The 115343-nt window shown below is 69.8% G+C and carries 95 protein-coding genes, 1 other RNA gene and 1 pseudogene (2 of these 97 running past the window's edge); 58 read left to right on the top strand and 39 right to left on the bottom strand.

Annotated features, from left to right (window positions below; all coding sequences use genetic code 11):
* From carB to hrcA, 7 genes are all read right to left on the bottom strand, one after another.
* Nucleotides 1–1194: the 5' portion of a carbamoyl-phosphate synthase large subunit gene (carB, locus tag ACW7G5_RS09320; RefSeq protein WP_457003840.1), read on the bottom strand. It extends 2052 nt beyond the left edge of the window; the window shows 1194 of its 3246 coding nt (coding positions 1–1194); its start codon is at nucleotides 1192–1194; the stop codon falls past the left edge of the window.
* The gene (carA, locus tag ACW7G5_RS09315) at nucleotides 1194–2315 is read right to left on the bottom strand and encodes a glutamine-hydrolyzing carbamoyl-phosphate synthase small subunit (protein WP_457003838.1); all 1122 of its coding nucleotides are present in this window, start codon (nucleotides 2313–2315) and stop codon (nucleotides 1194–1196) included. The genes carB and carA overlap by 1 nt, the downstream gene beginning before the upstream one ends.
* Before the next feature lie 134 nt (nucleotides 2316–2449).
* The gene (gene dapB, locus ACW7G5_RS09310; protein WP_457003836.1) at nucleotides 2450–3163 is read right to left on the bottom strand and encodes a 4-hydroxy-tetrahydrodipicolinate reductase; all 714 of its coding nucleotides are present in this window, start codon (nucleotides 3161–3163) and stop codon (nucleotides 2450–2452) included.
* Between the two features lie 68 nt (nucleotides 3164–3231).
* Nucleotides 3232–4365: a molecular chaperone DnaJ gene (gene dnaJ, locus ACW7G5_RS09305; RefSeq protein ID WP_457003835.1), complete on the bottom strand. Its 1134-nt coding sequence runs from the start codon at nucleotides 4363–4365 to the stop codon at nucleotides 3232–3234.
* Nucleotides 4366–4497: 132 nt separating this feature from the next.
* Nucleotides 4498–6429 carry a molecular chaperone DnaK gene (dnaK, locus tag ACW7G5_RS09300; RefSeq protein ID WP_457003834.1) on the bottom strand — a complete coding sequence of 644 codons (1932 nt, stop codon included), beginning with the start codon at nucleotides 6427–6429 and terminating at the stop codon, nucleotides 4498–4500.
* A gap of 128 nt (nucleotides 6430–6557) precedes the next feature.
* Nucleotides 6558–7064, bottom strand: a complete 507-nt coding sequence (grpE, locus tag ACW7G5_RS09295) for a nucleotide exchange factor GrpE (RefSeq protein WP_457003832.1) — start codon at nucleotides 7062–7064, stop codon at nucleotides 6558–6560.
* Nucleotides 7061–8152 carry a heat-inducible transcriptional repressor HrcA gene (hrcA, locus tag ACW7G5_RS09290; RefSeq protein ID WP_457003831.1) on the bottom strand — a complete coding sequence of 364 codons (1092 nt, stop codon included), beginning with the start codon at nucleotides 8150–8152 and terminating at the stop codon, nucleotides 7061–7063. The genes grpE and hrcA overlap by 4 nt, the downstream gene beginning before the upstream one ends.
* Before the next feature lie 104 nt (nucleotides 8153–8256).
* On the opposite strand from hrcA, the gene recN reads away from it, so the two are divergent.
* Nucleotides 8257–9936 carry a DNA repair protein RecN gene (recN, locus tag ACW7G5_RS09285; RefSeq protein WP_457003829.1) on the top strand — a complete coding sequence of 560 codons (1680 nt, stop codon included), beginning with the start codon at nucleotides 8257–8259 and terminating at the stop codon, nucleotides 9934–9936.
* 9 nt (nucleotides 9937–9945) lie between these two features.
* Here recN and fur read toward each other — a convergent pair whose 3' ends face one another.
* Nucleotides 9946–10350, bottom strand: a complete 405-nt coding sequence (gene fur / locus ACW7G5_RS09280; protein WP_457003991.1) for a ferric iron uptake transcriptional regulator — start codon at nucleotides 10348–10350, stop codon at nucleotides 9946–9948.
* 103 nt (nucleotides 10351–10453) lie between these two features.
* On the opposite strand from fur, the gene ACW7G5_RS09275 reads away from it, so the two are divergent.
* The gene (locus ACW7G5_RS09275; RefSeq protein WP_457003989.1) at nucleotides 10454–10843 is read left to right on the top strand and encodes an outer membrane protein assembly factor BamE; all 390 of its coding nucleotides are present in this window, start codon (nucleotides 10454–10456) and stop codon (nucleotides 10841–10843) included.
* A gap of 16 nt (nucleotides 10844–10859) precedes the next feature.
* On the opposite strand, the gene ACW7G5_RS09270 is transcribed toward ACW7G5_RS09275, so the two are convergent.
* Both ACW7G5_RS09270 and ACW7G5_RS09265 read right to left on the bottom strand, forming a co-directional pair.
* Nucleotides 10860–11120 (bottom strand): RnfH family protein, encoded by a 261-nt coding sequence (locus ACW7G5_RS09270; RefSeq protein ID WP_457003827.1) that lies wholly within the window; start codon nucleotides 11118–11120, stop codon nucleotides 10860–10862.
* 3 nt (nucleotides 11121–11123) lie between these two features.
* The gene (locus ACW7G5_RS09265; RefSeq protein WP_457003825.1) at nucleotides 11124–11552 is read right to left on the bottom strand and encodes a type II toxin-antitoxin system RatA family toxin; all 429 of its coding nucleotides are present in this window, start codon (nucleotides 11550–11552) and stop codon (nucleotides 11124–11126) included.
* Between the two features lie 52 nt (nucleotides 11553–11604).
* Here ACW7G5_RS09265 and smpB point away from each other — a divergent pair, with 52 nt between their 5' ends.
* Nucleotides 11605–12102, top strand: coding sequence for an SsrA-binding protein SmpB (gene smpB, locus ACW7G5_RS09260; protein WP_343275674.1), 498 nt, complete (start codon nucleotides 11605–11607; stop codon nucleotides 12100–12102).
* On the opposite strand, the gene ACW7G5_RS09255 is transcribed toward smpB, so the two are convergent.
* A complete protein-coding gene (locus ACW7G5_RS09255) occupies nucleotides 12103–14292 on the bottom strand; it encodes a CHASE domain-containing protein (RefSeq protein ID WP_457003823.1) in 2190 nt (729 codons plus the stop codon).
* A gap of 173 nt (nucleotides 14293–14465) precedes the next feature.
* On the opposite strand from ACW7G5_RS09255, the gene ssrA reads away from it, so the two are divergent.
* The 6 genes from ssrA (at nucleotide 14466) to ACW7G5_RS09225 (ending at nucleotide 21271) form a co-directional block, all read left to right on the top strand.
* Nucleotides 14466–14818, top strand: a transfer-messenger RNA (tmRNA) gene (gene ssrA / locus ACW7G5_RS09250).
* Nucleotides 14819–14912: 94 nt separating this feature from the next.
* Entirely contained in the window at nucleotides 14913–15830 is a 918-nt protein-coding gene (gene fdhD, locus ACW7G5_RS09245) for a formate dehydrogenase accessory sulfurtransferase FdhD (RefSeq protein ID WP_457003821.1), read from the top strand.
* Nucleotides 15827–18178 carry an FdhF/YdeP family oxidoreductase gene (locus ACW7G5_RS09240; RefSeq protein ID WP_457003819.1) on the top strand — a complete coding sequence of 784 codons (2352 nt, stop codon included), beginning with the start codon at nucleotides 15827–15829 and terminating at the stop codon, nucleotides 18176–18178. The genes fdhD and ACW7G5_RS09240 overlap by 4 nt, the downstream gene beginning before the upstream one ends.
* Nucleotides 18179–18184: 6 nt before the next feature.
* Nucleotides 18185–18442, top strand: coding sequence for a hypothetical protein (locus ACW7G5_RS09235; protein ID WP_457003817.1), 258 nt, complete (start codon nucleotides 18185–18187; stop codon nucleotides 18440–18442).
* Nucleotides 18443–18515: 73 nt separating this feature from the next.
* Nucleotides 18516–19265: a response regulator gene (locus ACW7G5_RS09230; protein WP_457003815.1), complete on the top strand. Its 750-nt coding sequence runs from the start codon at nucleotides 18516–18518 to the stop codon at nucleotides 19263–19265.
* Nucleotides 19262–21271 (top strand): ATP-binding protein, encoded by a 2010-nt coding sequence (locus ACW7G5_RS09225; RefSeq protein ID WP_457003813.1) that lies wholly within the window; start codon nucleotides 19262–19264, stop codon nucleotides 21269–21271. Before ACW7G5_RS09230 ends, ACW7G5_RS09225 begins: the two co-directional genes overlap by 4 nt.
* Before the next feature lie 37 nt (nucleotides 21272–21308).
* On the opposite strand, the gene ACW7G5_RS09220 is transcribed toward ACW7G5_RS09225, so the two are convergent.
* Complete coding sequence (locus ACW7G5_RS09220; RefSeq protein ID WP_457003811.1) at nucleotides 21309–22034, bottom strand: helix-turn-helix domain-containing protein; 726 nt, start codon at nucleotides 22032–22034, stop codon at nucleotides 21309–21311.
* Between the two features lie 177 nt (nucleotides 22035–22211).
* Between ACW7G5_RS09220 and ACW7G5_RS09215 the strand changes: the two genes are divergently transcribed.
* The 9 genes from ACW7G5_RS09215 to ACW7G5_RS09175 all read left to right on the top strand — a co-directional run bounded on the left by ACW7G5_RS09215 (nucleotide 22212) and on the right by ACW7G5_RS09175 (nucleotide 34962).
* Nucleotides 22212–23840 (top strand): TldD/PmbA family protein, encoded by a 1629-nt coding sequence (locus tag ACW7G5_RS09215; RefSeq protein ID WP_457003809.1) that lies wholly within the window; start codon nucleotides 22212–22214, stop codon nucleotides 23838–23840.
* A gap of 131 nt (nucleotides 23841–23971) precedes the next feature.
* The gene (locus ACW7G5_RS09210) at nucleotides 23972–25606 is read left to right on the top strand and encodes a TldD/PmbA family protein (RefSeq protein WP_457003807.1); all 1635 of its coding nucleotides are present in this window, start codon (nucleotides 23972–23974) and stop codon (nucleotides 25604–25606) included.
* 21 nt (nucleotides 25607–25627) lie between these two features.
* Complete coding sequence (locus ACW7G5_RS09205; RefSeq protein ID WP_457003805.1) at nucleotides 25628–26962, top strand: TldD/PmbA family protein; 1335 nt, start codon at nucleotides 25628–25630, stop codon at nucleotides 26960–26962.
* A 19-nt stretch (nucleotides 26963–26981) separates the two neighbouring features.
* Nucleotides 26982–27680, top strand: coding sequence for a DUF4159 domain-containing protein (locus tag ACW7G5_RS09200; RefSeq protein WP_457003803.1), 699 nt, complete (start codon nucleotides 26982–26984; stop codon nucleotides 27678–27680).
* A 38-nt stretch (nucleotides 27681–27718) separates the two neighbouring features.
* Nucleotides 27719–28717 carry an AAA family ATPase gene (locus ACW7G5_RS09195; RefSeq protein WP_457003801.1) on the top strand — a complete coding sequence of 333 codons (999 nt, stop codon included), beginning with the start codon at nucleotides 27719–27721 and terminating at the stop codon, nucleotides 28715–28717.
* Between the two features lie 11 nt (nucleotides 28718–28728).
* On the top strand, nucleotides 28729–29634 hold the full coding sequence (locus tag ACW7G5_RS09190) for a DUF58 domain-containing protein (protein WP_457003799.1): 906 nt from the start codon (nucleotides 28729–28731) through the stop codon (nucleotides 29632–29634).
* On the top strand, nucleotides 29631–30833 hold the full coding sequence (locus ACW7G5_RS09185; RefSeq protein ID WP_457003797.1) for a BatA domain-containing protein: 1203 nt from the start codon (nucleotides 29631–29633) through the stop codon (nucleotides 30831–30833). Before ACW7G5_RS09190 ends, ACW7G5_RS09185 begins: the two co-directional genes overlap by 4 nt.
* Nucleotides 30830–33124: a hypothetical protein gene (locus ACW7G5_RS09180; protein ID WP_457003796.1), complete on the top strand. Its 2295-nt coding sequence runs from the start codon at nucleotides 30830–30832 to the stop codon at nucleotides 33122–33124. The genes ACW7G5_RS09185 and ACW7G5_RS09180 overlap by 4 nt, the downstream gene beginning before the upstream one ends.
* The gene (locus tag ACW7G5_RS09175) at nucleotides 33121–34962 is read left to right on the top strand and encodes a carboxypeptidase regulatory-like domain-containing protein (RefSeq protein ID WP_457003795.1); all 1842 of its coding nucleotides are present in this window, start codon (nucleotides 33121–33123) and stop codon (nucleotides 34960–34962) included. Before ACW7G5_RS09180 ends, ACW7G5_RS09175 begins: the two co-directional genes overlap by 4 nt.
* 108 nt (nucleotides 34963–35070) lie before the next feature.
* On the opposite strand, the gene ACW7G5_RS09170 is transcribed toward ACW7G5_RS09175, so the two are convergent.
* The 7 genes from ACW7G5_RS09170 to ACW7G5_RS09140 form a co-directional block, all read right to left on the bottom strand.
* Entirely contained in the window at nucleotides 35071–35748 is a 678-nt protein-coding gene (locus tag ACW7G5_RS09170) for an OmpA family protein (RefSeq protein WP_457003794.1), read from the bottom strand.
* Between the two features lie 91 nt (nucleotides 35749–35839).
* A complete protein-coding gene (alr, locus tag ACW7G5_RS09165; RefSeq protein ID WP_457003792.1) occupies nucleotides 35840–36982 on the bottom strand; it encodes an alanine racemase in 1143 nt (380 codons plus the stop codon).
* A 6-nt stretch (nucleotides 36983–36988) separates the two neighbouring features.
* A complete protein-coding gene (locus ACW7G5_RS09160) occupies nucleotides 36989–38404 on the bottom strand; it encodes a replicative DNA helicase (RefSeq protein ID WP_457003791.1) in 1416 nt (471 codons plus the stop codon).
* Nucleotides 38405–38609: 205 nt separating this feature from the next.
* Nucleotides 38610–39062, bottom strand: coding sequence for a 50S ribosomal protein L9 (gene rplI, locus ACW7G5_RS09155; RefSeq protein ID WP_457003789.1), 453 nt, complete (start codon nucleotides 39060–39062; stop codon nucleotides 38610–38612).
* 98 nt (nucleotides 39063–39160) lie between these two features.
* On the bottom strand, nucleotides 39161–39391 hold the full coding sequence (gene rpsR / locus ACW7G5_RS09150) for a 30S ribosomal protein S18 (protein WP_343254345.1): 231 nt from the start codon (nucleotides 39389–39391) through the stop codon (nucleotides 39161–39163).
* Between the two features lie 11 nt (nucleotides 39392–39402).
* On the bottom strand, nucleotides 39403–39855 hold the full coding sequence (rpsF, locus tag ACW7G5_RS09145) for a 30S ribosomal protein S6 (RefSeq protein ID WP_457003787.1): 453 nt from the start codon (nucleotides 39853–39855) through the stop codon (nucleotides 39403–39405).
* A gap of 577 nt (nucleotides 39856–40432) precedes the next feature.
* Nucleotides 40433–40774 (bottom strand): HesB/IscA family protein, encoded by a 342-nt coding sequence (locus tag ACW7G5_RS09140; protein ID WP_457003785.1) that lies wholly within the window; start codon nucleotides 40772–40774, stop codon nucleotides 40433–40435.
* A gap of 93 nt (nucleotides 40775–40867) precedes the next feature.
* Between ACW7G5_RS09140 and asnS the strand changes: the two genes are divergently transcribed.
* The 17 genes and pseudogenes from asnS (at nucleotide 40868) to ACW7G5_RS09055 (ending at nucleotide 55192) form a co-directional block, all read left to right on the top strand.
* Entirely contained in the window at nucleotides 40868–42268 is a 1401-nt protein-coding gene (gene asnS, locus ACW7G5_RS09135) for an asparagine--tRNA ligase (protein ID WP_457003783.1), read from the top strand.
* Between the two features lie 4 nt (nucleotides 42269–42272).
* On the top strand, nucleotides 42273–42578 hold the full coding sequence (locus ACW7G5_RS09130; protein ID WP_457003781.1) for a hypothetical protein: 306 nt from the start codon (nucleotides 42273–42275) through the stop codon (nucleotides 42576–42578).
* Nucleotides 42575–42898 (top strand): hypothetical protein, encoded by a 324-nt coding sequence (locus ACW7G5_RS09125; protein ID WP_457003779.1) that lies wholly within the window; start codon nucleotides 42575–42577, stop codon nucleotides 42896–42898. The genes ACW7G5_RS09130 and ACW7G5_RS09125 overlap by 4 nt, the downstream gene beginning before the upstream one ends.
* Before the next feature lie 34 nt (nucleotides 42899–42932).
* The gene (locus tag ACW7G5_RS09120) at nucleotides 42933–43718 is read left to right on the top strand and encodes an SDR family oxidoreductase (protein WP_457003777.1); all 786 of its coding nucleotides are present in this window, start codon (nucleotides 42933–42935) and stop codon (nucleotides 43716–43718) included.
* Nucleotides 43719–43722: 4 nt separating this feature from the next.
* The gene (nei, locus tag ACW7G5_RS09115) at nucleotides 43723–44535 is read left to right on the top strand and encodes an endonuclease VIII (protein ID WP_457003776.1); all 813 of its coding nucleotides are present in this window, start codon (nucleotides 43723–43725) and stop codon (nucleotides 44533–44535) included.
* A gap of 31 nt (nucleotides 44536–44566) precedes the next feature.
* On the top strand, nucleotides 44567–45991 hold the full coding sequence (locus ACW7G5_RS09110) for an aldehyde dehydrogenase (protein ID WP_457003774.1): 1425 nt from the start codon (nucleotides 44567–44569) through the stop codon (nucleotides 45989–45991).
* 35 nt (nucleotides 45992–46026) lie between these two features.
* Entirely contained in the window at nucleotides 46027–46689 is a 663-nt protein-coding gene (gene can / locus ACW7G5_RS09105; protein ID WP_457003772.1) for a carbonate dehydratase, read from the top strand.
* Between the two features lies 1 nt (nucleotide 46690).
* Nucleotides 46691–47128 carry a RidA family protein gene (locus ACW7G5_RS09100; protein WP_457003771.1) on the top strand — a complete coding sequence of 146 codons (438 nt, stop codon included), beginning with the start codon at nucleotides 46691–46693 and terminating at the stop codon, nucleotides 47126–47128.
* 21 nt (nucleotides 47129–47149) lie between these two features.
* Nucleotides 47150–47698 carry a 3-hydroxyanthranilate 3,4-dioxygenase gene (locus ACW7G5_RS09095; protein ID WP_457003769.1) on the top strand — a complete coding sequence of 183 codons (549 nt, stop codon included), beginning with the start codon at nucleotides 47150–47152 and terminating at the stop codon, nucleotides 47696–47698.
* Nucleotides 47699–47802: 104 nt separating this feature from the next.
* Entirely contained in the window at nucleotides 47803–48045 is a 243-nt protein-coding gene (locus tag ACW7G5_RS09090) for an AbrB/MazE/SpoVT family DNA-binding domain-containing protein (protein WP_457003767.1), read from the top strand.
* A 5-nt stretch (nucleotides 48046–48050) separates the two neighbouring features.
* Entirely contained in the window at nucleotides 48051–48458 is a 408-nt protein-coding gene (locus tag ACW7G5_RS09085; protein WP_457003766.1) for a type II toxin-antitoxin system VapC family toxin, read from the top strand.
* Nucleotides 48459–49484, top strand: coding sequence for an amidohydrolase family protein (locus ACW7G5_RS09080; protein ID WP_457003764.1), 1026 nt, complete (start codon nucleotides 48459–48461; stop codon nucleotides 49482–49484). It begins immediately after the preceding gene.
* 136 nt (nucleotides 49485–49620) lie between these two features.
* The gene (gene kynU, locus ACW7G5_RS09075) at nucleotides 49621–50913 is read left to right on the top strand and encodes a kynureninase (RefSeq protein WP_457003762.1); all 1293 of its coding nucleotides are present in this window, start codon (nucleotides 49621–49623) and stop codon (nucleotides 50911–50913) included.
* Nucleotides 50910–52280 carry an FAD-dependent oxidoreductase gene (locus tag ACW7G5_RS09070; RefSeq protein ID WP_457003760.1) on the top strand — a complete coding sequence of 457 codons (1371 nt, stop codon included), beginning with the start codon at nucleotides 50910–50912 and terminating at the stop codon, nucleotides 52278–52280. The genes kynU and ACW7G5_RS09070 overlap by 4 nt, the downstream gene beginning before the upstream one ends.
* A 91-nt stretch (nucleotides 52281–52371) precedes the next feature.
* Nucleotides 52372–53814: pseudogene (sbcB, locus tag ACW7G5_RS09065) on the top strand (exodeoxyribonuclease I); the annotation flags it as partial.
* A 104-nt stretch (nucleotides 53815–53918) separates the two neighbouring features.
* Nucleotides 53919–54605, top strand: a complete 687-nt coding sequence (locus ACW7G5_RS09060; protein ID WP_457003758.1) for a DUF2461 domain-containing protein — start codon at nucleotides 53919–53921, stop codon at nucleotides 54603–54605.
* A gap of 2 nt (nucleotides 54606–54607) precedes the next feature.
* Nucleotides 54608–55192: a DUF2939 domain-containing protein gene (locus ACW7G5_RS09055; RefSeq protein WP_457003756.1), complete on the top strand. Its 585-nt coding sequence runs from the start codon at nucleotides 54608–54610 to the stop codon at nucleotides 55190–55192.
* Here ACW7G5_RS09055 and ACW7G5_RS09050 read toward each other — a convergent pair whose 3' ends face one another.
* The 4 genes from ACW7G5_RS09050 to ACW7G5_RS09035 all read right to left on the bottom strand — a co-directional run bounded on the left by ACW7G5_RS09050 (nucleotide 55193) and on the right by ACW7G5_RS09035 (nucleotide 63301).
* Nucleotides 55193–56101 (bottom strand): 5'-nucleotidase, encoded by a 909-nt coding sequence (locus ACW7G5_RS09050; RefSeq protein WP_457003754.1) that lies wholly within the window; start codon nucleotides 56099–56101, stop codon nucleotides 55193–55195.
* A 71-nt stretch (nucleotides 56102–56172) separates the two neighbouring features.
* Nucleotides 56173–56955 (bottom strand): NAD kinase, encoded by a 783-nt coding sequence (locus ACW7G5_RS09045; protein ID WP_457003752.1) that lies wholly within the window; start codon nucleotides 56953–56955, stop codon nucleotides 56173–56175.
* A gap of 138 nt (nucleotides 56956–57093) precedes the next feature.
* The gene (locus ACW7G5_RS09040; RefSeq protein ID WP_457003751.1) at nucleotides 57094–62004 is read right to left on the bottom strand and encodes an NAD-glutamate dehydrogenase; all 4911 of its coding nucleotides are present in this window, start codon (nucleotides 62002–62004) and stop codon (nucleotides 57094–57096) included.
* Nucleotides 62005–62152: 148 nt separating this feature from the next.
* Complete coding sequence (locus ACW7G5_RS09035) at nucleotides 62153–63301, bottom strand: acyl-CoA dehydrogenase family protein (protein ID WP_457003749.1); 1149 nt, start codon at nucleotides 63299–63301, stop codon at nucleotides 62153–62155.
* A gap of 197 nt (nucleotides 63302–63498) precedes the next feature.
* On the opposite strand from ACW7G5_RS09035, the gene ACW7G5_RS09030 reads away from it, so the two are divergent.
* Genes ACW7G5_RS09030 through ACW7G5_RS09010 form a run of 5 tightly spaced genes read left to right on the top strand, consistent with a single transcriptional unit; the run spans nucleotide 63499 to nucleotide 69779 of the window.
* Nucleotides 63499–64428, top strand: a complete 930-nt coding sequence (locus tag ACW7G5_RS09030) for an ArsR/SmtB family transcription factor (RefSeq protein ID WP_457003747.1) — start codon at nucleotides 63499–63501, stop codon at nucleotides 64426–64428.
* Nucleotides 64425–65501: a homocysteine S-methyltransferase family protein gene (locus ACW7G5_RS09025; RefSeq protein ID WP_457003745.1), complete on the top strand. Its 1077-nt coding sequence runs from the start codon at nucleotides 64425–64427 to the stop codon at nucleotides 65499–65501. Before ACW7G5_RS09030 ends, ACW7G5_RS09025 begins: the two co-directional genes overlap by 4 nt.
* Nucleotides 65498–65857, top strand: coding sequence for a hypothetical protein (locus ACW7G5_RS09020; RefSeq protein ID WP_457003744.1), 360 nt, complete (start codon nucleotides 65498–65500; stop codon nucleotides 65855–65857). The genes ACW7G5_RS09025 and ACW7G5_RS09020 overlap by 4 nt, the downstream gene beginning before the upstream one ends.
* The gene (gene metH / locus ACW7G5_RS09015) at nucleotides 65854–68574 is read left to right on the top strand and encodes a methionine synthase (protein ID WP_457003742.1); all 2721 of its coding nucleotides are present in this window, start codon (nucleotides 65854–65856) and stop codon (nucleotides 68572–68574) included. The genes ACW7G5_RS09020 and metH overlap by 4 nt, the downstream gene beginning before the upstream one ends.
* Before the next feature lie 20 nt (nucleotides 68575–68594).
* The gene (locus ACW7G5_RS09010; protein WP_457003740.1) at nucleotides 68595–69779 is read left to right on the top strand and encodes an MFS transporter; all 1185 of its coding nucleotides are present in this window, start codon (nucleotides 68595–68597) and stop codon (nucleotides 69777–69779) included.
* Between the two features lie 204 nt (nucleotides 69780–69983).
* Here the strand turns inward: ACW7G5_RS09010 and ACW7G5_RS09005 are convergent, their stop codons facing one another.
* From ACW7G5_RS09005 to ACW7G5_RS08985, 5 genes are read right to left on the bottom strand one after another with little or no spacing between them, the layout of a single operon-like run.
* A complete protein-coding gene (locus ACW7G5_RS09005; protein WP_457003738.1) occupies nucleotides 69984–70691 on the bottom strand; it encodes a DUF2058 domain-containing protein in 708 nt (235 codons plus the stop codon).
* Between the two features lie 6 nt (nucleotides 70692–70697).
* Complete coding sequence (locus ACW7G5_RS09000) at nucleotides 70698–70913, bottom strand: SlyX family protein (protein ID WP_457003736.1); 216 nt, start codon at nucleotides 70911–70913, stop codon at nucleotides 70698–70700.
* A gap of 3 nt (nucleotides 70914–70916) precedes the next feature.
* A complete protein-coding gene (locus tag ACW7G5_RS08995) occupies nucleotides 70917–72260 on the bottom strand; it encodes a UDP-glucose dehydrogenase family protein (protein ID WP_457003734.1) in 1344 nt (447 codons plus the stop codon).
* Nucleotides 72261–72264: 4 nt separating this feature from the next.
* Nucleotides 72265–73020, bottom strand: a complete 756-nt coding sequence (locus ACW7G5_RS08990; RefSeq protein ID WP_457003732.1) for an FKBP-type peptidyl-prolyl cis-trans isomerase — start codon at nucleotides 73018–73020, stop codon at nucleotides 72265–72267.
* A 37-nt stretch (nucleotides 73021–73057) separates the two neighbouring features.
* Nucleotides 73058–73999: an FKBP-type peptidyl-prolyl cis-trans isomerase N-terminal domain-containing protein gene (locus ACW7G5_RS08985; protein ID WP_457003731.1), complete on the bottom strand. Its 942-nt coding sequence runs from the start codon at nucleotides 73997–73999 to the stop codon at nucleotides 73058–73060.
* A gap of 184 nt (nucleotides 74000–74183) precedes the next feature.
* Between ACW7G5_RS08985 and ACW7G5_RS08980 the strand changes: the two genes are divergently transcribed.
* The 7 genes from ACW7G5_RS08980 (at nucleotide 74184) to ACW7G5_RS08950 (ending at nucleotide 79383) form a co-directional block, all read left to right on the top strand.
* Nucleotides 74184–74435, top strand: coding sequence for a hypothetical protein (locus tag ACW7G5_RS08980; RefSeq protein WP_457003729.1), 252 nt, complete (start codon nucleotides 74184–74186; stop codon nucleotides 74433–74435).
* A 3-nt stretch (nucleotides 74436–74438) separates the two neighbouring features.
* A complete protein-coding gene (locus ACW7G5_RS08975; protein ID WP_457003728.1) occupies nucleotides 74439–74801 on the top strand; it encodes a GntR family transcriptional regulator in 363 nt (120 codons plus the stop codon).
* A complete protein-coding gene (locus ACW7G5_RS08970) occupies nucleotides 74798–75667 on the top strand; it encodes an ABC transporter ATP-binding protein (protein ID WP_457003726.1) in 870 nt (289 codons plus the stop codon). Before ACW7G5_RS08975 ends, ACW7G5_RS08970 begins: the two co-directional genes overlap by 4 nt.
* 8 nt (nucleotides 75668–75675) lie before the next feature.
* On the top strand, nucleotides 75676–76713 hold the full coding sequence (locus ACW7G5_RS08965) for a hypothetical protein (protein ID WP_457003988.1): 1038 nt from the start codon (nucleotides 75676–75678) through the stop codon (nucleotides 76711–76713).
* Nucleotides 76714–76742: 29 nt separating this feature from the next.
* Nucleotides 76743–77465 (top strand): hypothetical protein, encoded by a 723-nt coding sequence (locus ACW7G5_RS08960; protein WP_457003724.1) that lies wholly within the window; start codon nucleotides 76743–76745, stop codon nucleotides 77463–77465.
* A 67-nt stretch (nucleotides 77466–77532) separates the two neighbouring features.
* Nucleotides 77533–78381, top strand: coding sequence for a hypothetical protein (locus ACW7G5_RS08955; protein WP_457003722.1), 849 nt, complete (start codon nucleotides 77533–77535; stop codon nucleotides 78379–78381).
* Between the two features lie 84 nt (nucleotides 78382–78465).
* On the top strand, nucleotides 78466–79383 hold the full coding sequence (locus ACW7G5_RS08950; RefSeq protein ID WP_457003720.1) for a universal stress protein: 918 nt from the start codon (nucleotides 78466–78468) through the stop codon (nucleotides 79381–79383).
* A 109-nt stretch (nucleotides 79384–79492) separates the two neighbouring features.
* Here the strand turns inward: ACW7G5_RS08950 and ACW7G5_RS08945 are convergent, their stop codons facing one another.
* A complete protein-coding gene (locus tag ACW7G5_RS08945) occupies nucleotides 79493–80887 on the bottom strand; it encodes a class II fumarate hydratase (protein WP_457003718.1) in 1395 nt (464 codons plus the stop codon).
* 608 nt (nucleotides 80888–81495) lie between these two features.
* Between ACW7G5_RS08945 and purB the strand changes: the two genes are divergently transcribed.
* The 9 genes from purB (at nucleotide 81496) to pilH (ending at nucleotide 93469) form a co-directional block, all read left to right on the top strand.
* A complete protein-coding gene (gene purB, locus ACW7G5_RS08940; RefSeq protein ID WP_457003717.1) occupies nucleotides 81496–82866 on the top strand; it encodes an adenylosuccinate lyase in 1371 nt (456 codons plus the stop codon).
* Between the two features lie 108 nt (nucleotides 82867–82974).
* Nucleotides 82975–84336 carry a JmjC domain-containing protein gene (locus tag ACW7G5_RS08935; RefSeq protein ID WP_457003716.1) on the top strand — a complete coding sequence of 454 codons (1362 nt, stop codon included), beginning with the start codon at nucleotides 82975–82977 and terminating at the stop codon, nucleotides 84334–84336.
* Nucleotides 84337–84340: 4 nt separating this feature from the next.
* Nucleotides 84341–85249 (top strand): GNAT family N-acetyltransferase, encoded by a 909-nt coding sequence (locus tag ACW7G5_RS08930; protein WP_457003714.1) that lies wholly within the window; start codon nucleotides 84341–84343, stop codon nucleotides 85247–85249.
* A gap of 200 nt (nucleotides 85250–85449) precedes the next feature.
* The gene (locus ACW7G5_RS08925; protein ID WP_457003712.1) at nucleotides 85450–88317 is read left to right on the top strand and encodes a 2-oxoglutarate dehydrogenase E1 component; all 2868 of its coding nucleotides are present in this window, start codon (nucleotides 85450–85452) and stop codon (nucleotides 88315–88317) included.
* Between the two features lie 42 nt (nucleotides 88318–88359).
* A complete protein-coding gene (gene sucB / locus ACW7G5_RS08920) occupies nucleotides 88360–89598 on the top strand; it encodes a dihydrolipoyllysine-residue succinyltransferase (RefSeq protein WP_457003710.1) in 1239 nt (412 codons plus the stop codon).
* A 14-nt stretch (nucleotides 89599–89612) separates the two neighbouring features.
* Nucleotides 89613–91049: a dihydrolipoyl dehydrogenase gene (gene lpdA / locus ACW7G5_RS08915; protein ID WP_457003709.1), complete on the top strand. Its 1437-nt coding sequence runs from the start codon at nucleotides 89613–89615 to the stop codon at nucleotides 91047–91049.
* A 103-nt stretch (nucleotides 91050–91152) separates the two neighbouring features.
* Complete coding sequence (locus ACW7G5_RS08910; RefSeq protein ID WP_457003707.1) at nucleotides 91153–91746, top strand: LOG family protein; 594 nt, start codon at nucleotides 91153–91155, stop codon at nucleotides 91744–91746.
* 261 nt (nucleotides 91747–92007) lie between these two features.
* Nucleotides 92008–93000 (top strand): YhdH/YhfP family quinone oxidoreductase, encoded by a 993-nt coding sequence (locus tag ACW7G5_RS08905; RefSeq protein ID WP_457003706.1) that lies wholly within the window; start codon nucleotides 92008–92010, stop codon nucleotides 92998–93000.
* Between the two features lie 79 nt (nucleotides 93001–93079).
* On the top strand, nucleotides 93080–93469 hold the full coding sequence (pilH, locus tag ACW7G5_RS08900) for a twitching motility response regulator PilH (RefSeq protein ID WP_457003704.1): 390 nt from the start codon (nucleotides 93080–93082) through the stop codon (nucleotides 93467–93469).
* Between the two features lie 73 nt (nucleotides 93470–93542).
* On the opposite strand, the gene ACW7G5_RS08895 is transcribed toward pilH, so the two are convergent.
* The gene (locus ACW7G5_RS08895; protein ID WP_457003703.1) at nucleotides 93543–94451 is read right to left on the bottom strand and encodes a DnaJ C-terminal domain-containing protein; all 909 of its coding nucleotides are present in this window, start codon (nucleotides 94449–94451) and stop codon (nucleotides 93543–93545) included.
* 153 nt (nucleotides 94452–94604) lie between these two features.
* Between ACW7G5_RS08895 and ACW7G5_RS08890 the strand changes: the two genes are divergently transcribed.
* Nucleotides 94605–95081: a redoxin family protein gene (locus ACW7G5_RS08890; protein ID WP_457003701.1), complete on the top strand. Its 477-nt coding sequence runs from the start codon at nucleotides 94605–94607 to the stop codon at nucleotides 95079–95081.
* 4 nt (nucleotides 95082–95085) lie between these two features.
* On the opposite strand, the gene pbpC is transcribed toward ACW7G5_RS08890, so the two are convergent.
* The 4 genes from pbpC to mtnA form a co-directional block, all read right to left on the bottom strand.
* A complete protein-coding gene (pbpC, locus tag ACW7G5_RS08885) occupies nucleotides 95086–97458 on the bottom strand; it encodes a penicillin-binding protein 1C (protein ID WP_457003699.1) in 2373 nt (790 codons plus the stop codon).
* Between the two features lie 95 nt (nucleotides 97459–97553).
* Nucleotides 97554–102476 (bottom strand): alpha-2-macroglobulin family protein, encoded by a 4923-nt coding sequence (locus ACW7G5_RS08880; RefSeq protein WP_457003698.1) that lies wholly within the window; start codon nucleotides 102474–102476, stop codon nucleotides 97554–97556.
* A gap of 97 nt (nucleotides 102477–102573) precedes the next feature.
* On the bottom strand, nucleotides 102574–105321 hold the full coding sequence (gene gyrA, locus ACW7G5_RS08875; protein WP_457003696.1) for a DNA gyrase subunit A: 2748 nt from the start codon (nucleotides 105319–105321) through the stop codon (nucleotides 102574–102576).
* 503 nt (nucleotides 105322–105824) lie between these two features.
* Nucleotides 105825–106895 carry an S-methyl-5-thioribose-1-phosphate isomerase gene (gene mtnA / locus ACW7G5_RS08870; protein WP_457003695.1) on the bottom strand — a complete coding sequence of 357 codons (1071 nt, stop codon included), beginning with the start codon at nucleotides 106893–106895 and terminating at the stop codon, nucleotides 105825–105827.
* A gap of 134 nt (nucleotides 106896–107029) precedes the next feature.
* Here mtnA and ACW7G5_RS08865 point away from each other — a divergent pair, with 134 nt between their 5' ends.
* Nucleotides 107030–107833 (top strand): CPBP family intramembrane glutamic endopeptidase, encoded by an 804-nt coding sequence (locus ACW7G5_RS08865; protein ID WP_457003693.1) that lies wholly within the window; start codon nucleotides 107030–107032, stop codon nucleotides 107831–107833.
* A 21-nt stretch (nucleotides 107834–107854) separates the two neighbouring features.
* Here the strand turns inward: ACW7G5_RS08865 and epmA are convergent, their stop codons facing one another.
* The 5 genes from epmA to smc form a co-directional block, all read right to left on the bottom strand.
* Nucleotides 107855–108805 (bottom strand): EF-P lysine aminoacylase EpmA, encoded by a 951-nt coding sequence (gene epmA, locus ACW7G5_RS08860; RefSeq protein WP_457003691.1) that lies wholly within the window; start codon nucleotides 108803–108805, stop codon nucleotides 107855–107857.
* Complete coding sequence (locus ACW7G5_RS08855; protein ID WP_457003690.1) at nucleotides 108802–109281, bottom strand: N-acetyltransferase family protein; 480 nt, start codon at nucleotides 109279–109281, stop codon at nucleotides 108802–108804. The genes epmA and ACW7G5_RS08855 overlap by 4 nt, the downstream gene beginning before the upstream one ends.
* Nucleotides 109278–111665, bottom strand: a complete 2388-nt coding sequence (gene ligA, locus ACW7G5_RS08850) for an NAD-dependent DNA ligase LigA (RefSeq protein ID WP_457003689.1) — start codon at nucleotides 111663–111665, stop codon at nucleotides 109278–109280. The genes ACW7G5_RS08855 and ligA overlap by 4 nt, the downstream gene beginning before the upstream one ends.
* 274 nt (nucleotides 111666–111939) lie before the next feature.
* Nucleotides 111940–112695: a cell division protein ZipA gene (zipA, locus tag ACW7G5_RS08845; protein ID WP_457003687.1), complete on the bottom strand. Its 756-nt coding sequence runs from the start codon at nucleotides 112693–112695 to the stop codon at nucleotides 111940–111942.
* Nucleotides 112696–112714: 19 nt separating this feature from the next.
* On the bottom strand, nucleotides 112715–115343 hold the 3' portion of the coding sequence (smc, locus tag ACW7G5_RS08840; RefSeq protein WP_457003685.1) for a chromosome segregation protein SMC. It continues 884 nt past the right edge of the window; 2629 of the gene's 3513 nt are visible here — the last part of the coding sequence; its start codon lies beyond the right edge, outside the window — the gene reads right to left on this strand; it ends in the stop codon at nucleotides 112715–112717.

The raw sequence follows: 115343 nt of genomic DNA, 5'->3' as shown, positions 1-115343 counted from the left end.
CGCCTTCTGCAATGATTCCTGGAAGGTGCGGCCCATGGCCATCACCTCGCCCACCGACTTCATCTGCGTGGTCAGGCGCGAATCGGCCTGCGGGAACTTCTCGAACGCGAAGCGCGGGATCTTGGTGACCACGTAGTCGATCGTCGGTTCGAACGAGGCCGGGGTCCTGCCGCCGGTGATCTCGTTCTTCAGCTCGTCGAGCGTGTAGCCCACGGCCAGCTTGGCCGCGACCTTGGCGATCGGGAAGCCGGTGGCCTTCGACGCCAGCGCGGACGAGCGCGACACGCGCGGGTTCATCTCGATCACCACCACGCGCCCGGTCTCGGCGTTGATGCCGAACTGCACGTTCGAGCCACCGGTGTCGACGCCGATCTTGCGCAGCACGTCGATGGACGCCTGGCGCAGGCGCTGGTACTCGCGGTCGGTGAGGGTCTGCGCGGGCGCCACGGTGATCGAGTCACCCGTGTGCACGCCCATCGCATCGAGGTTCTCGATCGAGCAGACGATGATGCAGTTGTCCGCGGTGTCGCGGACCACTTCCATCTCGAACTCCTTCCAGCCGAGCACGGACTCCTCGACCAGCACCTCGTTGGTCGGCGACAGCTCGAGGCCGCGCTTGACGATGTCCTCGAACTCCTCGCGGTTGTAGGCGATGCCGCCGCCGCTGCCGCCGAGGGTGAAGCTGGGCCGGATGATGGTCGGATAGCCGACGGTCGCCTGGATCTCGACCGCCTGCTCGAAGGTCTTCGCGACCGCCGCCTTCGGGCACTCCAGGCCGATCTCGCCCATGGCCACGCGGAACAGCTCGCGGTCCTCGGCCATCATGATGGCCTCGCGCCTGGCGCCGATCAGCTCGACGCCGTACTTCTCGAGCACGCCGTTGTCGGCGAGGTCCAGCGCGCAGTTGAGCGCGGTCTGGCCGCCCATGGTCGGCAGCAGCGCGTCCGGGCGCTCCTTGGCGATGATCTTCTCGACCATCTGCCAGGTGATCGGTTCGATGTAGACCGCATCGGCCATCTCCGGGTCGGTCATGATCGTGGCCGGGTTGGAGTTCACCAGCACCACGCGGTAGCCCTCTTCGCGCAGGGCCTTGCAGGCCTGGGCGCCGGAGTAGTCGAACTCGCAGGCCTGGCCGATGACGATCGGGCCGGCGCCGATGATGAGGATGGTCTTGAGGTCGGTGCGCCTGGGCATCAGTGCGCCTCCATCAGCGCGATGAAACGGTCGAAGAGCGGGGTCACGTCCTGCGGGCCGGGGGCGGCTTCGGGATGTCCCTGGAAGCTGAAGGCCGGCGCGTCGGTGAGCGCGATGCCCTGGTTGCTGCCGTCGAAGAGCGAGCGGTGGGTGACGCGGACGTTGCCGGGCAGCGTGGCTTCGTCGACCGCGAAGCCGTGGTTCTGCGAAGTGATCATCACCCTGCCCGACTCGAGGTCCTGCACCGGGTGGTTGGCGCCGTGGTGGCCGTTGGCCATCTTCAGCGTCTTCGCGCCGACCGCCAGCGCCAGCAGCTGGTGGCCCAGGCAGATGCCGAAGGTGGGCACGCCCGCGGCCAGCACCTCGCGGATGGCCGCGACCGCGTAGTCGCAGGGCTCGGGATCGCCGGGGCCGTTCGACAGGAACACGCCGTCGGGCTTCAGCGCCAGCGCCTCGGCGGCGGTGGTGCGCGCCGGCACCACGGTCACGTCGCAGCCGCGGTCGGCGAGCATGCGCAGGATGTTGCGCTTCACGCCGTAGTCCCAGGCCACGACGCGGAAGCGCGGCGCCACCTTGCGGAAGGTCCCGGCATCGAGGTCGAGGTCGCCCTCGTTCCAGTCATAGCGGCTGTCGGTGCTGACCACGCTGGCCAGGTCCATGCCCTTGAGGCCGGGAAACTTGCGCGCGGCTTCGACGGCACGGTCGATATCGATCTCGCCGGCCATCACCGCGCCGTTCTGCGAACCGCGCGCGCGCAGCAGGCGGGTCAGGCGGCGGGTGTCGATCCCGGCGATCGCGACCACGCCGCGGTCGGCCAGCCATTCCGGCAGCGCCGCGCGGCTGCGCCAGCTGCTCGGCCGGCGCGGGACGTCGCGCACCACCAGGCCCGCCGACCAGACCTGCCCGGACTCGTCGTCCTGGGAGGTGCAGCCGGTGTTACCGATGTGCGGATAGGTCAGGGTGACGATCTGGCGCGCGTACGAGGGGTCGGTCAGGACTTCCTGGTAGCCGGTCATCGCCGTGTTGAACACGACTTCGCCGACGGAAAGGCCGGGCGCGCCGACGGATACGCCTTCGAAGACCGTGCCGTCTTCGAGCGCGAGGATTGCGGGTGGGGTCACTGGCGGTCGCCTACGTGGGGTTGCAGGACGCCACCGGCCCGGCATTGGCCGGCCCGGAGGCAAGTGGTTCAGGCGAGCGGGAATGTTACCGGCGCGCGGCCTGCCGCGCCAGCGCGGAAGATGAACCCGGGCGTCTAGAGCAGGTCGCGCAGGCGCCAGGCCCCGGCTTCGCGGCCGTGCAGGCGGCTCGCGGCCAGCAGCGCGCCGCGCGCGAACACGTCGCGGCTGGTGGCCCGGTGCACCAGCTCGATGCGCTCGCCCATGCCCGTGAACTGGACCAGGTGCTCGCCGACCACGTCGCCGGCGCGGAGGCTGGCGTAGCGCGGTTCCGCCCCGCCCCGCTCCGCCACGGCGCCGAGGGCCAGCGCGGTGCCCGAGGGCGCATCCTTCTTGTGCACGTGGTGGGTCTCGACGATGTCGCAATCCCAGCCGGCCAGGGTCTCGGCGGCGCGTTCCACCAGCTCTTCCAGCACGGCGACGCCGAGGCTGAAGTTGGCCGCCCACAGCAGTGGAATGTCCGCCGCGGCCGCGGCCATGGCCTGCCGCTGCGCATCCGAGAGCCCGGTGGTGCCCGACACAAGGGCCGCGCCGCGCTGCCGGCACAGGGCCAGCAGCGGATCGAAGCCCTCGGGCAGGCTGAAATCGATCGCGACGTCGAAGGCGGGAACGCCGGGGAGCTCACTGGTGGCGAACTGCGGCACGCCATCCACTACGCGCTGCGGCGGGCGTCGCGACACCGCCGCGACGACGCTGCAATCTTCCGGCACGCCCTGGGCGCAAAGGCGCAGCAGCGCGCGCCCCATGCGGCCACTGCCGCCGTGGATCAGAAACCTGACTGGATCGCCCATGCCGCTAGGCTAGCGACGCCCGGGGGCCCCGACAAGCAGCGCAGCTCCGCCACCCCGTCGCCACCGTGTCAGGACGTCATCCGTTCCCAGAAGCCCTTGACCCCGTCGACGAAGGTGCTCGACCGTGGCGAATGGCGACGTGCGCCTTCGCCGGAGAACGTGGCCTCGAACTGGTCCAGCAGCGTGCGCTGTTCGGGGGTCAGGTTGACCGGGGTTTCCACCACCACCTTGCAGTACAGGTCGCCCGGCGCGCGGCTGCGCACCGACTTGACGCCCTTGTCGCGCAGGCGGAAGACCTTGCCGGTCTGGGTTTCGGCGGGAATGCGGATCTCGGCTTCGCCGCCGAGGGTCGGCACGCGCACGGTGTCGCCAAGCGCCGCCTGCGACAGGCGGATCGGCACTTCGCAGTGCAGGTCGTCGCCGTCGCGCTCGAAGATGTCGTGCGGACGCACGCGCACTTCGACATACAGATCGCCGGGCTGGGTGCCTGCGGGCCCGGCCTCGCCCTCGCCGGAAAGGCGGATGCGGTCACCACTGTCGACGCCGGCCGGCACCTTGACCGACAGCACCTTTTCCTCTTCGACGCGGCCGTTGCCGCGGCAGGACGGACACGGGCTCTTGAAGGTCTTGCCACGGCCATGGCAGGACGGGCACGGCTGCTGCATCGAGAAGATTCCGCGCTGGAAGCGCACCTGGCCGTTGCCGTGGCAGGTGTCGCAGGTCTCGAGCTTGCCATCCTCGGAACCGCTGCCCTTGCAGGGCTCGCATTCGACGAGGGTAGGCAGGTCGATGCGGCGCTCGACGCCGGCGACGGCGTCCTCCAGGTCGAGCTCCATCACATAGCCGATGTCGGCGCCGCGGCGTGGACCGCGGGCGCCACCACCACCGAAGATATTTCCGAAGATGTCGCCGAAGATGTCGCCCACGTCCGGACCGCCACCGAAGCCGGGGCCGGCGTTGCCGCCGCCCATGCCGTGCTCGAACGCGGCGTGGCCATGCTGGTCGTACATCCGGCGCTTGCCGCCGTCGGACAACACCTCGTAGGCCTCCTTGCACTCCTTGAACGCAGCCTCGGCGGCGTGGTCGCCGGGGTTGCGGTCAGGGTGGTGCTTCATCGCGCTGCGGCGATAGGCCTTTTTCAACTCATCCTCGGTGGCGTTGCGGCCGACGCCGAGGACTTCGTAATAATCGCGTTTGCTCATCGATCAGGTCCGTGCTGCCTGGTGGACCCGACGGGGCGGGGTCCGGATACGCAGCGGGAACCGGAGGTCATCCGGTCCCCGCCATGGGCGTGGCCATCGCGGCCGTGGCCGCGTCCACGACGCCAGGGGCGGTCAGGCCTTGCTGTCGTCGTCCTTGACCTCGGTGAACTCGGCGTCGACGACGTCGTCCGCTGCCTGGCCGGCCGGATCCTGGCCCGCATCGCCCTGGGCGTCGCCGCCCTGCCCGGCGGCCCCGGCCGCGGCGAACAGCGCCTGGGCCGCTTCCTCCAGCGCCTTGGTCTTGGCCTCGATCTGACCCTTGTCGTCACCCTTCATCGCCGTCTCGACCTCGGCGATCGCCGACTCGACGCGACCGATCACATCGCCCGGGACCTTGTCGCCGTTGTCCTTGATCGCACTGCGGGTGCCGTGCACCAGGGCATCGGCCTGATTGCGGGCGCCGACCAGTTCGTGGAACTTCTTGTCGTCCTCGCGGTGCGCCTCGGCGTCGGCGACCATCCGCTGGATCTCGTCGTCCGACAGGCCCGAGCCGGCCTTGATCTCGACCTTCTGCTCCTTGCCGGTCTTCTTGTCCTTGGCGGTCACGTGGACGATGCCGTTGGCGTCGATGTCGAACGACACCTCCACCTGCGGCATGCCGCGCGGCGCCGCATCGATGCCCGACAGGTCGAACTTGGCCAGCGACTTGTTGTAGCGGGCCTGCTCGCGCTCGCCCTGCAGCACGTGCACGGTCACCGCGGACTGGTTGTCCTCGGCGGTGGAGAAGGTCTGCGAGGCCTTGGTCGGGATGGTGGTGTTCTTCTCGATGATCTTGGTGAACACGCCACCCAGGGTCTCGATGCCCAGCGACAGCGGGGTCACGTCGAGCAGCAGCACGTCCTTGACGTCGCCGGCGAGCACGCCGCCCTGCACCGCCGCACCGATGGCGACGGCCTCGTCCGGGTTGACGTCCTTGCGCGGGTCCTTGCCGAAGAACTCGGCCACGGCCTGCTGCACCTTGGGCATGCGGGTCTGGCCGCCAACCAGGATCACCTCGTTGATGTCGCTGGCGCGCAGGCCGGCGTCGTTGAGCGCCACGCGGCAGGGCTCGATCGTCTTCTTGACCAGGTCCTCCACCAGCGCCTCGAGCTTGGCCCGGGTCAGCTTGATGTTGAGGTGCTTCGGACCCGACGCGTCGGCGGTCACGTACGGCAGGTTGACCTCGGTCTGCTGCGCGGTCGAGAGCTCGATTTTGGCGCGCTCGGCGGCGTCCTTCAGGCGCTGCAGGGCCAGCGGGTCCTTGCGCAGGTCGATGCCCTGGTCCTTGTTGAATTCCTCGACCAGGTAGTCGATGACGCGCTTGTCGAAGTCCTCGCCGCCAAGGAAGGTGTCGCCGTTGGTGGCCAGCACCTCGAACTGCTTCTCGCCGTCGACTTCCGCGATCTCGATGATCGACATGTCGAAGGTGCCGCCGCCGAGGTCGTACACGGCGATCTTGCGGTCGCCGCCGTCCTTGTCCAGGCCGTAGGCCAGCGCGGCCGCGGTCGGCTCGTTGATGATGCGCTTGACGTCGAGGCCGGCGATGCGGCCGGCGTCCTTGGTCGCCTGGCGCTGCGAGTCGTTGAAGTACGCCGGAACGGTGATGACGGCTTCGGTGACCTTCTCGCCCAGGTAGTCCTCGGCGGTCTTCTTCATCTTCTCGAGGATGCGCGCGGAGACTTCCTGCGCCGACAGCTTCTTGCCGTCGCTGGTCTGCACCCAGGCGTCGCCGTTGTCGTGCCCGACGATGGCATACGGCACCAGGTCGAGATCCTTCTTGACTTCGGCGTCGGTGAACTTGCGGCCGATCAGGCGCTTCACCGCGTAGAAGGTGTTCTTGGGGTTGGTGACGGCCTGGCGCTTGGCGGACGCGCCGACCAGCACCTCGCCGTCCTTGGTGTAGGCGACGACCGAGGGGGTCGTGCGATCGCCTTCGCTGTTTTCGATGACGCGGGCCTTGCCGCCGTCCATGATCGCCACGCACGAGTTGGTCGTGCCGAGATCGATGCCGATGATCTTTGCCATGGGAATATGCCTCTGTGTCTGGATTCGGGGGGCGGCGATGCCGCCGATGACTGCTATCTGGGGATTGGCCGCGACGCCTTCAAGCGCCAGCGGCAGCCGGAATCAACCGGCGGTGGTCCAATCGACGCTCAATCGGTGTTCGACACCGCGACCAGGGCCGGGCGCAGCAGCTGCTCGTTGAGGCGGTAGCCCTTCTGGAACAGCTGTGCCACGGCGCCGGCGTCGACGCCGGGGGCGTCCACCACGCTCATCGCCTGGTGCAGGTCGGGATTGAAGCCCTCCCCGGCGGCAGGCGCGATCTCGAACAGGCCGTGGTTGCCGGCCACCCGGCGCAGCTCGCGCAGGGTCAGCTCGACGCCGTCGTGCAGCGGGCCCGCGCCGGCGGCGGCCAGCGCCGCGTCCAGGCTGTCGAACACCGGCAGCAGGTCGCCGAGGATCTGCTTGTTGGCGAAGCGGCAGGCGTTCTGGACATCGCGCTCCATGCGCCGGCGCTGGTTCTCGAGGTCGGCGCGGTCGACCAGCGACTGCGCGCGCACCTGCTCCAGCTCGGCGCGGAGGGTTTCGATCACGTCTTCCAGGGGAAGGTCGTCTGCGGGCGCCTCGGCGGCGTGGTCGGGCGTCTGTTCGGTGGTCATCGCTGTCCTGGGTCCGGAGTGTCTCGGTCCGCACTGAGTGGGGATGCCGCGTCGGGATTCAAGGCGGCGCCGAGGACCTCGGCGGTCGCCTGCACCACCGGGATCACCCGCTCATAGGCCATCCGCGTGGGGCCGATCACCCCCAACACCCCCAGGACGCGACCTCCGGCGCCATAGGGCGCGGTCACCAGCGACATCCCGGCCAGCGGCGCGACCCCGGTTTCCTCGCCGAAGAACACGCGTACGCCCTGGGCCTTCACCGTGCGCTCGAGCAGCTGCAGGATCTCGCGCTTCTCCGCGAACGCATCGAACAGGCCGCGCAGGCGGTCAAGGTCGGCGAGGTCCTGGACCCCCAGCAGGCGCGCCTGTCCGGCAACAACCATGTCGTCGCCCCCCGGTACCAGCACCTGTTCGGCAAGGTCGGTGGTGGCGCGCAGCAGGCCTTCCATCTCGCTGCGCGCGCTGCGCAGCTCTTCGACCAGCGCCGCGCGGATCCGCGCCAGCGGCTGGCCGGCAAAGTGGGCATTGAGGTAGTTGGCCACCCGCTCCAGCTCGGCGGCGTCGTAGGGGCGCCGGGTGTGGACGATCCGGTTCTGGACCTCGTGATCGGCGAACACCACGATCGCCATCACCCGCTGCCCGTCCAGCGGCACGAAGTCGATCTGGCGGAATGCGAACTGCTCGCGCCCGGGCACGCTGACCACGCCGACGAAGCGGGTCATCGCCGAAACCAGCTCCGAGGCGCTGCCCAGCAGCGTCTGGGTGCCGGCGCTGGTCGCCAGGCTGCCGCGCATGCGCATGAATTCCTCCTCCTCCAGCGGACTGAGCTGGAGCAGCGAGTCGACGAACACGCGGTAGCCGCGGGCCGTGGGCACGCGCCCGGCCGAGGTGTGCGGCGCCGACAGCAGGCCCACTTCCTCCAGGTCGGACAGGATGTTGCGCACCGTCGCCGCGCTGACGTCGAGACCGGCGTGGCGGACCAGGGTCTGCGAACCGACCGGCTCGCCGTCGCGGATATGGCGCGCGATCAGGGTGCGCAACAGCTGGCGCGCGCGCGGGTCGAGGGGATCGGAACGGCGTCGGGACATGCCGCGGGTATACGTCCGAAGGGCACTTGTCGCAAGCCGCGGGCTCACAATCGGCAAGATCGACGATGACAGGCTGCGCGTCTCCACGGCACAATCCGCGCACCATGCTCAAGCGACTGTCGATCAAGGATTTCGCCGTTGTCTCCGCCACCGAACTCGAATTCGGGCCGGGGCTGACCGTCGTTTCGGGCGAAACCGGCGCCGGCAAGTCGCTCATCGTCGATGCGCTCGGCTTCCTGTCCGGGCTGCGCGCCGACGCCGGCATGGTCCGCCACGGCGCCAAGCGCGCCGAGCTCGACGCCGAATTCGACCTCGGCGACTCGCCGCTGGCGCTGGACTGGCTGCGCGAACAGGAGTTCGACGACGGCCAGGCCTGCCAGCTGCGGCGCACCCTTCGCGCCGACGGCGGCTCGCGGGCGTGGGTCAACGGCCGCCCGGCCACGCTGTCGCAGCTGGGCGCGCTGGCGGCGCTGCTGGTGGAGATCCACGGCCAGCACGAACACCAGGCACTGCTGTCGCGCAGCAGCCAGCTGGCCCTGCTCGACGCCTTCGGGCGCCACGAGGCCGAACTGGCCGCGGTGGCCACGGCGACGCATGCCTGGTCGTCGCTGCTGCAGGAGCGCGCACGGCTCAGCGCGGCCGGCGACGTCTCCGACCGCATCGACTTCCTCGAGCACCAGCACGCCGAGCTCGAGCGCGAAGTACTCGAACCCGACGCCATCGAAGAGCTGGTGGCCGCGCACCGGCGCCAGGCCCACGCCACCGAGCTGGTCGAGGCCTGCGATACCGCGCTCGAGCGCCTGGGCGGTGACGCCGGGGCGCTGCCGACCGTGGTCCAGCAGCTGCGTGGCCTGCTTGCGCGGATGCAGGTGCACGAACCACGCCTGGGCGAAGTGGACGCCATGCTCGAGGGCGCCGCCATCCAGCTCGACGAGGCCGCGGTGCTGCTGGATCGTGTCCGTGCCGATCTCGACATCGATCCCGACCATCTGCAAACGCAGGAACACCGCCTCTCGCGACTGCACGAGCTCTCGCGCAAGCACCGCGTGCCGCCGGAGGAGCTGGCCGCGCACCGCGACGCGCTGGCGGCGGAGCTGGAGTCGCTTGCCGGCTCGGCGAAGCGGCTGGCCGGGCTGGAAGGCGAGATCGGGACGGCCGCCGGCGCATGGCGCAGCGCCGCCGCGCGCCTGGGCAAGGCCCGCGCGAAGGCCGCAACCGCACTGGGCAAGGCGACCACCACGTTGATCGGCGAGTTGGGCATGGGCGGCGGGCGCTTCGAGGTGGCACTGGAACCCACGTCCGGCGACGCGCCGGATGCGCAGGGCGCCGAGCGCGTCGAATTCCTGGTCACCGCCAACGCCGGACAGCCGCCACGGCCGCTGCGCAAGGTGGCGTCGGGCGGCGAACTGTCGCGCATCTCGCTGGCCATCGAGGTCGCGGCCCTGGGCCTGGACGCGGTCCAGACCATGGTCTTCGACGAGGTGGACTCGGGCATCGGCGGCGGCGTGGCCGGGATCGTGGGGCGCGAGCTGCGCGACCTCGGCAGCCGTCGCCAGGTGCTCTGCGTGACCCACCTGCCCCAGGTCGCGGCCCAGGGCCACGCCCATTACCGGGTCAGCAAGGCTGAAAGCGAGGGCATGACCCAGAGCGCCGTGCGCCTGCTCGACGACGCCGGCCGCCAGGAAGAGCTGGCGCGGATGCTCGGCGGGATCGAGGTCAGCCGCGAGGCGCGGGCGGCGGCCAGGCGCCTGCTGCGCGAGGCCGGGGAACCCACCGCCGGCTGAGCGCCCGGCTCAGCGCTTCTTGCGCACGTAGAGCACCAGCGAGTGCTCTTCCAGGATGTAGCCGTACTTGTCGGCAACCTCGTGCTGCAAGGCTTCGATCTCCGGGCTCTCGAACTCGATGATCTTGCCGCTGTCGACATCGACCATGTGGTCGTGATGGCCGCCGCGGTCGATCTCGTAGACCGCGGTGCCGCCCTCGAAGTTGTGCTTGAGCACCAGGCCCGCCGCTTCGAACTGGGTGAGCACGCGGTAGACGGTGGCCAGGCCGATCTCGTCGCCGCCGTCCAGCAGCTGGCGGTAGATGTCCTCGGCGGACATGTGGTGGTGCGAGGTCTTCTGCTCGAGCAGCTGGAGGATGCGCATGCGCGGATGCGTGACCTTCAGTCCGGCCTTGCGCAGCTCGTTGGTTTCCATGCGATTCCCGTTCATTGGCGATTGCAGCGCCAGCTGCCGTGGACCGGTCGCGGCGGCGCGGCGAGTGTATCATCGCCCCATGTCCGTCCCGACCTGGCCACCGATGCGCAACCTGATCGTCCCCGTCCTTGCCGCGTGCCTCTGCGCCGGCTGCAGCTTCGTATACAAGCAACCCGTCTACCAGGGCAGCCTGGTCCAGCCCGGCAACGTCGCCCAGCTGCAGGCGGGAATGAATCGCCAGCAGGTGTCGGCGCTGCTTGGCTCGCCCTCGATCCAGGATCCGTTCCACCACGAGCGCTGGGATTACACCTCCACCGAGCGCGTCGGGCGCACCGGCAAGACCGAAGTACACAACCTCGTGCTGTTCTTCGAGGGCGACACGCTGCAGCGCTGGGAGGGCGATTACTTCCCCGACCGCGACAAGGAGCTGATCGGCAACGTGCGCCGGCAGTTCGGCCCGAACCTGCCGCGCCAGGAGTCCAAGCGCCGCTGAGTACCTTGTTGCGCGCTCAGCCTTTCGCGGCCCTGGCCGCGCGGCGGCGGCGCGCTTCCTTGGGGTCCACCAGCAGCGGCCGCAGCAGTTCGACGCGGTCTCCGTCGTGCAGCGCGGCGCTGCCGGCGACACGCACCCCGTACACCGCATAGGCATCGATGCCCTCCTGCGGCAGGCCGCTGGCCGCCACCGCATCGGCAACCGTCGCCGGAGCCGCCAGTTCCAGCACCACCGCGTGGCACGCTTGCGGCAGCGCCAGGACCACTTCCACCCGCACCGCTCAGTTCCCGGCGTCGGCGACGCGCACGAAATCATCGACCATGCGGTCGGCCAATCCCTGCAGCCCGAGCTTCATCGCCGGCAGCAGCAGCCGGCTGCGCGGCTCGAAGTCGAGCTGGAGGGTGACCTTGCAGGCGGATTCGTCCAGCGCGTGGAACTCCCAGCGCCCGGCCAGCTTGCGGAACGGGCCGTCACGCAGCTCCATGTCGATGCGCTGCGGCGGGACCAGCATGTTCTCGGTGGTGAACCAGGTGCTGATGCCGCCGATGCCGAGTTCGAGCCGGGCCAGCATGCGGCCGTCATCGGCTTCCAGTACCCGCGCTCCGCTGCACCAGGCAAAGCGCCGCGGGTAGGCGGCAACGTCGTTGACCAGCGAAAACATCCTGGTCGCGGAGTGTTGCACCAGTGCGGACCGTGTGATCGTGGGCATGGGCTGCGTGCATCCGTTCCTATCGCGCCCGGCGCCGTGGGACAATGGCGGGATGGGCAAGAGCGCAAAGGATAAGGGAAAGGCCAAGGCCGGGGGCACGATCGCGCTGAACAAGCGCGCGCGCCACGAATACCACCTGGGTGACCGCTATGAGGCCGGGCTTGCCCTGCAGGGCTGGGAACTGAAGTCGATCCGCGCCGGTCGCGCCAACATCGGCGAGAGCTACGCGGTGGTCCGTGGCGGCGAACTGTTCCTGTTCGGTGCCCAGGTCACGCCGCTGATCCAGGCGTCGAGCCACGTTGTCGCCGACGAGCGCCGCACCCGCAAGCTGCTGCTGCACCGGCACGAGATCGACAAGCTGGTCGGCCTGGTGCAGCGCGACGGCTTCACCATCGTGCCCACCGCGCTGTACTGGAAGGCCAACAAGGTGAAGATCGAACTCGCGCTGGCCAAGGGCAAGCAGTCGCACGACAAGCGCGACGCCGCCAAGGACCGTGACTGGCAGCGCGACAAGCAGCGCGCGATGCGCCGCCACAACCCGAACGCCTGATCAGGCGCTGGCCGGCTCGTCCGGCAGGGTGAAGCGGAACCGCGCGCCTTCGCCGGGAACGCCTTCGCCGCTGATCGTGCCGCCATGGCGCTCGATGATGCGCTTCACCGAGGCCAGGCCGATGCCTTCACCGGCGAACTCGTCGGCGGCATGCAGGCGCTGGAACGGCCGGAACAGCTTGCCGGCGTAGGCCTGGTCGAAGCCGATGCCGTTGTCCGAGACCTCGAACCACTCTTCCCCTCCGTGCTCGACCCGCCGGAACCCGACCCGCGCCGGACTGGTGTCCCGGGTGTATTTCCAGGCGTTACCGAGCAGGTTGCCCAAGAGGTTGCGCACCAGGGTGCTGTCCCCCGACGCGGCCATGCCGGCCTCGATCACCACCTCCACCTCGCGCCCCGGATCACCCTGCGCGAGCTCGGAAAGGATGTCGTGGGCCATCGCCGACAGGTCCAGCGGCTCGCGCTTGAGTTCGCTGCGCGAGACCCGGCTCATCTTCAGCAGCGCGTCGATCAGCTCGCCCATGCGCAGCGTGGCCGCGCGCACCCGTGCCACGTAGCCGCGGCCGACATCGTCAAAGGCGTCGGCATGGCGTTCGGCGGCCATGCGGCTGAAGCCGTCGATCGCGCGCAGCGGCGCGCGCAGGTCGTGGGAGATGGTGTAGGCGAAGGACTCCAGCTCTTCGTTGGCGCGGGTGAGTTCGCGCGTGCGCAGCGCGACCCGGCTCTCCAGGGTGCGGTTGAGCGCCAGCACTTGGGCCTGGGCACGCAGGCGGTCGGTGATGTCCTCCACCTGGACCAGGCTGGCCACGTCCTGCCCATGCTCACCCGGCACCTGGGCATAGGTCAGGTGCACGTGGCGGATGTCGCCGTCGTCGCGGTGGAGGTCGCGGGTCACCCGGTACACGCTGCCCGATGCCGCGCGCGCGCGCGCTTCGGCGGCGTTGTCGCCCCCCGTGAACAGGCTGCCGAACATGCGCCCCATCAATTCCTCCGGTGACGTGCGCACGACGTCGGCCAGGGCCAGGTTGGCGTCGATGATCCTGCCGTCGCGGTCGAGCAGGGCCTTGCCGATGGCCGAGAACCGGATCGCGTTGCGGAAGCGGAGTTCGCTGCGCCGGTAGGAGTCGCTCATCCGCGCCGCGATGTCCTGGGCACGCGACTGGGTGCGGGCCAGGATCATGGCCAGCGCGAACAACAGCAGCGAGGCGAGCACCCCCAGGCCGATCGTCCCCGCCGGGCCGAGCAGGCCACCGCCGCCATTTGTCCGCGCCTGGTGGAAGTCGAGGCGCCAGCGGCGGCCATACACCTGCTCGACCAGGCTGTGCCGCACGCCATCGGCGTCGGCATCGGGGAACGCCGCGGCGTCGTGCGGAAACACCGGCAGGTCATCGCCTTCGGCATCGTCCTCGCCCATGTCGACGATGCGCACCGACAGCCCGTCGCCGTCGGCCGGCACCGCGGTGGCGACGAACAGATCGATGCTGAAGGGTGCGCAGACCCAGCCGGACAGTGCGGCCGCGCGTGCCGCCTGGCTCCTGGGCACGATGCCCGACCGGTAGACCGGCGCATAGATCACCAGGCCCGGCCCGGCACCCTCCTGCATCGTTGGCAGTGGTGCCGTGATCCGCGCGGCTGCGCTGGTGCGCGCGGCGTCCATCGCCACCGCCTGCACCGGCTCGGTCAGCATGTCGAAGCCGACGACGTCGGCGCTGGCCACGGTCCGGGGTTCAAGCAGGATGACGGGTCCGTACTCCGCGCGCGCGCCCGGCGGATCCACGCGGAACAGCTGGCGTGACGCCGCGCGCTGTTCGAGCTGGAATTCCTGCAGCTCCGCCGGGGACATCGCCGCCGCATAGCAGAGCCCCAGCATCGCCGGGAACCGCTGCGACAGGTCGAGGCCATCGGTGTAGTTGCGCCATTGGCGTTCGTTCGGCCGCTGGATCGCGGCCAGCAGGGAAACGCCGCCGCGGGTGACCAACTCATAGGTCAGCAGTTGCTGGCGCAGGCGCGCCACGACCTGGTCGGCTTCGGCGGCGAGCCGCGCTTCGGACATCGCGCGCTCTCTGGTGCCGGCGCCGGTCGCGTAGATCGCGACCAGGGTCAGCGCGGCCACCAGCACCAGCACGGCAAGCATGTAACCCTGGCGTACCGGTAGGGGTTCGCCGGGGGGCGTGTCGTCTGCCATGGCCATGGGCGACGAGCATAACGCCTGGCGGCCGGATGCCGTTCAGTGGCAGGCGCGCGCCTGCTGAACGGACGGTGCCGGTACAGGCCGCGTACCCTTGCCGTTGCGGCCAACGCGCCTATACTGCCCCGGTCACGCGCGTTCACTGCCACCGGCAGGCGCCAGGTTTCCCGGAACACGGGGGTGCACTGGCTTCGACGGGGGTCGCGAAATCGCCTGGTGCATGCCGAGGGGGCCGCTTTCCTCGTTAATCCAGCAGCAACTTTTAGTTGCCAACGACGACAACTACGCTCTCGCCGCTTAAGGCGTAAGCCCCGAACCCACTTGTGCCCGTACTCGTGGATGTAGGGTCATCATTACGGGAATCCAGCCGCGGCGGCCGCCTGTCTGCCACGGTTGAACTAACAGGCTGGTTCCCCGGTGCGCTTCGCACGCCGTGCTGTCGGGGAACGAGATCCAACGGCGAGCTAAGCATGTAGGACCGGGGATGGAGTGCCTTCGGACGGCGGTTCGATTCCGCCCACCTCCACCAATGCAACACCAGGAAACCCGCAGAAATGCGGGTTTCTTGCCGTCTGGAGCGCGGCATCGCTGTCCGGCGCCGCCAGTTGCGGCATCCTAGGCACATGTCCAGCATCCGCGCCGAACCCGCCAAGCCTGTTGCCGCTGCCGGCAGCGTCCTGCGCCCCGTCGCGCGCTGGCGCGATGGCGGCATGCGGCTGCTCGACGACCACGTCGCCGAAGAGGTACCCGTGGCCTTCGTCTACAACGACGAGCCCTTCGCGGTGATGATGGCCACGCCGGCGGATCTGGCCGAATTCGCCATCGGGTTTGCGCTCAGCGAGGGCATCGTCCAGGCCGCGCCAGAGGTCACGATCGAGCGCATCGAGGAGTTCATCGAGGGCATCGAGATCCGCCTGCGCATCCCGGTTGCGCGCGCCGAGGCGCTGGCCCTGCGCCGGCGCAGCATGAGTGGACGCAGCGGCTGCGGGGTCTGCGGCAGCGAGCTGCTGGAAGCCGCGCTGCGCTATCCGCCCCCGGTCACGACCGACTTACGGGTTTCGACGCCGGCGCTGCGCCGCGCCATGCGTGAACTGCGCGCGGCGCAGGCGATCAATGCGCTCACCGGCGCCGTCCATGCCGCGGGCTGGGCGTCGCTCGATGGTGCGCTGCTGCTGGCGCGCGAGGATGTGGGCCGCCACAACGCGCTCGACAAGCTGATCGGCGCGATGCATGCATCGGGGCACGCGTCCGCGGATGGCTTCCTCGTGGTCACCAGTCGCGCCAGCTACGAAATGGCGATGAAGGCGGCCAGCACCGGCATCGCGCTGATGGCGGCGATCTCGGCGCCGACGGCGCTGGCGATCTCGCTTGCGGAGCGGGCGAACCTCACCCTCATCGGGTTCGCACGCGAGGATGGACATGCGGTTTACACGCATGGGCGGCGCCTGCTGGCGAAGCCGGCGGCTGGCGATACGGATGCAGGTACGGATATTGATGCAATCCACGATGGCGCACGCGCCGGCGGGAACGACGCGGCATGAGCAGCGACGGCCCGATCCGGAAATATGACGGCCCCGCCGGCGGCTGGGACGCGCTGAAGAGCGTTGCACGCCAACTGGTGAAGGAAGACGTGGGCGTCGGCGGCGCGCGCACCCTGCTGCGTACCAACCAGCCCGATGGCTTCGACTGCCCCGGCTGCGCCTGGCCCGACCGCGACCACGGCTCCACCTTCGAATTCTGCGAGAACGGCGCCAAGGCCGTTGCCGCGGAGGCCACGCGACACCGTGCAGGCCCCGAGCTGTTCGCACGCTACAGCGTCGCGCAGCTGGCCGGGTACAGCGACCACTGGCTCGAAGGCCAAGGCCGGCTGACCACGCCGATGCGCTACGACGCGGCCAGCGACCACTACGTGCCGGCGACCTGGGACGAGGCCTTCGCGCTCATCGCGAAGCACCTCAACGCCCTGCCCTCGCCCGACGAAGCGATTTTCTACACCTCGGGGCGGACCTCGAACGAGGCCGCGTTCCTGTACCAGCTGTTCGTGCGCGAGCTCGGCACCAACAACTTCCCCGATTGTTCGAACATGTGCCACGAGTCGTCCGGCACGGCGCTGGGCAAGCAGATCGGCGTCGGCAAGGGCACGGTGTCACTGGACGATTTCGAACAGGCCGACTGCATCCTGGTGTTCGGCCAGAACCCGGGCACCAACCACCCGCGCATGCTCGGCGAGCTGCGCGACGCCGCGAAGCGCGGCTGCAGGATCGTCGCCTTCAACCCGCTGCGCGAGCGCGGCCTGGAGCGCTTCGCCGATCCCAAGGACACGCTGGAAATGGCACGCGGCGGATCGACGAAGATCGCCTCGGATTATTTCCAGCTGAAGATCGGCGGCGACCTGGCGGCGGTCAAGGGCATGGTCAAGCACGTGCTTGAGCGCAACGCCGAGGTGATAGCCAAGGGCGAAGCGACGCTGCTTGACGAAGCCTTCATTGCCGCGCACACCGTGGATTTCGATGCGTTCGCCGCCGACGTTCATGGCGAATCGTGGGACACGATCATCGCCGAGTCCGGCCTGGACGAAGCCCAGCTGCGCCGCGCCGGCGAGATCTACCTGCGCTCGGACCGCGTCATCGCCTGCTGGGGCATGGGCATCACCCAGCACAAGCACTCGGTGGCGACCATCCACATGATCGCCAACCTGATGCTGCTGCGCGGAAATATCGGACGACCCGGCGCGGGCCTGTGCCCCGTGCGCGGGCACAGCAATGTGCAGGGCGACCGCACGATGATGATCTGGGAGCGGCCGCCGGCCGCCTTCCTCGACCGCTTGCAGGATGTCTTCGGCTTCCAGCCGCCGCGCGAGGAAGGCTACGACACCATCGGCGCGATCGAGGCGATGATCGATGGCCGCGCGAAGGTGTTCTTCGGCATGGGCGGAAACTTCGCCGTTGCCACGCCGGACAGCGAGGCCACCGCGCGCGGCCTGCGCAACTGCGCGCTCACCGTCCACGTCGCCACCAAGCTCAACCGCAGCCACCTCATCCATGGCAGGGAGGCGCTGATCCTGCCCTGCCTCGGGCGCACCGAGATCGACATCCAGGCCTCGGGCCCGCAGGGCGTGACCGTCGAGGATTCAATGAGCATGGTGCACATGTCGGCCGGCATCCATCCGCCGGCGTCGGACACGCTGCTGTCGGAGCCGGCGATCGTGGCACGGCTGGCGCAGGCCACGCTGGGGGCGCGGTCGAACATCCAGTGGGCCCGGCTGGTCGAGGACTACGACCGCATCCGCGACCTCATCGCGCGGGTGTTCGATGACTTCCGCGACTTCAACGCGCGCGTGCGCGTGCCCGGCGGCTTCCGCCTGTCGAACGGCGCCCGTGACCGTGTCTGGGCGACCGCTACGGGCAAGGCCCGCTTCATCGCCGCCGCAGTGCCCGTCGACACCCCCATCCACCGCGCCCGCGGCACGCACGGGACGCAGCCGGTGTTCACGCTGACCACCATGCGCTCGCACGACCAGTACAACACCACCGTCTACGGGCTGGACGACCGCTACCGGGGCGTGTTCGGCGAGCGCCGCGTGCTGTTCATCAACGCCGGCGACATCACCGCGCTCGACATGCGGCCCGGGGACTGGGTCGACCTGGAAAGCCTCGGCGAGGACGGCGTGCGGCGGCAGGTGAAGCGCTTCCTGCTGGTCGAATACGACATCCCGCGGGGCTGCCTGGCGGCCTACTACCCGGAGACCAATCCGCTGGTGCCGCTGTCGAGCTTCGCCGACGAGTCACGCACGCCGACCTCGAAATCGGTGCCGGTGGTGGTGACCGCGCACCTGCCCGACGCGACCGCGCCCCGCCAGCGCGACATTCCCGCCACCCTTGCCGGCTGAGCCCCGTTGCCGGTTGATGCCGTCCTGCTCCACTCACTGCTGGCCGAGTTGGCGACGCAGCCCGGAGGGGTGTCGACCGCGCGGCTGTGCAAGCGCCTGGGCCTGCGCATGAGCGTGCTGGCGCGAACGCTGGCATGGATGGGCGAAGACACGATCGGAGGGGTCGCGGGGCCGGGCTGGGTCCGCGTGCAACCGGATGGCGCGCGCAGCCTGGTGCTGCTGACCGACGCCGGTCGGCAGCTGCTCGATACCCTTCCGCCGTAAGCGCAGCGAGGGTCGCAGCCGGGCCCGCTGTGCGATGCTGTCGGCCGCGATCCTGCCCCGACGCTGCACCGGAATGAACAGCAACGCCACCGCCTCCACCGCCGCTCCATCCGGTCCCAACGTGCTGGTGGTCGACGACGACACCGAGATCGTCGCCCTGATCGAACGCTACCTCGGTGGCCACGGCTTCCAGGTCCGCGCGGCACACAGCGGGGCGGCGATGCACCAGGCACTTGCCGGATACGACCCCGACGTCGTGCTGCTCGACCTCGGCCTGCCCGACGCCGACGGCCTGTCGCTGCTGCAGCACCTGCGCACGCACTGGCAGGGCCCGGTGATCGTGGTCAGCGGCCGTGGCGAAGCGGTCGAGCGGGTCATCGGGCTGGAGCTCGGCGCCGACGACTACGTCGCCAAGCCCTTCGACTTCCGCGAGCTGCTGGCGCGCATCCGCTCGGTGCTGCGCCGGGCAGCGCCTGTGGAGCCGCCAACGGCACCGGCGCCACCGCGCCGCCTCGCCTTCGCGCATCTCGTGATCGACCTCGGCGCCCGCAGGCTGCACGACGCCGACGGCACCGAGATCCCGCTGACCACCGGCGAGTTCGATCTCCTGCGCGCCCTGCTCGAACGTCCGAATGAAGTCCGCAGCCGCGACGAGCTCATGAACACCCTGCACGGCCGCGAGGCCGGTCCCTTCGACCGCGCCATCGACGTCGGCATCGCCCGCCTGCGGCGCAGGATCGAGCTCGAGCCGGCGGCTCCCGAGCTGATCCGCTCGGTGCGCGGCATGGGCTACCTGCTGGCAACGGACGTGCAGCCGGCATGACCGGCGACAGGCTTCCGCCGCTCGGCATCCCCGGCCTGTTCGAAGCCGTGCCCGATGCGCTGGTGGTGATCGACGCGGATGGCCGGATCGTCCATGCCAACGCGCACACCGAAGTGCTGTTCGGCTACCCGCGCGGCAGCCTGGAAGGGCGCGAGATCGAAGACCTGGTGCCGGCCGCAGCGCGCGCGCGCCACCGCGCCTACCGCGACCGCTACATGGAGCAGCCGCACGTGCGTCCCATGGGCGCGAGCGGGCAGGCGTTGCTGGGCCTGCGCAGTGACGGCAGCGAGTTCCCCATCGAGATCGCGCTCAGTCCACTGCAGTCGGCCGAGGGCCCCCGTTACCTGGCGTCGGTGCGCGACATCTCCGGCACCCAACGCGTGCGGCAGGCGCTGGCGCGCGCACGCTATGACGCGATCGCCGCGCGCATCGGCCAGCTGGCGCTGGAGACCAGCGCCGAATCGGACCTGCTGCAGACGCTGCCGCCGCTGCTTGCCGAAACCCTGGGCGTGGAATCGGTTGCGATCATCGCGACCGTGCACGAATCGCAGCGCGCCGAAGTGCGCGCGGCGGCCGGGCCTGCCTGGCAGGTCGGCGGCACGCCGCCGCGGCCGTTCGCGGGCCAGCACCGGGATGCCTGGACCATCGATGACATTGCCGCCGACCCGTCGGCGGCGGCGCTGTTCCCACTGCCATTGCCGCGCTCCGGAAGCGCGGCAATGGTGCCGGTGCTGGAACGCCACCAGGTCTTCGGTGCGCTGCTCGCCACCGCCCGCGAGCCGCGCCGCTTCGACCATGACGCCCGCCACCTGCTGCAATCCGCCGCCGGCACGCTTTCGGCCTTCGTGCGACAGCGGCGCACCGAGGAAGCGCTCGCGCACGCACACCGCCTGGACGCGATCGGCCAGCTCACCGGCGGCATCGCGCATGACTTCAACAACCTGCTGACGGTGATGTCGGGCAGCCTGCAACTCCTGGAAACGGAAGTGGACTCCGACCAGGGTCGCGAGTTGCTCGCCAGCGCCCTGCGTTCGGTGGGCCGGGGTGCCGAGCTCACGGCCAAGCTCCTCGCCTTCGCACGACGACAGCGGCTGCTTCCACGCGACGTCGACGTGGCGGCGCTGCTGCATGACGTAGAGCGGGTGCTGCAGCGCACGCTTGGCGATTCCGTGCGCCTGCGCCTGGACGTTGCCGACGGCCTGTCCACGGCCTATGTCGATGCCGGCCAGCTCGAGGCCGCCCTGCTGAACCTCGTGCTCAACGCCCGCGACGCCCTGTTCCACGGCGGTGGGATCGTGGTCGCCGCCGACGGGGAGCGGGTCGTCCGCGCCCGCGCCGGCCTTGTCCCGGGCAACTATCTTCGCCTGTCGGTGCGCGACAACGGCCGCGGCATGTCAGCCGACGTCCTCGCCCGGGCGATGGAGCCATTCTTCACCACCAGGGAAGGCGAGCACGGCAACGGCCTGGGCCTGAGCATGGTCTATGGTTTCGCGCGCCAGAGCGGCGGCGACCTCGAGATCGACAGCAGCCCGGGTGCCGGCACCGAGGTACGCCTGTACCTGCCGGTCGCCGCGGACGCAGCGCCGAAGACCGTGGACGATGCCGATGCCGATGCCGGGCCCGTCGATGCGGCCGGCCGCGGTGAGCGCGTACTGGTGGTCGAGGACGACCCTGCGGTGCGCACGATCAGCGTGGCCTTCCTGCGGGCCGCGGGTTACGCGGTGGACGCAGTGCCGGACGCCGGGCAGGCGCTGGAACGCCTTGCCGGCGATACCGGCTTCGCGCTCCTGTTCACCGACGTCATGCTGGGCCCGGGCATGGACGGCAAGACGCTGGCGCGCAGCGCGCGCGAACTGCATCCCGGACTTCCGGTGCTCTTGACATCCGGCGACGAAAAGCACGTGGCCGACGCCGAGGGCACGTCGGGACTTCCGCTGCTGCGCAAGCCGTGGCGGCGCGAGGACCTGGTCGAGGCGGTGCGCAGGGAGCTCGCCCGGCGAACCTGATCCGCCGCCCGGTCGAGCCGGTTCGGCTGCGGGACCGTCAGTGGCAGCGTTCCCCGTCGCCTGCGAGCACCGCGCGCAGCCCGGCCTCGTCGACGATGCGGATGCGGCGGCCGCTGACCTCGATCATGCCGCGCGCCTGCATGCGCGACAGCGCCCGGGTCACGGTCTCCAGGGTCAGCGCCAGGAAGTTGCCGAGCTCGGCGCGGGTCATGCGCAGCAGCAACAGCTCCTGGTCCAGCCCCATGGTCGCGAAGCGCGCCGACAGGTCGAGCAGGAAGGCCACCACGCGCTGGTCGGCGCCAAGCGTGCCCAGCGCCAGCATCCAGCGCCAGTCGCGGCGGATCTCGCCGGCAAGCATCGCGGTCACCCGGACCTGGATCTCGGGCAGCATGTCCTGCAGGTTCGCGCAGGGCAGCTCCCAGACCTCGGCGGCATCCAGCGCGACCGCGTCGCAGGCGTGCGCGGGCATGTCGACGGCGTCGAGTCCAAGCAGGTCGCCACGCATGCGGAAACCGGTGATCTTCTCGCGCCCGTCCTCGCTCAACACGCTGGTCTTGAAGCAGCCCGAGCGGATGTAGAACAGCGAGCCACGCGGCTGCCCCGCATGGAACAGGGCCTGGCGCGGATCCACGCGATTCACGCGCGGCGGCCAGCGCAGCAGCAGCGACTCAAGCGCCGGCGCCGCATGCAGCTGCCGGCCATCCGCCCAGTCACCGGTCCGGACCGGGTTGGTGACGTGGCTGGACAGGGCGTTCTGGAACATGGGGGACCTCCGATTCCGCGATGTCCCCACTCTATTCAGCCAGCTGCCGCAAACGGGCAGCCGGTGGTAACGGTTGGTAACAGAATGTAACCGCGCGGCCGGCGGGGCCACCGGTCCGGCTTGGCGACCCGTGCGGACTTGCGTCAAGCTGCGTCGCAACGCCCGCCGGAGAGACCGATGCAACGCCGCGACTTCCTTGTCCTTGCAGGAACCACCACCTTCGCGCTCGCCCTGCCCGGCTGGCGCGCCATCGCCGCCGCCGAGCTCGCTTCCACGCTGGATCCCGCGCTCAAGCGCGCCCTGGCCGACGTCGCGCTCCAGGCCGCGCGCGACGCCGGTGCGAGCTACTGCGACGTGCGCATCGGCCGTTATCTCAGGCAGTCGCTGTCCACGCGCGAGTCGCGGGTGCAGAACGTGGTCAACGGCGAATCCACCGGCGTCGGCATCCGCGTGCTTGCCGACGGGGCCTGGGGCTTTGCCGCGACCAACGCGCTGCTGCCCGACGCCGTGGCCCAGGCCACCCGGCAGGCGACGGCGATCGCGCGCGCCAACGCCGGCATCCAGGACCGCCCCGTCCGACTGGCGCCCGCACCCGCCCTGGGCGAGCGCAGCTGGCGTACGCCGCTGCGGCGCAACGGCATGGACGTGCCGGTGCAGGAAAAGATCGAACTGCTGCTGGGCGTCAACGCAGCGGCCATGGCCGCAGGCGCCGACTTCGTCGAATCCAACCTGTTCCTGGTCAACGAGCAGAAGTACTTCGCCTCCACCGACGGCAGCCATGTCGACCAGGACATCCACAGGATCTGGGCACCGTTCACGGTCACCGCGGTGGACAAGGCCAGCGGCCGCTTCCGCACCCGCCAGGGGCTGGGCGCACCGGTCGGCATGGGCTACGAGTACCTCGACGGCGAGGCCTCGGGCAAGCTGCATCTGCCCGGCGGCGTGGTCCAGTACCGCGACTCCTACGACATGCGCGAGGACGCGGTGGCCGCGGCCGGCCAGGCGCGCGAGAAGCTGCGCGCGCCGTCGGTCAAGCCGGGTCGCTACGACCTGGTGCTGGACCCCTCCAACCTGTTCCTGACCATCCACGAGTCGGTCGGCCACCCGCTGGAGCTCGACCGGGTGCTCGGCTATGAGGCCAACTACGCGGGCACCAGCTTCGCCACCGTCGACAAGCGCGACGCGGGCTTCCGCTTCGGCAGCGAGCGGGTGAACTTCATCGCTGAACGCACCACGCCGGGCACGCTCGGCGCGGTGGGCTACGACGACGAGGGTGTGCCCGCCAAGCGCTGGGACCTGGTGCGCGACGGCGTCCTGGTCGACTACCAGGCCACCCGCGACCAGGCGCACATCCTGGGCAAGGACGAATCCGACGGCTGCTGCTACGCCGACTCCTGGTCGAGCGTGCAGTTCCAGCGCATGCCCAACGTGTCGCTCGAAGCGGGGCGCGACGGGCTGTCGGTGGCGGACATGGTCAAGGACGTGGAGAACGGCATCTACATCCACGGCCGCGGCTCGTACTCGATCGACCAGCAGCGCTACAACGCCCAGTTCGGCGGCCAGCTGTACTACGCGATCAAGGACGGCGCCATCACCGGCATGGTCGAGGACGTCGCCTACCAGATCCGCACGCCCGAGTTCTGGAACGCCTGCAGCGCGATCTGCGACGCCCGGGATTTCAGGCATGGCGGTTCGTTCTTCGACGGAAAGGGACAGCCGTCGCAGGTTTCGGCGGTGTCGCACGGCTCCAGCACGACGCGCTTCGACGGCGTGAACATCATCAACACCGCGCGCAACCTGGGTTGAGCGCGGCGACCGTGCCATTAGTTCATTGACCCCCCACCGCGGACACCGCAAGAATCGGCGGGTCCGGCGGGTACGCACGCGTGCGCGCCGCCGGTACTTCCAATCCATGCGCACACACCGGGGAGCGAGCCTTGGACAGACGTGATTTCCTGACTTTCAGCAGCATCGGCCTGGGCGGCCTGATGGTGCCTTCGCTGTTCACCCGCGCGATCGCCGCGGAGGAGCTCGCCACCTCCATCGATGTCGTGCGCAAGAAGGCGCTTGCCGATGCCGCGCTGTCGGCGGCGCGCGAGTCCGGCGCGACCTACGCCGACGTGCGCATCGGCCGCTACCTGCGCCAGTTCGTGGTCACCCGCGAGGACAAGGTGCAGAACGTGGTCAACACCGAGTCCACCGGCGTCGGCGTGCGCGTGATCGCGGGCGGTGCCTGGGGCTTCGCGGCCACCAACGACCTCAGCGCCGACGGCGTGGCCGGCGCCGCGCGCCAGGCCGCGGCGATCGCCCACGCCAACGCCAGGATCCAGACCGCGCCGGTGCAGTTCGCCGCCGCGCCCGGGTACGGCGAAGTCTCCTGGCGCACGCCCATCGGCCGCAATGCGATGGAAGTGCCGGTGAAGGAGAAGGTCGAGCTGCTGCTGTCGGTGAACGCCGCGGCCACGAATGCCGGGGCCGACTTCGTCAACTCCACCCTGTTCGCGGTCAACGAGCAGAAATACTTCGCCTCCACCGACGGCTCGTACATCGACCAGGACGTGCACCGCATCTGGGCGCCGATGAACGTCACCGCGATCGACAAGTCCAGCGGCAAGTTCCGCTCGCGCTCCGGGCTGTCCTCGCCGATGGGCCTGGGCTACGAGTACTTCGACGGCGACGCCTCGCAGAAATACGTCTCGCCCAACGGCGTGGTCAACTACGGCCATTCCTACGACATGGTCGAGGACGCCGTGGCCGCGGCGAAGCAGGCGCGCGAGAAGCTGTCGGCGCCGACCGTGAAGCCGGGCCGCTACGACCTGGTGCTCGACCCCTCGCACACCTGGCTGACCATCCACGAATCGGTCGGCCATCCGCTGGAGCTCGACCGCGTGCTCGGCTACGAGGCCAACTACGCCGGCACCAGCTTCGCCACGATCGACAAGCGCGAGGAAGGCTTCCGCTACGGCAGCGACGAAGTCACGATCTTTGCCGACAAGACCCAGCCCGGCAGCCTCGGCGCCGTGGCGTACGACGACGAAGGCGTGAAGTGCAAGCGCTGGGACCTGATCCGCGACGGCATCCTGGTCGATTACCAGACCATCCGCGACCAGGCGCATATCGTCGGCAAGACCGAGTCCGACGGCTGCTGTTATGCCGACTCCTGGTCCACCGTGCAGTTCCAGCGCATGGCCAACGTGTCACTTGCGCCGGGCAAGGCCAAGCTCTCGGTCGCCGACATGGTCAAGGACGTCGAGGACGGCATCTACATCGTCGGCGACGGTTCGTTCTCGATCGACCAGCAGCGCTACAACGCCCAGTTCGGCGGCCAGCTGTTCTACGAGATCAAGGACGGCGCGATCACCGGCATGGTCGAGGACGTGGCCTACCAGATCCGCACGCCGGAGTTCTGGAACGCCTGCGTCGCGGTCTGCGACGAGTCCGACTACCGCCTCGGCGGCTCGTTCTTCGACGGCAAGGGCCAGCCCTCGCAGGTGTCGGCGGTCTCGCACGGCTCCAGCACCGCGCGCTTCAACGGCATCAACGTCATCAACACCGCCCGAAACCTCGGCTGACCGGACACAGGAACCCATAACATGCCCATCCTCACCGAAGCCCAGGCCAAGGCCATCCTCGACAAGGTGGTCGCGCTGTCGACCGCCGACGAGTGCACGGCCACGCTCGCCGGCTCGACCGCCGGCAACATCCGCTTCGCGCTCAACAACGTCTCCACCAGCGGCATCGTCGACAACACCGAGCTGGCCGTGCAGGTCGCCTTCGGCAAGCGCGTCGGCACCGCCAGCATCAACGAGTTCGACGACGCCGCGCTGGAGCGCGTGGTGCGCCGCGCCGAGGACCTCGCCCGCCTGGCGCCGGAGAACCCGGAGTTCATGCCGGCAATCGGCAAGCAGGACTACCGGCCCAGCGCCACCTGGGACGACGCCACCGCGGCGATCACGCCCGAGTACCGCGCGCAGGTCGCCGCGGACTCCATCGTCCCCAGCCGCGCCGACAAGCTGATCGCCGCCGGCTTCCTCGAGGACAGCCGCGGCTTCACCGCGTTCGCCAACAGCAACGGCAACTTCGGCTACCAGACCTCCACCAGCGCCGACTACACCTGCACCGTGCGCACCGAAGACGGCACGGGTTCGGGCTGGGTCGGCCGCAACGTCACCGCCATCGGCCCGTTCAACGCCGGCCGCGACGTGCGCACCGCGATCCGCAAGGCCAGCGCCTCGGCCAACGCGCGCGCACTGGAGCCGGGCAAGTACACCGTGGTCCTGGAGCCGCACGCGGCAGCCGGCCTGATCTCGTTCATGATGAACTTCTTCGACGCCCGCCAGGCCGATGAAGGCCGCAGCTTCCTGTCGAAGAAGGGCGGCGGCAACAAGCTGGGCGAACAGGTCTTCGACCCGCGCGTCAGCATCCACGCCGATCCCTGGGACCAGGATGCGCCGGTCATGCCCTGGGATGGCGAAGGCCTGCCGCGCACGCGGATCCCGGTCATCGACCAGGGCAAGGTCGCCAACCTGCTGTACTCGCGCTACTGGGCCAAGCAGCAGGGCCGGGAGGAAGTCGCGCGACCGGGCAACCTGATCATGGCCGGCGGCGATGCGTCCACGTCCGACCTGGTGCGCGGCACCGAGCGCGGCATCCTGGTCACCCGCACCTGGTACATCCGCATGGTCGACCCGCAGACCGTGCTGCTGACCGGCCTGACCCGCGACGGCACCTTCTACATCGAGGACGGCGAGATCAAGTACCCGCTGAAGAACTTCCGCTTCAACGAGTCGCCGGTGATCATGCTCAACAACATCGACGAACTCGGCAAGCCCGTGCGCGTGAGCGGCGACGAATCGCGCTTCAGCATGATGATCCCGCCGATGCGCCTGCGCGACTTCACCTTCACCTCGCTCTCGGACGCGGTCTGAGGGCGGGGGCCGGGGCGACGTGGACCGCCGCGGCGCGCTGCGCCTCTTTGCCGCCGCATTCGCGGCCTCCGTGCTCCCGGCGACCGCGCGCGCCAACACCGGCCATGACTTCTGGTTCACCCGCCTGAAGTACGACTCCGGGAACTGGGACGTCGACCAGCGCATGCCGGCCAACCTGGCCACCGCGCTGGTCGACTACACCAGCCTGCGCGTGGATCCGAAGGAGCACGTGGTCGCGCTGGCCGATCCGAAGATGCTGCTGGCGCCGTTCTGCTATCTGGCCGGCCACAAGCTGGTGGAGTTCAGCCCGGCCGAGCGGCGCAACTTTGAGCGCTACGTGCGCAACGGCGGCTTCGTCTTCGTCGACGACTGCAACCACGACATCGACGGTCTGTTCGCGAAGTCCTTCGAACGGCAGATGGCGGACATCTTCGGCGGCGACGCCCTGGGCAAGCTGCCGAACACCCATCCGCTCTATTCCAGCTTCTTCCGCTTCCCCGACGGCCCACCCGCGACCAGCTACGAGCTCAACGGCTGGGGCGACGACCTGGTGCACGACTACCTCAAGGGCATCGAGGTCGACGGCCGCCTGGGCGTGCTCTACAGCAACAAGGACTACGGCTGCGAGTGGGACTACGACTGGCGCAACAAGCGCTTCCTGGCCGAGGACAACACGAAGTTCGCGGTCAACATCGTCGTCTACGCCCTGAGCGCATGAAGCCTGCCCCAACAGAGAACAATCGGTATCGCTTGCCAATGAACCCCACACTCGACGAATCCCGCATCCGCGAACAGCTCGACCGCATCGGCGCCCTGCGCGCCGCCATCGCCCAGGCCGTGGTCGGCCAGGACGCGGTAGTCGAGCAGATGCTGGTCGCCCTGCTCGCCGGCGGCCACTGCCTGCTCGAGGGCGTCCCCGGCCTCGGCAAGACCCTGCTCGTGCGCTCGCTTGGCCAGGCGCTCGACCTCGGCTTCCGCCGCATCCAGTTCACCCCGGACCTCATGCCCAGCGACATCCTCGGCACCGAGATCCTGGAAGAGGAGCACGGCACCGGCCGGCGCAGCTTCACGTTCCAGCGCGGCCCGGTGTTCACCCACCTGCTGCTGGCCGACGAGCTCAACCGCACCCCGCCGCGCACCCAGGCCGCCCTGCTGGAAGCGATGCAGGAACGCACCGTCAGCTACGCCGGCACTACCCACGCCCTGCCCGCGCCCTTCTTCGTGCTCGCCACCCAGAACCCGCTCGAGCAGGCCGGCACCTATCCGCTGCCCGAGGCGCAGCTGGACCGCTTCCTCCTGCACGTGCGGGTGGAGTATCCAGACGAGGCCGAGGAGCGCGAGATCCTGCTGCAGACCACCGGCAGCGCCCGCCCGCTCGTCCCGAAGGTGATGGACGGCGACGACGTGCTGGCACTGCAGGCGCTGGTGCGCGAGGTGCACCTGGGCGAGGACCTGCTGGCCTGGATCACGCGCCTGGTGCGCGCCAGCCGCCCCGGCCCGGATGCGCCGCAGGCGGTGCGCGACTGGGTGCGCTGGGGCGCCGGCCCGCGCGCCGGCCAGTCGCTGGTCCTGGCGGCGAAGGCGCGGGCACTGCTGCAGGGGCGCTACGCGGCCACGCGCGAGGACGTGCATGCGATGGCCGCGCCGGTGATGCGCCACCGCCTGCTCCTGTCCTTCGCCGCCGAAGCCGAGCAGAAGGACGCCGACGACGTGGTCGCGGCCCTGCTGCAGGCCGTGCCCGCACCGGCCGCCTGAGCGGCCGCGCGATGTCCACGCCCGGTTTCCTGCCGGCCGATGTCCGCGCGCGCCTGCGGCGGATCGCGATCACCCCGCGACGGGCCCAGGGCGACCGCGGCTTCGGCCTGCACGCCAGCCGCAGCCGCGGCGCCGGCATCGAGTTCGCCCAGTACCGCGCCTACGAGCCCGGCGACGAGCCGCGCCAGGTCGACTGGAAACTCTACGCGCGCTCCGACCGCTGGTTCGTGCGCGAAGCCGAGCGCGACAGCCCGTTGGCGATCTGGATCCTCGTCGATGCCAGCGCGTCGATGGCGCAGGCCGATCGTGCGCGTCCCGACTGGTCAAGGCTGGATGCCGCCCGTGGACTCGCCGCCGCGACCATGGACATCGCGCTGCGCCAGGGCGACCGCTTCGGACTGGCCATGGTGAACGGCGACGGGTTGGCGATGCAGGCGGCCTCGGGCGGAGCGCGACACCGCGACCGCTGCCTGCTCGCACTCGATCGCCTGCAGGCCGATGGCAGCTGGCCGGCCACGGGCGCGCTTGCGCCGCTGCACGGACGCATCGCCCCACGGGATCTGGTGCTGCTGCTGACCGACGGCTTCGATGCGCAGGCGCTGGCGCTGGCCGGGCGCCTGGCGGCGGCGCAGCGCGAGGTCCTTGCGATCCGCCTCCTGACCGTCGAGGAGCGCGACTTCCCCTTCGAACGCGGACACGTCTTCCGCGACGTCGAGGCCGGCACGGAACTCCGCGGTGACGGCGGCGCCATGCGCGCGGACTTCCTGCAGCGCTTTGGCGCCGCACGGCGCGAGCAGGCCGCGCACCTGGCCGCCGCCGGCATCCGCCAGGTGGAATACATGCTCGACGAACCGCTCGACCTGCCGCTGCGGCGCCTGTTCGACGGCGGCGCCGGTGCCGGAGGCGGGGCAGCGTGAGTCCGGCCCTGCTCCTGCCCGCCGGCCTTGCCGCACTGGTCGCGCTCGCCGTGCCGCTGCTGCTGCACCTGGCGCGGCGGGAAGAGCAGCAGCCGGTCGACTTCGCAGCGCTGCGCTGGCTCACGGCACGACTGCGGCCGCGCCAGCGGCTGCGCTTCGAGGAGCGCCTGCTGCTCATCCTGCGGCTGCTGCTCATCGTTCTGCTGGCCCTGCTGATGGCGCGGCCGGTGCTGCCGCTTGCGGGCGGCGGAACGCCGTGGATCGTCGCGGCGCCGGGCGTTGGCGCGGACTCGCTTCGCGACGCCGCGTATTCCAGTGCGGAAGCTGCTGCAGCGGATGCGGGCGGCGATCACGGCAGCAACGACGATGGTGGTTCCACGGACATCCAGCGCCGCTGGTTGGCCCCGGGCTTCCCATCGCTGGACGAAGCTCCGCCACCAACCGACGCCCGGATGACCATCAGCCTGCTGCGCCAACTCGACATGCACATGGCAACCGGTGCCCCGCTGGTCGTGCTGGTGCCACCCGTGCTGGACGGCGTCGATGCCGATCGTCCGCGGCTGTCGCGTCCGGTGGACTGGCGCGTGATTCCCGCGGCCGGCGCGTCGTCGCCCGTCGCCCGGGAGGGAGGCGCCCCGGCATCGCCCGCACCGCGGCTCCTCGTCGAAGACGCCGGGAACGGCACCGCCGCGCGCTACCTGCAAGCCGTGGCTGCCGCCTGGCGGGCAACTCTCGGCGGCGACGGCCTGGACGTGCGCGCGTGGCTCACGCCGGGGGCGCTGCCACCGGAAGCGATTGCATGGATCGAGGCCGGCGGCACTGCGCTGCTCGCCCACGACACGCGGCTGCCGGCGCTGGAAGACGCCGCGTCTTTGTGGGAAGACGAACAGGGCCGACCGCTGCTGCGCGCGGCCGCGCTCGGCAGCGGTCGCGCCCTGCAGTGGACGCGACCGCTGGCCCCCGAGGCGCTCCCGATCCTGCTGGACGCCGACTTCCCGCACCGGCTCCGCGTCGCCATCGAGCCGCCGCCCGCGCCCTCGCGCGTGCTCGCCGCCGAACATGCGCCGCTGCCGGCGGATGTCGGCCCCTGGCCGCAGGCGCTGCGCGAGCTTTCACCCTGGCTGGCGCTGGCCATCGGCCTGCTGTTCCTGTTCGAGCGCTGGCTCGCGGCGGGACCGCGCCGGGAGCGCGGGGCATGAGCAGCGACGCCTTCGGGCAGCTGCTGCGCGCCGCGCGGCGTCGCCGGTTCGCGGCCACGCTGGCACCCGCCCTGCCCTGGGTGGCCGTCGCGACCGTCATCGCCTGGCGCCTCGGCGATGGACGCCCGGCGCTGATCGTGGGCATCGCGTTTGCCGCCCTGCTCCTCGTCTTGGCGCTGGCCCGGTGGTCTTCCCGGGCGCTCGATCACGGCTGGCTGCAGCGCCATCTCGACGCCCGCCATCCACGGCTCGAAGACAGCAGCGCCCTGCTCGCCGTCGATGGGTCACGCCTGCCGCCGCTGGCGCGGCTGCAGCGCGATCGCATCCTGCAGCGACTGCCTTCCGCCGAGGCCGCCGGCGTCCGCGCACCCTGGCCGCTGGCCCGCATCCTGGCCAGCGCCGCGACCGCCGCCCTGCTGATCGCAGCCATCCTGCTGTGGCCGGCCGCATCGTCCCCCGGCACTTCGCCAGGCACGGGCAGCACCCGCACCGCCACGGCCGCCACGCCGGTCGCGATCGAACTGCTCGAACACCGCCTCGGCATCACCCCGCCCGCCTATACCCGCCTGCCCGCGCGTGAGGAAGCAGTCCTGGACGCGAAGGTCCCCGAGGGCACGACGCTGGCCTGGACGCTGCGCTTCAACACTCCGCCCGACGCGGTGGCGCTGGAGTTCGTCGACGGCCGGCGGATCGCGCTCGAACGCGATGGCGAGCACTGGCGCGCCGAAGACGTCGCCGGGCAGCCCGGCCTCTATCGCATCGTCGCCAGCGCTGCCCGGCCCTGGCGTGACGAGGTCCTGCACCGCATCGACGTGATCCGCGACCTCCCGCCATCGATCCGGGTCACCGCACCGGCACAGACCCTCAGCCTGCGCACGCCAGGACAGCGACGCTGGACGCTGGCCTTCGAAGCCGGGGACGACCACGGACTTGCCGCCAGCGCCACGATGCACCTCACCATGACCGAAGGCAGCGGCGAGAACATCCGGTTCCGCGACGACGTCCGCCAGCTCAGCGGGCGCGGCGACCGGCACGGCCGGCGGTTTTCGGAGCAGCTTGATCTCGATGCGCTCGGCCTCGCCGAAGGCGATGACCTGATCGTGTACTTCGTCGTGCACGACAATCGCCCCGGGCGCGCGCAGTCCGCGCGCAGTGCCAGCCACATCCTCCGCTGGCCGCCGCCGCAGGCGCGCGGGGACAGCGGCATGGATGGCGTGCTGCAGAAGGTGTTGCCCGCCTACTTCGCCAGCCAGCGCCGGATCATCATCGATGCCGAGGCCCTGATCGCCGAGCGCCCGCGGCTGCAGGACGAGGCCTTCGGCGCGCGCTCGGATGCGATCGCGGTGGACCAGCGCCTGCTGCGGCTGCGCTACGGACAGTTCCTGGGCGAGGAAAGCGAGGGCGCCCCGACGCTGCCTTCCCGCGGACAGGTCGATGCCGACGACCTGCCGCCACCGCCGATCCTGCTGCCGACCAGCGACGCCGAGGACGAGGCCGACGCATGGCGCGAGATGGTGTCCGCCGCCCGGGACGAGGCCCGCGAACACGGCGACGACAGCGACAGCGGGCATGGCGGACCCGCGGCGACGGGCGACGGACACGACCATGCCTCCGGCGATGCCCCTCCACCGGGCGAACCCGGCCGCAGCGGATTCGGCGAGGCCGGCGACGTGCTCGAGGAATTCGGCCACGTCCACGACATCCCCGAGGCCGCGACCCTGCTCGACCCGAAGACGCGCGCCCTGCTGCGCCGCGCGCTGGGCGAGATGTGGCAGTCCGAACTCGCCCTGCGCCAGGCACGCCCGCGCGACGCGCTGCCGCCTGCGAACCGCGCCCTGGTCCTGGTCAAGGAGATCCAGCAGACCGACCGCATCCATCTCGCACGTACCGGCACCGGACTGCCGCCGGTCGACTTCGGCCGGCGGCTCTCGGGCGATCGCGCGGGCATCGCCAGTCGGCGCGCCCCGCTGGCGCCCGCCCGCCTGGACGAAGACCTGCCCACCAGGCTCTGGCGCGCCCTCGCCACGCCGCCTGGCGAGGCCAGCATCGACCTGGGCGCGCTGTCGGCCTGGCTGGCCGCCAACGGCGAGCAGGGCAGCGATCCGCTGGCGGTGATGGCCGCGGTCGATGCCGTGCAGCGCGACCCCGCCTGCGACGATTGCCGTCAACGCCTCCGCGCCCTGCTCTGGCCGCTGACCCGGCCACCGACGGCGGCGCCGCTCCAGCGCCGCGGTCCCGATGCCGTCGGCAAGGCCTATCTGGATGCGCTGCACGGGGAAGACGGCGAATGAGCCTCGCCACGACCATCGCGCTGGTGCTGGCACTGGCGGCAGTGGCCGGCTCGCTGCGCCGCGCCCTGCGCTGGCGCCACCTGCCCACGCAGCTGCGACCCGGCGCCGGGCATCTCGCCGCCATCCTGCTCCTGCAGTGCGCCTGCGCAGCGCTGCTGTATGCAACCCTGCTGCCGCCCGCGCGCCCGATCGGACAGGCGAGCCTGGTGCTCATGACCGCCGGGACGGACGCGGCGCAGGCGCGCCAAGCGGCGCGTGATGGCGCCCTCCTCGTCGCCCTGCCCGAAGCAGGCAGCGATGCGATCGACGCCGCGGTGGCGCGGCGCGTGCCCGACCTCGCCACGGCGCTGCGCCTGCATCCGCAGGCGGATCGCCTGCACGTCCTGGGGAGCGGACTGGAAGCGCGCGATCGCGAGGCCACGCAGGGCCTGCCGGTCACGTTCGACCCGCCACCGCTGCCGCCGGGCCTCGTCGAACTGCATGCGCCGGCGCGCGTGGCCAGCGGAGGCGTGCTGCGCGTCGCCGGCCGCGTGCAGGATGCGGCAGCGCGCCGCGTGGAACTGCTCGACCCCGCCGGCACCGTCCAGGACCGCGCCACACCGGACGACGAGGGCCGCTTCCGGCTGCTGGCGCCCGTACGGGCATCCGGCCCCGCCATCTACAGGCTGCGGCTCGAGGGCGAGGTCGAAGCCGAAGCCGAAATTCCCGTCGACCCGCGCCCTGGCGACGGCGCACGCCTGCTGCTGCTCTCGGGCGCACCCAGTCCGGAGTTGAAATACCTGCGGCGCTGGGCCAGTGACGCCGGCCTGTCCCTGCACAGCCGCATGGCACTGGGCGGCGGCGTAGCCCTGGGCGACCCGCCGCCCGCCTTCGACCCGGACAGCCTGTCGGACTTCGACCTGGTCATCGTCGACGAGCGCGGCTGGAACGGCCTGGGAGCACCCGCGCGCCGCGCCCTGCTTGCCGCGGTCGGGCAAGGCCTGGGCCTGATGCTTCGCATCAGCGCCGCGCCCGACGCCGCCACGCGCGATGCCCTGCGCCAACTCGGCTTCACGCTCGGACCGGTTGATCCCGCGCTGGATGCCAATGTGTTCCTGGAGGCAGGCGATGCGTCCACGGCCGATGCCACCACTACCGCTACCGCGGCCAGTCCCCTACCCGCCAGCGACGCCACGAACGAAGCCCCCCCTCCGCTCGCACGCCAGCCGCATCCGATCCTCGCCGACGGCTCGGTGTCCCTGCTCGACGACGCCTCCGGCACGTCGCTTGCGCACTGGCGCCCGTCGGGACGCGGCCGGATCGCGATCTGGAACCTCGACCAGAGCTTCCGCCTCGTGCTCACCGGGCACGGCCGGCGACACGCCCGCCTGTGGAGCGAAGCGACGGCCACGCTCGCCCGCGCCGGCGCCGCCAGGGCGCCGCGCTTCGACGGCATCGCTCGCGCCGGCCGGCGTGCCACGCTCTGCGACTTCGCGCCCGGTTCCGACCTGGTCGCCCCGGATGGCAGCCGCCTGCATCCGCAGGCCGATCCCCTTGCCGCCGGCTGCGCCGCGGTATGGCCGCGCGACAGCGGCTGGCACCGCGCGGGCCAAGGCGAGGCCGCACCCATGCTGTACGTGCACGCGTCCGATGCACTGCCGGGCCTCGCTGCGCGAACGCGGCGGGACGCCACGCTGCGCCTGGCCGTGACCGCTCCGCCCCCGGACGTCGGCGCCGGAGACAGGCCCACGCCGTTCACCGACGCCGGCCCGCGCTGGCCCTGGTTCCTGGCCTGGCTGCTGGCCGCCGCAGCGCTGTGGTGGCTGGAGCGTGCCGCACGCCGGCGTCCGCATTCTTGAATGCGCCGGATTGGTGGAGGCCAGCGCCACGTCGGCGTGGCCGGACAACGCAAAAAAAAGGGCCGCATCGCTGCGGCCCTTCGTTTGCCTGGGTGATGGATCCGGAGATCAGCCCCGCAGCGGCACCACGCGGATCTCGACGCGGCGATTCTGCGCGCGGCCCTGCTCGGTCGAGTTGTCGGCGATCGGCATGGTCTTGCCGAAGCCCACGATCTCGAAGCGCTCGCGCTGCAGGCCCTGCCCGATCAGGTAGTTGCCCACCGAGTTCGCACGCTGCTCGGAGATGCGCTGGTTGACCGCGTCACCGCCGACGTTGTCGGTATGGCCGGCGACCTCGACGATGGTCTGGTTGTAGTCGGCAAGCGTCGCGGCGACGTTGTTGAGCGCCGGGTAGAACTGCGGCTTCAGTTCGGTCTTGTTGAAATCGAAGGTCACGCCGTCGGGCAGGTTGAGCTTGATCACGTCGCCCTCGCGGTCGACGACGATGCCCGTGCCTGCGGTCTGGCGACGCAGCTCGGCCTCCTGTCGGTCCTGGTAGACGCCCACGGCACCACCGGCCAATCCACCGACGCCGGCACCGACCAGGGCGCGCTGGCGGCGCTCGGTGGCGTCGGAACCGCTCAGCAAACCGGCAACCGCACCGATGCCCGCGCCGACCAGGGCACCCGTGCGGGTCCTGTTCGGATCGTTCGGATCGCTGGTCTGGCCCGTGTAGGTCGCGCAGCTGGTGAGCATGACTGCGCTGGTGGCAAGACTGACAAGCAGGATTCGGGGCGAATTGCGCATGGGAGGCTCCTGTATGGGCGCTCGGCGCCCGGATAAGTGAACGCGGCCAAGCTACCCGCGTCCGCGTCCCGGCGGAGTGATGGCCCTAAGCCTATTCAGTTTTCGTATAGCCGGCGCCGCGATAGACGCGCGGTATGCGGTCGTTGAGTCCGACCAGGATTTCGTAGGGAATCATCCCGGCAGCTTCGGCCACCCCTTCCACGCGCAGCTCTGCATCACCCTGGCGCCCGAGCAGCACCACCTCGTCCTCGTTCCAGGCGCTGTCCTGGCCGATATCGACCATGAACTGATCCATGCACACCCGCCCCACGATCGGATATCGCCGGCCGCCTATCAGCACCCGGCCGCGGGACGAAAGCGCCCGCGGGAAGCCATCGCCGTAGCCGATGGGTACCGTCACCACGCGCGTGTCGTCGCCGGGCGCCCAGGTTGCGCCGTAGCTCACCGTGTGGCCTGCCCGGACCACCTTGAAGTACACCACCCGCGAAACCAGGGACATCGCAGGCTCGACCGGCACGGCGGGACGGGCGCCGGCGCCCGGCAGCACGCCGTACAGCAGGATTCCGGGGCGCACCATGTCGAGCCGCGTTTCCGGGAAATGGAGGATGCCGCCGGAGTTGGCGATGTGTCGCGGCGGCGTCGGCGCACCGATGCGCGCGAAGTGCGCGCAGGCCTCGTCGAAACGTGCCAGTTGCAGTGCGGTCATCGGCGAATCGGGTTCATCCGAGCTGGCGAGATGCGAGTAGATCCCGGCCAGTCCGATCCACTGCGAGGCCACCGCGGCCTGGATGAAGGGCCCGGCGCTCCAGGCGTGCACCCCGACGCGCTCCATGCCGGTATCGACCTTGAGGTGCACCGTCGCGCGACGCCCCAGCGCCTCAGCGGCGGCCTCGACCTGGCGCAGCTTCTCCAGCGACGACACCGTGATGGCCAGGTCGTGGGCGATGTACTGCGCAACCTGCGGGCCGAAGATCCCGCCCAGCACCAGGATCGGCACGGTGATGCCCGCGCGGCGCAGCGCGATGCCCTCTTCCGGGAACGCGACGCCGAGCTGCTCCACGCCCTGTTCCTGCAGGTGCCGCGCCACAGGAACCAGGCCGTGGCCGTAGGCGTTGGCCTTGACGATGGCCATCACCGGCACGCCGGCGTGGGCGCGGATCGCCTGCAGGTTGCTGGCGATGCGGTCGAGGTCGACCAGGATCCGCGTCGGGCGCTCGGCCGCGTGCAGGCTCACGCGCGGCTACTCGAAGCTGCCGACCGAATCGTGGGAAAGGTTGTCGAAGCGGGTGTATTCGCCGAAGAACTTCAGCTTCACCGACCCCGTGGGGCCGTTGCGCTGCTTGCCGATGATCACTTCGGCCAGGCCCTTGTCCGGCGAGTTTTCCTTGTTGTAGTAGTCGTCGCGGTAGATGAAGACGATCACGTCGGCGTCCTGTTCGATCGCGCCGGACTCGCGCAGGTCGGCCATCACCGGGCGTTTGTCGGTACGCGTTTCCAGCGAGCGGTTGAGCTGCGACAGCGCCAGCACCGGAACGTTGAGCTCCTTCGCCAGCCCCTTGAGCGAGCGCGAGATTTCCGAGATCTCGGTGGCGCGGTTCTCCTTGTTGCCGGGCACCGCCATCAGCTGCAGGTAGTCGATCACGATCAGGCCCAGGCCGTGCTCGCGCTTGAGCCGCCGCGCCTTGGCGCGCAGCACGTCGGGCGACAGCGCCGGGGTGTCGTCGATGAAGATCCTGGTTTCCTTCAGCAGCCGGATCGCGCTGGAAATACGGCTCCAGTCCTCGTCCTCGAGCTGGCCGGTGCGCAGGCGGGTGGCGTTGACCCGACCCACCGACGAAATCAGGCGCAGCGCAAGCTGGCTGGCCGACATTTCCATCGAGAACACCGCGACCGGCTTCTTGGTCTTCATCGCCGCGTACTCGGCGATGTTGAGCGCCAGCGTGGTCTTGCCCATGGCCGGGCGCGCCGCGAGGATCAGGAGGTCGGTCGGCTGCAGGCCGGCGGTCATCTCGTCGAACTCCACGTAGCCGGTGGGCAGGCCGGTGATGCCGCCGCCGTTGGCATAGCGCGTCTGCAGGACGTCGAAGGCCTCGGCCATGGCCTGGTTGACCGCGGTGAAGTCGCTGCGGCCGCGATTGCCGGCTTCGGCGATGGCGAACACTTCCTGCTCGGCCTTGGCCAGCAGCTCCGCGCTCTCGCGGCCTTCGGGCTGGAACCCGTCGTTGACGATTTCCGTGCCGACCTCGATCAGCTGCCGCAGCACGGCCTTGTCGCGCACGATCTCGGCATAGGCGACGATGTTGGCGGCGGACGGCGTGGTGGTGGCGAGCTCGACCAGGTAGGCGCCACCGGCGACGAGCTCCGAATGGCCCTGGGACTCGAACCACTCGCCCAGCGTCACCGCGTCGAAGGGCCGGCTGCGATCGGCGAGCTCCTTGATGGCGCGGAAGATCAGCTGGTGGTCGCGACGGTAGAAGTCATCCTCGACAAGCTGGTCGCCGACGCGGTCGTAGGCCTCGGGCGACAGCATCAGGCCACCGAGCACCGCCTGCTCGGCTTCGACCGACTGCGGCGGCACGCGCAACTGCTCGATCCGGGCTTCGCCGCGACCCTGGAAGTCCCGGTCCTTCGGCTGGAAGCCGGCTCGTGCGCTCATCGGTATCGGGACTCCCCTGCGGGGGCCATCAGTGCGGCCCCTTGTTCTGTATCGGACTGACATCGTAGTCGCCTCCGCGCCCGAAGCGTTGCAGACAACCCTGTGGATAACCGGTGGGCATCGCAGCAGGCGAGACCGCAGGCACCCTGAAACGACGACGGGCGCCCTTCGGCGCCCGTCGCGTGATTCCGGCGGTGAGGCCGTATCAGTTGGCTTCAGGCTCGATCACCACCTTGACGGTGGTCTCGACGTCGGCGTGCAGGTGCACGATGACCTCGAACTCGCCGATGGTGCGGAACGCACCCTCGCCCATCACCACCTCGGACTTGTTGACCGGCGTGCCGGCCTTGGTCAGCGCCTCGGCGATATCGCGCGGGCCGACCGAACCGTACAGCTTGCCCTCGGTGGAGGCGTTGGCGTAGATCGTGACGCTGGCGTCCTCGAGCGCGGCCAGGCGCTTGTTGGCGTCGTCCAGCTGGCCTGCGGCCTTGGCCTCGTACTCGGCGCGGCGCGCCTCGAACCCGGCCATGTTGGCGGCGGTGGCCGGCACGGCCTTGCCCTGCGGCATCAGGAAGTTGCGGCCGTAGCCCGGCTTCACGCTGACCTTGTCGCCAAGGTTGCCGAGGTTGATGACCTTCTCGAGAAGGATCAGATCCATGGGGTATCTCCGTATTCGTTAGCGGCGCGCAGGCGCGCCGCAACCGGTGCTGTCCGAACGGACGGTGGCCGGGCCGCCCATGACGGGCGGCCTCGGGATCAGATGTTGTGGTTGTCGGTGTACGGGATCAGGGCCAGGAAGCGCGCGCGCTTGACGGCGGTGGCGAGCTGGCGCTGGTACTTCGCCTTGGTGCCGGTGATGCGGCTGGGGACGATCTTGCCGTTCTCGGTCACGTTCTGGCGCAGGGTGTTGAGATCCTTGTAATCGATCTCCTTGACACCCTCGGCGGTGAACTTGCAGAACTTGCGGCGGCGGAAGAATTTGGACATGTGCGTGATCCTCAGTCGGCTTCGGAGTTGTCGGCAGGCTCGGCGGCGGGCTTTTCCTTCTCGCCCTCGCCCTCGCTCTCACCCTCGTCGTCACGGCGACGGCGTTCGCCGCGCTCCGGACGGTCGGTCTTCTCCGGCTTCTCGTCCTTGTTCTTCATGATCAGGGACTGCTCGGTCTCGGCCTCTTCGCGGCGGACCACGAGGTGGCGCAGGACGGCGTCATTGAAGCGGAAGCCTTCGATCAGCTCGTCGAGCACGGACTGGCCGACCTCGATGTTGAGCATCACGTAGTGGGCCTTGACCAGGTTGTCGATCGGATACGCCAACTGGCGGCGGCCCCAGTCCTCGAGGCGATGGATCTTGCCTTCGGCACCTTCGATCAGGGTCTTGTAGCGCTCGACCATGGCCGGCACCTGCTCGCTCTGGTCCGGATGGACCAGGAACACGATTTCGTAGTGACGCATGTGTTGTTCCTTGTGGATATCGGCCGCGCGGCATGCCGCGGGCCCGGATAGCCCCCGGGACGGTCCAGGCGGACGCCGTGGGGCAAGGGTCTCCCGCAAAACGGGAGCCGAACAGTATGGCACTGCCACGAGCCCTCGGCAACTCTGTAGGAGCAGCTACAGGCGCGACCCGCCCTACCACCATCCCCATCCACCCTTTCGACGGGGACATTTGGACCGGCTCCTGGAGGCGCGCGATACGGCGACTGGTGGGTACTCCGTGGGCTGTCCCGCTGCGCGGGCCTTTATGCCCACTACGCACCCCCCAGCCGCCTCGCGGCGCTTGGCCGCGAGTCGCCAAAAAAGCAAAAGCGCTGCGCTCTTCTCGCTGCTCCCCGCCGTGGAAACGTCGAAAAGGCGCTGCGCTCTTGGCTCTTCCACCGATTCACCTCAGCGCTGGCAGCGGAGGGTGGGCGGGTATTCCGCCGGCAACCAAGGGCAGCTCCACCGCGACGCCGGCGGAGTACCCGCCCATCCTCCGCCCCCGCGGACTACGATCAAACACTGCGGCTGCGCCTGAGACCGCTTCCCAACTGCGTCAGGCCGCCTTGTCAGCGTCCGTAGTAAAGCTCTCGCCACAGCCACATGCCGCAGCCGCCTTCGGGTTGCTGAACGTGAACTGCTCGTTCAGGCCCTGCTTCAGGAAGTCCATCTGCGTCCCGTCGACCAGCTCCAGGCTGTCGGCATCGACAAAGATGCGCACCCCGTCCTGCTCGAACACCGTATCCCCGGCCTGTTCATCGCGCGCCAGGTCGACCGCATAGCCCCAGCCGGAGCAGCCCGTGCGGCGCACGCCGAAGCGCAGCCCGAGGGCGTCGGGTGCCGAAGCGAGATAGCCCTTCACGCGTTCAAGGGCGGCGGGAGCAAGAGTGATGGCCATGGCGTCGATTGTACTCCGAAGGGGCAGGTACGCCCGGGATGCGTCCGGTAAACTGCACAACAAGTATCGGTCCCCTCCCCAAGGATTCAAGGCATGACGGTGGTCAGCGTCGAACATGCGCTCTCGGGCAAACTGCCCGCCGGCGGCGAAGTCACGGTCCGCGGCTGGGTGCGCACCCGCAGGGACTCCAAGGCAGGCCTGAGCTTCGTCAACGTCAGCGACGGCTCCTGCTTCGCCCCCGTGCAGGTGGTCGCGCCCAGCGCGCTGCCCAACTACGAGGACGAAGTGAAGCGCCTGACCGCCGGCTGCGCGGTCATCGCGACCGGCGTCCTGGTGCCCTCCCAGGGGCAGGGCCAGGGCTTCGAGATCCAGGCCACCGCGATCGAAGTGGTCGGCTGGGTGGACGACCCGGAAACCTATCCGATCCAGCCCAAGGCGCACTCGCTGGAATTCCTGCGCGAAGTCGCCCACCTGCGCCCGCGCACCAACCTGTTCGGCGCCGTCACCCGGATCCGCCACTGCCTGGCGCAGGCCGCGCACCGCTACTTCCACGAGAACGGCTATTTCTGGGTCAACACCCCGATCATCACCACCTCCGACGCCGAAGGCGCCGGGCAGATGTTCCGCGTGTCCACCCTGGACATGGCCAACCTGCCGCGCGGCAAGGACGGCGCGGTCGACTTCAGCCGCGACTTCTTCGGCAAGGAGACCTTCCTTACCGTCTCCGGCCAGCTCAACGTCGAAGCCTTCGCCCTGGCGATGAGCAAGGTCTACACATTCGGCCCGACCTTCCGCGCCGAGAACAGCCACACCACCCGCCACCTGGCCGAGTTCTGGATGATCGAGCCGGAGATCGCCTTCGCCGACCTCGACGACACCGCGCGCATCTCCGAAGAGTTCCTGAAGTACCTGTTCCGCGCCGTGCTCGACGAACGCGGCGACGACATGGCCTTCATTGCCGAGCGCGTGCAGAAGGACGCGATCACGCGCCTGGAGGGTTTCGTCAACGCGCCGTTCGAACGCATCGAATACGGCGACGCGATCACCCTCTTGCAGAAGTCCGGCCACAAGTTCGACTTCCCGGTCGAATGGGGCCTGGACCTGCAGACCGAGCACGAACGCTGGCTGACCGAGCAACACGTCGGCCGCCCGGTGGTGGTCACCAACTACCCCGAGCACATCAAGGCCTTCTACATGCGCCTCAACGACGACGGGAAAACCGTCGCCGCGCTGGACGTGCTGGCGCCGGGCATCGGCGAGATCATCGGCGGCTCGCAGCGCGAGGAGCGCCTGGACGTGCTCGACGCGCGCATGGACCAGTTCGGCCTCGACCGTGAGCTGTACGACTGGTACCGCGACTTCCGCCGCTACGGCACCGTGCCGCACGCCGGCTTCGGCCTCGGCTTCGAGCGCCTGGTGGTCTACGTCTGCGGCCTGTCCAACATCCGCGACGCGATCCCCTACCCGCGCGCGCCCGGCACCGCGGAGTACTGAGGCCGTGCTGCTGTTCCTTGCCCTGTGCTTCGTCGGCATCGCCATCGCCGGCGCCTGCGCGTACATCATCTTCTGGCCGCTGTCGCTGGTGCACCTGCGCGATCGCCACCCGGACGTGCGCGAACGCCTCGGCGACGGCGCTTTCCTGAAACCTGCCGTGATGTGGTGGCTGCTGGGAGGCGGGTACCGCGACACCCGCGACCCGACCTTCACCGGCCTGGCCACGCCGGCGCGCATCGCGCTGTCGACGGTGATCTTCGGCCTGGGCGGCGCCGCCATCATGTGGCTGTGGTCGGTGGCGCTGTCATGACCGGCCCGATGGACACGGCGCAGCGCGACGAATGGTGGCTGGCGAGCCTCGGCCGGATCGTGATCTGGGCGCGGCTGCGCGTGCGCGAGGCCGGCACCGCCGAAGTCCTCGACAGCGATGGCAACACCCTGGTCTATGAAAGCGAGGACACTGCGCGCGCGATGCTGCTCGACGCCGAGTTCGTGGCCCTGGAGGGCATCGACGAGGCCGACGCGGCCGAACGCGGCTTCATGCTCGACGAACTCGCGCCACCGAAGGGCGATGACGACACCGTCCTGCAGGCCGGCATGGTGCAGACGCTGCGCGGCGGAAAGGCCTGACCAGCACAACCCCACGGCTTCAATGGAGGACAGCATGGATCTCGATCTCAAGGGGCGTCATGCCCTGGTCTGCGGCGCTTCGGAAGGCATCGGCCGCGCCACCGCACTTGAACTGGCCGCGCTTGGCGCGAGTGTCACCGTGCTGTCCCGCCGCGAAGAAGCGCTGCGCGAGGTGATCGACGGGCTCGCCGCGGGCGACGGCCGCGAACACCGCCTGGTCGTGGCCGACAGCGCGGACACCGACGGCCTGCAAAAGGCCGTGGCCTCGGTGGTCGCCCGGCGCCCGGTGCACATCCTGGTCAACAACACCGGTGGTCCGCCGGGCGGCCCGCTGGCCGACGCGTCGCTGGCGGCCTTCGAGGAGGCCTTCCGTCGCCACCTGCTCGCCAACCAGGTGCTGCTGCAGGCGGTGCTGCCGGGCATGCGCGGGGCGCGCTGGGGGCGCATCGTCAACGTCGTCTCGACCTCGGTGCGCGAGCCGATCGCGGGCCTGGGCGTGTCCAACACGACCCGCGGCGCGGTGGCTTCCTGGGCCAAGACCCTGTCGCGCGAACTCGCGCCCGACGGCATCACCGTCAACAACGTGCTGCCGGGCTTCACCGAAACCGGGCGCATCCGCCAGATCATCAGCGACCGCGCGGGCAAGGAAGGCCGCAGCGAGGACGACATCCGCCGCGACATGGAGGCCGCGATCCCGGCTCGCCGCTTCGCCACCGCCGACGAGACCGGCGGCGTCATCGCCTTCCTGTGCTCGCCGGCCGCGGCCTACGTCAACGGCGTCAGCCTGGCGGTGGACGGCGGGCGCATGGCCTCGATCTGAGGCCGTGCCCGAAGGCCCGGAGATCCGCCGTGCCGCCGACCGCCTCGCCGCGGCGGCGGTCGGTGAACCGCTGGTCCGCGTTGAGTTCGCGTTCCCCGAGCTGAAGCGCTTCGAGCGCGAACTGGTCGGCCATCGCATCGAGTCGATCACAGCGCGCGGCAAGGCACTGCTCACCCGCTTCGATCACGGCTGGACGCTGTACAGCCACAACCAGCTGTACGGCGTCTGGAAAGTCGCAAACGCAGGCGAGCGCCCGGAGGGCAAGCGCTCGCTGCGCGTGGCCCTGGAAACGGCCGGGAGCGCGATCCTGCTGTACTCCGCATCCGACGTCTCGATGTGGCGCAGCGACGAGGTCGAATCGCATCCCTTCCTGCAGGGGCTCGGCCCCGACGTGCTCGACCCTGCGCTGGACGCCGCCGCGGTGGCCGCGCGCCTGCGGTCGCCGGCCTTCCGCGGCCGTGCGCTGGGTGGGCTGCTGCTCGACCAGGGCTTCCTTGCCGGCATGGGCAACTACCTGCGCTCGGAGGTGCTGTTCGTCGCCGGGCTGCGGCCGGAGCGACGGCCGAAGGATCTCGACGCCACGACCAGCGCACGCCTGGCACAGGCGCTGATCGAGATCCCGCGGCTGAGCTACGCCACCCGCGGCATCGCACCGGCCGACCGCATGCGCGACGACTACCTCACCGATACGCCGGACGCCTATCGCTTCCAGGTCTTCGGCCGCGACGGCCAGCCCTGTCCCGCCTGCGGCGCCGCGATCGAACGTATGAGCGCGGGATCGCGCCGGCTCTACCTCTGCCAAGCCTGCCAGGCCTGACGACCCGGGCCGCCGCAGGTAAGCTTGCGGGATGCGACGCTATCCACACGTCATAGGCGGCAGGACCCGAGACACCGCCAGCGGTCGCTGGCGCGACGTATTCGATCCAGCCACCGGACAGGCGTATGCCGAAGTAGCGGACGGTGATTCAGGCGATGTAGACGCGGCGGTTGACGCGGCTATGGAGGCCTTCCCCGCCTGGTCCGGGCTACGCAACAGCGAACGTTCGCAGCACCTGGAACGTCTGGCGGCGGCCCTTGAGGCGCGCACCGACGACTTCGCCCATGCCGAGGCCCGCGATGGCGGCAAGCCCTTCGCCTTGGCCCGCGACGCGGAGATCCCGCGAGCAGTGTCCAACCTGCGCTTCTTCGCCCACGCGGCCACGCAGTTCTCCAGCGAATCGCACCACGGCGAAGCCGGCCTGAACTACACCCTGCGCCAGGCCTTGGGCGTGGTCGGGACGATCTCGCCCTGGAACCTGCCGCTGTACCTCTTCACCTGGAAGATCGCGCCGGCGCTGGCCGCGGGCAACACCGTGGTCGCAAAGCCGTCCGAGGTCACGCCGGCGACCGCGACCATGCTCGGCGAACTGGCGCTCGAAGTCGGGTTGCCGCCCGGCGTGCTCAACGTGATCCACGGCGGCGGTCCCGAAGTCGGCGAAGCGATCGTCCGCCACGCCGCGGTCAAGGCGATCTCCTTCACCGGCAGCACTGCGGTCGGCAAGCGCATCGCCGGTATCGCCGGGCCGCTGCTGAAGAAGGTGTCGCTGGAGCTCGGAGGCAAGAACCCGACCCTGGTCTTCGCCGACAGCGACTGGCGCGACCACCTCGACACCATCGTCCGCTCCGCGTTCCAGAACAGTGGCCAGATCTGCCTGTGCGGCTCCCGCATCCTGGTCGAACGCACGGTGTACGCCGAGTTCCGCGAAGCCTTCGTGGCGCGCGCGCTGGCGCTGCGACCGGGTGATCCCATGGACAGCGACGCAGACTTCGGGCCGCTGGTTTCGCAGGCGCACTTCGACAAGGTGGTCGCCGCGATCACGCGCGCCCGGGACGAGGGCGGCCAGCTGCTGTGTGGCGGGGTGGCGCTGGAGCGTCCGGGCTGGTTCGTGGCGCCCACGGTGATCGAAGGCCTGGGTCCCGGCCGCGCCAGCAACCGCGAAGAGATCTTCGGGCCCGTCGCCACCCTGCAGCCCTTCGACGACGACGACCACGCACTGGCGCTGGCCAATGCCGGCGACTACGGCCTGGCGGCCTCGGTCTGGACCCGCGACCTGGCCCGCGCGCACCGCTTCGGCGCGCAGCTGCGTGCGGGCATCGTCTGGATCAACGCCTGGCTGGTGCGCGACCTGCGCACGCCGTTCGGCGGCATGGGCCAGTCCGGCCTCGGCCGCGAAGGCGGCCTGGACGCCATGCGCTTCTTCACCGAACCGCGCAACATCTGCATCGCGACCTGAGCATCGTCCCCACTTCCCCGCCCCCACGGATTCCCATGTACAGACTGCACGACCTCCTCGAACGCAACCGAATCTGGGCCGAACGCGTCGAGGCCGAGGACCCCGGCTTCTTCACCCGGCTGTCGAAGATCCAGAAGCCGAAGTACCTGTGGATCGGTTGCTCCGACTCGCGCGTGCCGGCCAACCAGATCATCGACATGAACCCGGGCGAGGTCTTCGTGCACCGCAACGTCGCGAACGTCGTGGTGCATACCGACCTCAACTGCCTGTCGGTGATCCAGTACGCCATCGACGTGCTCGAGGTCGAGCACATCCTGATCGTCGGCCACTACGGCTGTGCCGGCGTGGGTGCAGCGCTCACAAGCGAGCGCGTGGGCCTGGCCGACAACTGGATCCGCCACGTCAAGGACGTCAAGCACAAGCACCGCGCCATCGTCGAGGCGATCGACGACGACGGCATCCGCCACGACCGCCTGTGCGAACTCAACGCGCTGGAGCAGATGATCAACGTCTGCGAATCGACCGTGGTCCGCGAGGCCTGGGCGCGCGGGCAGAAGCTCGCGGTGCACGCCTGGGTGTACTCGCTGCGCAACGGCCGGGTGCACGACCTCGGCCTGTCGATCGACTCGGCCGCGGCGTTGCCGGAGCAATACGAGCCGGCGCTGGAGCGCATCCGCGACGACCGGGAGGACCGCTGAGGTGGGCGAGCGCGTCGTTCGTACCGACACCGCGCCGAAGCCGGTCGGCGCCTACCCGCACGCACGCCGCGTGGGCGGGCTGCTGTTCCTGTCCGGCATCGGTCCGCGCGACCCGGCCACCGACGCGATTCCCGGCAACGACTACTTCGCCGACGGTCGCGTGCGCGACTACGACATCACCGCACAGGCCCGCGCCGTGTTCGCCAACGTCCGCGCGGTGCTCGAGGCCAGCGGCGCGCGCTGGGAGGACCTGGTCGACGTGACCGTCTACCTCACCGACATGGCGCGCGACTTCAAGGCCTACAACGCGGCCTGGGCCGAACACTTCCCGGACCTCGCCAGCGCGCCCTGCCGCACCACGCTGGGCATCACCGCGCTGCCGACGCCGATCGCGATCGAGCTGAAGTGCGTGGCGGCCCTGCCGCCACTGCGCGACTGAAGCCTCCACGGGAGACCGACCATGATTCCCGCACCGCTGAACTTCCAGAAATGGATCGATGACAACCGCCACCTGCTGAAGCCGCCGGTGGGCAACAAGTGCATCTACGACGGCGACTTCATCGTGATGGTGGTCGGCGGCCCGAACGCGCGCACCGACTACCACTGGGAAGAAGGCCCGGAGTGGTTCCACCAGCTCGAAGGCGAGATGGTGCTGCGCATCCAGGAGGACGGGAAGGTGCGCGACGTGCCGATCCGCGCCGGCGAGACCTTCCTGCTGCCGCCGCGCGTGCCGCACTCGCCGCAGCGCGCCGAAGGATCCATCGGTCTGGTGATCGAGCGCCGCCGCCTGGCGCACGAGGACGACGGCCTGATGTGGTTCTGCGAGGCCTGCAACGAGAAGGTCTACGAGGAGTTCTTCCACCTCGAGGACATCGAACAGGACTTCTTCCGCGTATTCGAGAATTTCTACCGCAGCGATGCACTGCGCACCTGCAAGGCCTGCGGCCATCTCAACCCGAGGCCGACGCGGTATGAGATGCAGGCGGACTCGCAAGCGGACATCACCTGAACTTCGGACAAGTAGCTGACCCCGGTCCATGCTGGCCCCGCGGCTTGCGCCACCGCCATCCAGCATGGTATTACCTTCGCAATCAAAGTAATACCGAGCCAGCCATGGACACCACGATCACCGTCAAGGGCCAGGTCACCATCCCCAAGCGCCTGCGCGACGCCCTTGATCTCACGCCTGGAAGCCAGGTGGAGTTCGTGGTCAACCGCGACGGCGAAGTCGTGGTGCGCAAAGCCGGTGGCGACCGGCCGGGCCGGCGAACGCGACCCGATCGCTTCGAAGCGGCTCGCGGCACGGCACAGGTGAAGTGGCGCACCGACGAGCTCATGGCCCTGCTGCGCGACTGAGCCGCGTGATCCTGGTCGACACCAATGTCCTGATCGACGTCCTCGAGGATGATCCTGATTGGGCGGACTGGTCTGTCGGCCAGCTTCGGGCGCAGTCCCAGTTGCGTACGCTCACCATCAACCCCGTCATCTACGCCGAGCTTTCGCTGGCCTTCGAATCACCCGACGCGCTCGACGCGGCAATTGCCGGCTTGGGCGTCGCACTGCAGGAGATCCCGCGGCCGGCGCTGTTCCTCGCCGGCAGGGCCTTCGTCCGCTATCGGCGTCGCGGCGGCTCGCGGCACAATGTGCTGGCCGATTTCTTCATCGGTGCCCATGCCGCAGTCGCGGGCTGCGGCATCCTCACCCGCGACGTGCGCCGATACCGCGACCATTTCCCGACGGTGAAGCTGATCGCACCGGAGAGTGTCTGAATGCTCAAGATCGACATCCACGCCCATTACCTTCCCCGCGACTGGCCGGACCTCGCCCGCAAGTACGGCGACGACCGCTTCCCCGTCATCCATCACACCGACGACGGCCGCCACCGCATCTACAAGGACGGGCGCTTCTTCCGCGAGATCTGGTCGAAGACCTGGGACGCGCAGGAGCGCATCGACGACTACGCGCGCTTTGGCGTGCAGGTTCAGGTGATCAGCACCGTGCCCGTCATGTTCAGCTACTGGGCCAAACCCAACCAGGCGCTGGAGCTGCACCAGGCGCTCAACGACCACATGGCCGAAACCTGCCGCGCGCATCCACGCCACTACGCCGGCATCGGCACAGTGCCGCTGCAGTCGCCGCGGCTGGCGGTGCAGGAGCTTGAACGCTGCATGGACGAACTCGGCCTGCAGGGCGTGCAGATCGGCTCGCACATCCAGCTGTCGGATGGCCGCCACTGGAACCTCGACGCGCCGGAGCTGTTCCCGTTCTTCGAAGCCGCCGCCGAACTTGGCGCCGCGATTTTGGTGCACCCCTGGGACATGATGGGCACCGACACCATGCCCAAATACTGGCTGCCGTGGCTGGTGGGCATGCCCGCCGAACAGTCGCGCGCGGCGTGTTCGCTGGTGTTCGGCGGCGTGCTGGAACGCCTGCCGAAGCTGAAGATCTGCATGGCGCACGGCGGCGGCAGCTTCCCCTACACCATCGGCCGCATCGAGCACGGCTTCAACATGCGCCCGGACCTGGTGGCCACCGACAACCCGCGCAACCCGCGCGAATACCTCTCGCGCCTGTACTTCGACTCCTGGGTCGCCGACCGCCGCGCGCTCGAATACCTGATCGAAACCTGCGGCGTCGACCGTGTGATGCTGGGCACCGACTACCCCTTCCCGCTCGGCGAGCAGCAACCCGGCGCCGGCATCGACGCCCTCGACCTCGACGATGCCGGCCAGGCCCGCCTCTACAACGGCACCGCGCTGGAGTGGCTGGGCTTGTCACGGTCCAGGTTTGCATGAAGAGCGTTTTTGGCCACGGATCTACGCGGATAAACGCGGATCAAGCGAAAAGACTTTTTGAAATGCGCCTTCCATCCATCTGCTTTTGCCCTATCCGCGTTCATCCGCGTAGATCCGTGGCAAAAAAGGCTTTCCCATGACCGACCAGCACACCGACCAACACGCCGCCGCGCTCGACGAGACTGACCCGCTCCGCGGGCTGCGCGCGGAGTACCACCTCCCACACCACGAAGGTCGCGAGCAGGCGTATTTCTGCGGCAACTCGTTGGGGCTGCAGCCGCGTTCGGCGCGGGCGCACGTGGTCGATGTGCTCGACAAGTGGGCGGCGGAAGCGGTGGAGGCGCATTTCACCGGGACCACGCAGTGGATGCCCTACCACGCGCTGCTGCGCGAGCCGCTGGCGCGGGTGGTGGGCGCGGAGCCGGAAGAAGTGGTGGCGATGAACTCGCTGACCGCCAACCTGCATTTCATGATGGTCAGCTTCTACCGGCCCACGCGCGAGCGGCCGGCGATCCTGATGGAGGCCGGTGCGTTCCCGTCCGACCGCTATGCGCTGGAATCGCAGGTCCGCTTCCACGGCTTCGATCCGGCGACGGACCTGATCGAACTCGAGGCCGACCAGCCCGAAGGCACGTTCTCGATGGAGGCGATCGCGCGCGCCATCGAGGCGCACGGGCCGCGGCTGGCGCTGGTGCTGTGGCCGGGCGTGCAGTACCGCAGCGGCCAGGCCTTCGACGTCGCGGAGATCACGCGCCTGGGGCATGCCGCCGGCGCGATGGTGGGCTTCGACCACGCGCATGCCGCCGGCAACCTGGCGCTGCGCCTGCACGACGACGGCCCGGACTTCGCGGTCTGGTGCCACTACAAATACATGAACGCCGGTCCCGGCGCGGTGGCCGGCTGCTTCGTGCATGCGCGGCACGCGCGCACCGCGCGCCCGCGCTTCGCCGGCTGGTGGGGACACGAGGAGGCCACGCGCTTTCGCATGGAGCCGAATTTCGAGCCGACGCCCGGCGCCGACGGCTGGCAGCTGAGCAATCCGCCGATCCTCGGCCTGGCGCCGCTGCGCGGCTCGCTGGAGCTGTTCGACCGCATCGGGATGGATGCGCTGCGCACGAAGTCGCGGTCGCTGACCGGCTACCTGGAAACGCTGATCGAGCAGCGGCTGGCCGGATCGCTGGATATCGTCACCCCGCGGGATCCCGCGCAGCGCGGCGCCCAGCTTTCCCTGCGGGTGCTCGAGGGTCGCGGACTGCGAGGTCGCGAGGCCGGGCGCTCGCTGTTCGAGTCGCTGTCGACGCAGGGCGTGCTGGGTGACTGGCGCGAGCCCGACGTGATCCGGATTTCGCCAGCGCCGATGTACAACAGCCACGCCGACGTGCTGCGCTTCGTGCGCGCCGCCGAGGCCTGGCGCGAGGGCAAGGCATGAGCGGGGACACGCGCGAAGCCACCATCGTCGGCGCCGGGCTCGCCGGCGCGCTGATGGCCACCCTGCTCGCCCAGCGCGGCTGGAAGGTCGAGGTCTACGAAAGCCGCGGCGACCCGCGCGTGCACGGCTTTGCCGGCGGGCGTTCGATCAACCTGGCCCTGGCCGAGCGCGGCCTGCACGCGCTGCGCGCCGCCGACGCCGACCGCGACGTGCTCGCGCAGGCGGTGATGATGCGCGGACGCATGGTGCATCCGCTCGAGGGAACGCCGCAGCTGCAGCGCTATGGCCGCGACGACAGCGAAGTGATCTGGTCGGTCAGCCGCGGCGAGCTCAACATCACCCTGATCAACGCGGCCGAGGCCGCCGGCGCCAGGCTGCACTTCGACCGCCGCCTCGAGGCCGTGGATTTCACTGCGCGACGCGCCTTCTACCGCGGCGGCGGCGAACTGCATCGCGTGGGATTCAACACCCTGATCGGATGCGACGGCGCCGGCTCCACGCTGCGTGCCCAGATGCAGCAGCACGGCGACCTCGGCGAGCGCACCGAATGGCTCGGCCACGGCTACAAGGAGCTGGAGATCCCGCCCTCCACTGGCGGCGACTTCCGCATCGAGCCCAACGCGCTCCACATCTGGCCGCGCGGCCGCTACATGTGCATCGCCCTGCCCAACGACGAACGCACGTTCACCGTCACCCTGTTCATGGCAATGGAGGACGAAGGCCACGGCGATCCGAGCTTCGAGACCGTGGTCGATGCCGCCGGCGCGCGCGCCCTGTTCGAGCGCGACTTCGCCGACACCCTGCCCCTGATCCCCGAGCTCGGCCACGACTTCGAAGCCAACCCGATCGGAAGCCTGGGCACCCTGTACCTGGACCGTTGGCACGTGGGCGGTGACGCGGTGCTGATCGGCGATGCCGCGCACGCGATGGTGCCCTTCCACGGCCAGGGCATGAACTGCGCCTTCGAGGACTGCGTGGCGCTTGCGACGCAGCTTGATGCCTCACCGGACCTCGCAGCGGCCTACGCCGCCTTCGAGGCCGAGCGAATGCCCGACGCCACCGCTATCCAGCGCATGGCGCTCGACAACTACATAGAGATGCGCGACCTGGTCGACGACGCCGACTATCTGCTGCAGCGCGAGCTGGAGCTGACGCTGCAGGCCCGCCACCCGACCCGCTTCATCCCGCACTACGCGATGGTCACCTTCATGCGCATCCCCTACTCGGTGGCGCTGGAGCGCAGCGAGGTGCAGCGCGGCATCCTCGAAGCCGCGACCCGCGGGCTGGTGCGCGTGGACGACGTGGACCTGGAGGCGACTGATCGCGAGATCCTGCGTCTCCTGCCGCCGCTGGAGGACACCCCATGATTTTCCCTGCGCACAACACCGGACCTGCAGGAGCAGCTATAGCTGCGACCGGCCGTGAAAGGGAACTTGTGGTGGGGCGGAGGGCGACCGCGTGAGCGACAGCTTCCTGTTCTACGACCTCGAAACCTGGGGCACCGATCCGCGGCGGACGCGGATCGCGCAGTTCGCCGCCATCCGCACCGACGTGGAGCTGCGCGAGCTGGGCGAGCCGATCGAATTCCTGGTGCGTCCCGCCAGCGACCTGCTGCCCTCGCCCGGCGCTTCGATGGTCACCGGGCTGGCGCCGCAGGACACGCTGGCCACGGGGCTGGGCGAGGCCGAAGCCTTCGCCCGCATCGTCGACGAGATGGGGCGCCCCGGAACCTGCACGCTGGGCTACAACTCGCTGCGCTTCGACGACGAGTTCGTCCGCCACGGCCTGTTTCGCAATTTCCACGACCCCTATGAGCGCGAATGGCGCAACGGCAACTGCCGCTGGGACCTGCTCGACGTGATGCGCCTGGCGCACGCGCTGCGCCCCGACGGCATCACCTGGCCCGTGCGCGAGGACGGCGCGACCTCCTTCAAGCTCGAACACCTGGCCGAGGCCAATGGCGTGCGCACCGGCGACGCCCACGAGGCGCTGTCCGACGTGCGCGCGCTGATCGGGCTGGCGCGGCTGTTCCGCCAGGCGCAGCCGCGGCTGTGGCAATACGCGCTGGCGCTGCGCAACAAGCGCCACGTCGCCGGCATGCTCGACCCGATCGCGATGACGCCGCTGCTGCACGTCTCGCAGCGCTACCCGGCGGCGCGGATGTGCGCGGCCGCGGTGCTGCCGATCGCGCTGCATCCGCAGATCGGCAGCCGGATGATCGTCTACGACCTCGACACCGAACCGGACGATCTCTTGGCGCTGTCGCCCGAGGAGATCGCAGCGCGCCTGTACGTGCGCGCCGCGGACCTGCCGGAGGGCGTGTCGCGCGTGCCGCTGAAGGAAATCCACACCAACAAGTACCCGGCGCTGGTGCAGTGGGACCACCTGCGGCCGGCGGATTTCGAACGCCTGGGGATTGATCGCGGGATCGCCGAGGCACGTGCCGAGCGCATCCGCGCCCACGGCCCGGCGCTTGCCGAGAAGGTGCGCCGCGTGTTCGCCCGCGATCGCGACGGCGAGCGACCCCGTCCCGACGTCGACGCCGCGCTCTACGACGGCTTCATCGGCGACGGCGACAAGGCTCGTCTGGCGACGGTCCGCGCCACCCCGCCCGCGGAGCTCGGCACGCGCGATTTCGGCTTCCAGGACCCCCGGCTTCCGGAGCTGCTGTTCCGCTACCGCGCCCGCAACTGGCCGGACACCCTTGATGCCACCGAACAGCTGCGCTGGGACGACTACCGCCGCCGGCGCCTGTGCGGCGACAGCGGGCTGTCCGAATGCGACTTCGATGCCTATGCCGCCGACATCGCGCGCCTGCGCGGCGAACATGCCGGCAGCGGCGGACGCCTGGCCCTGCTCGACCGGCTCGAGCGCTGGGGCCGCGAGCTCGCGGCCGACCTGGCGCCCACGGGCACGCTCGCCGGGACCGGCAACGACAACGGCAACGGCAACGGCAACGACAGCCGCAACCGCTTCACGACACCCGACAGCCCCGCTGCAGACCGATGAGCGTCTACTTCAGCGACAAGACCTTCCGCTTTTTGCGCGCGCTGGCGCGCAACAACGCGCGCCCCTGGTTCCATGAGCACAAGCAGGACTACGAAACGCACGTGCGCGCGCCCCTGCAGCAGCTGATCACCGACCTGCAGCCCCACCTGGCCGAAGTGAGCCTGCAGTTCCGCGCCGATCCGCGCACGGTGGGTGGATCGCTGTACCGCATCCAGCGCGACACGCGCTTCGCCAACGACAAGCGGCCCTACAAGACCTGGCAGGGCGCGCGGCTGTTCCATGCCCGGCGCAAGGAGCTGGCGTCGCCGCTGTACTACCTGCACATCGAGCCGGGCGGCTGCTTTGTCGGCGCCGGCATCTGGCGGCCGGAGTCGCCCGTGCTGCGCCAGCTCCGCCAGTTCATCGTCGACAACCCCGCCGGCTGGAAGGCCGCCGCGCACGCGCCCGCGTTCCAGCGCCGCTATGCGCTCGACGACGAGGACATGCTGGTGCGCCCGCCGCGCGGCTTCCCGGCCGATTTCGAATTCATCGACGACCTGCGGCACCGCAGCTTCGTTGCGTGGCGCGCGCTCGACGACGCCACCGTGACCGGACCACGCCTGCGGCAGACGCTGGCGAAGGACCTGCGCGACCTCGCACCCTTCATCGACTATCTCTGCGCCGCGCTGGACCTGGAGTTCTGACGATGGCGCCCCGACGCGACCTGCGCTGGCTGCCCTGGGCCACCGCCGCGCTGCTGGTGGCACTGCTGGCCTGGGTCGGCAGTGGTCCATGGCGCACCATCGAAGGCATCCGCCAGGCGGTGAAGACCGAGGATGCGCGGGCCTTGGCGCGGCACGTCGACTTCCCCGCGCTGCGCGCCAGCCTCAAGCCCCAGGTGCAGGACCGGATCGTCCGCGCAGCCGGCGCCGAGGCGCAGTCGGGCCCATTCGCCGCCTTTGGCCTGACCGTGGCCACCGGCCTGGCGGGCGGACTGGTGGACGCGATGGTGACGCCGGTCGGCCTGGGTGCGCTGATGGAAGGCCGCAAGGTCTGGAACCGGGTCGGCGGCATCCCTCCGCCATCGCGCGCCGATACCAGCGCGCAGCCGGAACCGATCCCGGACCCGCGCCTGCGCTTTGAATCGGTCTCGCGCATGTCGGCCACGGTCACGCTGGATGACCACAGCGAACTGGTGCTGGTGCTGACGCGCCAGGGCACGCGCTGGCGGCTGTCCGAGATCCGCCTGCCGGCACCGGATGATGCGAAGCCGGCGGCGTCGGCCGGCTGATCAGCCGGCGTTCGAGACCCCGTGTGGCACGTGCCCGGTGGTTACGTGCATGCGTGCCGAGTCGATGTTGTGCAGCGAGTCGTCGAAGAAGATGTCGGCACCAAACACGTCCAGGAACGGACCCTTGGCGCGCCCGCCGAGAAACAGCGCCTCGTCCAGGCGCACGCCCCATTCGCGCAGCGTGCGGATCACGCGTTCGTGCGCCGGGGCGGAGCGCGCGGTGACCAGGGCGGTGCGGATCGGCGAGGCCTCGCCCGGCGGATACGCCGCCTGCAGGTGGTGCAGCGCGTCGAGGAAGCCGCGGAACGGGCCGCCAGAAAGCGGCTCGCGCGCGCGCTCGACCTCGTGGAGGTGGAAGGCCTCGATGCCGGATTCGCGCGAGACCCGCTCGCCCTCGTCACCGAAGATCACCGCATCGCCATCGAAGGCGATGCGCAGCTGGTCGTGGCGGTGCGCGGGTGCCTTCGCCGGCAGGATGGTCGCCGCGGCCACGCCGTTCTCAAGCGCTGCGCGCACCGAATCCGGGTTGGCCGACAGGAACAGCTGCGCGCCGAAGGGCCGGATGTAAGGCCAGGTCGGCTCGCCGGAGGTGAAGGTCGCGCGCGAGATCGACAGCGCATGGTGCTGGATGGAATTGAAGATCCGCAGGCCGGTATCGGCCGAATTGCGCGACAGCAGGATCACCTCGACCTTGGGCGCATCGGCGGCCGCGCCTTCGTTCAACGCCAGCAGTTTGCGCACCAGCGGGAAGGCGATGCCGGGTTCGAGGATCTCGTCCTCCTTGGCGCGCTGGTGCTCGGCGTAGGCGTCGATGCCGTCGCTCTCGAACAGCGCGTGGCTGTCCTCCAGGTCGAACAGTGCCCGGGACGAAATGGCGACGGTCAGCGGCGGCAGCAGGTCGGAAGGCATGCAGCGAGTATGCGCGATGGCGGTCGCAGGGCGCGAGACGCGCGCAGAGCCGGGCCGGGCCGGGCCGCGGCTCAGGTCTCGAACTGCTCGCTCAGGATGCGTTCCTCGAGGTTGTGCTCGGGATCGAAAAGCAGGGTCACCGTGCGCTCGCGCGACTCCTGGATGGTGACCTCGACCACGTCGCGCACCTCGTGCGAGTCGGCGGTGGCACTGACCGGACGCTTGTACGGATCAAGCACGCGGAAGCGGACCACCGTATCGGCCTTGAGCAGCGCACCGCGCCAGCGCCGCGGGCGGAACGGCGCGATCGGCGTCAATGCGACCACGCTGGAGCCCAGGGGCAGGATCGGCCCGTGCGCGGAATAGTTGTAGGCGGTGCTGCCGGCCGGGGTGGCCAGCATCACGCCGTCGCAGACCAGCTCCGCCAGGCGCACCTGCCCGTTGAGTTCGATCGACACGTGCGCGGCCTGCCGCGTCTGCCGCAGCAGGGAGACTTCGTTGTAGGCCAGCGAACCGACGCTGGCGCCGGACTCGGTGGCGACGACCATCTCGAGTGGCCGCAGCACCGCCGGCTCGGCGGCCTCGAGCCGTGCCATCAGGTCGGGCAGCACGTCGTCGCGCTGGTAGTGGTTCATCAGGAAGCCGACGCTGCCAAGCTTCAGGCCGTACACCGGCTTGCCCAGCGCACCGTGCCGGTGCAGCGTCTGCAGCATGAAGCCGTCGCCGCCGAGCGGACAGATCATGTCGGCCTCGTCCGGCGCGCACTGGCCGTGGCGCGCGGTGAACTGCGCAAGCGCGGCCTGTGCCTCCGGGGCGTTGCTGGCAAGGAAGGCGATGCGCGGCGATCCGGTCATGCCCGGAGCATACCCCGCGGGCGCCCGCGGTGAAGCCTGTCCGCGCGTCCATCGCGCAGACAGGTCCATCGATCGCCCCCCTGCCCCGCTGCGCGGGGAAGGAGGGCAGGACGGGGCCCCGGCAAGGGGCCCACGGCCTCAGCTGCCGCTGGCCAGCTGCCCCAGCCGGCGCACCGCCACCGACGCCGTCGGATAGTCGAGCGTCTTCTGCGCGGCCAGCTCATCGAGCATGCCCAGGGTGAACTTCAGCGCCGCGTCGTCGCGACCGATCCACTGCGCGACCTTGGCGTCGGCGTCGCGCCCCGGCATCGACAGCACCTGCGCGACCAGCGCGCGGTGCTGGGCGGCAAGTTCGTCGCGCAGCGCACCGTGGGCGACCGCGTGCCAGCGGCCGTCGACCGCCAGCGAATCGATCTGCTGGACCAGCCACGGCAGGTTGAGCGCGTCGGCCAGGCGGAAATGCACGCGTGCCACGTCCACCGGCTTGCGCTTGCGCTCGCGCGCCAGCTCGATGATGTCCGGGCTGGCCTCGAGGTAGGGCAGCGCCGCGAGCTGGCCGCCCAGCGCATCCGGCACGCCCTTGGCGCGCCAGTCGGCGAGCGACTGCTCGTAGGCCGGGCGCTGCGCGGCGGTGAGGATGTCCTCGCCGGCGTGGATCGCCTGGAAGCCGTCGTGGTAGCGGTCGACCGCGCTGGTGATGGTCGGCAGCGCGCCCGGCCGCGCCAGCAGCCAGCGGGTGAACGACCGCTGCAGCGCCCAGATCACCTGCAGGGCGTCGATCTGCACCGACTCGTGGACCTTGCCGTCGAGCGCGTCGATCTGCGCCCACAGCGAGCGCGCCTCGAGCGTCTCGCGCGTGACCGTATAGGCCTTGGCAACCTCGGCCGGCGTACGCCCGCTGTCCTCCTGCATGCGCAGCAGGAAGGTTGCGCCCATCCGGTTGATGGTGGAGTTGGTGACCGCGGTGGCGATGATCTCGCGCTTCAGGCGGTGCTGCTCCATGGCCTTGGCGTACTTCGCCTGCAGCGGCTGCGGGAAGTAGCGCTGCAGCTCGCGCGACAGGTACGGATCTTCGGGGATGTCGGAATTGAGCAGCTGCTCGAAGGCCACGAGCTTCGAGTACGACAGCAGCACCGCCAGCTCCGGCCGGGTGAGGCCCTGGTTGCGCGTCTTGCGGTCGGCGATTTCGGCGTCGCTGGGCAGGTACTCGATCTGGCGGTCGAGCAGGCCCTGCGACTCGAGGGTGCGGATGAAGTGCTGCTTGGAGCCCAGGCGCGGCACGCTCATCCGCTCCATCAGGCTGATCGCCTGGTTCTGGCGGTAGTTGTCGTTGAGCACCAGGCCGGCGACCTCGTCGGTCATGGCCTTGAGCAGCTTGTTGCGGTCGGCGAGCTTGAGCTTGCCGGCCTGCACCTGCGCGTTCAGCAGGATCTTGATGTTCACCTCGTGATCGGAGGTGTCCACGCCCGCGGAGTTGTCGATGAAGTCGGTGTTGAGAAGCACGCCCGCCTGCGCGGCCTCGATGCGCCCGCGCTGGGTCATGCCGAGGTTGCCGCCCTCGCCCACGATGCGGCAGCGCAGCTCGCCGCCGTTGACGCGGATGGCGTTGTTGCCGCGGTCGCCGACGTCGGCGTGGGTCTCGCCCGCGCCCTTGACGTAGGTGCCGATGCCGCCGTTCCACAGCAGGTCGACCGGCGCCTTCAGCACCGCCGACATCAGCTCGTTCGGGGTCATCGCCGTGGTGCCCTCCTCAAGGCCCAGCGCTTCGCGCATCTCCGGCGAGACCGGGATCGACTTCAGGCTGCGCGCGAACACGCCGCCGCCCTTGCTGATGAGCGCCTTGTCGTAGTCGTCCCAGCTCGAGCGCGGCACCTTGAACAGGCGCTGGCGCTCCTTGTACGACACCGCCGAATCCGGGTTCGGGTCGACGAAGACGTGGCGGTGGTCCATGGCCGCGACCAGGCGGATGTGCTTCGACAGCAGCATGCCGTTGCCGAACACGTCGCCGGACATGTCGCCGATGCCGACCGCGGTGAAGTCCTGCTTCTGGCTGTCGTGGCCGAGCGCGCGGAAGTGGCGCTTGACCGACTCCCATGCGCCGCGCGCGGTGATGCCCATGCCCTTGTGGTCATAGCCGACCGAGCCACCGGACGCGAAGGCATCGTCGAGCCAGTAGCCGTAGTCGCGGGAAATGCCGTTGGCGATGTCGGAGAAGGTCGCGGTGCCCTTGTCGGCTGCGACCACCATGTACGGATCCGGATCGTCGTGGCGCACCACGTCGGCCGGCGGCAGGATGTCACCGCCGATGGACAGGTTGTCGGTGACGTCCAGCAGGCCGCTGATGAAGCGCCTGTAGCAGGCGATGCCTTCGGCCTGCACGGCGTCGCGGTCGCCGCCCACCGGCGGGCGCTTGACGATGAAGCCGCCCTTGGAGCCGACTGGCACGATCACCGTGTTCTTCACCATCTGCGCCTTGACCAGGCCCAGCACCTCGGTGCGGAAGTCCTCGCGGCGATCCGACCAGCGCAGGCCGCCGCGCGCCACAGGGCCGAAGCGCAGGTGGGTGCCTTCGACGTGCGGGCCGCAGACGAAGATCTCGCGGTAGGGGCGCGGCTTCGGCAGGTCCGGGACGGCCGCCGAGTCGAACTTGAAGGCGATGTAGTCCTTCGGCGCACCGTCGGCACCGGCCTGGTAGTAGTTGGTGCGCAGCGTGGCTTCGATCACGCCCACGAAGCCGCGCAGGATGCGGTCCTCGTCGAGGCTGGCCACGCCTTCCAGCATGCCCTTGATCGCGGCGTTGGCCGCGGCCATCGCGGCCGTCCGGCCCTTGTCGGCGGCGGGATCGAAGCGGGCCTGGAACAGTTCCACCAGGCCGCGCGCGAGCAGCGGATAGCGGACCAGGGTCTCTTCGACGTAGCTCTGCGAGAACGGCACGCCCAGCTGCAGCAGGTACTTGCAGTAGCCGCGCAGCATCGACACCTCGCGCCAGCCGAGGCCGGCGGCGGCGACCAGGCGATTGAAGCCGTCGTTTTCGGCATCGCCGTGCCAGATGCGCACGAACGCCTCTTCGAACGCGGCCGGGTCCGGCTCAGCGCCGCCGAGCACTTCAACCTCGAAGTCCTGGATGTACACGACCCGCTGGCCGGCGTCGCCGGTGGCCGGGCCCAGCAGCCGGTGCGGGTGCTCGGCGATCACGCGCAGGCCCATGTTCTCCATCATCGGCAGCACGTCCGACAGCGGCACGTCGTGGTCCGCGCGATACAGCTTGAGCCGCAGCGCGCTCTCGCCGGGCTGCTGGAGCGCGGAACGCCGCAGGCTCAGGCGCAGGTCGTCGGCACCGGCCAGGGCATCGAGCTGGGCAACATCGGCGGCGGCGACCGCCGGGGTCGCGCGTTCGATATAGGGCGCAGGCAGCGCCCGCCCCCAGCCGGAAGCCAGCGCCAGGCCCTTGGCCTCGCCGTGCTCGCCGATCAGGGCCTCGCGCAGGTCGTCCTGCCAGTTGCGCACGATCGACGCCAGCTGCGCCTGCAGCGCGGCCTCGTCGACCTCGATGGCCTCGCCGGTGCGCGGGCGGACCAGCATGTGCAGCTGCGCAAGCGGCGACTCGCCCAGGGTGACGTTGGCGTCGACATGATCGGCACCCAGTGCGTCCTTGAGCATGGCCTCGACGCGCAGGCGCACCTCGGTGTTGTAGCGGTCGCGCGGCACGTAGGCGAGCACGGAGTAGTAGCGGCCATAGTGGTCGCGGCGCAGGAACAGGCGGCTGCGCACGCGCTCCTGCAGGCCGAGGATCCCGCTGGCGACCCGCTGCAGCTCGCCGCTGGAGGCCTGGAAGAGCTCGTCGCGCGGCAGGGTCTCGAGGATGTGCTTGAGCGCCTTGCCGCTGTGGCCGGTGTCGGCCAGGCCGGACGCGCCCATGACCTGCTCGTGGCGGTCGCGCACGATCGGGATGTCCCAGGGCCGGCGGTTGTAGGCGCTGGACGTGTACAGGCCGAGGAAGCGCTTTTCGCTGATGGCCTTGCTGCCGCTGCGGTCGAAGCCGAGCACGCCGATGTAGTCCATGTAGCCCGGGCGGTGGATCGTGGAGCGCGCGTTGGTCTTGGTCAGGATCAACGGCTCGACGGTGCGGTCGGTGCGCTGCGCGCCCACCGTGCGCAGCAGGCGCGGCTTGCCGACGTCGCGGCCGCGCAGCAGGCCCAGCCCGCTGCCGTCGATCGCCTGCAACACGTCGTCGCGGCCCTTGCGGACCACTTCGTACTCGCGATAGCCGAAGAAGGTGAAGTGGTTGTCCGCGGCCCAGCGCAGGAACGCCTGGATCTCGGCGCGCTCGGCGTCGGACACCGGCAGCGGGCCGTCGGACAGGCCTTCGGCCACCTCCTCCATGCGCGCACGCATCGCGGTCCAGTCGCCGACGATGCTGCGCACGTCCTCCAGCACGCCGCGCACGGCGGCCTCGACGCGGGCGCAGCCTTCCGGCGACTGGCGGTCGATTTCCATGTGCATCAGCGATTCGGTCGTGCCCTCGCCCACGCCCTGCAGCTTGCCGCCGCGGTCGCGCTTGAGCGACACCACCGGATGGCCCAGCACGTGCACGCCAACCCCAAGCTCGGCGAGCGCCATGGTCACCGAGTCGACAAGGAAGGGCATGTCGTCGTTGGCGATCTGCAGCACGGTGTGCTGCGTCTCCCAGCCGTGCGTGGCCAGGGTCGGGTTGAACAGGCGGACGCTGGCCGTGCCAGGCTTGCGCTTGCCGAGGAAGTCGAGGAAGTCGGCCGCCAGCGCGGCCCAGCCGTCGGCCTCGTGCATGCCGACCTCGTCATCGCCCATGCGCTCGTAGAACGCCGCCGCGAATGCGCTCGCGTCGTCACCGCCGGCCTTGCCCACGCGCTTGCGCACGGCGGCGAGGACCGGGTCGAGCAGCTTGCCGTCACGCGGCCGACCGCGGCGCTCGGTGTCGTTGCCGGCAGCCTTGCCGACCCTGGTCACCTTGCCGGACCTGGTGTCTTCGGCGGTCTTGGAGATTGCGGGGGCCTTCTTGCGAACAGTCATGTCGTCATCCGGATGCAATGAGGCCCGCGCACGAGGCACGGGCCGGGAGGTTTTCAGGGTTCCGCCACCGCGCCGCCACCCGTGGGGGCGATCGGCTCGGTACGCGGGCAATGGCAGGCGGTCGCCACGGGCTGCAGGTCGCTTTGCGTCAGCGCAGCCCGGTCTCGTTCCGGGCAATCACCAGGCGCTGGATCTCGCTGGTGCCTTCATAGATCTCGGTGATCTTGGCGTCACGGAAGTAACGCTCGATCGGCATTTCCTTGGAATAGCCCATGCCGCCGTGGATCTGCAGCGCCTGGTGGGCAATCCACATCGCGGCCTCGGAGGCGGTGAGCTTGGCGATCGCGGCCTCGTTGCTGAAGCGCTGGCCCTGGCCCTTCACCCACGCCGCGCGCAGGGTCAGCAGCAGCGATGCGTCGAGCTTGCACTTCATGTCGGCGATCTTGGCCTGGGTCATCTGGAACGCGCCGATCGGCTGGCCGAAGGCCTTGCGCTCTTTCACGTACTCCAGCGTGGCTTCGTACGCGGCGCGGGCGATGCCGATGGCCTGGCTGGCGATGCCGATGCGACCGGCGTCGAGCACGCCCATCGCGATCTTGAAGCCCTGGCCCTCGTCACCCAGCACGTCTTCGGCGCGGGCCACGTAGTCGTTGAACTCGATCTCGCAGGTGGCCGAAGCGCGGATGCCGAGCTTGGGCTCGGTCTTGCCCCGGCTGAAGCCGTCGCGGGTGGAATCGATGATGAAGGCGGTGATGCCGCGCGCGCCCTTGTCCGGGTCGGTCATCGCGAACAGCACGATGTACTTCGCCACCGGGCCGGACGTGATCCAGCTTTTCTTGCCGTTGACCACGAAGCTGCCGTCGGCCTGCTTCACGGCGCGGCAGCGCATGGCGGTGGCGTCGGAGCCCGACTGCGGCTCGGTCAGCGCGAAGGCACCGATCTCGCGCCCCTCGGCGATCGCGCTCACATAGAGCTGCTTCTGCTCCTCGGTGCCGTGGGTCAGGATGCCGTTGCAGAACAGCGAGTTGTTGACCGACATGATGGTGGAGTGCGCGGCGTCGGCCGCGGCGATCTCGACCATCGCCAGCACGTAGGCCACCGGGTCCATGCCCGCGCCGCCGTACTCTTCGGGCACCTCGATGCCCATGAGCCCGTTCTCGCCCAGCAGGCGGATGTTCTCGAGGGGGAATTCACCGGTCTGGTCGTGGTGTTCGGCACTCGGCGCGATCTTCTCCTGCGCGATCCGCCGGGCCACGTCCTGAAGCATCAACTGTTCTTCGGTAAAGCTGAAATCCACGCGCTGCTCCTGGTCGTGCCGCGCATGCGCGCGGCCGCTGTTGGCAAGGCCACTATTCTAGCCTGCCCGCCGCGCGGCTTCGAGAGTCCACCCGTTGAACGCCGGCGCGACGCCACCCGGGTGGCGGCCCGGACCTGCTTGACCCTGCCCGGATCCCGTCGGACAATGCATCTCTATATCGCGATGGGAAGATATATATGGATCTGGAAGCCTGGTCGAGCCACCTCAAGGTGCTGGCCGATGCCACGCGGGTGCGCCTGCTGGCGCTGCTCGACGGCGAGGAACTCACGGTCGCCGAGCTCTCGGCCATCACCCGCCTGGCCCAGCCGCGCGTCTCCACCCACCTGGCGCGACTCAAGGAAGCCGGCCTCGTCCGCGACCGGCGCGCCGGCGTTTCCGCCTATTACCGTTTCGACGAAGACCGCCTGGACCCGGCGCAGCGGGCGTTGTGGCAGACCCTGCGCGAGGGCAGCGACGATCCACTGCTGCGCCAGGACGCCGAACGCGTGGCCGGGGTGCTGGCGATGCGGGCCGCCGACCAGAACTGGGCCGACTCGGTCGCAGGCGACATGGAGCGCCATTATTCCCCCGGCCGCACCTGGGAGGCGATGGCGCGCTCAGCGCTGCCGCTGCTGGAAACCGGTGACGTGCTCGACATCGCCTCCGGCGACGGCGTGCTGGCCGAACTGCTGGCACCCCATGCGCAGCGCTACGTCTGCATCGACACCAGTCCCCGCGTGGTCGCCGCGGCGCAGGAGCGGCTGAAGCGCTACCGCAACGTCGAAGTCCGCGAGGCCGACATGCATGCCCTGCCCTTCGCCGACGGCGGCTTCGACCTGGTGGTGCTGATGCACGCGCTGACCTATGCGGCCAAGCCCGCGCTGTCGGTCGCCGAGGCGGCGCGCGTGCTGCGCCCTGGCGGGCGCCTGCTGCTCAGCAGCCTGGCCCGCCACGGCCACCGCGCCGCAGTCGAGGCCTTTGGGCACATCAACCTCGGCTTCACCGAGAAGGAGCTGCGCCGCTTCGTCGACAAGGCCGGGCTCGTGCTGCAGTCCTCGGAGACGGTCACCCGCGAAAAGCGCCCACCGCACTTCGAAGTCGTCTCCCTGATCGCGGGCAAGCCATGAGCCGGCCTCCTTGGCTCCATCCCGCGCGCGTCGCGCTGCTCGACGCCGCGCTGGCCGAGCGCATCCTGGTCATCGACGGCGCGATGGGCACCATGATCCAGCGCCACCGGCTGGAAGAGGGCGACTACCGCGGCGAGCGCTTCGCCGGAGGCTTCGACAGCCTGCATCCGGGCGATGGCGCCGGCCATGACCTCAAGGGCAACAACGACCTCCTGACCCTCACCCGCCCGGACATCATCGCCGCCGTGCACGATGCCTACCTGGACGCCGGTGCCGACCTGGTCGAAACCAACACCTTCAACGCGACCGCGGTCAGCCAGGCCGACTACCGCCTTCCGCACCTGGTGCGCGAGCTCAACCTGGAAGGCGCGCGCCTGGCCCGCGCCTGCTGCGACGCCGCGGAAGCCATGACGCCCGGAAAGCCCCGCTTCGTGATCGGCGTCGTCGGGCCGACCAGCCGCACCGCCTCGATCAGCCCGGACGTGGGCGACCCCGGCTTCCGCAACACCAGCTTCGACGCCCTGCGCGAGGACTACCGCGTGGCCATCGACGGCCTGATCGACGGCGGCGCCGACGTGCTGATGGTCGAGACCGTCTTCGACACCCTCAACGCCAAGGCCGCGCTGTTCGCGATCGAAGAAGCCTTCGACGCCCGCGGCGCCCGCCTGCCGGTGATGGTCTCGGGCACCATCACCGACGCCTCGGGGCGCACGCTCTCCGGCCAGACCGCCGAGGCCTTCCACATCTCGGTCTCGCATTCGCGCCCGCTGGCGGTGGGGCTCAATTGCGCGCTGGGCGCGAAGGACCTGCGCCCGCACGTCGAAACCCTGGCCCGGGTCGCCGACTGCTTCGTCAGCGCCCATCCCAACGCCGGCCTGCCGAATGCCTTCGCCGAGTACGACGAAACCCCGGAAGAGACCGCGGCCACGCTGGAAGAATTCGCCCGCTCCGGGCTGCTAAACCTCGTCGGCGGCTGCTGCGGCACGACGCCTGCCCATATCCGCGCCATCGCCGAGGCCGTCCGGGGGCTTCCGCCGCGCCGGCTGCCGGGGTCGTTGGAGGATGCGGCATGAAGATTTTTGCCACGGATCTGCGCGGATCAGGGCGGATCTACGCAGATAGAGCGGAAAGAGCGGAAAAGACTTTTTGCCACGGATTTGCGCGGATGAACGCGGATAGAGCGGAAAGCGCTTTGAGTGGTTTTGATTCTGGTGGGTTGGCCTTAACCCGACGGCCCTCTGGCTTTATCCCGGCAACTCTTTGCTCTATCCGCGTTTATCCGCGTCAATCCGTGGCAAAGAACAGCTCTTGCTCTATCCGCGTTCATCCGCGTAAATCCGCGGCAAAAAACAGCACTTGTCCTATCCGTGTAAATCCGCGCCCCATCCGCGTAAATCCGTGGCAAAAAAACTGCGAGGTGTCCCGATGAGCACGCCCAGGTACACGCGGCTCTCGGGCCTCGAGCCGCTGGTGATCACGCCCGAGCTGCTGTTCGTCAACGTCGGCGAGCGCACCAATGTCACCGGCAGCGCGAAGTTCAAGAAGCTGATCAAGGAGGACCGCTTCGAAGAGGCCGTCGAGGTCGCTCGGCAGCAGGTGGCGAGCGGCGCGCAGATCCTCGACGTCAACATGGACGAGGGGCTGATCGACTCTGCGAAAGCGATGACGCGCTTCCTCACCCTGATCGCGTCCGAGCCCGACATCGCGCGCATCCCGGTGATGGTCGACTCCTCGAAGTGGGAGGTGATCGAGGCCGGGCTGAAGTGCCTGCAGGGCAAGGGCGTGGTGAACTCGATCTCGCTCAAGGAGGGCGAGGCGCAGTTCGTCGAGCAGGCGCGCAAGGTGCTGCGCTACGGCGCCGCGGCGGTGGTCATGGCCTTCGACGAGGACGGCCAGGCCGACACCGCCGAGCGCAAGGTCGCGATCTGCACCCGCGCCTACCGGATCCTGGTGGACGAAGTCGGGTTTCCGCCCGAGGACATCATCTTCGACCCGAACATCTTCGCGATCGCCACCGGCCTGGACGAGCACAACAACTACGCCGTCGACTTCATCGAGGCGACCCGCATCATCAGGGCGACGCTGCCGCACTGCCACGTCTCCGGCGGCGTTTCCAACGTTTCGTTCGCGTTCCGCGGCAACGAGACCGTGCGCCAGGCGATCCATTCTGTGTTCCTGTACCACGCCATTGCCGCGGGCATGGACATGGGCATCGTCAACGCCGGCGCGATGACGATCTACGACGACATCGATCCCGAGCTGCGCGAGCACGTCGAGGACGTCGTGCTCAACCGCCGCCCCGACAGCACCGAGCGCCTGCTGGCATTGGCCGAGCGCTACAAGGGCAGCAAGGGCAGGAAGCAGGAAGAGGACCTCGCCTGGCGCGAGCGGGACGTGCGCGCGCGCCTCAGCCACGCCCTGGTGCATGGCCTCGACCAGTACGTGGTCGAGGACACCGAAGAGGCCCGCCTGCTGTCGACGCGCCCGCTGGACGTGATCGAAGGCCCGCTGATGGACGGCATGAACGTGGTCGGCGACCTGTTCGGCGCCGGCAAGATGTTCCTGCCGCAGGTGGTGAAGTCGGCGCGGGTGATGAAGAAGGCCGTGGCCCACCTGCTGCCCTTCATCGAGGCCGAGAAGCTGCGCACCGGCGACACTGGCAAGAACAACGGCAAGATCGTGATGGCGACCGTCAAGGGCGACGTCCACGACATCGGCAAGAACATCGTCGGCGTGGTGCTGGCCTGCAACAACTTCGAGGTGATCGACCTCGGGGTGATGGTGCCGGCACAGAAGATCATCGACACCGCGATCGCCGAAAACGCCGACATGATCGGCGTGTCGGGCCTGATCACGCCGTCGCTCGAGGAGATGGGCCACGTGGCGCGCGAGATGCAGCGCCAGGGCATGACCATCCCGCTGATGATCGGCGGCGCCACCACGTCGCGCGCGCACACCGCGCTCAAGATCGATCCGCACTACAAGTCGCCGACGATCTGGGTCAAGGACGCCTCGCGCGCGGTCGGCGTGGCGCAGTCGCTGGTGTCGCCGGAGCTGCGCGCGCCGTTTGTTGCCGCGAGCGAAGCCGACTACGCCGAGATCCGCCAGCGCCACCGCAACCGCGGCGACGCCAAGCGGCTGGTTTCGCTGGAGACGGCGCGCGGGCAGCGCTTCGACGGTGGCTGGAGCGATTATTCCCCACCGCAGCCTGCCAGACCCGGCATCACCTCGTTCGACGACTATCCAATCGCCGACCTGGTCGACACCATCGATTGGACGCCCTTCTTCCAGGCCTGGGAGCTGGCCGGCCGCTATCCGGCGATCCTGACCGACGAGGTCGTTGGCACCGCCGCCAGCGAGCTGTATCGCGACGCCCGCGAAATGCTCGACACCATCATCAGCGAGAAGTGGCTGACCGCGAAGGCGGTGTTCGGCCTCTTCCCCGCCAACAGCGTTGGCGACGACGTCGAACTGTATCTGCAAGGTGTCCAAAGGGCGGATGGGGGCAAGCTCGCGGGAGAAGAAGTCATCACCGTCCCCTTCCTCCGCCAGCAGGTCGACAAGCCCGTCGAACGTCCGGACTTTTGCCTGGCCGACTTCATCGCGCCGAAGGACACCGGCCTGCGCGACTGGATGGGCATGTTCGCGGTCACCGCCGGCATCGGCATCGAGCCGCACCTGGAACGCTTCCGCGCCGACCATGACGACTACCGCAGCATCCTGCTCAAGGCCCTGGCCGACCGCCTGGCCGAAGCCCTCGCCGAGCACCTGCACCGCCGCGTGCGCACCGTGTACTGGGGCTACGCGCCCGATGAAACGCTGGACAACGCTGCGCTGATTGCCGAGGCGTATCGTGGCATCCGCCCCGCGCCCGGCTACCCGGCCTGCCCGGACCACAGCCCCAAGGAGCAGCTGTTCCGCGTGCTCGATGCCACCGGCAACGCCGGCATGGAGCTGACCCACGGCTTCGCGATGCTGCCCACCGCGGCCGTGTCCGGCTACTACTTCAGCCACCCCGGCAGCAAGTACTTCGTGGTCGGGCGCGTCGGCAAGGACCAGGCGGCCGACTACGCCCGCCGCCGCGACGTGCCCCTGGCCGACGCCGAACGCTGGCTGGCCTCCAACCTCGACTACGATCCGGAATAACCCGGCCCCACGGCAGCGCGATGACCCCGGATCCACGCACGACCGCGACCGTACCGGCCGTACGGCTGTCGAGCTTCTACTTCACCTATTACGCGGCGCTGGGCGCGTTCACGCCGTACTGGGCGATGCACCTGCAGTCGCGTGGCATGTCCATCACCGCCATCAGCGTGATGATGAGCCTGTGGTACGCGACACGCGTGGTTGCGCCCACCGCGTGGGCAACGCTTGCCGCCACCTCGCCGCGCCCGATCCGCTGGCTGCGCATCGGCAGCGTGCTGACCGCGTTGAGCTTCGCCTGCTTCCTGCCCGGGCAGCCGGAATGGACGCTGTTCGCGGTGATGGTCGCGTTCTGCTTCTTCTACAACGCGGTGATGCCGCAGTTCGAGGCGATCACGCTCGGCCACCTCGGCGCCGAGGCCCATCGCTACGGAGCGATCCGGGTCTGGGGTTCGATCGGCTTCATCATCGTCACCACCAGCTTCGGCTGGCTGATCGAACGCCACGGCGCCGCGATCCTGCCCTGGGCGATGCTGCCCCTGTTCGTGCTGATGGCGGTGAGCGCCTTCGCGAACTCGGACGCAGGCCATGTCGGTCCGAGGGGACCCGCGGGTCCGGGCTTCTGGAAGATCGTGCGCCAGCCGCAGGTGGCGGCCTTCCTGGTCGCCTGCTTCCTGGAGCAGCTGTCCTTCGGCCCGTACTACACCTTCTTCTCGGTCTACATGGACAGCCTCGGCTATGCGACTTCGACCCTGGGTCTGATGTGGACCGTGGGCGTGGTGTTCGAGGTCGCGGTGTTCTTCACCATCTCGACCGTCTTCAGGCGATGGGACCCGAGCTGGCTGCTGCTGGGTTCGATGGCCAGCGCCGTGCTGCGCTGGTGGGCGACCGCGCTGTGGCCGGAGAGCATGCCGGTGATGCTGGTCGCCCAGGCCACGCACGCGCTGAGCTTCGCGGCCTTCTTCGCGGCGGCGATGCAGCTGCTCGCGCGCCACTTCCCCGGCGCGCTCAACGGCCACGCACAGGGCCTGTTCTACGGCTTCTCGTCAGGACTCGGCGGCGTGCTGGGCGCCCTCATCGCCGGCCAGCTCTGGCCCCACGGCGACGGCCGCGTGGCCTTCCTCGCCGCCGGCGGCTTCGCCCTGCTCGGCTGCGTGATCGCCTGGGTCTGGGTCGTGCCGCGGAGAGGCCGTGCCGGAGCTGGATAGAGCAAATGCCTTTTGCCACGGATTTACGCGGATATACGCGGATAGGGCAAAAGCCACATGCGTTTGTAGGAGCAGCTATAGCTGCGATCCGATCCATCTGAGCCGGGGAGGTCTCCAGGTCGCAGCTATAGCTGCTCCTACATGAAACGCTTTTGCTCCATCCGCGTATATCCGCGTAAATCCGTGGCAAAAAGCTCTACGCCCCTACCAGATCAGATCGTCAGGCACCTGGTACTGGGGATCGGAGTACGGGTCGTCGGAAACCGGTGCGTCGGGGTCGACCTTCAGCGCAACGGCCTGCGGATACACGGCTTCGGCTTCCGCGAGGACGGCCGTGGTCACCACCAGGTAGCGGCCGTTGAGCTGCACCAGGCCGAGTTCGCCGGCGTTGAGCGCGCGAAGCTGGTCGGCGGTCACGTGGACGCGCTTGATCTTGCCGCCGTATTCGAAGTGGCGGACGTGTTCCGCGTCGGCGGCGTTCAGGCCCTTGCCCTCGAGCAGCGAGGCCAGCTTTGCCTGGGCTTCGCGGCGCTGGCGCGCGGCTTCCTGCTTCTCGCGCTCGGCGCGGATGCGATCGTCCTTCTCGCGCTGGGCACGGATCGCGAAAGCCTTGGCGAGGTCGATGTCACCCTCGGGACCCGCGGCGCGACGGCGCCCGCCATCGCCCGGTCCCCTGCCGCCCTGCGGGCCCTTCGCACGCTGCGGACCCTTGCCGTCACGCGGGCCCCGCTCGTCCTGCGGGCCCTTGCCGCTTTGCGGACCCCGCCGGTTCCGGTGATGCGCGCCAGGCGCGGCCGCACCGCCACCCTTGGCACCCGGGCCGTCCTTGCCGCGGGGGCCCTTGGGCCTGTCTGGAGCCGGGGCCGGCTTGAAGCCAAGTCCCAGCAACTGGTCTTTCAGCGAATCGCTCATCGTTCTTCAGTAATGCGGCGGAGGTGGTTCATCGGCGGGATCGCCGGTCACCCCGGGGCGGTTGGCGTGCAGTTCGTCGAGCGCTCGGCGCAGCAGCGCGTCGTTGCGGCTCAGCTCGCGCCTGGCGTCGGCCAGGGCATCGCTGAGTTCGGACAGCGCGTGCTCCTGGAACGCCAGGCGCGTCTCCAGTTCCACCACGCGTGATTCAAGCCCGCTGGACATGGATCAGGCGGCCCGCACCGAGCGTCCGCGGCCGATGCCGTAGTACGCCAGCCCGGCGCCCTCGACGTCTTCGGGACGGTAGATGTTGCGGCCGTCGAAGACCACCGCATCGGCGAGCTGCGAGCGCAGCTGCGCGAGGTCGACGCTGCGGAACTCCTTCCACTCCGTGACCACGACCAGCGCGTCCGCACCTTCGAGCGCCTTCTGCGCCGATTCGCAGAGTTCCAGATCGTCACGCTCGCCGAAGATCCGCCGCGCCTCGTTGGCGGCCTCGGGATCGTAGGCGCGAACGCGCGCACCCGACTCCCAGAGCTGCGCCAGCAGGCGACGGCTGGAGGCATCGCGCATGTCGTCGGTATCCGGCTTGAACGCCAGGCCCCAGACGGCAAAGGTCTTGCCCGCGATGCCCGCCTCGCCATAGTGGCGCTGCACCAGCTCGTGCAGGTGGCCCTTCTGGCGCTCGTTGACCGCTTCCACGGCGTCCAGCAGCAGCGGCTGGTGGCCGACCTGCTGCGCGGTGCGCGCCAGCGCCTGCACGTCCTTGGGGAAGCACGAGCCGCCGTAGCCGGCGCCGGGATAGATGAAATGCCAGCCGATGCGTGGATCCGAGCCGATGCCCTTGCGCACCATCTCGACGTCGGCGCCGACTTTCTCGGCGATGTTGGCGATCTCGTTCATGAAGCTGATCTTGGTCGCGAGCATCGCGTTGGCCGCGTACTTGGTGAGCTCCGCCGACCGCACGTCCATGACCACGAAACGATCATGGTTGCGGTTGAACGGTGCATACAGGCGCTTGAGCCGCTCCACCGCCGCCGGATTGTCGGCACCGAGCACGATGCGGTCGGGGCGCATGCAGTCCTCGACCGCGGCGCCCTCCTTCAGGAACTCGGGGTTGGACACCACGTCGAACGCGATGTCGACGCCACGCGCGGCCAAAGCCGCGGCGATGGTTTCGCGCACGCGGTCGGCGGTGCCCACCGGCACAGTGGACTTGTCGACCACGATCGCCGGGCGCTCGAGGTGTTCGCCAATGGTGCGCGCCACCGTCAGCACGTACTGCAGGTCGGCGCTGCCGTCCTCGTCGGGCGGCGTGCCCACGGCGATGAACACCACCTCGCCATGGGCGATGGCGCGCGCGGCATCGGTGGTGAAGTCCAGCCGGCCGGCGGCATGGTTGGACTTCACCATCGGCTCGAGTCCCGGCTCGTAGATCGGGATGATCCCCTGGCCGAGGCGCTCGATCTTGCCCGCGTCGACATCGACGCAGATCACGTCATGGCCGACCTCGGCCAGGCAGGTGCCGGTCACCAGGCCAACGTAGCCGGTGCCGAAGATGCTGACGCGCATGCGCTTACTCCGTCGGGGAATCCAGGATTTCGAGCAGCTCGACCTCGAACACCAGTGCGCTGCCCGGGGCGATCGGGCCGCCCGGGGTGCCCATGTCGCCATAGCCGAGGTCGCTGGGCAGCCACAGCATGTACTTGCTGCCGGCCGGCATCAGCTGCAGGCCTTCCTGCCAGCCCGGGACCACGCTGGACAGAGTGAACACGGCGGGCTCGCCGCGATCGTAGGAGCTGTCGAACACGGTGCCGTCGACCAGCGTGCCCTTGTAATGCACGCTCACCCGGCTTTCGGGGCCGGGCTTGGGACCATCGCCCTGCTCCAGCACCTTGTACTGCAGGCCGGACGCGGTGACCTCGACGCCTTCCTGACCTGCGTTTGCGGCGAGGAATGCCTCGGAGGCCTCGCGGTTGCCCGACGCCATCTTCGTCTGCATGCGCTGGCCGAAGGCTTCGAAGGCCTGCCGCGCCTGCGCTTCGTCCATCAGCGGCTCCTCGCCGTTCATCGCCGTACGCATGGCCTTGACCAGGGCATCGAAATCGACCTCGTCCTTGATCTCGGAAAGCGTGGCACCGACCTGCAGGCCGATGGCATAGCCCGCCTGGTGCTTCTCGGTCGGCAGGCCCTTGATGTCGAGCTCGGCGGGAGTCCCCTCGGCGGCTTCTGCCTTGTCGGCCTCGGGCTCGATCTTCTTGCAGGCGCCAAGGGCGACGAGGAGCGATGCGGCCAGCAGGCTGGTCGCGATGGTGCGGACGGCGGTGTTCATCGGTGTACCTCGGGAAAAGGGGGGCGGAGAGCCGCGATCAGTGCAGCTGCAGGAGTTCGACGTCGAAGACCAGGGTGGAATTCGGGGGAATGCCACCCGGGGAGCCATTGCGTCCGTAGGCGAGTTCGGACGGGATCCAGAAACGGTACTTGGCGCCCACCGGCATCAGCTGCAGGCCCTCGGTCCAACCGGCGATCACCTGGCCGAGGCCGAAGGTCGCCGGATCGTTGCGCTCGTAGGAGCTGTCGAAGATGCTGCCGTCGAGCAGCTTGCCCTCGTAGTGCACGCGCACCCGCGAATCAGCGGTCGGCCGCGGACCCGACCCCTGGCGCAGCACCATGTACTGCAGGCCCGAGCCCGTGGTCACCACGCCCTTGGCGGTCTTGTTGCCGGCGAGGAATTCGGTGCCTGCGGCGCTGTTCGTCTGCGCGGCCGCCTCGCTCTCGGCGCGGGCGCGCTCCTGCATGCGCTTGCCGAAGGCCTCGCGGATCGTTGCCAGCTCGGCTTCGGCCAGCAGCGGCGTACCACCGTCGAACATCGTGCCGACGCCGCGGGCGAACATCGCCAGGTCGAGCTCGTCCTTCACCGGCGCCAGCGACCGCCCGACATCGGCGCCCACGATCAGGCCGACCTTGTCGCGATCCACCGCCGCCGGCTCGCTGCCCGGCGCCATGCCGGGAACCTGCTGGCCGCTGCGGGCGGCAATCCGCTGCATCAGCGCCGGAGCGATCGTTGCCGCCTCGGCCTCGGTGACGAGCGGCTCACCGCCGTCGAGCGCGTGGGTCACCGCGCGCATGAATGCGTCACGGTCGATGTCCGGGCCGACAGCCTCGATCGACTGTCCCACGTCCATGCCGATCATGTAGCTGTTCTTCTCACGTTCCGTTGACGGCACGGCGTTCTCCTGTGCGATTGCGGGGGCCAGCGACAGGGCCGCGGCGAGGGACAGCGCGGCAAGGCCGCGCAGAGTGGATTTCATCGGGGGATGCTCCTGGACTCCGGCCGCGATCCGCGGCATCAAGCTGCCTATTGTCGCGGGCGAGGCCGGCGCCGGCAATCGCCGGCAACCCCTGCCATCAGTTGGGGCGGGAAGACGCTTGACGACGCGTGTGGTGGTGTTATAGTTTCATACCACACCAGTCATCCAGAGCAGGACTTCCGCCATGGACCGCAAGCTCAGCCACAGCCTGATCGCATTGTCCGTCACCGGCATATGCCTGGCCGCCGCCCTGTTGGCCTCAAGCCCGGCCGAAAGCGACAGCCGGACAACGGGTCCTTCCGCGGCCGCCATCGACGCGCCGGCCGATGACTCCGCGTCCGGCCTCTCCGGGCCTCGCGCCTCCAAGGGTGCACGCCGCGGACTGGCGCTTCCCTATTTCTCTTTCGCGCACGGCATGCGCCGTATCGGAGGCTGAGCCATGTCCGGCATCCAGTGGAGCGATGGCGCTCCCATCTACCGACAACTGAAGGAGCGGGTCATCGCGATGATGCTCGATGGCCAGCTCAAGCCGGGCGACGCCCTGCCCTCCGTGCGCCAGGTCGCCGCCGAATACCAGCTCAACCCGATCACGGTATCGCGCGCCTACCAGGAGCTGGCCGACGAGGCCCTGGTCGAAAAGCGCCGTGGCCTGGGCATGTTCGTCACCGAGGAGGCGTCCAAAAAGCTGCTCGGAAACGAACGCGACCGATTCCTCACCGAAGAATGGCCGCAGGTGCTGGAGCGTATCCGGCTGCTCGGCCTCTCGCCCGAAGACCTGCTGCGCGAAGGACACTCCGCATGAACGCACACGAATCCGCAGTCATCGACGCCCGCGGCCTGGTCAAGGCCTACAAGGGCAAGCGTGCCCTCGATGGCACCAGCTTCCGCATCGAACGCGGCCGCATCGTCGGCCTGGTCGGCCCCAATGGCGCCGGCAAGACCACGGCGCTGAAGGCCATCCTCGGGCTGATCCCGTTCCAGGGCGAGCTGTCGGTGCTCGGCCGCGACCCGCGCAGCGAACGCAACCTGCTGATGAATGACGTCTGCTTCATCGCCGACGTCGCCGTGCTGCCGCGCTGGATGCGGGTGCGCGAGGCGATCGCCTTCGTTGAAGGCGTGCATCCGCGCTTCGACCGCGCCCGCTGCGAGCGCTTCCTGGCCAACACCAAGCTGACCCCGAAGATGCGGGTACGGGAGATGTCCAAGGGCATGATCGTGCAGCTGCACCTGGCGCTGGTGATGGCGATCGACGCCCGCCTGCTGGTGCTTGACGAGCCCACGCTCGGGCTCGACGTGCTTTATCGCAAACAGTTCTACCAGCGCCTGCTGGAGGACTATTTCGATGAGGACAAGACCATCCTCATCACCACCCACCAGGTCGAGGAGGTCGAGCACATCCTCACCGACGCCCTGTTCATCCGCGACGGCCGGATCGTGCTGGACGCACCGATGGACGAACTCGCCGAACGCTTCACCGAAGTGCTGGTCGATGCCGGCCGTGCCGAGGCCGCGCGCGCGCTCGGTCCGCTGGACGAACGCGCCCTGCCCTTCGGCAAGACCGTGATGCTCTTCGACCGCGCCGATCGCAGCGCGCTGGCCGCCTTCGGCGAAACCCGCACCCCGGGGCTCGCCGACCTCTTCGTCGCCACCATGAAGGGAACCTACTGATGAACGCCATGACCGACAGCCTGCCGGTGGCCAAGTCCCCGGCGAACCGTACGCAGCGCTTCAGCCTGCTGCTCAGGCGCGAATACTGGGAGCACAGGGGAGGATTCTTCTGGGCACCGTTCATCGCCGGAGCGATTTCGCTGTTGCTCACCGCGCTGCTCCTCGTCATCGCCCTGGTCGGCATGCGCAATGCCGATACCGGCGATGGCATCGTCCTCAACGACGGCAGCTCGATGTCGATCAACGGCCTCGACCTGGGCCTGCTTGCCGCGCAGATGAGCGCAGACGACAAGGCCCAGCTCGCCAGTGGCATCGATCTGACCATGATGCTGTCCTCGGCCTGGCCCTACATCGTCATGGTCTTCGTGATGTTCTTCTACTGCCTGGGCGCGCTGTATGACGAGCGCAAGGACCGCAGCGTGCTGTTCTGGAAGTCGCTGCCGCTGTCGGATGGCGAAACCGTGCTGTCGAAGGTGCTCAGCGCGATCGTGGTGATACCGCTGCTGGCGACCCTGGCCGCAATCGCCACCATGTTCGGCTTCCTGGTCCTGCTGAGCGTCACGGTGATGATCCACGGCGGCAACCCCTGGGAGCTGATCTGGGGTCCGGGCAATCCACTGGCGATCTCGCTGTCGATGTTGGCGGCGATCCCGGTCTACGCGCTCTGGGCCCTGCCCACCATCGGCTGGCTGATGCTGTGCTCGGCCTGGGCACGCAGCGTGCCCTTCCTCTGGGCGGTGCTGGTCCCGCTGCTGGCCGGCGTCTTCGTCAGCATGTTCAGCGTGATGCGGATGCTCGGCCTGGAAGCCGGTTGGTTCTGGAGCAACATCGTCGCGCGCATGCTGCTTGGCGTGGTGCCGCTCACCCGGGATGACATCGGCCGCCTGGGCAACGCCAACATCGAATCGCAGGGAGTGCTGCACCTGATCGAACCTTCCTCGATCTATTCCAACCTGCTGCAGCCGGAGCTGTGGATCGGCGCCGCGGTCGGCATCGCCATGCTGTTCATCGCCACCCGCCTGCGCCGCTGGCGCGACGAAGGCTGACCCACGTGACCACCCCGGGAGGAACACCGATGACCATCAGGATGCGCGCGTCCCACGCCCTTTCAGCCGCCCTGCTCTGCGTGCTGGCCGCCGGCTGCAGCCCGGCAACGGACCCACCGCCCGCCGCGGACGCACCAGGCGCCGCCGATGCCGATGCCGATGCCGGGAAGACCTTCATCGGTCGCCAGGCCGCCAAGGCGATCGCCAAGGCGAGCCAGGCCCTGAAGGCCAAGAACCTGAGCATCGGCGACGACTTCGCGATCACCATCAACGGGCGCAGCTATGGCGGCGGGCACGGTGCCGAAGGGCTGCCCAAGGCCGAACTCACGCCCGACGGCGAACTGCTGATCGAAGGCGAGGCGGTCCCGGCCACTCCGGAACAGCGCGCCCTGCTGCTTGCACATCGCCGCCAGCTGGAGGACGTGGCGCTGGCCGGGCTGGCGATTGGCGCCCAGGGCGCGGACGTCGCGGGCACCGCGCTGACCGGGATCGGCGAGGCGCTGTTTGGCGGCGACGAGGGGCGCCAGGCCTACGAAGCGCGGATCGAAGCCGAGGCGGACAGGATCAAGGACGAGGCGCTCAAGCTCTGCGCGCTGCTGCCGGCGCTGTACGACAGCCAGCAGTCGCTGGCCGGCGCGCTGCCGGCCTTCGCCCCCTACGCGACGATGACGCCCGAAGATATCGAGGACTGCGGGAACCACGCCGGCGACGCCGCTCCCGGTGCAGGCGCAGGCGAGACCATCGCGGCCTGACCGGTCCGCCAGCCGCGCCCATGGCGCGAACCGGGCCTTCCGGCCCCTCCAAGACACGAGGCTATCCATGCGCATTCCAGCCACCACGTTCTCCCTCGCCCTCCTCTGCCTGGCGACAGCGCCGACCCCGGCCATGGCCGACGGCGACCGCGCCTGCAAGCACAGCGCACCGCAGTCGCTCGCGCTCGACATCGGCGATGCACGCCTGGTGGAGTTCCGCGTTGGCGCCAGCAAGCTGCGCCTGGACGGCACGCCCGGGCGCGCCGGCAGCCTGCAGGGCCGCGCCTGCGCCTCGAGCGCGGACGAGCTCGCGCGACTGAAGCTGGAGCAGGCCCGCGAGGGCGACCGTCTGGTGGTGCGCCTCAACCGCGAGGAGCGCAGCGGCTGGTCGTTCTTCGGCGACCACTACGCCTGGTTCGACCTGTCCGGCAGCGTGCCCGACGGAATCCCGGTCGAAGTGACGGTCGGCTCCGGCGATGCCTGGCTGAACGGCCTGTCCCGGCTCGGCCTCACCGTGGGTTCCGGCGATGCCGAGGCGCGTGGCATCCGCGGCGAGGTCAGGGCGACCGTCGGTTCGGGCGACATCACGCTGCAGGACATCGGCAGCCTGGACGGCGGATCGATCGGCTCCGGCGACCTCTCGGCCCGGAAGGTCCGCGGTGACGCGCGCATGGGCAGCATCGGCTCCGGCGACCTGGAGCTGCGCGACGTGGGCGGCGGGGTCGACATCGGTTCGGTCGGCTCCGGCGATGCCGGCCTCGAGCGCATCGGCGGCGGCGTCGAAGTGGGCTCGGTCGGCTCGGGCGACATAGAAGCCCGCGTGATCGGCGGCGACCTGCGCGTGCGTTCGCTGGGCAGCGGCTCGGTCGACCACCAGGGCGTGGCCGGCAAGGTCGATATCCCCCGCAAGCGCTGAACCGCGGCCGCCGGACGCCGCGGCGGCTTGCGGCTAGACTCGGATGGACCACGCCGCAGCCACGCGGAGCGAGGCCTCAGCCACATGAGCGACATCGTCTGGAAGCCCGATGCGCCGCGCGCCATCCTGCTCGCCACCGACCTGGACGGGCGCTGCGACCGCGCCCTGGACCGCGCCGTTGCGCTTGCGCGCGAATGGGAGGCCAGGCTCGTCGTGCTGACCGTGGTCGAGCCCGCGCCCGAACCGCCGCCGCGCCGCGACCAGCCGCCGTCGCCACATGCAAGCCCGGCCGCGCTGCGCGCCGCCGCGCGCCTGCGCCGCGACGTCGGCCCGGTCGCCGACGACGTCCGGCTGGAACTGCTGGTGCGCGAAGGCCGGGTCGGCAGCTGCGTCGAATCCGTGGCCACCGAAGCCGGCTGCAGCCTGGTGGTGACCGGCATCGCCCACGACGCCCTGTTCGGACGCCACCTGCTGGGCTCGACGGTCACCTGGCTGTCGCGCCACGGGCACTTGCCGCTGCTGGTCGTGCGCGACCGCGTCCACGCACCCTACGCACGGATGGTCGTGGCCAGCGATTTCTCGACGTCCTCGGCGCATGCGCTCGACGTCGGGCGCGGCTTCTTCCCGGAAATCGCCACCAGCCTGTTCACCGCCTTCGAACCGCCCTACCTCGGGCTGCGCGACGGCGACCGCGAACGCGGCGTGGGCGACATGCACGAAGCGGTCCTGCAAAAGGCCCGCGATTTCGTCGTGGCCCACGGCCACGCCGGCCTGCCGGTCGCCGCCGCGCACGGCGACGCCGCGCGCCGCATGGCCGAACACGCCCTGGCGATCGATGCCGGACTGGTGGTCGTGGCCACGCACGGCCGCGGCGCCCTGTTCCACCTGCTCATCGGCAGCGTCGCCCGCGAAGTCCTCGACGCCAGCCCCTGCGACACCCTGCTGGTTCCCGAACCCAGGGCGCGCGCCGAAACAACGGACCAGGCGCCGCAAGGGCGCTAGCCGCGACCGCCCGCACCATCGCCTTTGCGAATGCGCGTGGACAGCCGTAGCGGCGATCGCCGCTAAAGCGGCTCCTACAAAGGCGAGGGTGGCTCCTGCAGCGAGCGCATCAACCGCCGTCGTGGATCCCGCCGCGGGTCAGCGCCAGCGGATCGAGCAGCGCGCGCAGCTTCGCCTCCGGCATTCCCGTGGCCTCCACCGCCACATCAAGCACCGGCCGCCCCTCGCGATAGGCCTGCTTGGCGATCGCCGCCGCCTTCTCGTAGCCGATCACCGGATTGAGCGCGGTCACCAGGATCGGATTGCGTTCCAGCGCCGTCCCGACCACGTCGCGGCGCACCTCCAGGCCGTCGATCACCCGCTCCGCCAGCAGCCGCGACACCGCCGACAGCAGCCCCACCGACTCCAGCAGGTTGGCCGCGATCAGCGGCAGGGCCACGTTGAGCTGGAAATTGCCGCTCTGCCCCGCCACCGTCACCGCCACGTGGTGGCCCATCACCTGTGCGCAGGCCATCACCGTCGCCTCCGGGATCACCGGATTGACCTTGCCCGGCATGATCGAACTGCCCGGCTGCAGCGCCGGCAGTTCCACCTCGCCGAGCCCGGCCAGCGGCCCCGAATTCATCCAGCGCAGATCGTTGGCGATCTTCATCAGCGCCACCGCCAGCACGTTGAGCTGGCCCGACAGCTCCACCGCATCGTCCTGCGAGGCGATGCCCTCGAACTTGTCATCGGCCGAGTCGAAGCGCGTTCCACTCGCCGCCGACAGCGCCCGGGCCACCGCCTTGCCGAAGCGCGGATCGGCGTTGATGCCGGTACCGATCGCCGTGCCCCCGATCGGCAGCCGCCGCAGGCGCTTGAGCGCATCGCCCAGCCGCGCCTCGGCCGAGGCCAGCTGCGAGGACCAGGCACCGAACTCCTGCGCGAACGTCAGCGGCATCGCATCCATGAGGTGCGTACGCCCGGTCTTCACCACCTTGCGCAGCGAGCGCCCCTTCCGGTCGATGCTCTTGCGCAGCTGCTTCAGCGCCGGCAGCAGCTCCTCCACCACCGCCAGCTGCGCCGACACCCGCAGCGCCGTCGGCACTACGTCGTTGGAACTCTGGCCGAGATTGACGTGGTCATTCGGATGCACCGCCCGCTTGCCCGCGCGCGTCGCGAGCGTCGCGATCACCTCGTTGGCGTTCATGTTCGAGGACGTCCCCGAACCCGTCTGGTAGATGTCCACCGGAAAGTGCGCGTCATGGTCGCCGGCCGCGACCTCGTTGGCAGCCTTGCGGATCGATGCCGCCAGGCCCTTGGGCAGCAGCCCGAAGCCCGCGTTGGCCTCGGCCGCCGCGGCCTTGACCAGCCCCAGCGCCCGGATGAAACCCCGTGGCATCGGCCGCCCGCTGACCGGGAAATTCTCCACCGCGCGCTGCGTCGAGGCGCCCCAGAGCGCATCGGCTGGCACCTCAAGCTCGCCCATGCTGTCGTGTTCGATCCGGAAATCCCTGGCAGCCATGACGTCCTCCACTCGGTGATGCTGGAAGGATACGCCCGCGATCGTTGGCTCCCTGATGATGGATGGGGCTACGGGATGCCACCAAAGAGATGCCATCTGGATGGTCCGCGCCGCCGGAGGTGGCTGGCGGGGGGAGTGCTGCGCCCCGCCGCCAGCCATCCATGGCTGGAAGCGGGGACGTGGGCCATCCATGGCCCACTCTCCGCACTCCCCCCGCCAGCCACCTCCCGCACCACCATCGACGGCCACGTGGAGGAGGGCCAGCCCGAAGCCCGCACTCGAATGTCGTTGGCAGCCGCACATCAGTCCCCGCACGCATAAAAGCCGCACGACAGGGAACCTGCCGAAGCCAGCGAACTCCCGTCCGCCGAAGCGGGACACTGCGGGGTGGGTATGGACAGCGCACATGGACGTGCGCGGTAGCCGCTTCAGCCATCGATGGCTGAGGCGGCGGTCCATACCCACCCTGCAGTGGCACGCTCCCCCACGAAGCCCGCGGCCCACACCCCGCAACCCGCAACACACTGTGTCCGAAAGCGACTCCACCATCCGTCACCCCCAGCACACGCCGGGTAGAATGACCGGCCGCCCGCATCCAGACACCGCCCATGCCCGCCCTCAACCCGCTGCTCGCCCTCTCCCCCCTCGACGGCCGCTACGCCGGCAAGGTGGAGGCGCTGCGGCCGGTGTTCTCCGAGTTCGGACTGATCCACGCCCGCGTGCGGGTTGAAGTGGAATGGCTGCTGGCGCTGGCCGCCGAACCCGGCATTCCCGAGCTGGCCCCCTTCGACGAAGGCGCCACCGCCAGCCTCCGCGCCCTGGCCGATGGCTTCTCACCCGCCGACGCCGCCCGCGTCAAAGAGATCGAACGCACCACCAACCACGACGTCAAGGCGGTCGAGTACTTCATCAAGGAACGCCTGGCCGACGACGCCGAACTGGGTCCGGCGCTGGAGTTCGTGCACTTCGCCTGCACCAGCGAGGACATCAACAACCTCTCCTACGGCCTGATGCTCGACGCCGCCCGCCGCGACGTCATGTTGCCCGCGCTGGACGGCGTCACGGCCACCCTGCGCGGCATGGCGCACGAGTTTGCAGCGCTGCCGATGCTCTCGCGCACCCATGGCCAGACCGCCTCACCGACCACGGTCGGCAAGGAGCTCGCCAACGTAGTCGCGCGACTGGAGCGCCAGCGCGCGCAGCTGGTCGCGGTATCGCTCACCGGCAAGGCCAACGGCGCGGTCGGCAACTACAACGCGCACCTGGCCGCCTATCCCGACGTCGACTGGCCTGCGTTCTCGCGCCGCTTCGTCGAATCGCTGGGGCTGGACTTCAATCCCTACACCACCCAGATCGAGCCGCACGACTGCATCGCCGAGATCGCCGACGTGCAGAAGCGCATCGCGACCATCCTCATCGACCTGTCGCGCGACGTCTGGGGCTATATCTCGCTGGGCTATTTCAAGCAGGCGGTGAAGGCCGGCGAAGTCGGCAGCTCGACCATGCCGCACAAGGTCAACCCGATCGACTTCGAGAACGCCGAGGGCAACTTCGGCATCAGCGTCGCCCTGTTCGAGCACTTCGCGACCAAGCTGCCGATCAGCCGCTGGCAGCGCGACCTCACCGACTCCACCGTGCTGCGCGCACTCGGTACCGCCTTCGGCCACGCGCTGGTCGGCTTTGACGCGCTGGCGCGTGGCCTGGGGAAACTCAGCGCAAACCCGGAGCGCCTGGCCGCCGACCTCGACGCGTCCTGGGAAGTGCTGGCCGAAGCGGTGCAGACGGTGATGCGCCGCCATGGCCTGCCGAGTCCCTACGAGCAGCTCAAGGCGCTGACCCGTGGCCAGGGCATCACCGCGGACTCCATGCGCGCGTTCATCGGCGGGCTGGACCTGCCGGACGACGCGAAGCAGCGCCTCCTCCACATGACGCCCGGCAGCTACACGGGCCACGCGGGCACCCTTGCCCGCGAGGTCTGACCCGATTCAATCGCGGCTATAGCCGCTCCCACAAAGATCGCCGCTCTCACACATATCGCCGGATCCACGCCCTCTCCACGCACTCGCGAACCGCACGAGACCCGCACCATGACCACCCGCAAGGCACCCTCCGGACGCAAAGCCTCCAGCAGCGGGAAGGCGCCCGCCAGCCGTGCTACGCCCCGCGCTGCCGATGCATCGCAGCCCGCCGGCGCGACGCCCCCGGCCGCCACCCACGACCTGCCGCTCGAGATCGACGCCACCGGCAAAGGCCTGCTGGGCATGCCGCCGGCCGACTTCCTGCGTGACTACTGGCAGAAGCGTCCGCTGCTGATCCGCAACGCGATCCCCGGCTACGTCTCGCCGATCGCACCGGAAGACCTCGCCGGCCTGGCCTGCGAGGAAGGCGTGCTGGCCCGCATCATCGAACACGACCGTGCCGCCGACGCATGGAACGTGCGCCTGGGTCCATTCGCCGAGGAAGTCTTCCCGGCGATGCCACGGCAGGACTGGACGCTGCTTGTCCAGGACGTGGACAAGTGGGATCCGGACATTGCCGGCCTGCTGCAGCACTTCGGCTTCCTGCCGCGCTGGCGCCTGGACGACATCATGGTCTCGTTCGCGGCACCGGGCGGCTCGGTCGGCGCGCACGTCGACCAGTACGACGTGTTCCTGCTGCAGGCACTCGGCCACCGCCGCTGGATGATCGACGCCAGCGTGGCCATGGGCGGCGAGGAGCCGCCGCTCGCCTTCCGCGACGACGTGGATATCAAGCTGCTGCGCGAGTTCAAGGTCACCCACGACTGGGTGCTCGGCCCCGGCGACATGCTGTACCTGCCGCCCAACGTGCCGCACCACGGCGTGGCCGAGGATGCCTGCCTGACGTTCTCGGTCGGCATGCGCGCGCCCTCCGCGGCCGAACTGCTCGGTGACCTTGCCGACAGCCTGCTGGCCGACGCCGACGACAACCTGCGCTACGCGGATCCCGACCTCCTGCTGCCCGGCGATCCGGCGGAAATCGACGACGCCGCGATGGCGCGCGTGGTCCATGCCCTGGACCTGCTGCGCAGCGACGATCCGCAGCGCATGGCCGACTGGTTCGGCCGCTTCATCACCATGTATCGCAACGGCGGCGAAGTCGCCGCTCCCGACGAGGGCGACGCCGCGCCGCGCTCGCGCATCGAGGTCGAGTGGGACCTCGAGCACGGCGCCGAGCTCCACCGCCATCCGTATTCGCGCATGGCCTGGCGCCGGTCCGGCGACGAAGCGCGGCTCTACGTCAACGGCGAGGCCCACGCGATGCCTGCCGGTGACGCCGCGACCATCGCCAATGCGCCCGTGCTTGGCGACAAGGCCTATGCCACCCTGGCCCCGCCTGCGCGTGGCTGCGTGCTGGCCCTGCTGGAAGCCGGCCATTACCAGCTGGTGCTGGAAGACGACGGGGACGACGACAGCGACGACGGGGAGTAGGCGCATGGCCCCGGCGCAGGCATTCACCCTCCACGCGGTCGGCTACGAAGAAGGCCTGCCGGACCTGCGCAGCGTGCGCGAGGCGGTGTTCGTCCAGGAACAGGGCGTGCCGCTGGCGCTCGAATGGGACGAATTCGACCCGGCGTGCCACCACGTCATCGCGCGCGACAACGCCGGCAATGCCATCGGCACCGGCCGGCTCACGCCCGCGCGCGGCATCGGCCGGATGGCGGTCCTGCCCACGTGGCGCGGCCGCGGGGTCGGCGACGCGCTGCTGCAGGCGCTGCTGGAGCAGGCGCGGACGCTGGGCTGGCCCGAAGTCACCCTCCACGCCCAGGCCGCGGCGGTCGGCTTCTATGCGCGCGCCGGCTTCCTGCCCGTCGGCGAGCGCTTCCAGGAAGCCGGCATCGAGCACCAGGCCATGCGCCTGCGGCCGGGCGCACTCAACCTGGTCGACTCGCGCGACGCGGCGATCGCCGCCACGTGGGCCGTCATCGCGGGCGCCCGCCGCCATCTCGACATCTACAGCCGCGAGCTCGATCCGGGCCTGTTCGACCAGCTGGAAATCGTCGCCGCGATCCGCCGCTGCGCCACCGGCGGCGAGTGCGCGATCCGCATCCTGCTGCAGGAGCCGGCGGTGCCGCAGCGTGCGCTTGCACCGCTGATCGCCCTTGGCCAGCGGCTGCCCAGCGCGATCGCCTTCCGCGCGGTGGAGGAACAGGTCGACCGCGCCTATGCCTCTGCCTTCGTCGCCAACGATGGCGGCGGCCATTTCTTCCGGCCTCTGGGCCAGCGCTGGGAGGGCGAGACGCGGCTCGATGGCGCCGGCCGCGCGCGCCACCTGCGCGGAGTGTTCGACCCCTTCTGGGAGCGCGCCCGCCCCTGCACGGAATACCGCGCCCTCGGCATCTGAGGGGCTGGCCCCGCGCCGGGACCCGAGGCCGCTGCCGCGGCGCCCGACCTTCGCCCCTGGGCAACAATGCGTTTCGAACCGGGATGCTGGCGCCTCAATCCCGCGCAGAGGGCTATAATTGCCCGGATCGAGTGCCTGAACAGGCACTCGTCCCGCATATGCGGACCATCCCCTCATTTCCTGAGTTTTCCGACGCCATCGTGGCCAATCTATTGAAGCAGTTTGCGCAGTCCTCCCAGCTCGGCGCCAATGCCGCCTTCATCGAGGACCTGTACGAGCAGTATCTCGTTGACCCCGACAGCGTCGGCGACAAGTGGAAGGCCTGGTTCGACGGCTTCCAGGGCCGGGAGGCCGGCGACGTCCCGCACTCGGTGGTCATGGACGCGGTCGCCCGCGCCGGCCGGGAAGCCAAGGCCGGCGTGGTGGTGGCCTCCGGTGGCGGTGACCTCGAGGCCCAGCGCAAGCAGGGCTCGGTGCTGAAGCTGATCACCGCCTACCGCTCGCGCGGCCACCTGCAGGCGGATACCGATCCGTTGGGCATGGCCGACAAGATCGATGCCCCGGACCTGGACCTGCCTTTCCACGGCCTGTCCGACGCCGACCTCGACACCGAGTTCGCCACCGGGCCTGCCGCTGGCGGCACCAGCACCTTTGGCGGTGCCCCGCGCATGCGCCTGCGCGACCTGCTCGCGCTGCTGCGCGCGACCTACGCCGGCCCCATCGGCGCCGAGTTCATGCACATCCCGCAGGCCGAGCAGCGCCGCTGGATGTACGAGCGCATGGAAACCGCAGGTGGGCGTTACAGCCACACCGCCGACGAGCAGCGCCGCATTCTCGAACGCCTGACCGCAGCCGAGGGCCTGGAACGCTACCTGCACACCAAGTACGTCGGCCAGAAACGCTTCTCGCTGGAAGGCGGCGATTCGCTGATTCCGCTGCTCGATACCGTGATCCGCAGTGCCGGCAGCGAAGGCGTCAAGGACATCGTGATCGGCATGGCCCACCGCGGCCGCCTGAACGTGCTGGTCAATACGCTGGGCAAGAGCCCGCGCCGGCTGTTCGACGAGTTCGAGGGCAAGTTCGAGCACAACGACCTCGCCCACGCCGGCGACGTGAAGTACCACATGGGTTTCTCCGCCGACGTCGCCACCGATGGCGGCCCGGTGCACCTGGCGCTGGCCTTCAACCCGTCGCACCTGGAGATCGTCGACCCGGTGGTCGCCGGCTCCGTGCGCTCGCGCCAGGAGCGTCGCCAGGACACGGCCCGCCGCCAGGTGATGCCGATCCTGATCCACGGCGACGCCGCGTTCGCCGGCCAGGGCGTGGTGATGGAGCTGTTCCAGATGTCGCAGGCGCGCGGCTTCGCCGTCGGCGGCACGCTGCACGTGGTCGTCAACAACCAGGTGGGCTTCACCACCAGCGCCCGCGAGGATGCACGCTCCACCCTGTACTGCACCGACGTGGCCAAGATGATCGGCGCGCCGGTGCTGCACGTGAACGCGGACGATCCGGAGGCCGTGGCCTTCGCCGCGCGCCTGGCCTACGACTTCCGCCAGGAATTCAACAAGGACGTGGTGATCGACCTGGTCTGCTACCGCCGCCACGGCCACAACGAGGCCGACGAGCCGGCGATCACCCAGCCGGTGATGTACCAGATGATCCGCAAGCACAAGACCACCCGCGAGCTCTACGCCAACCAGCTGGAATCGGCCGGCGTGCTGCCCGCAAAGGGCGGCCAGGCGCTGGTCGACCGCCATCGCGACCGGCTTGACGCGGGCGAGGTCACGACCGAGCTGGCCGAGGTCGGAAAGACGTCGCCGGAGAGCCGCCTGTTCGTCGATTGGGGCTCCCTGGTGGCCGGCAGGCTGACCGACAAGGCCAGCACCTTGGTCGAGCCGGCGAAGCTCAAGGCACTGGCCAAGGCCATCACCACCATTCCCGAAGACGTGCAGCTGCACTCGCGCGTGTCCAAGGTCTACGAGGACCGCCGCAGGATGGCGGCCGGTGAAATCCCCGCCGACTGGGGCTTTGCCGAGAACCTCGCCTACGCGACCGTGCTCGACGAGGGCTTCGGCCTGCGCCTGGTGGGCCAGGACGTGGGGCGTGGCACCTTCACCCACCGCCACGCGATCCTGCACGATCAGAAGACCGACAACTACTACCTGCCGCTGCAGCAGCTGGTCGACTCGCCGGAGCGGGCCACCATCATCGACTCGCTGCTCAGCGAGGAAGCGGTGATGGCCTATGAGTACGGCTTCTCCACCACCGATCCCAACACCCTGTGCATCTGGGAAGGCCAGTTCGGCGATTTCGCCAACGGCGCCCAGGTGGTGATCGACCAGTTCATCGCCTCCGGCGAAGCCAAGTGGGGCCGCATCAACGGCCTGACCCTGCTGCTGCCGCACGGCTACGAAGGCCAGGGCCCCGAGCACAGTTCGGCGCGCCTGGAGCGCTTCCTGCAGCTGTGCGCGCTCGACAACATGCTGGTCTGCGTGCCGTCCACGCCCGCCCAGGCCTTCCACATGCTGCGCCGGCAGATGCGCATGACCACCCGCAAGCCGCTGGTGGTGATGTCGCCGAAGTCGCTGCTGCGCCACAAGCTTGCGGTCTCGACGCTGGACGAACTCGCCAATGGCGAATTCCAGCACCTGATCGGCGACGCATCGGCCGACGCGAAGAAGGTCAAGCGCGTGGTGCTGTGCTCGGGCAAGGTCTACTACGACCTGCTGGAGGACAAGGAGAAGCGCGGACAGGACGACGTGGCGCTGGTGCGCGTCGAGCAGCTCTATCCCTTCCCGCGCGAGGCGCTGGTCGCCGAGCTCGGCAAGTACGGCAAGGCCACGTCGGTGGTCTGGTGCCAGGAAGAGCCGCAGAACCAGGGCGCCTGGTACCAGATCCGCCACCATCTGCAGGCCTGCGTGCCGGCCGGGCTGGAGCTCCACTACGCCGGCCGGTCGCGCTCGCCCTCGCCCGCCGTCGGCCACTTCGCCGACCATGTCGTCGAGCAGCAGCAGCTGGTCGCCGACGCCCTCACTTCCAAGGCCGGCAGCGTTTTCGCAGCCGACTGACCCCCACACCGCTTACAGCGAACGACCAGGACGCCTCAAGACATGGCCACCGAGATCAAGGTACCGGTACTTCCCGAATCCGTTTCCGACGCCACCATCGCCACCTGGCACAAGAAGGTGGGCGACAGCGTCGCGCGCGACGAGAACATCGTCGACCTCGAGACCGACAAGGTCGTGCTCGAAGTGCCCTCGCTCGTCGACGGCGTGATCAAGGAACTGAAATACGCCGAAGGTGACACCGTCACCAGCCAGCAGGTGCTGGCGGTGATCGAGGAAGGCGCCGCGCCGGCGAAGACCGACGATGGCGACGCGGGCAAGGCCAAGGCCGAGCCGGCCGCGGGCGCCCAGGAAGTGCAGCCGAAGGCCGACGCCGCGAAGGCCGAGGCCAAGGCGCCTTCGTCGACCCGCCCCTCGCCCGCCTCGGGCGGCGCCGGCGAGCTGCCCCCGGGCGCGCGCTTCACGGCCGTCAAGGACGGCATCGACCCGTCGCAGGTCGAAGGCACCGGTCGCCGCGGCGCGGTGACCAAGGAAGACCTGGTCAACTACGCCTCGGGCAAGACCCCGGGCGTGTCCGGCGGCGCACGCCCGGAAGAGCGCGTGCCGATGACCCGCATCCGCAAGCGCATCGCCGAGCGCCTGATGCAGTCGAAGGAATCGATCGCGATGCTGACCTCGTTCAACGAGGTCAACCTGGGCAAGGTCATGGCCATGCGCAAGGAGCTCGGCGAGAGCTTCCAGAAGCAGCACGGCGTCAAGCTCGGCTTCATGAGCTTCTTCGCCAAGGCCGCGGCCAACGCGCTGCAGAAGTACCCGGTGGTCAATGCCTCGGTCGACGGCGACGACATCATCTACCACGGCTATGCCGACATCTCGATCGCGGTCTCCACCGACCGCGGCCTGGTGACGCCGGTGCTGCGCAACGTCGAGCGGATGGGCTTCGCCGACGTCGAGAAGGCGATCGGCGACTACGCCACCAAGGCGCGCGACGGCAAGCTGTCGCTCGACGACCTACAGGGCGGCACCTTCACCATCACCAACGGCGGCACCTTCGGCTCGCTGATGTCGACGCCGATCGTCAACCCGCCGCAGTCCGCGATCCTGGGCATGCACACCATCAAGGAGCGCCCGATCGTCGAGAACGGCGCCGTGGTCGCCGCGCCGATGATGTACATCGCGCTCAGCTACGACCACCGCATCATTGACGGCAAGGACGCGGTGCAGTTCCTGGTCGACATCAAGGACCAGCTCGAGAACCCGCACCGCATGCTGCTGGGCATGTAAGGAGAGGAACAGACATGGCAGAACAATTTGACGTTGTCGTGATCGGTGCCGGCCCCGCCGGCTACCACGCCGCGATCCGCGCCGCCCAGCTGGGCATGAAGGTCGCCTGCATCGACGCCGGCGTGGGCAAGGACGGCAAGCCGGCGCTGGGCGGCACCTGCCTGCGCGTGGGCTGCATCCCGTCGAAGGCGCTGCTCGACAGCTCGCGCCAGTTCCACAACCTGCAGCACGTGTTCGGCCAGCACGGCATCACCGCCAAGGACGCGAAGATCGACGTCGGCACGATGGTCGGCCGCAAGGACGCCATCGTGAAGCAGTTCACCGGCGGCATCGCGCAGCTGTTCAAGGCCAACAAGGTCACGCCGTACTACGGCTTCGCCACCCTGCACGCCGACCGGCTGGTGAAGGTCGCGCAGCACGAAGGCGGCGAGATCGAGCTGACCGGCACCAACATCATCATCGCCGCGGGTTCGGATTCGATCGAACTGCCGTTCGCGAAGTTCGACGGCGACGCCATCGTCGACAACGTCGGCGCGCTCGACTTCGCCGAAGTGCCCAAGCGCATGGCCGTGATCGGCGCCGGCGTCATCGGCCTGGAGCTGGGCAGCGTGTGGAAGCGCCTGGGCGCCGAGGTCGTGATCCTCGAGGCCCTGCCCGACTTCCTGGCCGCGGCCGACGCCGAAGTGTCGAAGCTCGCCGCGCGCGAGTTCAAGAAGCAGGGCCTGGACATCCGCCTGGGCGCCAAGGTCTCGAAGGCCGAGGTCACCGGCAAGGGCAAGAAGAAGGAAGTGCAGGTCACCTTCGCCGACAAGAAGGGCGAGGAGACGATCACCGTCGACAAGCTGCTGGTCGCCGTGGGCCGCAAGGCCGCGTCCAAGGGCCTGCTGGCCGAGGGCAGCGGCGTGAAGCTGACCGAGCGCGGCCAGATCGAGGTCGACGAGCACTGCCACACCGGCGTCGATGGTGTCTGGGCCGTGGGCGACTGCGTGCGTGGGCCGATGCTGGCGCACAAGGGCTTCGAGGAAGGCATCGCGGTGGCCGAGCTGATCGCCGGCCTCCCGGGCCACGTCAACTTCGACACCATCCCCTGGGTCATCTACACCGAGCCGGAGCTGGCCTGGGTCGGCAAGACCGAGCAGCAGCTGAAGGAAGAAGGCATTCCGTACAAGGCGGGCAGCTTCCCCTTCGCCGCCAACGGTCGCGCGGTGGCGATGGTCGAGCCGGCGGGCTTCGTGAAGGTGCTGGCGCATGCGGAAACCGACCGCGTGCTCGGCATGCACCTGGTCGGCGCCAACGTCTCCGAGCTGGTGCACGAGGGCGTGCTGACGATGGAGTTCAAGGGCTCCGCCGACGACCTGGCGCGCATCTGCCACGCGCACCCGAGCCTTTCGGAGGCGATCCACGACGCCGCGATGGCGGTCGACAAGCGCGCGATCCACAAGGCGAACTGAAGGCGCGGGCCGGCGCATCTTCCCGGCCCGCGACTTCACGCTGCTGCAAAGCGCCGGGCCCTGCCCGGCGCCGTCCTTTCCAATCCTGGAAGAAGTGCTGCCCATGAAAAGCCTGTGCGTCTACTGCGGCTCCAACAGCGGTGCCCATCCCGCCTACATCGAGGGCGCGATCGCGCTCGGCACGCGCATGGCGCGGGACGGCATCCGCCTGGTCTACGGCGGCGGCAACATCGGCCTGATGGGCACGATCGCCGACGCGGTGCTGGCTGCGGGCGGCGAGGTGGTGGGCGTGATCCCGAAGCACCTGGTCGACATGGAGGTCGCGCACCGCGGCCTCACCGAGCTCGAGGTCGTCGATTCGATGCACCAGCGCAAGTCGCGCATGTTCGACCTCGCCGACGCCTTCGTGGCGATGCCCGGCGGCTTCGGCACGCTCGAGGAAATCGTGGAGATGTTCACCTGGCGGCAGCTCGGCATCAGCGAGAAGCCCTGCGCCCTGCTCGACATCAACGGCTACTACCGGCCGCTGGTCGCGATGATGGACCGCATGGTCGAAGAGCGCTTCCTGCATCCCGGCCAGCGCGAAGACATGTGGACCGGCGACGACATCGACGCGATGTTCGAATGGATGCGCGGCTACCAGCCCGCACAGGCCTCGAAGTGGCTCGACGAGAAGCGAAGCCGCGAACTGCGCTGAGCGTGGACCCTCTCCCGCGGCCGCCCACTGGCCGCCCCCACTGGCCGCGCCCCCCTGGTCGCCGTCCAGCGTTCCTGCAGCGCCACTGCTCTTGTGGGAGCTGCTATAGCGGCGATCGCGCTGCCAGGGCTTTCGCCGCTATAGCGGCTTCCACAAAAGCCGGTCCTGCAACGGCCGGTTGAGCGACAGCCGGTCTGTCACGGGCCGCATCGCCGATAATCGAAACGGGCCGCAGTCCTGGCGGCGTTTCAAGGAGACGGCATGAGCATTCCCAGCACCTTCCGCGCCTTCCGCATCCACAGCGATGATGCCGGCTACCGCAGCGGCATCGAGCAGGTCGGCATCGAGCAGCTTGCGCCCGGCGAGGTCGTGCTGAAGACCGCGTTTTCATCGGTCAACTTCAAGGATGCGCTGGCCGGCACGGGCCAGGGCAAGATCCTGCGCCGCTTCCCGCTGGTCGGCGGCATCGACGTCGCCGGCCACGTGGTCGCCTCCACCGACCCCGCCATCCGCGAAGGCGACCAGGTGCTGGTCACCGGCTGCGGCCTGAGCGAGACCCGCGACGGTGGCTACTCCGAGTACGCGCGCGTGGAATCGAAGTGGGCGATCCCGCTACCGGCGGGCCTGTCGCTGCGTGAGTCGATGATCCTCGGTACGGCCGGCTTCACCGCGGCACTGGCGCTGCTGCGCATGGGCGAGAACCGGCAGAAGCCCGCGCTCGGCCCGCTGGCGGTCACCGGCGCCACCGGCGGCGTCGGTTCACTTGCGGTCGACATCTTTTCCAGCGCGGGCTACGAAGTGCACGCGATCAGCGGCAAGCCGGACCAGGCCGAATACCTGAAGGAGATCGGCGCCAGCGAGGTCCTCGGGCGCGACGCGCTCGCGACCACGCGGCCGATGGAGTCCGCCCGCTTCGGCGGCGGCCTCGACAACGTCGGCGGCGCCATGCTCACCAGCCTGCTCGCGCAGACCGCGCCCTACGGCAACGTCGCAAGCGCAGGCCTGGCCGCAAGCCACGAGCTGTCGGCCACGGTCATGCCCTTCATCATCCGCGGCGTCTCGCTCCTGGGCGTCGCTTCCGCCGGCACGGCGCGCGACATCCGCGACGAGGTCTGGCGCCGCCTGGCCTGCGACTGGAAGCCGCGCCACCTCGAGCGGATCTGCACTCGCGAAGTCGCGCTCGACGGGCTGCCGGGAGTATTCGAGGGCATGCTTACCGGCGGTTCCCGCGGGCGGACGCTGGTCACGCTCTGAAGACGCGGGCCGCGCGGCGGCCCCTGCTTGCAGGCCCGCCGCCGCGGGCTACAATCGCGGGAACTGAACGGGGAACACCATGGCGCGCATCCTGATCGTCGACGACTCGCCGTCACAGCTGATGGGCATCCGCCGCATCGTCGAAAGCCTCGGCCACGAGGCGCTGACCGCGGAAGACGGCGCCGCCGGCGTGGAAGCCGCCAAGCGCGAACTGCCCGACCTGATCCTGATGGACGTCGTGATGCCGAACCTCAACGGCTTCCAGGCCACGCGCTCGATCACCCGCGACCCGACCACGAAGCACATCCCGGTAATCCTGGTGACCACCAAGGACCAGGAGACCGACAAGGTCTGGGGCATGCGCCAGGGCGCGCGCGCCTATCTCACCAAGCCCTTCAGCGACACCGAGCTGTCGGCGACGATCATCAAGGCGATCGCGACCGAACCGACGCCGCCCGCCGCAGCCTGAGCCCGCGCGCCGGATCCCCGGCTCTGCCGCTGGACGCCGGCTCGCGCCGGGGCCGCACTCCGCCACGCGGGCGCTACTCGCGCTTCCATTCCCCCGAGAACGCCTCGCGCAGGGCCTCGTAGGCCGCCTGCTGCGCATCGTCCCGCGGAACCGGGGCCTGCACCTCCAGCTCCACGATCTGGTCGCCATCGGCCTGCCCGCCCGTTCCCGGCAGGCCGCGGCCCCGAAGGCGCAGCCGGCGCCCGGCCTCGGAGCCGGCCGGCACCTTGAGCTCGACCAGCCCGCCCAGCGTCGGCACGCTGACGGCCGCGCCCAGCGCCGCTTCCCAGGGCGCGACCTGCAGGGCGTAAATGATGTTGCGGCCGTCGACCTCGAAACGGGCGTGGGTGGCGTACTCGACCTCGAGCAGCAGGTTGCTGCCCTGGCCGCCCTGCCCGGCCAGGCGGATCACCTGCCCCGGCCGGATCCCGCGCGGCACCTTGACCTCGAGCGTGCGGCCGTTGACCGCGATGCGCATCGCGCCGCCGCCGTACACGGTTTCCAGCGGCACGGCCAGGCGAGCGCGGGTATCGCCGCGCGGCGGGTTGCCGAAGCCCGGCCCGCCCCGCTGCTGCTGCGCCTGGCGGCGGAACAGACTCTCGAAGAAGTCACTGAAGCCATCGTTGCCGCCACCGCCGAAGACGTCCTCGTAGTCGACGTCCGGGCCGCCGCCGCCGTTGCCGCGGAAGCCGCCCGGCGGCGGATGGATCTCGTCGCCCGGCCGGTAGCCACGCCCGCGCAGCTGATCGTAGGCCTTGCGGCGTTCGGGGTCGCGCAGCGCCTCGTAGGCCTCGTTGACGGCCTTGAACTTGTCCTCGGCCCCGGCCTCCTTGCTGACGTCGGGGTGGTACTTGCGCGCCAGCCGACGGTAGGCGGTCTTGATCTCGGCCTCGCCGGCGCTGGCCTCGACGCCGAGCACGGCGTAGTAATCCTTGAACTGCATGCGATCTCCACGTGCGCGACCTTCGTGCCGGCCGCGGCAGGGTAGCAATATCGGGGCGACCGGCCGTGACACAAGCCCGTGCCGCCGCGGCGTGGCACCATGGTGCGAGCGGCGGCGATTCCCCGCCACCCGCGCGAACACGGAGCCCTCCCCATGACCATCCAGACCGGCGACGCCATCCCCGAGGTCACGCTGAAGCACATCGACGACGGCGTGCAGACCATCGACACGCCCACCCTGTTCGCGCACAAGAACGTGGTGCTGTTCGCGGTGCCGGGCGCGTTCACGCCGACCTGCTCGGAGCGCCACCTGCCGGGCTTCGTCGAACGCTTCGACGAATTTCGCGAGCGCGGGATCGAAGTTGCGTGCATGGCCGTCAACGATCCCTTCGTGATGCAGGCCTGGGGCGAGAGCCAGGGCGTTCCGGCGGGCCTGCGCATGCTGTCCGACGGCAACGGCGACTTCGCCCGCGCGCTCGGCCTCGAAATGGATGGCACCGCCTTCGGCATGGGCATGCGCAGCAAGCGCTTCGCGCTCTACGCCGAGGACGGCGTGGTCAAGCAGCTGTTCGTCGAGGCCCCGGGCGAGTTCAAGGTGTCGTCCGCGGAGCACGTGCTCGGCGCGATCTGAGGCCTCAGCCGCCGACGTCGAAGGCCAGGCTGGCCCAGGCGCCGCCTTCGGCCAGCGCGGTCAGCTGCTGGCGGCCGGGTTCGCCGAATTCGCGCCACAGCAGCTGGCGGCCGCGGGTCTCACCGACCCAGCGGCCGTTGAGCAGCCACTGCACGTCGCCGTCGATGCCCACCGCGCGCAGGGCAAGCCGCGGCGGCTTGGCCGAGCCGGGGGCACGCAGCAGCAGCGCGCCATCGTTGACACCCTCGATGCGCATCGCCACCGCCTGGCCGCGGCCATCGTCGCTGCAGCCTGGCGCCAGTGGCGGCAAGCGCGAGGCCTCGCGTTCCGCAGCGCCAAGCCACGGCGACGCCAGCGCCGGCCAGCGCGCGACGTGGCGCGTGCGTCGCTCGTGCGTCCCGGCACAACCGGCGGTAAGCCGGCGGCCACTGGCGGCATCCACTTCGATCCGCTCGAGCACCGGTGCCCAGCTGCGCGCGTCGCGCTCGGGCAGCGTGGGCGGCACGGCGCCATCAAGCACCCAGGCCTGCATCCGCCGATGGCACGCGCCTTCGGGCTGGGCCTCCGCCGCAGTGCCAAGCGGCCAGCACGTCTCGCGCCCGGTGACGTTGGCCGGCGGCGGCATGCGCGCGCCGTCGCCAGGCCGCTGCGGCAGGCTGTCCACCACCTCGAACAGCAGGGGCAGCGCGGTCACGGCGCCGTACTGGCCCGGTAGCGGCGTGCCGTCGGGACGCCCGACCCAGACGCCCACCGTATACCGGCGCGTGGTGCCCAGCGCCCAGGCATCGCGATAGCCGTAGCTGGTCCCGGTTTTCCAGGCCACCCGCGGACGCCGGCCGGTGTCGAAGGTGTCGGCGCGCTCGCCCGGACGCGGGTTGGCGGCGAGGATTTCGTGCACGATCCAGGCCGCGCCCGGCGACAGCAGGCGGCGCTCGACCAGCGGCTCGCCTGCGGCGTAACGCACGCGCCCGGCGATCCCGCCGCGCGAAAGCGCGGCCTGCGCGCCGACCAGGTCCTCCAGCCGCGCGCCGGTTCCGCCGAGGATCAGCGTGAGGTTCGGCTGCGCACCGCGAGGGAAGCGCAGGCCGATCCCGGCGTGGTCCAGCCGCGCGGCGAAGCGCGCCGGCCCGACGCGGTCGAGCATGTCCACCGCCGGCACGTTGAGCGACAGGCGCAGGGCATCGGCCACCGACACCGGCCCGTTGAATGCGGCATCGAAATTGCCCGGTCGATAGCCGCCGAACGACTGCGGCGCGTCGACCAGCAGGCTCTGCGAATGCACCAGGCCGTCATCGATCGCCATGCCGTAGACAAAGGGCTTGAGCGTGGAGCCCGGCGAGCGCCACGCGCGCACCATGTCGACGTGACCCAGGCGCGCGGCGTCGCCGAACGCGGCCGTGCCGAGGTAGGCGCGCGCTTGCATGGTGTCGTTTTCGACCACCAGCAGCGCCGCCGAGGTGCGTTCCGGGAGCTGGCCGACGTAGTTTCCAAGGCGCTCCTCCAGCGTGCGCTGCAGGGCGGCGTCGATGGTCGACTCGATGCGATCGGCGTGCGGATCGCGCGAACGCAGGCGCTGGGCCAACAGCGCCGCGGACAGCGGCGGCTGCAGGGCGCGCGCGACCACCGGTTCGACCTTCGCGTCATCGACTTCGGCGCGGCCCCAGCGTCCACTGGTGGCCATTCGTTCAAGCACCTTGTCGCGGGCGCGACGTGCCGCCTCGGGCTCCCGGTCGGGACGCAGGCGCGTGGGCGCCTGCGGCAGCACCGCCAGCAGCGCCGCTTCGGCGTGCGACAGCCGCGCAGCGGGCTTGCCGAGGTAGGCCCAGCTCGCCGCCTCTACGCCCTCGATGGTGCCGCCGAAGGGCGCGCGCTCCAGGTACAGGCTGAGGATCTGGTCCTTCGAAAGGTGCGCCTCGAGCTGGATCGCACGCAGCATCTGCCGCGTCTTGCCCGGCAGCGTGCGCCGATGCGGCTCGAGGATACGCGCCACCTGCATGGTCAGCGTGGAGCCACCGGACACGATGCGGCCGCTGCCCGCGGCCTGCCAGGCGGCGCGCAGCAGGGCCACCGGATTCACGCCTGGATGGCGGCGGAACCAGCGATCCTCGTAGGTGAGCAGCGCATCGACGTACAGCGGCGAGACGGTGGCTTCGGACGCCGGGTAGCGCCACACGCCGTCGGCGTCTGCGAAGGCGCGCAGCGGCGTGCCATCGCGCGCGGTGACCAGGGTGGCATGGTCACGTGCCTCGGGCAGCGGCGGCGGGAACGAGAAGTCGAGCGCCAGCAGCGACAACAGCAACGCCACCGTGCCCCAGCGCAGTACCGCCAACAATCGGACCCTCGCGCCGACGGGCCTCGGCGATGGCACCCCGTTCACTGGTCGGATCCTCGTGCGCTATGCCGCGCCCTGCGCCGCTGCGTTCGCACCTGCAGCCGCAGCCCCGGCATCGCGGCATGCCGCAGGGGTCCCGCTCACGGCTGCACCACGCTCATCCGCGCCGGCTGCGCGCGGCCCACGCCGCGCAGCTCCGGCCGGTACATGTCCTCGACCAGCGGCGGCGGCACGGTGTACTCGCCCGGCGTGACCGCGCGCACCAGGTAGAACACGTCCGCGCTGCGCCCGGCATCGAGCTTGATGGCGGCCACGTAGCGGTCGTCGCGGAACTCCTCGTGCAGCAGCTCGGCGGCGCTGCCGCGTTCGTCCAGGCGGATGCCGCCGACCACCACGTCGGCCCACGCCGACGCGTCGCCCAGGTTCATGTTCTCGACCTCGAGGCCCGCCGGCAGCAGATCGGTGACCAGGGCGTCCGGCATGTCGCGATCGGCGGTGACGGTGACGCGCACCACCAGCGCCTCGCCCTCGCGCAGCGCGCGCGGCGTCCATGCCTTGCCATCGGTGGTGTACCACCGGCGCTCGACGCGCAGCACGCTGTCGTCGGGCTCCGGGGCGGCGCGGGGAATGCCGGCGACATCCATGCTCGCGTACAGCGGCGCTTCGCCTTCGGGTACCAGGCGCACGCCCGCGGCCAGGGCCTGGTGGTCGTAGCTCCGCGAGAAGCGGCGCATCGGTTCCAGCGCCTCCTCCACGCCGGCCTCGACCAGGGTGCCGGAGAACGTGCGTCCGGGCGTGCCCGCCAGCGCGCGGCCAAGCCGCGCCAGTGCCGACTGCTCCTGGGTGCTCAAATGGAACCAGCGCGCCTTGCGGCGGGCATCGAGCTCAAGCCCGAGCGTGCGCAGGCCGGCGCTGCGCTTCGCGGTGGCCAGGTCGTGCTCGCGCACCAGGGCCTGCATCAGCGCGGCGTCGCGCAGTGGCGTGCCGTAGTCGCCCAGCCATCCGGGCCGGTCGCCCTTCCAGGCGAAGGCGGCATCCAGCGCCTTGCCACCACGGGCGGCGTCGCCCTGCAGCGACAGTGCAAGCCCCAGATGCGCCAGCGGCATGGCGCTGCGCGCCGCGTCGCGGTCACCGTCGTACAGCGCGCGGAGCGTCCCCAGCGGCGCGCGGTTCACGCGTGCGAGCACATAGCCGGCGTGTGCCTTGTAGGCCAGACGCAGATGGTCGCGGTTGTCGCGGCCGTAGAACTGCTGGCCGTCGGAGAGCAGGTCTTCAGACATGCGCGACAGCGCCTTCTGCAGCATCGCGTCGGGCACCTGGAAGCCCTCGTCGCGCGCATCCAGCAGGAACTCGGCGATGTACGGCGTCAACATCGGCTCGGTGCCGCCGCTGCCGCCCCACATCGCGAAGTGCCCCGAACTGGACTGCAGCGCGGCCAGTCGTCCCAGCGCGCCCTCCATTCGCCGCAGGCGGTCGTCGCCGGGAAGCGGCGACATGCCGTAGGCCCTGGCGGTGGGCGCATCCAGCATCAGCGCCGCATAGCCCTTGCTGGCAGTCTGTTCCGCGCAGCCGTAGGGATAGCGCAGCACGCCCTCGAGCGCCGCGGCAAATGCGATCGGCGGCGTGGCGCCGAGGGCCAGGCGTGCGTTCACCGATGAAGGCAGCATGCCCTCGGCCAGCGCGGCATCAAGCAGCACCGGCGCCAATGGATCGAGCACCAGGCTGCGCGAACGCAGCACCTGCGGCCAGGGCGCTCGCACCGGCAGGTCGTAGCTGCGGTCGACCGCCACGCCCGGTCCGTCGACCCGCACGCGGACCTTGCCGACCCCATGCCCGTCCAACGCACGCAGCGGGAACGACAGGGTCGAGCGTCCGTCGGCGGCAAGCTTCGCGTTGCGCACGCCTTCATCCACGTCCAGGGGCCCGACGCCCTCCACGCGCACGCGGAAGTCGCCGGGTTTGCCGGTGAAGTTGGCCAGGTCCAGCGTCACCGTGCCGCGGTCACCGGGCGCCATCACCCGCGGCATGCCGGCTTCCGCGACCAGCGGTGCGCGCACCAGCAGCTCCGCATCACGGTTGCCGTATGCCTCGTCGCTGAACACCAGCGCCGACACGCGCAGGCTGCCATTGAAGTCCGGCAGCCTGAACTCGACGATCGCATTGCCCTTGCCGTCGAGCGTCACCGGTCCCGAAAACAGGTCAACGGTCTGCACGCGCGCGGTTGGCCGGCGCGCCTGCGGCAGCGCCTCCAGGCCCTGGTCGCCGCCGAAGCGCAGGCGCGCGGTGCCGCCCTCCAGGCTTTCGATTACGCGCCCGTAGATGTCGTAGGCGTCCACGCCCAGCCTGCGCTGGGTGAAGAAGTGGCGGTTGGCGTCCGGCACCGGATAGCGGGTGATGTTGAGGATGCCGACATCGACCGCGGAGACCGTCGCATGCGCGGCCTTGCCGGCCAGCGCGGGCACCGCGAGCGTCACGCGCAGGGTGTCATCGGGCTTCGCCTGCTTCGGCAAGGACAGGCCCACCGCCACGCGCCGGTCGCCACGCTCCATCGGCACGTGGGCCACGCCGACCGCGCGGGCCGGCGTCACCTTGCTTGCCGCGCTGCCGCCACGGAACACCAGAGCGGTCACATAGACATCGTGGCGCTCCCAGTCGGCGGTCACCGGGATGCTGTACTTGCTTCCGGCCTTGGCGTCGATCGCCTGCACGTACAGCAGGCTGTCGCTTTCCACCAGCAGCAGGCCCTTGCCGGCATGCGGCGGCGTGACCGTGACCTCCATGGTGTCGCCGGCGCGATATCCGGTGCGGTCCAGCGCCAGCTTGACCTTGTCGGGCCGCGCATCCAGGCCGCGATTGTCGTCGTTCCAGCTCCAGCCGGCGTTGAAGAGATAGCGCGTGACCAGCCCCGTCTCCGGGTCGCGGATCTCGACGCGGTAGCCGCCCCACTCCACCGGCAGATCGACGCGGACGGCGGATTGCCCGGCATCGATGGCCCGCGTTTCCACCACCTCGAAGCGGCTGGTGTGGCTGTAGTCCCAGCCAGCGTCGTCGTCGAAATTCCAGTGATAGTCACGATGCTCGCGCACCAGCTTCAGTTCGAGTCCGGCGAGCGGGCGCGGCGTGCCCTCCGCGTCGACGCGGAGGATCTCGAAGCCGGCCCGCGCGTTGGCATCGCTGCCGTCCTCGTCGTCGAACAGCGGGCGCACGCCGACCAGGGCGTCGGCCGGCCAGAGCACGCGCTGCAGGCTGCGGTTGACCGTGCGACCGCCGCTCTCGTACAGGCTGCCGGCCAGCACAACCGACACCGGCGTGTCACCGCGCACCTCGGCGGGCAGCGGCAGCGCCTGCGTGAGCTTGCCTGCATCATCGAGCGTGGCATCGATCACGTCGCGCGCCTCGCGCGGCAGCGACACGGTGGGGTCGCCGAAGAAGTATCCGGGCAGCGACTCCACCGGGTGCTGTTCCACCACGACCGCGAGGCGTGCCGTGAAGCGGTTGCCCGCGGCCGGCGCACCGTACAGATAGGCACCGGCGGCCTCCAGCCGCAACGCGTCACCCTTGGCCAGGCGCGCCTGCGCGCTGTCGAGCTCGAGCTTCATGCGTTCGGGCAGGAATTCCTCGATCCGCAGCGCCATGCCCTGCACCGCGTCCTTCTCCGCGGGGTCGGTGCGGAACTCGACCTGCCAGCGCCCGGTGGGCGCCTCGACGGGGATCTCCCGCTCGAAGCGGTAGTAGCCCTGCGCACCGGCGTCCAGCCGCGACTCCACGAAGGTCTTGCCGTCGGGCTGCTTCAGGCGCGCGAACAGCGGCTGCGCCTTGCCATCGGCCGCAGCGGGCACCGGCTTGCCGTCGGCGTCGCGCAACAGGGCCGAGACGCGCACGGTTTCGCCCGGGCGGTACAGGTCACGGCCCGACCATGCGAAGACCTCGAACCAGGCCTGCCTGCGGCCGGCCACCGCGAACTCGGAAAGATCCAGCGCGGGCTGGTTGAAAGGCAGCAGCGAGACATCGTTGCCGCGCGTTGCCACCAGGACCTGGGCGGCATCGAGCTTGTGCTTCAGCACGGCGTTGCCGTTGCCGTCGGTCTCGGCCTTGAACACGGTTTCGCCGTTGCCGTCGAGCACGCGCAGCTCAACGCCACCCAGCGCGCCGCCGCCCTGCAGCGAAGCGGTGTGCACGAACAGCTGGTCGGCGTACGCGCGCACGTGCAGGCCGATGTCACTCACGGTGAAGAAGGCGGTGTCGTACATGCCCTCGAAGCTGCCGGCGCGCTTCATGGTGGCGAAGTAGAGGCCGGGCTGCTGCAGCTCGGTGATGTCCTGCAGCGGCAGGTAGGTGACCGCGCGCTCATTGCGCTCGCCGCCCAGCACGAAGCGATTGACGTACACCGGCTCCGCCATCCGCGCCACGCTGCGATCACCGTTGTAGCGGTTGTCCAGTTCCCAGCCGCTGCGCCGGCCACCACGCTGGTACTCGGAGAAGAAGCGCGCCAGCTCGGAGTCGCGCACGCGCAGGAACTCGACGTCGACTTCCTCCACGTTCACCGACACCACGGGCAGACCGCGCGATTCGCGCGCGGGCAGGACGCTGCCCTGGGAGGCGAAGCCGGCCGCGGGGTCCAGCTCCCCGGTATGGACCTTCTGCTCGATGTCGCGGCCAAGCGTGCTGCCGTCGGCGGCGGTGAGCGCGGCAGAGATGCGCAGCGTGTAGTCGCGATCGGCCTGGACGAAGGGGAAGCGCAGCACGCGGCCTTCTTCGTCCAGGCTCCAGCCGCTGTCTGCGGCCACGGGTTCGGCGAAGGTCAGCAGCGTGTCGAAGTCCTGGGTGCCGACCAGCGGCTGCGAGAACTCGACCGCCAGCGCGAGCGATCCTTCGGCCTGGTCCGGCCAGGCCCGTACCAGCCCGAAGCCCTGCACCTCCGCGCGCTCGGCGACGATGGCCTCGCCGCTGGGCGCGGGAAGCTGGCCGCCTTCATTGCGCGTGCAGCCCACGGCCAGCAGCGCCAGCAGCACCATGGCCGCGACGCAAAGCCGCAGCTCGATCGAACGGTTGCTTCCCTTCATTGCCGGTCCATCCTCAGGAGTCACCGGCAGTATAGAAGCGCCGGCAGTCCCGACGGCAACGCATCAGGGCGCGAAACGGGGTTCCGCCGTCGCCGTATCAGCCGGCGTCGCTGGTGTCGTCACCGCCTTCTTCGGACACAACCGGGGATTCAACGCTCCCGACTGCATCGACGCCAACGCCTGCATCAGGATCGACTTCGATATCGCCGTCGCCATCTACGATCGAGCCATCCACGCGCTCGATCGCCTGCAGGCGCTCGCCCTCGCCCAGCCGGATCAGGGTCACGCCCTGGGTGTTGCGGCTGACCACCGAGATCTCCGCGGCGCGGGTGCGGACCAGGGTGCCGCCGTCGGAGATCAGCAGCACCTCGTCGTCGCGGCTGAGCAGCACCGCTGCCACCAGGGCGCCGTTGCGCTCGGTGGTCTGGATGCCGATCACGCCCTGGGTGCCACGGCCCTTGCGCGGGTATTCCGCCAGGCGCGTGCGCTTGCCGTAGCCGTTGGCGGTGGCGGTGAGGATGTAGGCATCCGGCTCGCCCTCGCGCTCGCCCTCGCGCTCGCCCTCGACCTCGCCCTCGACGCCCTCGGCGGCCACGTCCTCGTCGTCGAGCTCGATCACGCTGTCAGCGGGATCGGCCACGATCAGGCCGACCACGCATTCGCCCCCGGCCAGGCGGATGCCGCGCACGCCGGTGGCGGTGCGGCCCATGGCGCGCACCGCGGACTCGTCGAAGCGCACGGCCTTGCCGTTGCTGGCGAACAGCATGATGTCGCGGCTGCCGTCGGTCAGCTCGGCCCCGACCAGGGCATCGCCATCCTCGAGGTTGATCGCGATCTTGCCGCGCTGCAGGCGGTAGGCGAACTCGGTGAGCGGGGTCTTCTTGACCGTGCCGCGGCGCGTGGCGAAGAACACGTACTGGTCCTCGCGGTACTCGCGCACCGGCTGCACGGCCTGCACCTTCTCGCCCTCTTCCAGCGGCATCCAGTTGACCAGCGGGCGGCCGCGCGCGTTGGCGCCGGCCTCGGGCAGCTGGTGCACGGGCAGCCAGAACACGCGCCCACTGCTGGTAAAGGCCAGCAGCGTGTCATGGGTATTGACCAGCCAGAGCTGCGCGATGAAGTCCTCGTCCTTCGTGGCCGCGGCGTTGCGGCCGCGGCCGCCGCGCTTCTGCGCGCGATAGGCGCTGACCGGCTGGCGCTTGGCGTAGCCGGCCTGGGACACGGTGACCACCACGTCCTCGGGTTCGATCAGGTCGAGGATGTCGAGGTCTTCCTCGCTGGCGCGGATCTCGCTGCGGCGCGGGTCGCCGTACTCTTCCTTGACGTTGCGCAGCTCGGTGCGGATCACTTCCAGCAACACTTCCGGATCTTCCAGGATCTCGATCAGGGCGCGGATGGCTTCGAGCAGCTGGCGGTATTCCTCGGTGAGCTTTTCCTGCTCCAGCCCGGTCAGGCGGTGCAGGCGCATCTCGAGGATCTGCTGCGCCTGGACGTCGGTCAGCTGGTAGCCGCCCTCGAGCAGGCCGACGCCGCCGGGCAGGTCTTCGGGGCGCGACGCCTCGGCGCCGGCCGCGGCCAGCAGGCTGCCGACAAGGCCCGGCTGCCACAGGCGCGCGAGCATGCGTTCCTTCGCCTCCTGCGGATTGTCCGAGGTCTTGATCAGCTCGATCATCTCGTCGATGTTGGCGAGCGCGACAGTCAGGCCTTCGAGGATATGGGCGCGGCTGCGCGCCTTGCGCAGCTCGAAGATCGTCCGGCGCGTGACCACTTCGCGGCGGTGGCGCAGGAAGGCTTCGAGGAACTCCTTGAGGTTCAGCAGACGCGGGCGGCCATCGACCAGCGCCACCATGTTGATGCCGAACACCGACTCCATCTGGGTCTGCTGGTACAGGTTGTTCAGCACCACGTCGGCGGAGTCGCTGCGCTTGATCTCGATGTAGACGCGCATGCCGTCCTTGTCGGACTCGTCGCGCAGCTCGCTGATGCCCTCGAGCTTCTTCTCCTTCACCAGCTCGGCGATCTTCTCGATCATCCGCGCCTTGTTCACCTGGTAGGGAAGCTCGGTGACGATGATCGATTCGCGGCCGTTGTCGGCGATCTCGATATCCGCCTTCGCGCGCATGCGAACGCGGCCGCGGCCGGTGCGGTAACCCAGGTGGATGCCGCCGACGCCGTTGATGATGCCGCCGGTGGGGAAGTCCGGACCGGGGATATATTCCATCAGGCCATCGATGTCGATGTCCGGATCGGCGATGAGCGCGATCAGCGCATCGATCACCTCGCCCAGGTTGTGCGGCGGGATGTTGGTGGCCATGCCGACCGCGATGCCGGCCGAGCCGTTGACCAGCAGGTTCGGGAACCGGGTCGGCATGACCGTCGGTTCGTGTTCCTTCTCGTCGTAGTTGGGCTGGAAATCGACGGTGTCCTTGTCGATGTCGGCCATCAGCTCGTGCGCCATGCGCGACATGCGCGCCTCGGTGTAGCGCATCGCCGCGGCGGGGTCGCCGTCGACGGAACCGAAGTTGCCCTGCCCGTCGACCAGCATGTAGCGCAGCGAGAACGGCTGCGCCATGCGCACCAGGGTGTCGTATACCGACTGGTCGCCGTGCGGATGGTATTTACCGATCACGTCACCGACGATTCGCGCCGACTTGTAGTAGGGCTTGTTGCTGTGCGCGCCGAGCTCGTGCATCGCGAACAGCACGCGGCGGTGCACCGGCTTGAGCCCGTCGCGGACGTCGGGGAGCGCGCGGCCCACGATCACGCTCATGGCGTAATCGAGATAGCTGCGACGCATCTCGTCCTCGAGATTGATCGGGATGATTTCCTTGGCGAGCTCAGCCATTGCGACCCTTCAGAATGGTTCGGAAGACTGCCTCCAAACGCTGCGCCGGAGTCCGCGCGCATGTCTCGGCAGAACCTCGGGATTCTATCACACCGGACCGTTCCCTGCCCGGCCGATATCGCAGAAAATCAATGGCTTGCGAGGATATCGGGCATGGTTTGCGAACGTACCGGACACGTCCGCCATCGCCGACGCTTTTGTAGGAGCAGCTAAAGCTGCGATAGCGCAAAGACAGGGAAAAGCCTTTCAGCCACGGATTTACACGGATCAGGCGAATCACGCGGATTACGCCGAGGCCATGCCTACAGTCCGCTCCGATCCGGCTAGTCTTTCAGAGTGGCTTGTGGCAACAAGCTTGCCCCGGCCTGATCCGCCTGATCCGCGTAAATCCGTGGCCAAAGATGCTCTTGGCTTTTTTGCCTGGGTGCGGTCGCAGCTATAGCTGCTCCTACACATGGGGTGTCGCGGAGGGGAGACGAAGACGGCTTGTGGGAGCCGCGCGCTCAGTTCCCGAAGAGCGCGCGCATCGATGCTTCGTCCGGGCGCTCGACGATGCCCTTCTCGGTCACGATGGCGTCGATGAGCGCGGCCGGCGTGACGTCGAACACCGGGTTCCATGCCTGCACGCCCTCGGCGACGGTGCGGCTGCCGCCCGCGCCAAGCAGTTCGCCGGGGTCGCGCTCTTCGATGTCGATCAGATCGCCCGACGCGGTGGCCATGTCGACCGTCGATGACGGCGCCACCACCATGAACTTCACCCCGTGGTGGCGCGCGGAAATCGCCAACTGGTAGGTGCCGATCTTGTTGGCGACATCGCCGTTGGCACAGATGCGGTCTGCGCCGACCACCACCCACTGCACCTTGCCGCCAAGCATCAGGTGCGAAGCTGCGGCGTCGGCAATCAGGGTGGCGTCGATGCCGTCCTGCTGCAGCTCCCACACCGTCAGCCGCGCACCCTGGTTCCATGGCCTGGTCTCGCCCGCGAACACACGCCCGACGCGACCCTGGGCAACGCCGGCGCGGATCACGCCCAGCGCGGTGCCGAAGCCGGCGGTGGCCAGCGAGCCGGTGTTGCAATGGGTGAGCACGCCGCTGCCGGCTTGGATGAGCGAGGCGCCCAGGACGCCCATCGCACGGTTGGCCGCCAGGTCTTCGGTCTCGATGGCGCGTGCCTCGGCCTCCAGCGCGGCGCCCCAGTCGCTGCCCTCGCCGGCCTGCGCGCGAAACAGCGCGGCGCGCATGCGCCCCAGCGCCCAGGCCAGGTTGACCGCCGTGGGCCGCGCCGCGTTGAGCCGTTGCAGCGCGGGTTCGAGCCGCTCGGCCGCCTGCGCGGCATCATCGGCTTCGATGTCGCGCGAAGCGAGCACCGCGCCCCAGGCCGCGGCGATGCCGATCGCGGGCGCACCGCGCACCGCAAGCGCATGGATCGCCGCGGCCACCGCGCCGCTGTCGGCGCAGGTGACGTATTCGGTGGTGAAGGGAAGCTTGCGCTGGTCCAGCAGTTCCAGCGCGTCGCCGGTCCAGCGGATCGGGCGGATGCGGTCGTAGCGGGCGTAGTCGATGGTGTCGGTCATGCACCGGATTCTACCGGCGGCCACTTGGATATCCGCAGCCGGCGCAGCCTGTGCATTGTTGCCGCGAAGCGCCATCCGCGAACCCTGACAGTTGTCACTATCCCCAAGCCGCCCCTGTCGAGAACAATGCGGTCATGCAAGCGCAGCGCAAAACCCTGTCCCTGGCGTCGCTGGCACTGCGCCTGGCCGTACTCATGGCCGTTGTCCTGACCTGCTGGCGCACCGGAGTGACGGTACTCCCCGGCAGCGCGCCGGAATCACGCATCGCGCTCGGCGCCGGCCTCTCCTGCGCGGTACTGATCACCGTGCTGCTGCTGGCGCGCTTCGACCGCCTGCCGCGCGCAGTTCTGGGCCATCACGGAGCGGCGGCCAACGCCCGCGCGTTCCTGCTTGGTGTGGCCCTCTGGCTGGTGCCCGCCCTGATCGGCATCGGCCTGTGCGTGGCACTGGGTTGGGCCACCGTGTCGCTGCGCGCATCGCCCGGGGAGTGCCTGGGCACGCTCGCACTGGTGGGCCTGGCGGTATTTCTGGTGGAAGCCTTCCCCGAGGAACTCGCCATGCGCGGCTACGTGCAGGGCATGCTCGGGACCCGGTTCCCGCCATGGGTGGCCCTGCTGCTGCAGGCCGCCCTGTTCCTCGGCTTCGCCTGGGCGCTGGGCGCGATGTCGACGCCGTCGCAACAGATGCTGCTTCCCGGGTTCGCGCTGATCCTTGGCTATGCCCGTGCTGTCGGCGGCAGCGTCTGGGTCCCGATGGGCGTGCATGCGGCCTGGATGACCACGACGCAGGCCATGTCCCCGGGCTACGGGCTCGTCGTGGTCGAAGGCCTCCAAGCCCTGCAGTTCATCGCCTTTGCACTGCTGCCCTCGGCCGCGATCGGCAGCGTGCTCGCGATCCGTGCGCCCGGCTTTTCCTGGACCCGCCGAGCGCAGCGCTGACCAGCGCGGCCGATGGCCGGATCAAGCCCCGGCGAAATCGAAGGCGAGGACGTCGGCAATCGCGCCGCTGCCGAGCATGGCCATCAACAGCCGGTCGATGCCCAAGGCCACGCCCGAACACTCGGGCAAGCCGGCGCCAAGTGCATCAAGAAGGGCTTCGTCAACCGGAGGCAGCGCCGCACCGCGCAGCGAGCGAACGGCGCGATCACGCTCGAAGCGTGCGCGCTGCTCTGCGGCATCGGTCAGCTCATGGTAGCCGTTGGCCAGTTCGAGCGGGCCGAGATAGAGTTCGAAGCGCTCGGCGACGTCGACGTCGTCGCGGCGCACGACCTTCGCCAGCGCGCACTGCGAGGCGGGATAGTCATGCATCGCCAGCAGCTGCCCCGGCGGGAACGCCGGCTGGATGCGGTGGGTCATCAGCAGGTCGAGCCAGTCGTCGCGGGTCAGGCCTTCCGGATCGACCTGGCCCGGGAACGCGGCCTGCAGCCGGTCGATGGGCGCGGTCAACGGATCAAGGTCGAGCGCCTCCTGGTAGACCTCGCGGAACGAGGCCTTGCGCAGGGTCGCGTCGCGTCCGACCAGGGCGAGTGCGGCGCGCACGATCTCCGCGGTTTCGTCGATCAGCGGGTCCAGCGCCCAACCCACGCGGTACCACTCGAGCATGGTGAACTCGGGATTGTGGCGGCCGCCGGCCTCGCCGTCGCGGAACACGCGGCCAAGTTCGTAGCAGTCGCCGATGCCCTCGGCGAGCAGGCGTTTCATCGGATATTCGGCCGAGGTGCGCAGCCAGCGCGTGCGCGGCGCGCCCCCGGTGCGGCCGCTGAACGCGACGGTGAACGAGTCGATGTTGGGATCGGTATTGCCGGCACGCGACATCACCGGCGTTTCGACTTCGAGCACGCCGCGGGCGTCGAAGAAGTCGCGCACCAGGCGATTGAGCCGCGCGCGCAGGCGCAGTGCCTCGTGGCTCATGCGCCCCCTCCGGCGATTGCGAGGCTGAGGATGTCGCGGTCGTCGTCGCGGAAGCCGTGGCGAAGATAGAGCGCCTTCGCGCGCGGGTTGTGGCGGTTCACCTCCAGCCGCGCGACCTCGGCGCCCTGCCCGCGCGCCCAGTCGCAGGCCGCCGCCAGCAGCGCGCCACCAAGGCCGCGACCGCGGGCAGCCGGCTCCAGGTACAGCTCGTCGACCAGCACGTGGCGACCGCCCTGCTCGATGCTGAAGCACCAGCCCAGCACGAGGTAGCCCACGCGATCGCCCCCGACCTCGGCGAACAGCGCAGCGCCGAGCGAGGCATCGGCCACCAACTGTTCGAGTCCACGACGCACGCGCGGCTCGTCGAGCGGGATCCGGTCCTCGGCATAGAAACAGCGCAGCATGCCAAGCAGCGCCGGCAGTTCGTCGCGTCCGACCGGGCGCAGTGCCAGCGTCCCCGCGGCCGTTTCGCTCACGAATGTTCTCCCAGGAACGCCAACAGCCGCGCCTCGTCCCAGACTTCGATGCCGAGCTCGGTGGCCTTGGCCAGCTTGGAGCCCGCCTCGGCGCCGGCGACCAGGAAACCGGTCTTCTTCGAAACGCTGCCCGAGACCTTGGCGCCGAGCGCCTCCAGCTTCGCCTTGGCTTCGTCGCGACCCATGGCGTCGAGCGTGCCAGTGATCACCACCGTCACGCCGTCGAGCGGACCGGCGCTCGCCGCATCGCTTTCGGGCAGCGCCGCCAGCAGCTCGGCCTGCATCGCCGCGGCGACGAGCAGCGTGCGCGCGTTGGCCGCGTCGGACAGCCACTCCGCCACTGCGTACGCGGTCTCGTCGGGCAGCCCGGCGATCACGAAATTGTGCCGCTCCTGGTCGAGCAGCGTCGCGGCATCCGTAAAACTGTCGGCCAGCTGCTTCGCGCGCAGCGGCGTCAGCTTTGGAACGCCGAGATCGGCAAGCAGCGTGGCGAGCACCAGCCCTTCGCGCAGCTTCGGCGAAGGCGGGTGTGCGTCGGTGATGCGCACGCCGGCGTCCAGCAGCGCATCGATCACCGCCTGGTTGCCGGGCTGGTCGAGGAAGTGCCCAAGCGCGCGCGCGACCTCGTCGCCGATGTCGGGCACGCGCTTGAACAGCGGCCAGGGCGTGCGCCGGATGCGGTCGAGATCACCAAACCATGCGGCCAGCGCCTTGGCCGTGCTCTCGCCCACGTTCTCGATGCCGAGCGCGAACAGGAGGCGCTCCAGCGTGGTTTCGCGGCTGCGGTCGATCGCGGCCACCAGGTTCTCCGCCCACTTGGTCGCGACCTTGCCCGATTTAACCGTCTCCGGCGTGGTGCCGTCGCGTTCGTCGGCACGGCGCTTCATTTCGACGAAGTCGTCCACGCCCAGGCGATAGAGGTCGGCGACGCTCTTCGCGCAGTCGAAGTCCACCAGCGCCTGGATCAGCCGCTCGCCAAGGCCTTCGATGTCCATCGCGCGTCGCGAGGCGAAGTGGAACAGGCCCTGCACGCGCTGCGTCGGGCACACCAGTTCGCCGCTGCAGCGGGCGACCACCTCGCCCTCTTCGCGCACGATCTCCGAGCCGCACACCGGGCAGTTCACCGGCATGCGCCAGGCCGTGGTCCCTTCCGGTCGGCGCTCCGGGATCACCCGCAGCACTTCGGGGATCACGTCGCCGGCGCGGCGCACGATCACCGAATCGCCCACGCGCACGTCCAGGCGCGCGACCTGGTCGGCGTTGTGCAGGGTGGCGCGGGTGACGGTCACGCCGCCCACGTGTACCGGCTGCATCAGCACCCACGGCGTCACCGCGCCGGTGCGGCCGACGTTGACCTCGATCGCCTCGACGATCGTGGCCTCCTCCTGCGCCGGGAACTTGTGTGCGATCGCCCAGCGCGGGGCGCGCGAGACGAAGCCGAGGTCGGCCTGCAGCTCGTGGCTGTCGAGCTTGTAGACCACGCCGTCGATGTCGTACGGCAGGTCGTCGCGAGCGTCGCCGATGCGGCGGTAGTAATCGAGCACGCCGTCCAGGCCGGTCGCGCATTCGACCAGCGGCGACACCGGCAGGCCGAGGGCCCGGAGCCAGGCCAGCACGCCGGAATGGGTGGCCGGGACGCGCACGCCCGCGACCTCGCCGAGCGAATAGGCGAAGAACGCCAGCGGGCGCCTCGCGGTGATCGAGGGATCGAGCTGGCGCAGCGAGCCGGCGGCGCCGTTGCGCGGATTGGCCAGCGGCTTGGCGCCGTGCGCGAGCGCCCGGTCGTTGTAGGCCTTGAAGCCGGCGCGCGGCATGTAGACCTCGCCGCGCACTTCCAGCACTTCGGGAACGCCGGGGCTGATGGTGGCGGCACCGGCTTCGCCCGTATCAGGGCCGCCCGCATCCCGCAGCCGCAGCGGGATCGCCTTCACCGTGCGCAGGTTGGCGGTGACGTCCTCGCCGGTGGCGCCGTCGCCGCGGGTGGCGCCGCGCACGAACAGGCCATCCTCGTAGCGCAGGCTGATCGCGAGACCGTCGAACTTCGGCTCGACCGAAAATGCCGGCGCGTCCTCCCCGGTCTCGCGCACGATGCGGGCGACGAACTCGGCGACCTCGTCGTCGCTGAAGGCGTTGCCCAGCGACAGCATCGGCACCGCGTGCCGCACCTCGGCGAATTTGCCCGACGGCAGCCCGCCCACGCGCAGCGTCGGCGAATCGGGGGTCTGCAGCGACGGGTCGGCGGCCTCCAGCGCGGCCAGCTCGAGCATGAGGCGGTCGTACTCGGCGTCCGGAAGTGCCGGGTCGTCGAGTACGTGGTAGCGGTGGTTGGCGTCGTCGATCAGGCGGCGCAGTTCAGCGGCGCGCTGCTGGGCAGTTTCGGGCATGGCCGGATTGTCCCCCGGAAGCTGTGGGAGCCGCTACTGGAGGAGCCGCTGACGTGGGAGCCGCCATGGCGGCGATCGCGGCTATAGCCGCTCCCACAATGCGGGATCGCAGCCAATGGCTCCTGTGAGGGATCGCAGCTGGCTGCTGCGTGTCGCGGCTTTTGCGGGAGCCGCTATAGCGGCGATTGCAGCTGCGGTCGCGGCTGCGTCGGCAGATGGCGCCGGATCCAGGTCGCAGCTGTAGCTGCTCCTACGGGGGGGGATCCGGGGGGGCTTACCAGTCGGGGCTGCGGGTGATCGGGACGTCCTGCTCGCGGTCGTAGGTGCGCAGCTCTTCGCGCAGGTGCGAGATGCGCTGCCGGCCCAGCGCGTTGCGCTGCTCGTCGAGCAGCACGCCGTCGAGCAGCTCGGCCATGCGTTCGGCGGTGGGCAGCATCGCGTCCCAGGCGTCGAGCGCGGACACCGGCGCCGGCAGGGTCAGGAAGAAGGCGATGGCCGGGGTTTCCAGCGCCTGGATCTCGGCCATCTCGAAGCTGCCGGGGCGGCGGATGTTGGCGACGCTGAACACCGGGCCGCGCTCGGGATGGCCGGCCACCAGACGATGGAAGACGTTGAGGTGGCCGTAGGTCAGCCCCGCCTTTTCGGCAGCGACCACGATGTCCGGGCCGCGCAGCACGTGGCCCGCGCGTGCCGCGATGTAGAGGGTGACGATCTTGTCGAAGTCGTCGCTGACGCGCTGACCGTACTGGCTGACCGTGGCGCCCGCAGTGCCGCCGACAGCGCCGTCGAGCAGGTCCATCTCGGCCTGCATGGCGTCATCGACCGGCGTCTCGCCACCCTCGCCCAGTTCGCGCTCAAGCTGCGCGCCCAGGGTCGGCTCCAAGCGCTCCTCGCGCGCGGCCGGGGTGGACCTGGCCGGCACGCGGCGTCCCTGCGGACTGCGCGGCCTGGTGCCGAAATACCAGATCGCGCCAAACAGCAGCACGCCCGCGACCAGGATCCCGATCCGCAGCAGCCAAACGTCGCTCATCGTGCTCTCCCTTGTTGGTTCAGGCGGCGCCGACCAGGCGTGCGGCTTCCGCAAGGTCGACCGACACCAGTCGGCTGACGCCGGGCTCGCGCATGGTAACGCCCGAAAGCTGCTTCGCGGCTTCCATCGTCGACTTGTTGTGGGTCACGAACAGGAACTGCACCTTCTCGCTCATCTCGGTGACCAGCGCGCTGAAGCGGCCGACATTGGCCTCGTCCAGCGGCGCGTCGACCTCGTCGAGCAGGCAGAACGGCGCCGGGTTGAGCTGGAAGATCGCGAAGACCAGCGCCACCGCGGTCATCGCCTTCTCACCGCCGGACAGCAGCGAGATGTTGGACACGCGCTTGCCCGGCGGGCGCGCCATGATCGCGACGCCGGTGTCGAGCAGGTCCTCGCCGGTGAGTTCGAGATACGCATGGCCGCCGCCGAACAGGCGCGGATAGATCTCCTGCACGCCCGAGTTGACGCGGTCGAAGGTGTCCTTGAAGCGGCCGCGGGTCTCGCGGTCGATCTTGCGGATGGCGTCCTCCAGCGTGTCCAGCGCCGAGGTGAGGTCGGCGTCCTGGCTGTCGAGGTATTCCTTGCGCTGGGCGGCTTCGGCATGCTCCTGGATCGCGGCCAGGTTGACCGGCTCCAGGCGGCGCAGCTTGGCGTCGAAGTCGGTGACCATGCGGCCCCAGGCGGCGGCCTCGGCCTCGTCGGCCAGGCCGGCGACCACCTCGTCGAGCACGAAGCCGGCCTCGTTCACCGCGGCGGCGAGCTGTTCGGCGTGGATCACCAGCGCCTGCTGGTCGAGGCGGCGCTGGGCGATGGTTTCGCGCTGGGCGATGGCCTGCTCGTCGCGCTGGTGGCGCACCTGTTCGTTGCCGCGCATCGCGGCATCGACCCCGTCGAGCGCGGTGCGCGCCTGCGCCAGGACCTGTTCGGCCTGGACACGCTGGGCAAGCGCGGCCTGGCGCTGCTGTTCGAGCTCATCGACCGGCGTATCGCCAGTGGCGAGCTGCGCGCTGATCTCGCCCAGGCGGCTGTCGAGCTGGCCGCGCTGGCCGCCCATCCGCTGCAGGGCCTGGCGCAGTCCGTTCGCCTGCGTGCGCTGGGCTTCCAGCTGCAGCGCCAGGGCATGGGCCTGTTCGCGCGATTCACGCGCCGCGGTGCGCGCCTGGTCGCGGGCGGCGGCCAGGCGCGCGCGCTCGGCCTCGAACTCGCGGCGCACGCCTTCGAGCTCGGCCATGCGCGACACGGCGTCCTCGAGCCGGCCGCGCGCCTCGCGCGCCTGCTCGCCGCCGCCGGCGATGGACTCGCCAAGCTGGGCGAGTTCGGCATCGATGCGCTCGATGCGATTGCGTGCGGCGTCCAGCCGGCCCTGTTGGCCCTGCAGCCGGCCGGCAAGCTCCGACACGCTGCGATGCGCGTGGTAAAGCTGGCGCTGGGTGTCCTCGCGCGCCTGTTCGGCCGCCAGCAGGCGCTCGCGGCCGTTGGCCAGCGCCTCTTCAAGTTCGACCTCGCGCGCCTGCAGCGTTTCAATGCTTTCGCGCAGGGCCTGGATCTCACGCTCGCGCAGCAGCGCGCCCTGGCGCGCCGCGCCCGAGCGCAGCACCCGCAGCCAGCCGGCGCCGAGCCTCTCGCCGTCCGGAGTGATCACCGAGTCGCCGGGCTCCAGCCGCGCCTGCAGCGCGCGCGCCTCGGCCAGTGAATCTGCCACGTGCAGCCGCGACAGCAGCCGGCGGATCGCCAGCGGCCCGCGCACGCGCGCGGCCAGCGAAGTCGGCGCGAACGTAGCCCCGCCTTCATCGGCATGCGCGGACGACACCAGAGCGATGCGGCCATCGCCGAGATCCGCCAGCGCGTCGACCAGCGCCTCCGGACTCTCGACCAGCACGCCTTCGATCATCTGTCCCAGCGCGCCCTCGACCGCGTTCTCCCAGCCGGCCTCGACCTCCAGCGCTTCGCCCACGCGGGTGGCGGAATCCAAGCCGTGCTGGCGCAGCCAGGCCATGGCCGCGCCCTGCTCCTGCCCAAGCGCGGCGTTCTGCAGGGTCTCGAGCGAGGACAGCCGGCCGCGGGCTTCCTGCGCCTGCTTGCGGACGTCGGAGATCTCCTGCTGGCTGGCGCGCTGCTGGTCCTGCAGGTCGAGCGCGGCCTGCTTGCGCACGTCCAGGCCTTCGTTGAGGCCTTCCAGCCCGAGCTTCTGCGTCTCGTGTTCTTCGGCAACGCCGGCGAAGGCTTCCGCCAGCGCGTCGAGGTCCAGGCCCGCGCGCTCGGCGGACAGCACGCCGCGGCGGCGGTCGTCGTCGAGCGACTGGCGGTCGAGGTAGTCGACGCGGGTGCGCTCGACATCGGCCGCGCGCGCGGCCTCGGCGGATTCGCGGCTGTGGGCGTCCCAGCGCTCCTGCCAGTCGGCCAGCGCGGCCTCGGCCTCGCGCAGGGCGTCCTGGCGGGCTTCGTCGCTCTCGCGCAGGGCTTCCAGCGCGGGCTCGGCCTCGGCCACCGACTCCTCCAGGATCGCCAGGCGCTCCTCGTCACCGCTGATGTGCTGCGCCAGCTCGGCGATCGCATCCTCGGCCTCTTCGCGGGCGCGAAGCAGGCGCTGCGACAGCTCGCGCTGGTGGGCGATCTGCTGCTCGATGCGCGCCAGCGTGCCGCCGACC

It is taken from the genome of Luteimonas sp. A501 (assembly GCF_054052085.1).
This window is presented reverse-complemented; position numbering and strand designations above follow the sequence as displayed.

Excerpts from the sequence above, each read along its gene's own strand:
- ACW7G5_RS09025 (WP_457003745.1), top strand. The coding sequence starts at position 64,425 with ATGAGCCGGCCTCCTTGGCTCCATCCCGCGCGCGTCGCGCTGCTCGAC.
- ACW7G5_RS09215 (WP_457003809.1), top strand. The coding sequence starts at position 22,212 with ATGCAACGCCGCGACTTCCTTGTCCTTGCAGGAACCACCACCTTCGCG.
- dapB (WP_457003836.1), bottom strand. The coding sequence starts at position 3,163 with ATGGGCGATCCAGTCAGGTTTCTGATCCACGGCGGCAGTGGCCGCATG.
- rplI (WP_457003789.1), bottom strand. The coding sequence starts at position 39,062 with ATGGATCTGATCCTTCTCGAGAAGGTCATCAACCTCGGCAACCTTGGC.
- sucB (WP_457003710.1), top strand. The coding sequence starts at position 88,360 with ATGGCCACCGAGATCAAGGTACCGGTACTTCCCGAATCCGTTTCCGAC.
- ACW7G5_RS08865 (WP_457003693.1), top strand. The coding sequence starts at position 107,030 with ATGCAAGCGCAGCGCAAAACCCTGTCCCTGGCGTCGCTGGCACTGCGC.
- ACW7G5_RS09110 (WP_457003774.1), top strand. The coding sequence starts at position 44,567 with ATGCGACGCTATCCACACGTCATAGGCGGCAGGACCCGAGACACCGCC.
- ACW7G5_RS09140 (WP_457003785.1), bottom strand. The coding sequence starts at position 40,774 with ATGGCCATCACTCTTGCTCCCGCCGCCCTTGAACGCGTGAAGGGCTAT.
- pilH (WP_457003704.1), top strand. The coding sequence starts at position 93,080 with ATGGCGCGCATCCTGATCGTCGACGACTCGCCGTCACAGCTGATGGGC.
- ligA (WP_457003689.1), bottom strand. The coding sequence starts at position 111,665 with ATGCCCGAAACTGCCCAGCAGCGCGCCGCTGAACTGCGCCGCCTGATC.
- ACW7G5_RS08980 (WP_457003729.1), top strand. The coding sequence starts at position 74,184 with ATGGACCGCAAGCTCAGCCACAGCCTGATCGCATTGTCCGTCACCGGC.
- ACW7G5_RS09160 (WP_457003791.1), bottom strand. The coding sequence starts at position 38,404 with ATGAGCGCACGAGCCGGCTTCCAGCCGAAGGACCGGGACTTCCAGGGT.
- gyrA (WP_457003696.1), bottom strand. The coding sequence starts at position 105,321 with ATGGCTGAGCTCGCCAAGGAAATCATCCCGATCAATCTCGAGGACGAG.
- ACW7G5_RS08945 (WP_457003718.1), bottom strand. The coding sequence starts at position 80,887 with ATGGCTGCCAGGGATTTCCGGATCGAACACGACAGCATGGGCGAGCTT.
- ACW7G5_RS09175 (WP_457003795.1), top strand. The coding sequence starts at position 33,121 with ATGAGCCTCGCCACGACCATCGCGCTGGTGCTGGCACTGGCGGCAGTG.
- ACW7G5_RS09020 (WP_457003744.1), top strand. The coding sequence starts at position 65,498 with ATGAAGATTTTTGCCACGGATCTGCGCGGATCAGGGCGGATCTACGCA.
- ACW7G5_RS09120 (WP_457003777.1), top strand. The coding sequence starts at position 42,933 with ATGGATCTCGATCTCAAGGGGCGTCATGCCCTGGTCTGCGGCGCTTCG.
- ACW7G5_RS09275 (WP_457003989.1), top strand. The coding sequence starts at position 10,454 with ATGCGCAACCTGATCGTCCCCGTCCTTGCCGCGTGCCTCTGCGCCGGC.
- ACW7G5_RS09000 (WP_457003736.1), bottom strand. The coding sequence starts at position 70,913 with ATGTCCAGCGGGCTTGAATCACGCGTGGTGGAACTGGAGACGCGCCTG.
- ACW7G5_RS09125 (WP_457003779.1), top strand. The coding sequence starts at position 42,575 with ATGACCGGCCCGATGGACACGGCGCAGCGCGACGAATGGTGGCTGGCG.
- ACW7G5_RS09220 (WP_457003811.1), bottom strand. The coding sequence starts at position 22,034 with ATGTTCCAGAACGCCCTGTCCAGCCACGTCACCAACCCGGTCCGGACC.
- ACW7G5_RS09005 (WP_457003738.1), bottom strand. The coding sequence starts at position 70,691 with ATGAGCGATTCGCTGAAAGACCAGTTGCTGGGACTTGGCTTCAAGCCG.
- ACW7G5_RS09240 (WP_457003819.1), top strand. The coding sequence starts at position 15,827 with ATGAGCAGCGACGGCCCGATCCGGAAATATGACGGCCCCGCCGGCGGC.
- ACW7G5_RS08905 (WP_457003706.1), top strand. The coding sequence starts at position 92,008 with ATGAGCATTCCCAGCACCTTCCGCGCCTTCCGCATCCACAGCGATGAT.
- smpB (WP_343275674.1), top strand. The coding sequence starts at position 11,605 with ATGGGCAAGAGCGCAAAGGATAAGGGAAAGGCCAAGGCCGGGGGCACG.
- grpE (WP_457003832.1), bottom strand. The coding sequence starts at position 7,064 with ATGACCACCGAACAGACGCCCGACCACGCCGCCGAGGCGCCCGCAGAC.
- ACW7G5_RS09070 (WP_457003760.1), top strand. The coding sequence starts at position 50,910 with ATGAGCGGGGACACGCGCGAAGCCACCATCGTCGGCGCCGGGCTCGCC.
- ACW7G5_RS09265 (WP_457003825.1), bottom strand. The coding sequence starts at position 11,552 with ATGCCCACGATCACACGGTCCGCACTGGTGCAACACTCCGCGACCAGG.
- ACW7G5_RS09060 (WP_457003758.1), top strand. The coding sequence starts at position 53,919 with ATGAGCGTCTACTTCAGCGACAAGACCTTCCGCTTTTTGCGCGCGCTG.
- ACW7G5_RS08880 (WP_457003698.1), bottom strand. The coding sequence starts at position 102,476 with ATGAAGGGAAGCAACCGTTCGATCGAGCTGCGGCTTTGCGTCGCGGCC.
- ACW7G5_RS09180 (WP_457003796.1), top strand. The coding sequence starts at position 30,830 with ATGAGCAGCGACGCCTTCGGGCAGCTGCTGCGCGCCGCGCGGCGTCGC.
- ACW7G5_RS09050 (WP_457003754.1), bottom strand. The coding sequence starts at position 56,101 with ATGCCTTCCGACCTGCTGCCGCCGCTGACCGTCGCCATTTCGTCCCGG.
- ACW7G5_RS08950 (WP_457003720.1), top strand. The coding sequence starts at position 78,466 with ATGAGCGACATCGTCTGGAAGCCCGATGCGCCGCGCGCCATCCTGCTC.
- ACW7G5_RS08930 (WP_457003714.1), top strand. The coding sequence starts at position 84,341 with ATGGCCCCGGCGCAGGCATTCACCCTCCACGCGGTCGGCTACGAAGAA.
- ACW7G5_RS08895 (WP_457003703.1), bottom strand. The coding sequence starts at position 94,451 with ATGCAGTTCAAGGATTACTACGCCGTGCTCGGCGTCGAGGCCAGCGCC.
- ACW7G5_RS09095 (WP_457003769.1), top strand. The coding sequence starts at position 47,150 with ATGATTCCCGCACCGCTGAACTTCCAGAAATGGATCGATGACAACCGC.
- ACW7G5_RS08960 (WP_457003724.1), top strand. The coding sequence starts at position 76,743 with ATGACCATCAGGATGCGCGCGTCCCACGCCCTTTCAGCCGCCCTGCTC.
- ACW7G5_RS08910 (WP_457003707.1), top strand. The coding sequence starts at position 91,153 with ATGAAAAGCCTGTGCGTCTACTGCGGCTCCAACAGCGGTGCCCATCCC.
- ACW7G5_RS09195 (WP_457003801.1), top strand. The coding sequence starts at position 27,719 with ATGAACCCCACACTCGACGAATCCCGCATCCGCGAACAGCTCGACCGC.
- ACW7G5_RS09255 (WP_457003823.1), bottom strand. The coding sequence starts at position 14,292 with ATGGCCATGGCAGACGACACGCCCCCCGGCGAACCCCTACCGGTACGC.
- recN (WP_457003829.1), top strand. The coding sequence starts at position 8,257 with ATGCTCAAGCGACTGTCGATCAAGGATTTCGCCGTTGTCTCCGCCACC.
- dnaJ (WP_457003835.1), bottom strand. The coding sequence starts at position 4,365 with ATGAGCAAACGCGATTATTACGAAGTCCTCGGCGTCGGCCGCAACGCC.
- ACW7G5_RS09045 (WP_457003752.1), bottom strand. The coding sequence starts at position 56,955 with ATGACCGGATCGCCGCGCATCGCCTTCCTTGCCAGCAACGCCCCGGAG.
- rpsR (WP_343254345.1), bottom strand. The coding sequence starts at position 39,391 with ATGTCCAAATTCTTCCGCCGCCGCAAGTTCTGCAAGTTCACCGCCGAG.
- fur (WP_457003991.1), bottom strand. The coding sequence starts at position 10,350 with ATGGAAACCAACGAGCTGCGCAAGGCCGGACTGAAGGTCACGCATCCG.
- dnaK (WP_457003834.1), bottom strand. The coding sequence starts at position 6,429 with ATGGCAAAGATCATCGGCATCGATCTCGGCACGACCAACTCGTGCGTG.
- mtnA (WP_457003695.1), bottom strand. The coding sequence starts at position 106,895 with ATGACCGACACCATCGACTACGCCCGCTACGACCGCATCCGCCCGATC.
- ACW7G5_RS09090 (WP_457003767.1), top strand. The coding sequence starts at position 47,803 with ATGGACACCACGATCACCGTCAAGGGCCAGGTCACCATCCCCAAGCGC.
- asnS (WP_457003783.1), top strand. The coding sequence starts at position 40,868 with ATGACGGTGGTCAGCGTCGAACATGCGCTCTCGGGCAAACTGCCCGCC.
- ACW7G5_RS09055 (WP_457003756.1), top strand. The coding sequence starts at position 54,608 with ATGGCGCCCCGACGCGACCTGCGCTGGCTGCCCTGGGCCACCGCCGCG.
- epmA (WP_457003691.1), bottom strand. The coding sequence starts at position 108,805 with ATGAGCCACGAGGCACTGCGCCTGCGCGCGCGGCTCAATCGCCTGGTG.
- ACW7G5_RS09205 (WP_457003805.1), top strand. The coding sequence starts at position 25,628 with ATGCCCATCCTCACCGAAGCCCAGGCCAAGGCCATCCTCGACAAGGTG.
- ACW7G5_RS08890 (WP_457003701.1), top strand. The coding sequence starts at position 94,605 with ATGACCATCCAGACCGGCGACGCCATCCCCGAGGTCACGCTGAAGCAC.
- ACW7G5_RS08965 (WP_457003988.1), top strand. The coding sequence starts at position 75,676 with ATGACCGACAGCCTGCCGGTGGCCAAGTCCCCGGCGAACCGTACGCAG.
- ACW7G5_RS09030 (WP_457003747.1), top strand. The coding sequence starts at position 63,499 with ATGGATCTGGAAGCCTGGTCGAGCCACCTCAAGGTGCTGGCCGATGCC.
- ACW7G5_RS09225 (WP_457003813.1), top strand. The coding sequence starts at position 19,262 with ATGACCGGCGACAGGCTTCCGCCGCTCGGCATCCCCGGCCTGTTCGAA.
- lpdA (WP_457003709.1), top strand. The coding sequence starts at position 89,613 with ATGGCAGAACAATTTGACGTTGTCGTGATCGGTGCCGGCCCCGCCGGC.
- ACW7G5_RS09170 (WP_457003794.1), bottom strand. The coding sequence starts at position 35,748 with ATGCGCAATTCGCCCCGAATCCTGCTTGTCAGTCTTGCCACCAGCGCA.
- fdhD (WP_457003821.1), top strand. The coding sequence starts at position 14,913 with ATGTCCAGCATCCGCGCCGAACCCGCCAAGCCTGTTGCCGCTGCCGGC.
- ACW7G5_RS09080 (WP_457003764.1), top strand. The coding sequence starts at position 48,459 with ATGCTCAAGATCGACATCCACGCCCATTACCTTCCCCGCGACTGGCCG.
- zipA (WP_457003687.1), bottom strand. The coding sequence starts at position 112,695 with ATGAGCGACGTTTGGCTGCTGCGGATCGGGATCCTGGTCGCGGGCGTG.
- ACW7G5_RS09040 (WP_457003751.1), bottom strand. The coding sequence starts at position 62,004 with ATGACTGTTCGCAAGAAGGCCCCCGCAATCTCCAAGACCGCCGAAGAC.
- ACW7G5_RS08985 (WP_457003731.1), bottom strand. The coding sequence starts at position 73,999 with ATGAAATCCACTCTGCGCGGCCTTGCCGCGCTGTCCCTCGCCGCGGCC.
- metH (WP_457003742.1), top strand. The coding sequence starts at position 65,854 with ATGAGCACGCCCAGGTACACGCGGCTCTCGGGCCTCGAGCCGCTGGTG.
- ACW7G5_RS08995 (WP_457003734.1), bottom strand. The coding sequence starts at position 72,260 with ATGCGCGTCAGCATCTTCGGCACCGGCTACGTTGGCCTGGTGACCGGC.
- ACW7G5_RS09230 (WP_457003815.1), top strand. The coding sequence starts at position 18,516 with ATGAACAGCAACGCCACCGCCTCCACCGCCGCTCCATCCGGTCCCAAC.
- kynU (WP_457003762.1), top strand. The coding sequence starts at position 49,621 with ATGACCGACCAGCACACCGACCAACACGCCGCCGCGCTCGACGAGACT.
- can (WP_457003772.1), top strand. The coding sequence starts at position 46,027 with ATGTACAGACTGCACGACCTCCTCGAACGCAACCGAATCTGGGCCGAA.
- purB (WP_457003717.1), top strand. The coding sequence starts at position 81,496 with ATGCCCGCCCTCAACCCGCTGCTCGCCCTCTCCCCCCTCGACGGCCGC.
- ACW7G5_RS09190 (WP_457003799.1), top strand. The coding sequence starts at position 28,729 with ATGTCCACGCCCGGTTTCCTGCCGGCCGATGTCCGCGCGCGCCTGCGG.
- ACW7G5_RS08990 (WP_457003732.1), bottom strand. The coding sequence starts at position 73,020 with ATGAACACCGCCGTCCGCACCATCGCGACCAGCCTGCTGGCCGCATCG.
- rpsF (WP_457003787.1), bottom strand. The coding sequence starts at position 39,855 with ATGCGTCACTACGAAATCGTGTTCCTGGTCCATCCGGACCAGAGCGAG.
- hrcA (WP_457003831.1), bottom strand. The coding sequence starts at position 8,152 with ATGTCCCGACGCCGTTCCGATCCCCTCGACCCGCGCGCGCGCCAGCTG.
- ACW7G5_RS08955 (WP_457003722.1), top strand. The coding sequence starts at position 77,533 with ATGCGCATTCCAGCCACCACGTTCTCCCTCGCCCTCCTCTGCCTGGCG.
- ACW7G5_RS09010 (WP_457003740.1), top strand. The coding sequence starts at position 68,595 with ATGACCCCGGATCCACGCACGACCGCGACCGTACCGGCCGTACGGCTG.
- ACW7G5_RS08970 (WP_457003726.1), top strand. The coding sequence starts at position 74,798 with ATGAACGCACACGAATCCGCAGTCATCGACGCCCGCGGCCTGGTCAAG.
- ACW7G5_RS08975 (WP_457003728.1), top strand. The coding sequence starts at position 74,439 with ATGTCCGGCATCCAGTGGAGCGATGGCGCTCCCATCTACCGACAACTG.
- ACW7G5_RS08935 (WP_457003716.1), top strand. The coding sequence starts at position 82,975 with ATGACCACCCGCAAGGCACCCTCCGGACGCAAAGCCTCCAGCAGCGGG.